The organism is Billgrantia tianxiuensis (assembly GCF_009834345.1).
Classification (GTDB): Bacteria; Pseudomonadota; Gammaproteobacteria; order Pseudomonadales; family Halomonadaceae; genus Halomonas; species Halomonas tianxiuensis.
In genome coordinates this window covers 1,128,977-1,240,440 of record NZ_CP035042.1, presented here as the reverse complement: position 1 = coordinate 1,240,440, position 111,464 = coordinate 1,128,977, and the positions used below count along the sequence as shown (strand labels likewise).

Here is a 111,464-nt window from a genome sequence, read left to right as displayed (position 1 = left end):
AAGCCGAAGGCCCCCAGGAGTACGAACGCCTCGCCGTGGCGCTCAACGGTATGCTGGATGCCATGGCGGAAAAGGATGCCGACATCGAGGCACGCCGACGCAAGGAGATCGAGCTCGAGAAGCGCCTGCGCAAGTCGAAGAAGCTCGCCGAGTTGGGCGTGCTTGCCGCCGGAGTGGCGCATGAGATCGGCGCGCCGCTCACGGTGATCAATGGCCAGGCCCAGCGTCTGGCCCGGCGCGAAACGCTCGACGAGGCAGACCGGGCCAAGCTCGGGCGAATTCGCAGCGAGGTGGAGCGTATCGTCGAAATCGTACGCCAGCTCATGGAGCTGGGGCGGCGTCACAATGTCGAGAAGGAGCCGCTGGAGCTGGCTGAATTGGTCGGCACGGCACGCGAACTGGTGGAGGAGGATTTCGAGCGTAACGTCATTCGCCTGGAACTCGATCTTTCTCCCTCCTCTTCACCGCTGCTGGCCAATGGCCAGCAATTGATCCAGGTACTGACCAACCTCCTGCGCAATGCCGCCCAGGCTGAGGGAGTAAGCCGGGTACGCATACGCTCCCAAGAAAAGGAAGGCTGGCTAACCTTGTGGGTAGAGGATGATGGCTCGGGTATCGGCGACAATGACAAGCCGAAAGTCTTCGATCCTTTTTTCACGACCAAGCCCGTCGGCCAAGGCAGCGGCCTCGGGCTTTCCATGGTGCACCGCATTATCAACGACCACGGCGGTACCGTTGGGGTGTTCGACAGCGAACTGGGGGGAGCCGGCTTCGAAATCGGGCTACCACTGAACGATATCGATGAAGGAGGGACTGCCACGTGACAGGGAGCTACAGCCATACCGATCTTCCGATTCTCATCGTCGAGGATGATGCCGCCATCCTCGAGCTTCTTGAGGAGGAGCTACAGGAAGCCGGTTACCAGACAATCGGAGTCGGCAGTGCCGAAGAGGCCGTTGTCACCTTGAGCCATAGCGAGGTGGCCCTGGTCATCAGCGACGTGCGCCTGCCCGGCATGAGCGGCATGCAGCTGCTCGAACAGTTGCGCCATGAGGGCAGCCGACTCGGGTTCATCGTCATTACCGCATTCGGAACCATCGATCAGGCCGTTGAGGCACTCAAGATCGGTGCCGACGATTTCCTGACCAAGCCGTTGGATCTCGAGAGCGTGGGCGAAGCAGTTTATCGCGTGCTGGAGAATCGACGCCTGGCCGAGCGCTTCCAACAGGACGAGCCGGCGGGTCATTTCCACGGTATCGTCGGCGGGAGCGAAGCGATGCAGGCACTGTTCCACGATGCTGCACGGCTAGCCAAGAGCGATGCGCCGATTCTCATCCTGGGCGAAAGCGGCACCGGCAAGGAGCTGCTGGCCCGTGCCATCCATGCCGAGAGCCCCCGAGCCAAGGAGCCTTTCGTTGCCATCAACTGTGCCAGCATCCCTCCGAACTGATGGAGAGTGAGTTCTTCGGCCATGTCAAAGGGGCCTTCACCGGCGCCAGCGAATCGCGCCAGGGCCTGTTCCAGGCAGCCAACGGGGCAGTCTCTTTCTCGACGAGATCGGCGAAATGTCGCCCGGCCTGCAGGCCAAACTGCTCAGGGCGCTACAGGAGAAAATGGTCAAGGCGGTTGGCGCCGAAAAGGAAGAAGCGGTGGACGTACGCATCATTGCCGCGACGCATCGTGACCTGGAGCAGGAGATCGAGAGCGGTAACTTCCGCAGCGACCTGTTCTACCGTCTGGAGACCTTTTCCCTGCGCATCCCCCCTCTGCGCGAACGCCAAGGCGACATCGAGCGGCTGATCTCGAGCATGATCGAGAAGCACGCCAACGCGCAGGGCAAACGCATCGATCGTATCGAACCCATGGCCCTGCAAACCCTGCTCGACTACCCCTACCCGGGCAACGTGCGGGAGCTCGAGAATGCTGTCATGCGCGCCGTGACGCTAGCCGAAGAGGGCCTGCTCAGCCATGCCGACTTGCCGGAGCGCATTCGCCAGCATGGTCAGGAGCAACGCGGTGCCATGCGTCAGATCGAGACTAGCCACGCCATGGTCGCCAGCAGCCAGCAGAGCTGGCCCAGCCTGGAAGAGGTCGAGAAGCGCTACATTCAGAAAGTGCTCGAAGCAACGGGGGGCAACAAGCGACGAACCGCCGACATCCTCGGCATTGCCAGGCGCACGCTTTATCGTCGCCTGGAAGAGGAGTAGTCAAGAGGAGTAGTCGATTCTCGCGATGTAAAAAAGCCCCCGTGGGAGCTCGGGGCGAAGCACGCCATGCAATTCGACTGACGGTGCAAGGGGGGAGGGTGGCGGGCCGCCAGCGAATTGCGCCGCGTCATGCTATCCAGGTGGCGCATCTTTGCGCCGAATCGTTCTCCTTCTGGCCCCGGCCAGGCGGCCGGGGCCGAAACTCGAGGATTACGAATCGCTCTTCTCGTCATCCTCCGGATAGTCCCACTCCTCTTCCTCGTTCTCGTATTCGAACTCGGGTTCATCGCCCGGCATCGCTTCGGTTCCGCTGCCGAAGCCGGGTTCATCGCCAGGGGCAGCCTCGGTGCCCGGCATGCCCGGATCCGCGCCCGGCTCGGTGGTACCGTCGATGCCAGGGGCAGCGGGATCACCGGGGTCGACGCCAGGGCCGGTCTCATGACCCGGTGCTGCATCGGTGCCGGTTCCCGGAGTGGTTTCAAACCCCGGATCGGTGGTGCCAGGCTGCTGTTGCTGCATGCCTGGATCCTGTTGCATGCCCGGATCCTGCTGCATGCCCGGATCCTGCTGCATGCCTGGATCCTGCTGCATGCCCGGCTGAGCTTCAGTACCCGGCATTCCCGGGTCCGCGCCCGGCTCGGTAGTACCGTCGATGCCAGGAGCAGCGGGATCACCGGGATCCACGCCAGGGCCGGTTTCATGGCCGGGAGCGGCATCAGTGCCAGGGTAATCGCCCGGCTGCTCGGTACCCGGCTGAGTCTGGTATTCGTCCTGCTGTGTCTGCTGGGCAAGGGCCAGCGGGCTGGCGGTCAGCCCCATGGTCACGCCAAGAACGCCTAGCTTCTTCAGAAATTCCTTGGACATCATACTTCCACCTCCTGCGACATCGCCTTGCGACGAAATCGAAATGTAATGGGCTTCCTGTCCTGTGCCGTCATTCCTCTGACAGCGCATAAGCGAGAGAGACCTGATTAGGTACCACCCTGCTGTTCCTCGTCGTCCACCAGAGGATCGTCCTCTTGATCCTCGTCCATGGTGGTTTGCTGCCCGTCAGGCACCGGCTCCTGTTCAGCCTCGGGGAGCGGGTCCTGCTCGGGAGCCACATCAGCCCCCTCCGGGTTCTCCTCGACACCGGTAGCAGGGTCAGCGGCGCCATCGCCGGCGGCGGAGTCGGTCTGGTCGATGCCGGGATCAGCCGTAGTATCCTGCATCGGCGAACCCTGTTCCTCCATGGTGGGACGTTCCTCCTCGACCGGAGGAAGCTCGTCGTCATCATTGCCGCAGCCGGCAAGCGACAACGTTCCCAGCGCAAGGGCAACTGCCGAGGCCAAGGCCGTCAATCGCCTGGCAGACCTGCTTGCACGCTTCTCATGGCTCATGTGGATTCTCCCTGGTTGGTTCGTCCTCCCCCTTCCTGCAGCACAGGCTGTGCCAGCTCGACCAATTACCCACTTACTTCATAGAAAACAAAAACTTGCACAAAAAGACACAGATCATTTTTCTCCCTCATATCAGCCATTAGGGTGGCGCAAACTGGCACATGGCTAGGTCTGCTACAGATAACCGCCACGTTGGTTTTGAGGAGCTCGGCTTACGCATGGCGTAGCGATGAGAGGTGGAACCAGAGACACCAAAATGCAGCAGGGGCCCCATAGGGCCCCTGCGGGGGAGGAGGCACGAACACCCGACGAACTATTCCGGCGTAACGCCCCGAAGACGCTCGCTGCGACGTCGCAACAGCTCCAGCGTCGTCAGCAGCAGCATGGAAAGCAGCACCAGCAGGGTCGCCACTGCCAGGATCGTGGGGCTGATTTGTTCGCGGATACCGGACCACATCTGGATCGGCATGGTGGTCTGAGCGGGTCCGGAGATGAACAGCACCACCACGACTTCGTCGAAGGAAGTGATGAAGGCGAACAGGGCCCCGGAAACGACGCCCGGCGTTACCAGTGGCAACACCACCTTGAAGAAGGTACGGGTGGGGTTGGCCCCGAGGCTATGTGCCGCCCTGATCAACGTGGTATCGAAACTCGACAGGGTGGCCGTCACGGTAATGACGACGAACGGTATGCCAAGCGCGGTGTGCGCCAGAATCACGCCGAGGTAGGTTTGCGCCAGGTTGATCTTGGAGAAAAAGAAGAACATGGCAGCCGCTGAAATGATCAGCGGCACGATCATCGGCGAAATGAGCAGCGCCATGATAGCCCCACGCGCCGGCATGTGCCGGCTCGACAGTCCCAGCGCTGCGATGGTACCCAGGACCGTCGCCAGGATCGTCGAAGCGATACCGATGATGAAGCTGTTCTTGATCGCATGCAGCCATGCCCGCGAGGTGAAGAAGTCCTCGTACCAGCGCAGCGAGTAGCCTGCCGGGTCGAGGGTCAGCATCTCCTGGCTGAACGTGAAATAGGGCTGCGCATTGAACGAGAGCGGGATGATGATCAGCAGCGGCCCCACCAGGAACAGGAAGATCAGCGCACAGATTCCCAGGAACACGTAGTGCCAGATTCGTTCACCGCGGGTGGCGTAGGAAGGAATGGCCATTGGATTACCCCAGCTTGACCTTGTCGACGCCGATCAGGCGATTGAAGACCATGTAGAAGACGATCACCACCAACAGCAGGATCGAGGCAATGGCCGCGGCCAGTCCCCAGTTCAGTGAGGTCTGCATGTGGTAAGCGATGTAGTTGGTGATGAAGCGCCCTGACTGCCCACCCACCAGAGCCGGTGTGATGTAGTAGCCGATTGACAGGATGAATACCAGGATACCGCCCGCTGCGATGCCCGGAATGGTCAACGGGAAGTAGACCCGCCGGAAGCACAGGAAGGGACGCCCACCGAGTGAGCGTGCCGCACGCATGTAGCTCGGAGGAATGGTCTTCATCACCGAGTAGAGCGGCAGGATCATGAACGGCAGCAAGATATGGGTCATCGCCACGATGGTGCCGGTCTTGTTGTGAATCATCTGCCAGCGGGCCTCGTCGGCGATCACGCCGATGGCGACCATCAGGTCGTTGAGCACCCCCTGAGACTGGAGAATCGCGATCCAGGTCGTGGTCCGCACCAGCAGCGAGGTCCAGAACGGCAGCAACACCAGGATCATCAGCAGGTTCGAATGGCGCAGCGGCAAGCTCGACAGCAGGAAGGCGATCGGGTAACCGAGCAACAGAGTAAGGCCGGTAATTACCGCGCTCATCCAGAAGGTACGCCAGAACAGCGAGACATGTACCTTGAGATGGTCCGGTACCTGGACGATCTCGCCCGTTGGCGTGAGCTGACGGTCCACTGCCGCCAGATAGTAGGCAAGCGTGTAGGGGGTCGCCTCGCGCTGGATCAGTTTCCAGGTGTCGAGTTCGCCCCAAGTATCGTTGATCTCGATCAGCGCTTCGCGATAAGGCGGCTCGACGGTTCGCAGTTGACGCGCCGTACGAGTGATCGCCGAACGCATGCCTGACTTCTCATAGTTCAGGCGGCTCGATAGCAGCCCCAGGTTACGGCCTTCTTGGCCTTCACGCAGGTCTTCCACCAAGGCGGCGAAGACCGGTTCGTCGGGTAGCGACTGTCTGTCCCAACCCTCCAGCGCATCGACGGTGCGTGACAGATGCGTCGAAACCTCGGGATTGTCGACGCTGCGCCAAAGCATTTCGCCGATAGGCATGACGAAGGCGACGATAAGGAACAGCAGCAGTGGCGATACCAGCAGGAACGCCTTCAGCTTCGAGCGTCTCACGGCGCGACGCAGGCTGACCTTGAGCGGTACGCCATCGGCGGTGGTCAAAGGGGAAGTGGGAGTTTCGGACACTCGGGCCCCTCCAGGAAACGACATGACGAAAAGAGAGTCGACAGACACCCACCCGGCCGGGAGCCGGGTGGGTGGAACGGCTTACTGAGCCAGCCAGGCGTCGAAGCGCTGGGTCAGCTCGTCGTTGTAGTCGGCCCAGAACTCGTCGTCCTTCTGGATGGCCGTGGCAAAGTTGGGCGGGAATGTCGGCATGTGCGGCATCATGTCGATCCCCGTCTCGGCGTGGACCGAGACCATGTCCGAAGAGGAGTAGCGTGCCGGACCATAGGAGATGTACTGGGCCTGGTCGGCGAGCCGCTGGGTATCGGTGGCGAAGTAAAGATAATCCTTCACCTTGTCGAGCTTCCCGACGGGTACTACCCAGCCATCCAGCTCGAACACCTGGGCGTCCCAGATGATTTCGAAGGGCTGGTTCTCGCTGACCATGGCATCGAAGATGCGGCCATTGTAGGCGGAGCCGAAGGCCACCTCCTTGTCGGCGAGCAGTTGTGGCGGCTGGGCGCCCTCCTCCCACCAGATTACATGGTCCTTGATCGTGTCGAGCTTGGCGAAGGCGCGCTGGATGCCCTCTTCCGTCTCGAGCACGTCGTAGACGTCTTCCGGCGCGACGCCGTCGGCGACCAGCGCCCACTCCAGGTTATTGATCGGCTTGCGCAGCAGGGTGCGCTTGCCGGGGAAGTTCTCCAGATCGAAGACATCGGCGATGGTGCTGGGCTGATTGTCCTCCGGGAACATCTCGGTATTGAAGGCAACGATGTTGGAGTAGACGATCGAGGCAACGAAGCATTCGCCCAAGGCACCGTCGACGAAGTCCTCGCTCGGCGGCGTACCGTCCGGCGCGTCCGCCAGCAGCGCATCGTGATCCAGCGGCTCGATCAAACCTTCGGCGCAGGCGATCATGGCATCGGCCGGCAGCATGTCGACCAGATCCCAGGTCACGTTGCCCGCCTGGGACTGTGCACGCAAGCCGGCCAGAGCGTTACCGCTGCGGTCGAGGTTGACGATCTGATCGCCGGTCTGCTCCATCCAGGGCTCGTGGTAGGCCTTTTGCTGGCTCGCGGTGTAAGCGCCACCCCAGGAGACGATATTGAGTGTCTGCTGAGCCTGCGCCATGGCACCAAGGCCCAGGGTCGAGGCCCCTGCCACGGCACATACCATCAGTTTCAGAACCGGCAGTTTCACAGCCGGTTTCCCTGCTTGTTCATTGTGTTTCATCGTCGATCTCCACGCTTGTTGTACTTCTTGTCACTGTTGTACTTATTGCCACAGGGGTGGCATCGCCACACGTTGGTACGTTCAGGCATCCAGGGCCCGACAGTCATCACTGGACCAGCCGATCTCCACCGATTGGCCCGGCCTCAGCGAAGCGTAACCCTTCGCATTGGGTGTCTTGAGAATGAATTCATCGTTGCCGCAGACGCTGACACGGGTGCGCAGGTGGTCGCCCAGGTAGATGACCTCCCTCACTTCGGCACGGAAGCGGTTATCGAAAGCCTCTTCGGCACCGTTCGATACGATATCGACCCGCTCCGGGCGCAGGGAGAGCGTCGTGCGTGCGCCAATACCGCCCGCCGCAACAGCCTTGGCCAGTACCGTTTCGCCACTGTCGAGGCGGACCTGGCACTTGTCGCCGATGGTTTCGGTGACTTCACCGAAGAGTCGATTGTTCTCGCCGATGAAGTTGGCGACGAAGGCGTTTTCCGGCGCTTCGTAGAGTGCTTCGGGCGGAGCAAGCTGCTGCACCACGCCATCATTGAAGACCGCGATGCGATCGGACATGGTCAGCGCTTCGGTCTGATCGTGGGTCACGTAGATCATGCTGATGCCAAGGTCGGCATGGATTCGCTTGATCTCGTACTGCATCTCCTCCCGCAGATTCTTGTCGAGCGCACCCAGCGGTTCATCCATCAGCACCAGCTCGGGTTCGAAGACCAGCGCCCGGGCCAGGGCCACGCGCTGCTGTTGGCCACCCGACAGCTGTGCCGGACGCCGGTCACCGAAATGCTCCAGACGCACCATGGCCAGCGCGCGCTCGACCTTGCGCTTGATCTCGCTCTTGGACAGGTGGCGAACCTCAAGGGGAAGGCGAGGTTCTCGGCGACCGACATGTGGGGGAAGAGAGCGTAGTTCTGGAAGACCATGCCAATGCCCCGCTTGTGCGGCGGCAGATCGTTGATCGGCTCGCCCTTGAGCAGTATCTGGCCATGGGTCGGCGTCTCGAAGCCCGCCATCATCATCAGGCAGGTAGTCTTGCCCGAACCGGAAGGGCCCAGCAGCGTGACGAACTCGCCGCGGTGGATGTCGAGATTGAAGCCCTTCACGACCAATTCGATTCCGTCGTAGCTCTTCTGCACGTTGATGAAGCGGGCGAAGTGCGAATCGGCGTCGTGTCTGGCTTCCCTTGCGCTATCGTTGCGTTCTTGTTGCAGACTTTCGTTCATGCAGGGTTCCCGCTCATGGCCATCGTCGGCGAAGTGAAAGGCTTCGCTCCTCAAGCTGGCCAGTGTTCTTGTTGGAATTCATTGACACTATTCCTTTACCGTCAATCATCGCAATCCCCATAGGGTCCAAATAGCGTTGAACCGCAATTGAGACAGCAAAAGGAAGTTCGTTTAACGCACTGTCACCTAAAGAAAACTTTAGGTTACAACAAGGCTAACGCCAAGTTTTCGAAGGTTGATTCGGCAACGCCGATACATTCGTGTACAATCCTTGTTCACAATAATACCACTTCCGGCAAGGGCAAATTTCTCTTCAGAACTGGCATGCCGCGCCAGAGACGCCACACTTGACGTTACGTAACGTCGTCGATGCGCCAACTCGTTCGCCTCGTTGGACGTCCACCCACGTGAAACCGGAGAACATGACATGTACAAAAAAATCATGGTCCCCATCGATCTTGCCCATCTGAAGATACTTGAACCCTCCTTGCAGACCGTGGCCGACCTGGCCCGGCACTATCATGCCGAGGTCTGCTACGTGGGGGTGACCTCCACTGCCCCAGGCAGCGTGGCCAGGAGTCCTGAGGAGTACCAGCGCAAGCTGGAAACCTTTGCCCAGCAGCGTGCGGCGACCCATGGTCAGCCCGTCTCCACCCACACCATCAGCAGCGCCGACCCAATCGCCGATCTCGACGACCTCTTGATCGCAGCGATTCAGGACGTCAATGCTGACCTGGTCGTCATGCCGACTCACCCCCCGAAGCATCTGGACGTCATCATGCCGTCCCACGGTGGCAAGATCGCCACCCATACCGATGTCTCGGTTTTCCTGGTCAGGCCGCCTCGCGACTGACCGCCCATCGCCATTCACACTTCATACGCCCATGGGAGAGCATAACGTGGCACATGATTCTCGCGACGAGCGCACCAAGGAGGCAGAGCCCTCCTCGGAAGGCGTGCCGGCCCCGGAGGGACCGGCCAATCTTATCGATACCGATTACGTCATCGGCCAGGACAATCTGGCCACCGACAAATTGGGTTTCAGCATCGACCTGCACGGCAAGGTATTTACCATCTCGGCACTGGTCACAGTGTTCTTCGTGGTCATCACCCTTGCCCTGCAGGCCGAGGTCGAGCCGCTGTTCAATGCCATGCGCGACTGGCTTACCGGCAACTTGTCCTGGTTCTTCCTGCTGGCCGGGAACATCTTCGTGCTGCTGTGCCTGGGCTTGATCGTATCTCCGCTGGGCAAGGTCCGTATCGGCGGCATGCATGCCAAGCCAGACTTTAGCTATAGCGGCTGGTTCGCCATGCTGTTTGCTGCCGGCATGGGCATCGGCCTGATGTTCTACGGCGTCTCCGAGCCGATGTCGCACTTCGGTGCGGCACTCGGCGGCACTACCGTCGAGGATGGCGTCCGTACCGACTGGGCACCGCTCGGTGCCGCCGCCGACGATCCTGCGGGCGCGGCTAGCCTGGGCATGGCCGCCACCATTTATCATTGGGGACTGCACCCCTGGGCGATCTATGCCGTGGTAGCCCTGGCGCTGGCCATCTTCTCGTTCAACAAGGGTCTACCGCTCACCATGCGCTCGATCTTCTATCCACTGCTGGGCGAGCGGGTATGGGGCTGGCCCGGTCACATCGTGGATATCCTGGCCGTGTTCGCGACCCTGTTCGGGCTTGCCACTTCGCTGGGCCTCGGCGCCTCGCAGGCCTCGGCCGGACTGAGCTACCTGTTTGGCGTGCCCGAGACAGACGCCACCATGGTGCTGCTGATTCTCGGCATCACCGCCGTTGCCATCGTGTCGATCCTGGCCGGGGTCGACAAGGGCGTGCGCCGGCTCTCGGAGATCAACATGGGCCTGGCCGTACTACTGCTGCTGTTCGTCATCCTGGTGGGACCGACCCTATTGATCCTAACCGGCTTCTTCCAGAATCTTGGCGCCTATGTGGTCAACCTGCCTGCGCTGTCGAATCCCTTCGGCCGCGAGGATGCCAACTTCACCCAGGGCTGGACCGCCTTCTATTGGGCCTGGTGGATCTCCTGGTCGCCCTTCGTCGGCATGTTCATCGCCCGAGTCAGCCGCGGCCGCAGCGTACGTGAATTCCTGGTTGCCGTGCTGCTGGTGCCTTCGCTGGTCTCGGTACTGTGGATGACCGCCTTCGGGGAACCGCCATCAATCAATTGGTCGGTGCCGGCTTCGAAGGGGTGCAGGACGCCGCCCTCGAGCTGCAGCTTTTCGTCATGCTCGGTGAGCTGCCGCTAACGGCCATCACCTCGTTCGTCGGGATCGTGCTGGTGGTGGTATTCTTCATCACCTCGTCGGATTCCGGCTCGCTGGTCATCGATACGATCACTGCCGGCGGCAAAGTCGATGCGCCAAAGCCCCAACGGGTATTCTGGGCTGTCATCGAGGGAGTCATTGCCATTGCCCTGTTGCTTGGCGGCGGCCTGGTCGCCCTGCAGGCAATGGCCGTCTCGACCGGACTACCCTTTACCTTGGTGCTACTGGCCGGCTGTTATGCCATCATCAAGGGCCTGATGAGCGAGCCACGCAGCTGACTCGAGCCAACCGCAGGCGGCACATCGAGCCGCCTGCGGCCTGTCGGTCCAGCCTGATCACGCGGGGTGCACGACGTTCCCCGGCCCATACGGCGCTCATGCTCATGCACGAAAAAGTTCCTATCCGTCAAGTGTTTCATGAAGCTGTCAACCACTAGCAACACGCTATCGCTTCGGGCATATTCCTCAATAGATCATTACAACTATGCCTAAGGAGCCGTTCTACGCCCATGATGGCACCCGAAGACGCCTTTCGTCTGCTCGCCGATGGCTTGGGCAAGGCCGGCACTCCCCAGGCGTTCGACCACTTGGTCGAGCGCATATCCACGATACTCGATGGGGAGCACGTGCTCATCGGAAAGCTGCTTTCCGATAATGCTTCCATCCGAACCGTCGCCTTCTGGTCCAGGGGCGCGCTGCAGCCCGCTACGGTCTATGCACTCGCAGGCACGCCGTGCGAGCACGTGTTGAATGATGAAATCTGCGAATTTCCCGATGGCGTCTGTCAACGTTTTCCAGACGATGCGATGCTCCAGGAGCTGGGCGTCGAGAGCTACGTGGGCATACCGCTGCGCGCGCCCCAGGGAGATCTCGTCGGCCTGCTCGCGGTGCTATCCAGCCGCCCTCTCGAGCTGAGTGCCTATGCCCCGGAAGTGCTGCGCATCGCCGCGGCCCAAGCGGGTGCCGAAATGGCACGTCGGACGGAGGAGGAGAAGCGGCGCAGCAGCGACTACCGTATCCAGCAGCTCATCTACTGGATAGCGTCACGGGGCTACCCAATCGGCGCTATTTCATGGAGCGGCTGGAGGAAGCTTGCGAACAGGCCCGCCTGCGCGGCAACTGCCTGGGGTTGCTGTATCTCGATCTGCAGCGCTTTCGCCAGATCAACGACACCCAGGGACACGAACTTGGCGACCTGCTCCTGGCCGAAATTGCCGGACGCTTCAGCGCCCAGGTCGAGCCCGGTGAGTTCATCGCCCGGCTGGGTGGCGATGAGTTCATGGTATTGCTCACCGACACCCGCCCCGCCGCAATGGCTCATGCCATCGAGCGATACCGCAGCAGCCTCATGGCACCGATCCGACTATCGGAGCGCAGCTTCTCGATTTCCGCCAGTGTCGGGGCGGCACTGTTTCCCCGCGATGCCGACACGGCGCAGTCGCTGTTCCAGCATGCCAGTATCGCGCTCAACCATGCCAAGCAGGACAGCAGCCGCACTCGCTTTTTCACCGCCACCATGGCGGACGAACTCCATCAGTACGAAATCCTGCAGCTGCGTTTCAGCGAAGCCTTGGCCAAGGACAAGCTGTCGCTCGCCTTCCAGCCCCAGTTCAGCCTCAAGACCGGCAAACTGATCGGCGCCGAAGCACTGTGTCGCTGGCACGATGAGATTCTGGGACATGTCAGCCCCGCCACTTTCATCCCGTTGGCGGAGGAGCAGGGCCTCATTTGCGCTCTGGGCGAGTGGGTGCTGGAAGCTGCCTGCCAACAGCTCATGACCTGGGAGCGGCAGGGCAAGCCCTTCCCTGGGCGACTGTCGGTCAATGTCTCGGCACAGCAGATGGACGACCCCCGCCTGGCCGAACATATCCAGCGCATTGCCACGCGGGTGCCCCCCGGCAAACTGGGTCTTGAACTCACCGAGAGCGGCCTGATGCGCAACCCCGAGCAAACGGTGCGTGTGACCCGGGCGCTGTGTCGCGCGGGCTTCAGCCTGGCGATCGACGATTTCGGCACGGGTTACTCTTCGCTCTCCTACCTCAAGCGCTTTGCCGCCGACACCCTCAAGATCGATATGTCCTTCGTCAAGGACATGCTCAAGAGCAGCCACGATCATGCCATCGTCTCGACCATCATCGCCATGGCCCAGACCCTGGGCATGCTGACGGTGGCCGAAGGCGTCGAGGCCGCCGAGCAGGCCGAGGCGCTGAGCGCGCTGGGCTGCACCGGCGTGCAGGGCTTCCACTTCGGTCGTCCCGTGGATGGGGATACCTTCGCCAAACAGTGGCTATGAGACCAGGCCCAGGTTGTACGATGAGTCGGACAGTGCATCGCGGTCCATGAGCCTAAGTCCATAGCGCACTGACGGGCAGCTCGGGCCATAGTGGCTGGCCACCTGCGCCTGGAACAATTCCGCGGTGGCCAGCGCATCGACCAGGGCGTGATGCCCCTGATAAAGAGGCAGTCCATAGCGCCGCCGGCTATCGCCCAGGCGTATCGAGACCGGCGGCCGCCGCATCCAACGCCTCAGACGCGACCACAGCGAGAGTCGGTACAGCCGCGCTTCCAGCGACATGGTGTCGATCACCGGGAACCGTACCCCCTCCCCCAACCGTGCCTTTATCGCTTCATCGAGAAAAGGCCGCTCGATATGGCGGAAATGCACCACGGCCAGCCGTCCTGACAATGCCTCGAGCAGCTCGGGCAGGATGTCCCGAGATCGGGCGCCTCGGCCACTTCCGAATGGGTGATGCGATGGAAGGCGATCGAGGCCTCGGACAACGGCCGACTGGGACGTACCAGCCAATAGCGTCGCTGTGCCAGCATGATCCGGTCGAGATTGAAAGGAACCAGCCCGATGCTGACGATGGCGTGGCGCTGAACGTCGAGCCCTGTGGTTTCCAGATCCAAGGCCACCAGCGGCACCTCACCGATGGGAGTGTCGGGCGCCGGCCAGTCCGCGGCAAAGAAACGTCGCAGCAGAGGATCCTGAACTTCCGCGGCTCTGCGCTGGAAATAGGCGGGCCACTCGTGGCCGTGTGAACGCGCCGCAAAACGGTAGGACAGCATGATTCAGCGAGCCCGTCCGCTATGCGCTGGTATCGGATAGCGATACTTGAGGAACTTCTGGGCGTGGCTGAGGACCTGAAACGCATCCTTGAGGTGGTGACGCTCACTGTCAGCCACGTTCTCGGGCTCGATGTTATTGTCCGGCTCGTGTTCCTGCTGGAGATCGATGACCTGATGGCGAATTCGCACCATGGAGAGCAGTTCCATGGCATAGCGCAGCTTGTCTCCAACTCCCGGCGCCAACAGCTGTGTGGCTGCAATGTCGTCGAGCCGCTCGAAGCTGTTCTGGGCGCGCGAACCGCAGGCCAGCGCATGCACGCGGATCAAATCGACCAGCGGCGCCGTTCCACGGCGCTTGAGATTGATCGAGTTGTTGTGCTTGCCATCCTTCTCCATCACGAAGGTGCGAAAGAATCCCAACGGAGGCGTACGATTCAGCGCGTTGCGGGCCATGGCGGCCAGAAACCGGGGGCTATCCGGCGCCATTCGCGCGATCACGTCCTGTAGCTGCTCGACGTAGGCCTCCTCGCCATAGGCGCTGTCGAGATCGAAGAATATCGAACAATGCAGGAGACGCTCGGGAGTCGGCGACTCGATCCACTCCGTGAAATAGCGCTTCCATACCGATAGTGGCTGTCGCCACTGGGGATTGGTCGCCATTACGCCTCCCTTGCAGTATGGAAAACCGCAAGCATCCAGGCCGTCACTGACGAATCTTGCCAGCTCGGCGAAATAGTCGTCGTGCCTGGCCGGATGGAAATTGTCTGCCAGCACCAGGGCATTGTCCTGGTCGGTGACGACGGTCTGTTCGTTGCGCGCCATGGAACCGTTGACCATGAAGCAGTACGCCACCGGTGGGGGGCCAAGCGCCGCTTCGGCGAGTTCCAGCAGGCGCCGTACGAAGCTGCGACCGATGGTGGACAGGGCGCTGCCGACCATCTGGGAATTGGCCCCCTCCTCGACCATGCGGATGAAGGCGGCGCGCACGTCGGGTGCCAGGCGGGCCAGGCCCTCTACACTGGACTGATGGAAAATGTTGCTGACCAGGTAAAGGCTGCTGTGGGTCTCGTAGCGGATAATGTCGGAAAGATGGAGAACGCCGACCGGGCGGCGGCGATAGAGGACCGGCAGATGGTGAATGTTGTTACGCAGCATGCATAGCATGGCTTCGTGTACCGATTCGTCCGACTGGATGGTAATCAGCCTTCCACCCGCCAGCTCGCCCACCGGCGTATCGGATCCAAGCCCCTCGGCCACGATACGCGTGCGAAAGTCACTGTCGGTCAGGATGCCACGTAGCCGCCAGGGCCGCTCTTCGCTGTCGGTAAAGGTGTGCCGCGGATCGCCGTCCGGCTCGTCGAGAATCAGCGCCGCCGAGGCCTGCGCCTCGGTGATCTGGCGTGCCACCTCCTGTACCGGCGTACTGGCTTCGACCATGACCGGGTAACGCGTCAGCAGCTTGCGCACCCGAGTGATCATCATGTCATTGGCTTTCTTGTGTTCCTCTACCGCCGCTTCCAGCCGCGGGCGCTCCAGTTCCACGAAATCGGCGAAGTGCTCATCGACCTCGCACAGGCGCATGAAGACCGCCTCGGGAATGTAATAGATCAGCGTATCTTCCAGGGCACGGGCCGGGAAGCGAACCCGGTTGTTTCTCAACAGGCTGAAATGACCGAAGATGTCGCCTTCGCCCAGGCGATCGTAGAGATCGCCCGTACGACGCCGGACCTCCACCGCGCCACTGCGGATATAGCACAGCTCATGGAGTTCCTGATCGAGCTGCAGAATGTCGGCACCGGCCTTGAAATAGCGTACCTCGACCTGCCCGGCCACTTCGTCGAGCAGCTCGTCGTCGAGAGCATCGAAAGGCGGGAAACGCCCCATGTGCTGCCGGATTTCGAGTAATTCCGCTTCCATGTCGATAGGACTCCTCGTATCGATGCCAGACGCATGCCGTGCTTCCAAAGCATAAAGGCCCGCTGAGTCCAGACACAAGAAAGGCCACCCGAAGGTGGCCTTTCTCGTCGATCTACCGATGGCGAGTGTCGATTAAGACTGCTCTGCCATCTGCTGAACGCGCTGCATCAGCTCCGGATCCTGCTGGATGGCATGGCCGATGGCATTGAAGGTATCCACGTCGAGGCCGTTCTGCTCAACCACCTCGACCATGCGATCATTGGCCTCCATGCGCACTTCCTGCTGGGTCTGCTCATCCTCGGCCGCATGCAGTCGTTCGGTATACTCCTGCGAAATCACAGCGATTTCCTGAGAGGCATCGGCGAACTGCTGAAGCTGGTCGTCGGAGAAGTCCTGAGCGGGTGCCTGCGCTTGCGGCTGACCGGCCGGGTCCTGGGCGGGATCTTGCTGAGCGTGCGCCTGTACGGTCATTAGCCCGGCAGCGAGCAGGGCAGCCGAAAACAGTGCAGTCATCCGTTGCATGAATACCTCCAAGGGTGTTGCTGTGAATGTAAGAGGTCTGACGAGAGGGAACGAGCAGAGTTCAGTTTTTTATGTTACGAAATGTAAAAATTTTCGCGAATGCCATTTTCAAGACATCTCAACGGTAAAAAGTTAACCTGCTAGCTTTCTCTGCGCCCGGCAACACAGTATCGTCGATGCTTGTTTCTGCCAGTGCATAAGGACTCCCTTCTTCATGACGACTTCCGCCAACTCTCGTCTCGATGCCGCGCTGCTGGCCAGCATGCCGGTCCTGTTCGTGGCCCTGTGGAGTACCGGATTCATTGGCGCCAAGTTCGGCCTGCCCCATGCCGAGCCCTTCACTTTCCTGTTCATTCGCTTCGTGCTGACCCTCGCCTTGCTGATACCGTTGGTGAAAGTGATGGGGGGAGCCTGGCCGGGCAACTGGCGACTGAGGGGGCACATCGCCGTGTCGGGGCTGCTGGTACATGCGGCCTATCTGGGCGGCGTCTTCTACGGTATCTATCTGGGCATGCCGGCGGGTCTCACCGCACTGCTGGTCGGCCTGCAGCCGCTGCTGACGGCAACGCTGGCAGGCCCACTACTGGGCGAGCGCATCACTGCCATTCAATGGCTGGGGCTCGCCCTGGGACTGGTCGGTATCGCCATGGTATTGGGCAGCAAGCTCGACCCGGGTACTGCCTCGTTCCAGGGCTTCGGTCTCGGGGCGCTGGCTTGCGTACTCGTCGCTCTGGCGGGCATTACCCTGGGTACGCTCTACCAGAAGCGCTTCTGTACCGGCATGCCGCTACTCTCAGGGACGGTGGTGCAGTATCTCTCCGCCGGCGTGCTGCTCGGCCTCGGTGCGCTGCTGCTGGAGGAGCGCCACATCGAATGGACCGCCACCTTTGTACTGACCCTGGGCTGGCTGGTGCTGGTGCTGTCGATTGCCGCCATTCTGCTGCTGATGGCCCTGATTCGGCGCGGCGAAGCCTCACGCGTGGCCAGCCTGTTCTACCTGGTCCCGCCCGTTACGGCACTGCAGGCCTGGTGGCTGTTCGACGAACGCTTGCCCATGACGGCGCTGGTCGGCATGGCCGTCACCATCGTTGGGGTGGTGCTCGCGGCACGCGGACAGGCGCGGCGATAGCAAGGCGATGTTTCACTCGGCCGCCAACCCCTCGAGGTAGCGGGGGCCGCCGAGATTGCGCATCTGCTGACGAATCCACTGGCTGCGACGCTCCACGTGAGGCCCCGGCCGGCTGGCGTCCCAAGCCCGAGGATTGGGCAGGATAGCCGCCAGGCGGCTGGCATGCACATCGTTGAGGCGATCGGCCGAGACACCGAAATAATGCTGCCCCGCCGCCTCCAGGCCGAACACGCCCTGGTCCCATTCGACGATATTGAGATAGACCTCAAGAATACGCTGTTTCGGCCATAGCGCCTCGATCAGCACGGTGAACCAGGCCTCAAATCCTTTGCGCACCCAACTGCGCCCCGTCCACAGGAATAGATTCTTGGCGGTTTGCTGGCTGATGGTGCTGGCACCGCGCAGGCGGGTGCCATTGCGACTTGCTTCCCATGCCCGACGCATCTCGTCCACATCGAAGCCGCGATGTACGGCGAAACGCTGATCCTCGGCGGCGATGACGGCCAGCTTGGCATGATCGGAAAGCTCCTCCCAAGGGCGCCACTGATGCTGGATAGGCAATGATTCACCGGCCAGCCACGCCTCGACCTTGCGCTCCAGCATGACCATGGAACCGTGCACGGGCACATGCCGCAGCAGCATCACCAGCGCAATGGACAGTACGACGAAGGCGGCCCCGGTGAGGGCCGCCCAGCGCATCAGGCGTTGTAACCAATGGCGGATCATGACCCACCCTGGCGGGGGGTTCGCTCACGGCTTGTGAAGATGCTCGGCATGGTAGCGCAGGTGATCCTCGATGAAGGTGGCGATGAAGAAATAGCTGTGATCATACCCCGGCTGACGGCGCAACGTCAGGGGGTGATCGTGTTCTTCGCACACGGCTTCGAGGCGTTCCGGCTTGAGCTGCTCCTCCAGGAACTGATCGGCCTCGCCTTGATCGATGAAGAGCGGCTGGCTCGAGGCGCCCTTGGCCACCAGCTCGCAGGCATCGTATTGGGTCCAGGCACCAGGATCGTCACCCAGGTAGCCGCGGAAGGCCTTGCGGCCCCAAGGGCACTGAGTGGGATTGACGATCGGCGAGAACGCCGACACCGAACGGTAGTGCCCAGGCCGACGCAGTGCCAGAATCAGCGCTCCATGCCCACCCATCGAGTGGCCGCTGATCGCCTCACGGCCATTGAGCGGAAAATGCTGGCGCACCACCGAGGGCAGTTCCTCAGCCACATAGTCGTACATCCGATAATGCTTCTTCCACGGCTCTTGCGTGGCATTGACGTAGAAGCCCGCCCCCGAACCGAAGTCATAGCTTTCGTGCTCACCCGGCAGATCCGTGCCCCGCGGGCTGGTATCGGGGCAGACGATAGCGATGCCCAGCTCCGCCGCCACGCGATGTGCCCCTGCCTTCTGCATGAAGTTCTCGTCGGTGCAAGTCAGACCCGACAGCCACCAGAGCAGCGGCACACGCTCGGTCTCGGCCTGGGGTGGCAGGTAGATGGCGAACTCCATTTCGCAATCCAGCGCCCGCGAGCGGTGTCGGTAACGCTTGTGCCAGCCGCCAAAGCTCTTGTTGCTCGATATCGGCTCGAGGTTCTCGGTCATGGTCATGGTGCGGTCTCCTTGCGGTCGCTACCCAAGGATAGCGACCGGAACGGCAATTTGTAGGCAGCTCCCTGTGCGTAGCCGCCGTCACGCCTCATATCGCGAGGTGCCAGGCGCCTATCAAAAGTGCAGCACCGTACGAATGCTCTTGCCCGCGTGCAGCAGCTCGAATGCCTCGTTGATCTGCTCGAATGGCATGTCGTGGGTGATGAACTCGTCGATCTTGATCTCGCCGTCCATGTAGCGCTGCACGTAGCCCGGCAGCTCGCTGCGCCCCTTCACCCCGCCGAACGCCGAGCCGCGCCACACCCGGCCCGTGACCAGTTGGAACGGCCGCGTCGAGATCTCCTCGCCGGCCCCGGCCACGCCGATGATCACCGACTCGCCCCAGCCCTTGTGGCAGCACTCCAGCGCCGAGCGCATCACGTTGACGTTGCCGATGCACTCGAAGGAGTAGTCGACCCCGCCGTCGGTCATGTCGACGATCACCTGCTGGATCGGATCCGAGTGCTCCTTGGGATTGACGAAGTCGGTAGCGCCGAACTGGCGCGCCAGCTCGAACTTGTCCGGATTGACGTCGATGGCGATGATGCGGCTGGCCTTGGCCATCTGTGCGCCCTGGATCACCGCCAGGCCGATGGCACCGAGGCCGAACACGGCGACGGTGGAGCCCGGCTCCACCTTGGCGGTGTTGAGCACCGCGCCGATGCCGGTGGTCACGCCGCAGCCGAGCAGGCAGATCTTGTCCAGCGGCGCTTCCTTCGAGACCACCGCCAGGGAGACCTCGGGCAGCACGGTGTATTCGCTGAAGGTCGAGCAGCCCATGTAGTGGTGCAGCATCTTGCCGTCGAGCGAGAAGCGCGAGGTGCCGTCGGGCATCAGCCCCTGGCCTTGGGTGGCGCGCACCGCCTGACACAGGTTGGTCTTGCCCGAGCGGCAGAACTTGCACTGGCCGCACTCGGCGGTATAGAGCGGGATGACATGGTCGCCGGGCTTGACACTGGTGACGCCCTCACCCACGGCTTCGACGATGCCGGCCCCCTCGTGGCCCAGTACCGAGGGGAACAAGCCCTCGGGGTCGGCCCCGGAAAGCGTGAAGGCGTCGGTGTGGCACACGCTGGTGGCCTTGATGCGCACCAGCACCTCCCCGGCCTTGGGATCTTGCACATCGATCTCGGTGAGTTCGAGAGGCTTACCCGCTTCGAGAGCGACGGCGGCACGCGACTTCATGCAAATCTCCTGATGTCCTGATGTATTATCGCAACCTCTATCAGTTTAGGTTCGCGCAACGTTATGATGATAGGGAAACGACGACACAACATTATTTCAGCTGTGCAACGATGAGGCGCCAATGGCTCACTGGGACGGCATCGAAGCCTTCGTGGAAGTGGTCCGGCTCGGCACCTTCGCCGCGGCCGCACGCCAGCTTCAAGTATCCAATTCCCACATCAGTCGTCAGGTAGCTCAACTCGAACAGGAGCTGGGGCTGCCCTTGCTCTATCGAACCACGCGCCAGATTCATCTCACTGATGCTGGCGAACGTTATTATGCGCGCTGCCGCGAACTTCTGGATGGCTTTCGCGAGGCCGAAACCGCCCTGCAGAGTTTGCAGGAGCGGCCCCACGGGGTGCTACGGCTCAGTTGCGCCACCACTTTCGGCGAGCGCTTCCTAGCGCCACTGGTCAACGACTTCCTGCGCCTGCATCCCCAGCTCGAGATGCGCCTGCACCTGACCAACCGCCAGGTGGATGTGATCGACGAAGGCTACGATGTGGTCATTCGCATGGGCACCCTGCAGGACTCATCACTGATAGCGCGCCGCCTGTGCGAACGGCGCGAATTCGTCGTCGCCTCCCCCGACTACTTCCAGGGTGTGTCGCAGCCCCATTCGATCGCGGAACTGGTTCACCATCGTTGCCTGATCGGCTCGCGCGATGTCTGGCGCTTCGACATTGATGGCCTGCACCGCGAGGTTCGCGTGCAGGGGCCATGGCAGGCCAACTCGGGTCCCGCCCTGCTCGATGCCGCACTCAAGGGGCTGGGGCTGGCACAGCTGCCCGACTACTACGTCATGCCCTATCTCGCTAACGGCAATTTGACCGCGGTACTCACACGCTTCCAGTGCCGCGATGCGGGGGTGTGGGCGGTCATGCCACGACACCGCCAGCATGCCGCCAAGGTACGCCAGTTCGTCGATTACCTGGTGGAACATCTCCCCGCCCGGCTGGAGCAGGCCTGTAGCTCTACCGTGGAATGAAAAAAGGCGCCCCGAAGGGCGCCAGGAAGAGGCCTTGCCGACGTCCTCACTTGAAGTTCTTGCGGTACATCTTCATCGCCTCACCCACGATGCCGCTGCGGAAGCTGAGCACACAGATCACGAAGATGGCACCGAGAATAGGGCCGACCCAGTTGCCCAGCGGCGACTGCGCCAGCAAGTGCTGCAGGCTCACCACCAGCCCCGCGCCCACCACCGGGCCGAAGAGCGTCCCCACTCCACCCAGCAGCGTCATCAGGATCACTTCGCCGGACATGTGCCAATGCGCATCGGTGAGCGAGGCGAGCTGGAACACCACGGTCTTGGTGGAACCGGCCAGGCCGGCCAGACCGGCCGAAAGGATGAATGCCACCAGCTTGTAGGCATCGACGTTATAGCCGAGCGATACGGCCCGCGGCTCGTTCTCCCGGATCGCCTTGAGCACTTGGCCGAACGGTGAATGCACGGTGCGCTGGATCAGGGCAAAACCGAACAGGAACACGGCGAAGACGAAGTAGTACATGGCCAGGTTGCTGCGCAGGTCGACGATGCCAAGCAGGTGTCCGCGCGGGACCCCGTGCAGGCCATCCTCGCCGCCGGTGAAGGGCGCCTGGATGTAGAAGAAGAACATCAGCTGCGCCAGGGCCAGCGTGACCATGGCGAAGTAGATGCCCTGGCGGCGAATCGACAGTGCGCCGAAGACGGCACCCAGCACCACGGCCGCGGCCGTACCGATCAGAATCCCCAGCTCGGGGGTCAGCGCCGGATAGCTTGCCAGCAGATAACCGGTCACGTAGCCCCCGGTCGCCAGGAACGCCGCATGACCGAAGGAAAGCAGGCCGGCGTACCCCAGCAGCAGATTGAAGGCACAGGCGAACAGGGCGAAGCACAGCACCTTCATCAGGAACACCGGATAGGCGACAAAGGGCGCTATCAGGCCGATGGCGATCAGTACCAGATAGAAGACGTTGCGACGCAGGCTGGCGCGACGCTCGCGCTTCATCGACGGGGTCAGGGTCTGAGTCGTGGCCATGTCGTCATGCCTCCTTGCCGAAGAGTCCGGCGGGTCTGAGCAGCAGCACCAGGATCATCACCAGGAAGATCACGGTATTGGCCGCCTCTGGGTAATACACCTTGGTCAGGCCTTCGATCAGCCCCATCGCCAACCCGGTGACGATGGCACCCAATATCGAGCCCATGCCGCCAATGACCACCACGGCGAAGACCACGATCAGCAGGTTGGAGCCCATGGTCGGCGAAACCGGATAGAGCGGTGCGGCCAGCACCCCGGCAAAGGCGGCCAACGCCACACCGAAGCCGTAGGTCAGCGTGACCAGCAACGGCACGTTGACGCCGAAGGCCTGCATCAGCGCCGGATTCTCGGTGCCGGCCCGCAGGTAGGCGCCGAGCCGTGTGCGCTCGATCATGTACCAGGTGGCGAAGCACACGACGACGGCGGCCAGCAATACCCAAGCGCGGTACTTGGGCAGGAACATGAAGCCGGTCTGATAACCGCCCTGCAGCAGTTCAGGGGTCGGGTAGCGCGCCCCGGACACGCCGAAGAAATTTACCAGCGAACCCTCGAAGATAAGAGCCAGGCCGAAGGTCAACAGCAGGCCATAGAGATGGTCGAGATGGCCGATGCGGCGCAACAGGACTCGCTCGATCACCATGCCGAACAGGCCCACCGCCAGCGGCGCCAGAAACAATGCCGCCCAGTAGTTGATGCCCAGGTAGCGCATGCCCAGCAGCGTGGCGAACGCCCCCAGCATGTACATGGCTCCGTGGGCGAAGTTGACGATCTTCAGCAGGCCGAAGATCACTGCCAGCCCGAGGCTCAGCAGGGCGTAGAAGGCGCCGTTGATCAGACCCAACAGAAGCTGGCCCATGAACACCGCCAACGGCACGCCGAATATCATCGTCATGTCAGGTTCTCCTCGCCGTCAGAGGGGCGGCGGCCACGGCCGCCGCCAATCGTGCGTGCTTCAGTTCTGCACCAGCTTGCACTGGCTCTCCGAAAGCGGGCGGTAGGCCTCTTCGGCGGGAATGGAAGTCAGGATCTCATAGAGGTCCCACTCGTGGGTGGAAGCGTCCGGCGACTTCACTCGCGCCAGGTACATGTCGTGCACCATGCGGCCGTCTTCGCGAATACGACCGTTGCGGGCGAAGAAATCGTGGATTGGCTGGCGCATCATGTGCTCACGCACCGTCTGAGTGTCGTCGCTGCCGGTGGCCTGAACGGCCTCCAGATAATGCATGGTACTGGAGTAGATGCCGGCCTGGACCATGGTCGGCATGCGGCCCACCCGCTCGTAATAGCGCTCGGCCCACTCACGGGACTCGTCGTCCATGTTCCAGTACCAGCCAGTGGTCAGCAGCAGGCCCTGGGTCGCCTCGAGCCCCATGGCATGAACGTCGTTGAGGAACACCAACAGGCCGGCGAGCTGCTGACCGGCTTCCACCACGCCGAACTGGCTGGCGGTATTGATGGCGTTGACGGTATCGGCCCCGGCATTGGCCAGGCCGATGATTTCGGCTCCGGAGCCCTGGGCCTGGAGAATGTAGGAAGAGAAGTCATCGGTGGGGAACGGATGACGCACGCCACCGACGATCTGGCCGCCATTCTCCTCCACTACCTTGGAGACGTCGGCCTCGAGCGCATGGCCGAAGGCATAGTCGGCAGTGAGCATGAACCAAGTGTCACCGCCCTGCTCGACGACCGCCCTGGCGGTGCCGTTGGCCAGCGGATAGGTGTCATAGACCCAGTGGATGTGATTCGGAGTACAGTGCTCGTTGGTGATGCTGGAAGCCGCAGAGCCGGACACGATCCCCAGCTTGTCGTTGGCCTCGAGCACATTGGTCACGGCGATGGTCACCGAAGAAGCCACCATGCCGGCGACCAGGTCGACGCTGCGCTGATCCACCCACTCGCGAACGGTATTGGCGCCCACGTCGGCGCTGTTACGGTCGTCGGCGCTGAACACCTCGATCGGCGCCCCGTTGACGCTGCCGCCGAAGTCCTCGACCGCCATGCGCAGCGCCTCCAGGCCGCCCGGCCCAGCCAGGTCGCGATAAGTGCCGGACATGTCGGCCAGATAGCCGATGCGCACGGCACCATCGCTGATCTCCGCCTGGGCGGCAGTCGCCATGGCGGCGGTGGCGGCAATGGCAATGCTGCTGGCGAGAGTCTTCTTGATGAAGGTCATTTCCGTCTCCATAGCCCAGTCGGGCAGTTTGTTGTTGTCACGCACCCTGCAAGGACGCGCTTGGTTGTGGTTACGAGAACAATGTCGTGCTGTTGTGCTTCTTATGTTCCGCTAGGTGCGGATGGGTAATGGCTCGCCTGTTCGTAGCAGGGCGTGCCGTGTTCCTCAGGCCAAGCGGCTAGACGCCCAGCAGGGAATTCAGGTGGTCGCGCTTGGATGGCAGCTCGGCGGCACTGATTTCCTCGACGATTCGCCCATGCTCCATGACGTAGTGACGGTCGGCCAGCGGCGCGGCGAAACGGAAGTTCTGTTCCACCAGCACGATGGTCATGCCACGGTCGCGCAGCTTGACGAGAACCTCGCCAAGCTTCTGCACGATGACCGGCGCCAAGCCTTCGGTGATCTCGTCGAGCAGCAGCATCCGCGCTCCGGTGCGCAGAATGCGAGCCATGGCCAGCATCTGCTGCTCGCCGCCGGAAAGGCGCGTGCCCTGGCTACGGCGGCGTTCGTAGAGATTGGGGAACATCTCGTAGATTTCGTCGATCGACATCCCACCCGAGCGCACCGTGGGCGGCAGCAGAAGATTCTCCTCCACGTCGAGGCTGGCAAAGATCCCGCGCTCCTCGGGCAGTAGCCGATCCCCAGCCGTGGGATACGGTGGGGCTTGATACCGATGGTCTCGGTACCGTTGATCATGATCGAGCCGGTACGTCGCCCCACCATGCTCATGATTGCCTTAAGCGTGGTGCTGCGTCCGGCGCCGTTGCGCCCCAGCAGGGTGACCAGCTCGCCGCGGCGCACCTCCAGATCGACCCCATGCAGGATGTGCGATTCGCCATAGAAGGCATGCAGGTCGCGAATACGCAGCATTTCAGCGCCGTCGTGGTCCCGATATTCGGGACGCGTCGGCTGTTCGACCACCTGGTTCATGCGCGGGCCTCCTCTGTCGCAGCTTCGCTGCCCATGTAGGCTTCCCGTACCCGCGGGTCGGCGGAAACCGTCTCATAGTCACCCTCCGCCAGCACCGCACCGCGAGCCAGCACGGTAATTCGGTCGCACAGCCGGCTCACCACGCTGAGATTGTGCTCCACCATCAGCACCGTACGCCCCTTGGCCACGCGCCGGATCAGCTCGACGATACGATCGACGTCCTCCGCGCCCATGCCCTGGGTCGGCTCGTCGAGCAGCATCAAGGTTGGGTTCATGGCCAGGGTGGTCGCCACTTCCAGGGCACGCTTGCGCCCATAGGGCATCTCCACGGTCAGCACATCGGCATAATCGCGCAGGCCTACCTCGTCTAGCAGCTCGACGGCCCGCTCATTGAGATGTTCGAGGGTTCGCTCGGATTTCCAGAAATGAAACGATGTGCCGATTGGGCGCTGCAGCGCCACTCGCACGTTTTCCAGCGCGGTCATGTGGGCGAACACCGCCGAGATCTGGAAGGAACGCACCATGCCCATGCGAGCGATCTCGTTGGCCTTCATGCCGGTGATCGGCTTGCCCCGGTAGAGAATCTCGCCCCGGGTCGGTGGCAGGAACTTGGTAAGGAGATTGAAGACGGTCGTCTTGCCGGCGCCATTGGGGCCGATCAAGGCGTGAATATGCCCCTCCCGGACCTGCAGGTTGACGTCGTCCACAGCGGTAAAGCCGCGGAACTGCTTGGTCAACCCGCGAGTTTCCAGTATGAACTCCTGGGTCATGAGACGTCCTCTCTGGATCGCCGTGGCGATCCATGCTGATTGTTGTCGTTGTCGTGAAGGCGATGGCTGGCTTGGCCTCGCCCGGACTTCTAACCTTTACGTTAACGTAAGCTAGAGGAGACAATCCCGCGGAGCAATAGCCGAAGGGTCGAACTCGACCAATGGCGTAGAGACACCGCCACTTCAGTAGCTTGCGAACGAAAAACGCGATGCCGCCAAGGCATCGCGTCGAGAGGGAGGACCCGGCTTGGTGGCTAGCGCCACCCTGCCGTTTTCAGCATTCGATGGCGTTGACCGCAAGGCCGCCGCGTGAGGTTTCCTTGTACTTGTCTTGCATGTCGCGCCCAGTGTCGCGCATGGTGCGGATCGCCTTGTCGAGGGAGATGAAATGCTCTCCATCACCACGCAGCGACATCTGTGCTGCGTTGATCGCCTTGACCGAAGCGATGGCGTTGCGCTCGATGCAGGGCACCTGGACCAGGCCGCCCACCGGATCGCAGGTCAGCCCGAGGTTGTGCTCCAAGCCGATCTCGGCGGCGTTTTCCACCTGGGCAACGCTGCCGCCCATGACCTCGGCCAGCCCGGCGGCCGCCATGGCGCAAGCCGAACCGACCTCACCCTGACAGCCCACTTCCGCCCCTGAGATAGAAGCGTTCTTCTTGCACAGGATGCCCACTGCGGCGGCGGCCAGCAGGAAATCCACCACGTCGCGCTCGCAGGCGCCGGGTTGGAACTTCATGTAGTAGTGCAGCACGGCCGGAATGATACCGGCAGCCCCGTTGGTCGGCGCCGTCACCATGCGCCCACCGGCTGCATTCTCCTCGTTGACCGCAAGGGCAAAGACGTTGACCCAGTCCATGGCGCCGAACGTGGAGGCGATCAGGCTCTGGTCGTCGCGCGTCGCCAGCAAGCGGCGATGCAGTGACGCGGCACGCCGCTTGACGTTGAGCCCACCGGGAAGTATGCCTTCCTGCTCCAGGCCACGCTGTACACAAGCTTGCATGGCCTGCCAGATCTGCCACAGCCCATCGCGCACCTCCTGCTCGCTGCGCCAGGCCTTCTCGTTCTCCAGCATCAGCTCGCTGATACGCATGTCGTGCATGCGGCACAGCGCCATCAACTCGGCTGCCGAATTGAAGTCGTAGGGCAGCACGGTATTGTCCTGGTCCAACTCGCCCCGCTCGGCCTGCGCCTCATCGATGACGAAGCCGCCACCGATCGAATAGTAGGTGTTGCTCCACAGCGTTTCGGCATGGCCGTGAGCCACCAGGGTCATGGCGTTGGGATGATAGGGCAAGCATTCGTCGTGCCACTGCATGTCACGTGACCAGAGGAAGGGAATCGCCAGGCGGCCGTCGAGCATCAGGGTGCTGGCTTCGAGCAGCTCTTCGATGCAAGGCGCCACGATGGCGGGATCGATCCGGTCGGGACGTTCGCCCATCAGCCCCATGATCACGGCACGGTCGGTGGCATGCCCCTTGCCGGTGGCGCTCAAGGAGCCGAACAGCTTGACCTCGATGCGAGCCACTCTTTCGAGCAGACCGTCCTCGCGCAACGCCTGGACGAAGTCGTAGGCGGCGCGCATCGGCCCCACGGTATGAGAGCTGGATGGACCGATACCGATCTTGAACAGATCGAAGACACTGATTGCCATGAATCACCTCGTCGCTCGCCGCTCAATCACTTCATGCCATGCTTGGTTTATGGAATGCCTGGCTTATGGATCAGCTTGGCTAAAACATGTTTGCCTTAGGGCATTGATGATCTTATGTTGGTGGCGAATGGAACGATGAGCAAACGAGAATAACTGCTTTGAGCTATAGCAAAACTAAACCATGAACCGATTGCTGCATGCCCAGACCCATGCCTGGCTGAAAGTCTTTGCCGTCAGCGCCCGCCACCTCTCCTTCACCCGCGCGGCGGAGGAGCTGCACGTCACCACCGGCGCGGTGAGCCAGCAGATCAAACAGCTCGAGGAACGGCTCGGCTTCAGGCTCTTCCGCCGCCTACCCCGCCGCCTGGAGCTCACTGATGAGGGCAAGCGGCTGGCCGCCGTGGTCGACGAGGCCTATCAGGCGGTCGGTCTGGAGGTGAAGCGCCTACGCAGCGGCGTGATGAGCGGCGTGATTCGCCTGCGCAGTGTGCCGGCGTTCCTCAGCATGTGGCTGATGCCGCGCCTGCCGCGCCTACAGGCCCGCTTCCCCGATATCGAGCTCCACGTGGTGGCCGAGGACAGCAGCCTGTCATTGCGGGAGGGGGAATTCGATCTGGCCATCGACCTGAACGATGGCCACTACCCGGGATTTGCCATCACCCCTCTGATGGAGGAGGTGATCTTTCCCGTCTGCGCTCCGGCGCTGATGCGACGCCGGCCAGCGCTGTCACGCCCGAGGAGCTGGCCTGGTATCCGCTGCTGCATGACGTCACCGCCTGGCGCGGCGGGCATCCCTACGCCGAGTGGGAGCACTACCTGCATGCCATCGAAGCCCCTCCGCTCAACGTGCGACGCGGCTATACCTTCAACCGCCACCGGCTGGCGCTGGAGGCAGCCATCGCCGGCCTGGGCGTCTCCATCGCTCGCCAAGCGCTGCTCACCAATGAACTCAAGACAGGTACCTTGATCGCTCCTTTCGCCGCGCGCATCCCCACCGGCAAACGCTACGGCATCGTCCACACCAGCGGCGCGCTGGACGATCGCCGGGTGGCCGCAGTGCACGACTGGATCGTGGAGGAAGCCGAGCGCGGAGCCAATACCCAGACCTAGCAGAGCCAATACTCGGGACCCGTGGCACTAGCCGCCATGGCCAGGTGTCATTAAAATGAACATACACCTCTGTATGTCATGATGAGCGCTTCCATCCATGTCGCCCCCTCCCCAGCATCCCTGGCCAATCGGCTTCGGCATTGCCTGTCTGCGCGCCGGCCTCTATATCCTGTTGATCGCCGGTCTCGCTCAGCTTGCCTACTTCGAGGCCCATTACCTTCACCAGGGTCGCTTCACCGAATATGGCATCGTCGAGCTGGCCCAGAGCGCCACCTTGGCGACGAGTGCCGGCCTGCTGCTCTACGTACGCCAAGTCCAGCGGGCACTGCCGATGGTCACCTTGCTCATGTTCGCCTTCGTGGTCAGCTCCTTGATCCGTGAGCAGGACTACTGGCTCGACACGAATGTGGCTCGTCATACCTGGAAGGTCCTGGTCGCCTTGGTCGCGCTACCCAGCGTGGCCCTGGTCGTTCGCTGGCGGCATCAGTTCGCCGAAGAGTTCCGCCATTATGCCAACACCTTCTCCTTTGGCCTGTTCGCCAGCGGTGTGCTGGTCACCTATGTGTTCTCGCGATTGTTCGGCCGCCAGAGCCTGTGGCAGGCCATCATGCAGGAGAGCTACCTGCGTAGCTTCAAGAATGCCGCCGAGGAGATGGTCGAGCTGCTCGGCTATGCCTTGATCCTGATAGCCATCGTCGAGCTGGCAATCCTGGCCAGGCGCTGGCGCGCAGCCCAACGCTGAACCCAGCCAGCACGACCTTTCCTCTGCAACTATCGTCTCTTCACAGCCTGCCGGCCGACCCTCTGCTTGACCGGTCTGCTTGCCGGCCTACCCCTGCCCCGAAAGTCGATTTGCAGACGAAGGCATGGTTCGGTTTGCCGGTGGGTCCGGGCTCGGCCACTCACTACGTGCTCTGACGCAAGGCCCATACGCCGCACCGCCCGCGGTGCAGCCGAAAAAAAACCGCGGCTACAGGGCCGCGGCTTTTCTTCGGGGGTTGCTGCTCGCTCAGTCGTCGAGGAACGAGCGCAGCGGCTCGGAGCGGCTCGGATGGCGCAGCTTGCGCAGGGCCTTGGCTTCGATCTGACGGATCCGCTCGCGGGTGACGTCGAACTGCTTGCCGACCTCCTCGAGGGTGTGATCGGTATTCATGTCGATGCCGAAGCGCATGCGCAGCACCTTAGCCTCACGCGCGGTAAGCCCGCCCAACACGTTGCGCGTTGCCTCGATCAGGCCTTCCCCGGTAGCCAGGTCGACCGGCAGCTGCATGGTGCTGTCCTCGATGAAATCGCCCAGATGGGAGTCGTCATCGTCGCCGATGGGCGTCTCCATGGAGATCGGCTCCTTGGCGATCTTGAGCACCTTGCGCACCTTGTCCTCGGGCATCTCGAGACGCTCACCAAGCTCCTCCGGCGTCGGCTCGCGGCCCATCTCCTGCAGCATTTGACGCGACACGCGGTTGAGCTTGTTGATCGTCTCGATCATGTGTACCGGGATACGGATGGTCCGCGCCTGGTCGGCGATCGAGCGGGTGATCGCCTGACGAATCCACCAGGTGGCATAGGTCGAGAACTTGTAGCCGCGACGGTACTCGAACTTGTCCACCGCCTTCATCAGGCCGATGTTGCCCTCCTGGATCAGATCCAGGAATTGCAGCCCGCGGTTGGTGTACTTCTTGGCGATCGAAATGACCAGACGCAGGTTGGCCTCGACCATCTCCTTCTTGGCACGGCGCGCCTTGGCCTCGCCAATGGAGAGCCGGCGATTGATCTCCTTGAGCTCCGCCACCGGCAGCTGGACCATCTCCTCCTCGAAGGCGATACGGCGCTGGGCGCGCTGGATATCGGCACGCAGCGGCTCCAGGCGCTCGGCGAACTTGGCATTCTCGGAGATGAACTCTTCGACCCATTCCTGACGCGACTCGTTGCCCGGAAACGCCTTGATGAAGCTCTTGCGCGGCACCTTGGCTTTCTTGACGAAGAGCTGCATCACCGCCTTTTCCTGAGCGCGGATCTGCTCGACGCTGATACGCACCTGACCGACCAGGCGCTCGAAGTGCTTGGGTACCAGCTTGATCGGCGAGAACAGTTCGGCCAGACGCTCCATCTCGGTCCGGGCTTCGGCACTGTCGCGCCCATGCTTGGCCAGGATGTCGCGCACCAGCTCGTTCTGGGCACGGATCTGTTCGAAGCGCGCCCTGGCCTCTTCGGGGTCGGGACCGCCGGAGCTATCGTCCTCGGTCTCGGTATCGTCGTCGTCTTCGTCGTCTTCGTCGGAACTGTCGTCGTCGGCGACATTGTCGGCGCCGATCTCGGGCTCGGGCTCTTCGGCCTCGGCCACTCCGGGAATGCCTTCGTCAGGATCGATGAAACCCGAGAAGAGATCGGAAAGACGTCCAGGGGCCTCTTCGTCCTGGGTAGCGTCATACGCTTCGAGAATCGAGTCCACCGCGCCGGGCAGCCAGGCCAGGGCCGACATCACCTCGCGCGTCCCCTCCTCGATGCGCTTGGCGATCTCGATTTCCCCCTCGCGGGTCAGCAGCTCCACGGTACCCATTTCGCGCATGTACATGCGCACCGGGTCGGTGGTGCGCCCTACGTCGCTCTCCACCGCAGCCAGAGCAGCCACGGCTTCTTCAGCGGCGGATTCATCGGCGGAGTGATCGGACATCATCAGGGTATCTTCATCGGGAGCTTCCTCGACGACGCTGATGCCCATGTCATTGATCATGCCGATGATGTCTTCCACCTGATCGGGGTCGGCAATATCCTCCGGGAGGTGGTCGTTGACCTCGGCATAGGTCAGGTAACCCTGTTCCTTGCCACGCGCGATCAACTCCTTCAGACGTGACTGCTGCTGCGCATTTCCAGCCATAGAAACCCTATCTCGACGAAGAAGAATGAAGCACCTGAAGCGCTGGGGTGGAGAAAACTCATGAAGCCCAATAGTATAGCGGGAAACATTGCAAGCCCGCCAGTACAGCCCCATTTGCTCTATCGCTCAGGTGTGCTAGTTTGTCTGGTTGTGCTGCCGCAGGGCCCAGTCCATGCGCCCTATATGGTGATGGCAGAAAAGAATTCAACCCCACCGCCATCTGTGCCATTGCCTCTTAACTTCCCACTCTCAATTTCCCAGCTCGGCCAATAGCGTCATGAGCTGCTGTCGCTCCTCGGGCGAAAGTCGCTCCCCCGAACCCTGCTTCGCCAGCAGGGCATCAATCCGTTCCTGGCGGGATGGCCGCATCTGGTGCCGACGAAAGTACTCGACCAGACCATCGAGTTCCTCGGCCCTGGCAGCTCGGGGGATCAACAGCTCGCGCCGAGCCAGCGCCGCCAGCCGCTCACCCTGGGCGCTGCCCTGGAAGTGGGCCAGCACCACCTGGGGGCTGCGGTAGCGACCGGCCCTCAGCAACCGAATCAGCTCGCGGCACAGCACGCCATCCCCGTCCCTCTCGGGACACCAGTCGTTCTCGACGGGCAGCCGCTCGACCAACGCCGGCTCATGCACCAGGAGCTGCAGCACACGCGCCACCAGACTCAGCGAGCCGCCCCCCGCTGGAGGCGCATCGCTCGTCGCGCCCTGTTCAACGGGTCCTGCCACGGGCGCAATCTCCGGTCCGGCTGGCGCCACAGCCGCCTCCTGCTCCTGCGCCATGAGCGCCTCGAAGCGAGACTGATCGACCCGGTACGGCGCGCGAGTTCCGCCAGCAGCACCGTCTGCAACATGCCCTGGGGCAGCCGCTGTGCCGCCTTGAGCACCTGGCTGGCAAAGCGCTCGCGCTCCTCCACCCGCGACAGGTCGCGCCCGCGTGATGCCTGATCGAACAGGAACTCGGACAGTGGGCTGGCACAGGTAACGCGGTCCTCGAAGGCTTCAGGCCCTTCGCGACGCACCAGCGTATCCGGGTCCTCCCCTTCGGGAAGGAACAGGAAACGCGCCTCGCGACCATCGATCATCTGCGGCAATACCGTCTCCAGCGCGCGGCTGGCCGCCTGGCGCCCGGCCTTGTCGCCGTCGAAGCAGAACACCACTTCGTTGACCATGCGAAACAGTCGTGCCAGGTGCTCCTCGCTGGTCGAGGTGCCCAGGGTGGCCACGGCGTTGCGGATGCCGAACTGTGCCAGCGCCACCACATCCATGTAGCCCTCGACGATGACCACCCGCTCCAGCCGCGGATTGGCCTGCCTGGCCTCGAACAACCCGTAGAGTTCACGCCCCTTGTGAAAGACCGGCGTCTCGGGCGAGTTCAGATACTTGGGCTTGGCATCTCCCAGCACACGGCCGCCAAAGGCAATGGTCCGTCCGCGCACGTCGCGAATCGGAAACATCACCCGGTCGCGGAAACGATCGTAGGTCCGCCCGCTCTCCTCGCGCTGCACCAGCAGGCCGTATTCGACCTGCACCGCTTCGGCAATGCCCCTGGCACTCAGGTGACGCTTGAGCGCCTCCCAGTCATCCGGGGCATAACCGATCCCGAAGTCCCGCTGCACCTCTTCCGAGAGGCCGCGTCGGACCAGGTAATCCCGTGCCGGCTGACCCTCCGGCATCTTCAGCCGCTCGCGGAAGAAGCTGGCTGACAGCTCCAGCAGGTTGACCCCTTCCTGGCGCTTGCGCTCGCGGGCCTGGGCACGCGGATCGTCGGCGCCTTCGCGCGGCACTTCGAGCCCCAGCCGCGAAGCCAACTGCTCCACGGCCTCGGGAAAGCGCAGCTTGTCGTACTCCATCAGGAAGCGCAGGGCATTACCGTGAGCGCCACAGCCAAAGCAGTGATAAAACTGCTTGTCGGCGCTGACGGTAAAGGACGGCGTCTTTTCCTGATGAAAGGGGCACAGTCCCGAATAGTTGCGCCCGGCCTTCTTCAACTGCACGCGTTCGCCCACCACTTCGACCACGTCGACACGTGCCAGCAGGTCGTCGATGAAGCGCTGAGGGATCTGGCCGGCCATGCGGGTCTTGCCACCTCCCGGCGGGGCAGATGAAGGAATGGAATGGTCGCGAAAGACAAGCGGCCACCTGACGGCAGCCGCTTGGTCATCCTTCCAAGAACCTCGACACCCAGGGCATCGATGCTCCCTTAGTACGGATCAATAGAGCCGTTCGAAGCGCTTGCGCTCACGCTGAAGCTTCTTCGCGTGACGCTTCACCGCAGCCGCCGCCTTGCGCTTGCGCTCTGCAGTCGGCTTCTCGTAGTGCTCGCGACGACGCACTTCGGAAAGGATGCCGGCTTTTTCACAGGAACGCTTGAAACGGCGCAGCGCGACGTCAAACGGCTCGTTATCACGTACTTTGACAGAAGGCATTAAGCACTCACCTACCTTAGAAATCTTGAGTTCGGTTCGTACGTACACCTCGAACTTGACCCGCTACCACGGAGTGGCGAGGGGGCTCGGGTGCACGACCCAATTGTACAGCGCACGATAGTTTAGACGGCGATGCCAAGCATTGCAAATCGCCCGTACCGGGATGGGGCTGGCAGCGTCACGATTTGTTAGAATGCGGCTCTCACTCATCACGAGTCTGCACCATGCGAGTCCTTGGCATCGAGACCTCCTGCGACGAAACCGGCGTCGCGATCTACGACACCGACCGCGGCCTGCTGGCCGATGCGCTCTACAGCCAGGTTGCCATGCATGCCGAGTTTGGCGGCGTGGTGCCGGAACTCGCCTCCCGCGATCATACGCGGCGCCTGCTGCCGCTGATCCAGCAGGTGCTCGACGAAGCCGGCATGGCGCGCAGCGAGCTGGACGCCATCGCCTATACCGCCGGACCGGGGCTGGTCGGCGCGCTGATGGTGGGCGCCAGCACCGCCCACGGAATGGCACGCGCCCTGGCCATCCCGGTGCTCGGCGTGCATCACATGGAAGGCCATCTCATGGCTCCCATGCTCGAGGATTCCCCGCCCGACTTCCCCTTCGTCGCCCTGCTGGTCTCCGGCGGCCACACTCAGTTGGTCGAGGTTCGGGGCCAGGGCCGTTACCGCCTGCTGGGCGAATCGGTGGACGACGCCGCCGGCGAGGCCTTCGACAAGACTGCCAAGATGCTCGGCCTGGCCTATCCCGGCGGCCCTCAGGTCGCCCGGCTGGCCGAAACGGGCGACCCGAAGCGCTTTCGCTTCCCCCGCCCCATGACCGACCGCCCAGGACTCGACTTCAGCTTCTCCGGGCTCAAGACGCATACCCTTACCACCCTCAAGCAGCTCGAGAGGGACGGTCAGCTCGACGAACAGGCACGAGCCGACGTGGCACGTGCCTTCGAGGAGGCAGTGGTGGACACCCTGGTGATCAAGTGCCGACGGGCACTCGACGACACCGGCCTGAAACGCCTGGTCATGGCCGGCGGCGTGAGCGCCAATGCGCGACTGCGCGAACGCCTCGCCCACGAGGCTGAAAAACGCAGCGCTCAGGTCTACTACCCACGCGGAAGGTTCTGCACCGATAACGGCGCGATGATCGCTCTGGCCGGCGCCCGGCGCCTGCTGGCCGGCGAGCGCGATGCGATCGGCCAGATGAAAGCCGTGCCGCGCTGGCCGATGGAAACCCTGGAGCCCCCCGCCTGATCGATCGCTGCCATAAATCGATCGCTGCTATAAAGCATGCTCGTCGCCGCTGCCCAGGCGCCGGATGTTGAGCAGGTGCCGTACCAGCACCAGTGCAGTGAAGGCCACAATCACCAGGACGTAGTCCGGCGCCAGCCACAGGCTGGCCAGTGGGGCCACACCGGCACTGGCCAGCGACGCCACGGCGGCCGTGCGCACCCGCCAGGCCAATAGCGCCCACAGCGCGGCACAGCACAGGGCCACCCCCGGCGTCAGCACCAGCAGCACCCCGAAGGCGCTGGCGACCGCCTTGCCACCGCGAAAGCGATGCCAGGGTGGGAAGCTATGCCCCAGCAGCACAGCCAGCCCCACCATCCCTTGGGCCCATGGTGGCATGCCCAGCATCATGGCGAGCCACAGCGCCGGCATGCCCTTGGCCGCATCGAGCAGCAGGGTTGCCGCGGCCAGCCGGCGGCCGTGCACCCGCAGCACGTTGGAGAAACCGGGATTGCCGGAACCTTGCTGGCGCGGATCGCCGACACCCGCCAACCGGCAGACCCACAGCGCACCCAGCCAGGAGCCGCTGAGATACCCCAGCAGCATCAAGCCCAACAGCGCCAAGAGTCCTTCGCCCAATTGCACCCCCAACATGCCTCTCCGGAGTTATCAACGAATTCTGCCAGTCCAGCTTTCCCAGGGATAGCGCCGCAGGCCTGTGCTTTTGCCCCAACGCTCACGTACAATCGGGCCTCCTTTTTTCCGTGGGGGCCGCCGGCATGGACCGCATACTCATCGAATCGCTCGAGCTCGAGACGGTGATTGGCGTTTACGACTGGGAGCGCACCATTCAGCAGCGGCTGACGCTCGACCTGGAACTGGGAACCGATATCCGCCCGGCGGCAGCCGACGACGACCTGGCAAAGACCCTCGATTATGCCGCCATCAGCCAGCGCATCGCACGTTTCGCCGACGAGCACGACTTCGCCCTGGTGGAAACCTTTGCCGAGCGGCTCGCCCAACTCCTGATGGAGGAGTTTGCCGTTCCCTGGCTACGCCTGACGCTACGCAAGCCCGCCGCGGTACCCGCCGCCGCCGCAGTGGGCGTGCGTATCGAACGCGGTACCCGGCCGGAGGGAACCTAATGCCCCTGGTCAGCGTCAGCATCGGCAGCAACATCGAGCGTGAGCATCACGTACGGGCGTGCCTGGAAGCCCTGGCCGCCACGTTCGATGGGCTGAGAGTCTCCCGCATCTACGAGAGCGAGCCGGTGGGCTTCGAGGACGGCCGCAACTTCTATAACCTGGTAGCGGTATTCGACAGCGACTGGACGGTGGGCGAGCTACAAGCGTGGTGCAAGCGCATCGAACGTGAGCATGGCCGACGCAAGGACACGCCCAAGTTCAGCCCCAGGACGTTGGACATCGATCTGTTGACGGTGGGCGACCTCATCGGCGAACACGACGGAGTCAGGCTGCCGCGCGACGAGATTCTCCATCACGCCTTCGTCCTGCTGCCACTCTCGGAGCTGCTGCCGGACACACCGCATCCCGTCGACGGGCGCACCTACGGCGAACTGTGGTCGGCGTTCGAATGCAAACGCCAGCGCCTGTGGCCGATCGCCTTCGAGTGGAACGGCAACCGGCCACGCTGAGTCCAGCCGTTCACTAGCGCGCCAACGCTTCCTCGAGGAGGCATCGCCGGCGCCGGGCCAGTTCCTCGCCGAGCCTGCCACCGCGAAAGCCTTCCGCCACGAGTTCTCTGGCCTCGAGCCGCGAGACCGCCCGCCAAGCCCGCTCGATCCGCCGGGCCAGGGTCGGGTCATCCACCGTCATCAGCGCGAGGAGGGGCTCGACCCGCTCGCTGCGCCGCCAGGCATCGATGCCATCCAGCCAGGTCTTTACCGCGCTCGCATCGAGCGTGGCCTGCTGGCGTAGCCGCCGGGTAAGCGCAGCCTGACGCCCCGCATCGCGGTATGCGCGCGGCAAACGCAGGCGCTCGGCCAGCGCTTCAAACCGGGCATCGGTGAGATGTTCCACCAGCCGCGCCCAGCGCCAGCGGAGCAACGATTCCTCGGATAGGTCATCGGGTAGGTTCGTCAGCCGCTCTAGTGCCCGCTCGAGCTCCGCGGTCTCATCGGCGAGTTCCGGCATCAGCACCGACAGCGCACCGCACTCATGCAGAGTACGAAAGTAGACCGCCGGCTCGGCTTCGCCGAGCGCTTTCTCGGTCTCGGTCCAGATCCGCTCGGCCACCAAGTGCGCCAGCTCGCCGCTCTCGGCAAGCTGACGCATCAAGTCGAGGGTTTCATCGGCAATGGCGAAACCGAGCCGGGCATAGCGTGCCAGGAAGCGAGCGGTGCGCAGCACCCGCAGCGGATCCTCGATGAAGGCCGACGAGACGTGCCGCAACACCTTGGCGTGCAAGTCGGCCAGCCCTCCGTACGGATCCACCAGTTCGCCCTCCGGCGTCTCGGCCATGGCGTTGATCGTCAGGTCGCGACGGGCCAGATCCTCTTCCAGCGTCACCTCGGGACTGGCATGCACTTCGAAGCCGGTATAGCCGTGGCCGGACTTGCGTTCGGTGCGCGCCAGGGCGTACTCCTCATGGGTGAGCGGGTGCAGAAAGACAGGAAAATCGCGGCCCACGGGCCGAAAGCCACGCCGTTGCATCTCGGCTGGCGTCGCTCCCACTACCACCCAATCGGTATCGGCCGTGGGCCAGCCCAGCCGGGCATCACGCACCGCCCCGCCCACGCGGTAGACCTCGAGCCCCTCGATCGAACGGTCCCGCGCGGCCTTCATGGGCCGCCACGCTCCACCCGACCGGGCAGACGGTGCTCCCATTCGGTGAAGCCTCCATCGAGGCTGTAGACCTCGTTGAAGCCTTGACCCGCCAGCCAGGCCGCAGCCTGCTGGCTGGAATGGCCGTGATAGCAGACCACCACCAAGGGACGCTCGCGCGGGGTCGCCTCGAGCAGCGCGGCGACGCTGTCGTTGTCGAGGTGGCCGCTGCCGGGTATATGACCGGCAGCGAAGCTGGCCGGGTCACGAATGTCGACCACCGTAAGCGGGTGATCGGCGTCAAGCCAGGTCGTCAGGGTGTCGATCGACAGATGACGAAATGCAGGGTTCTCCATCGAGGTCTCCCGTACCGTATCGTTCAGCGGCGCTGTCGGCTGGGTACGCCGATGCGCTCGCCGGTGGTGAGGTTCAGTGCGGTGAGGCTGCCGCCCCATACGCAGCCGGTATCCAACGCCTCGGCGCGTACCCGGGCGCCTTCGACACACCCTTCCAACGCCGCCCAATGGCCGAATACCAGGCGCAGCTCGTCGCCGCGGGGATAACGGAACCAGGGCGCGAAGCCGGCAGGAGCGCTGTCGAGTCCCTCCTTGGCGCTGAAGTCCAGGCAGCCATCGGCATCGATGAAGCGCATGCGTGTCAGCACGTTGACGATGGCACGCAGGCGATCGATACCATCGAGCGAGGCCTGCCAGCATGAGGGCTCGTTGCCGTACATTTGCTCGAGAAACGCCCCACTGCTTTCGCTGGTGAGCCGCATCTCGACCTCACGCGCCAAGCCGAGCGCTTCTTCCGCCGACCATTGCGGCAGCAGCCCCGCATGGGCCATCACTGTCTCTCCCTGGCCTGCAAAAGTCTGGCGCACCAGCAACGGGCGCGATTGCAACCAGTCGAGCAGCGCCTCGCGATCGGGGGCCTCGAGGATGTCGGCCAGCGTATCCTTGCGATTGAGCCGTGCCCCGCCCCGTGCCACCGCCAACAGGTGCAGGTCATGATTGCCAAGCACGGTCAGCGCGGCATCGCCCAACCCCTGCACCTCGCGCAGGCAGGCGAGCGACTCGGGGCCGCGGTTGACCAGATCGCCAGCCAGCCATAGACGGTCGCGGCCGGGATCGAAGTCGATCCGTTCCAGCAGCTCGACGAATTCCGCATGGCAGCCCTGCAGGTCTCCGATGGCGTAGGCGGTCATGGCACCTTCCCTTGTGGCTTTTGCGAATAGCTTTGGCGAATAGCTTTGGCGAATGGACATGGCAGAGTTCGGTGATGAGCCCCCCCGGCTGCCATCAGTGTACCTGGTTGGGGCCGGCCAGGCGGAAGGGAGCAATGGCCACTTCGAAGGGCCGCTGGGTGGCGGCATCGATGCAGGTATAGGCACCTTCCATCACGCCCACCGGGCCATCGAGGATGGCGCGGCTGGTGTAGCGGAAGGTCTGCCCCGGGCCGATCAGGGGCTGCTGGCCCACCACGCCCTTGCCACGCACCTCCTGTACCTTGCCGCTGCCTTGGGTGATACGCCAGTGGCGAGCCAGCAGCTGTATGCTGCGACTCGAGTGGTTATGGATCGTCACGGTGTAGCTGAACACGTAGCGTGACTCTTCGCGGGAGGATTCGTCATCGCAAAAGGCAGGCTCCACGTCGACGAGCACCTCCTCTTCGAGCGGCATGTTCGAAGCCTCGGTCATGGCGTCGCCTCCATTACGGCGAGATGATTGGCAATACGCACGAACTCCTCCACGCCAAGAGTCTGAGGACGCCGTGCGGGATCGATGCCGAGCGCCATCAGCGCATCGCCATCGATCAACCCCTTGAGGTTGTTGCGCAGGGTCTTGCGCCGCTGCGAGAAGGCCTGACGCACGACCTGGAACAGCAGCGCCTCGTCCTTGGCCGGCCACGGCAGCTCGCGGTAGGGCGTCAGCCGCACGATGGCCGAATCGACCTTGGGACGGGGCACGAACGCCTCGGGGGCACCGTGAACAGGTCATCGACACGGCAGCGGTACTGCGCCATCACCGACAGCCGCCCCCAATCGGGGCCACCCGGCTCTGCGGCCAAACGATCGACCACTTCCTTCTGCAGCATGAAGTGCATGTCGACAATGGCCTCGCCTGCCTCGAGCAGATGGCCGATCAGCGGCGTCGAGATGTTGTAGGGCAGGTTGCCCACCACCCGAAGCGGCTCGCCTTCGCCACGCAGCGCGCGGAAATCGAACTTCAGCGCATCGCCCTCGTGCACGACGAAGCCGGGGTAGTTGAAGAACTGCACGCGCAGTCCCGGGATCAGGTCCCGGTCGAGCTCGATCACTTCGAGATGACCCTCGGCCGCCTCGATCAGCGGTTCGGTCAGAGCCCCCTGGCCGGGGCCGATCTCCACCAGCCGGTCGCCGGGGCGCGGTGCGATCGCGCGTACGATCCGCGAGATGATGCCGGGGTCACGCAGGAAATTCTGGCCGAAGCGCTTGCGAGCGCGATGGACCGGCGGGCGCGATGCCATTGCAAAGAATCCTTGTCTGTTCGTTCGTCAGGAAGCGACCGAGGCGCGGCCTGCCATCTCGGCGGCCAGTGCCACGGCGACTCGCAGGCTGCCGGGGTCGGCCAGGCCACGGCCGGCCAGGTCCAGTGCCGTACCGTGATCCACTGAGGTGCGTACGAACGGCAGCCCCAGAGTGATGTTGGCCGCCCGGCCGAAGCCGGCGTACTTGAGCACTGGCAACCCTTGGTCATGATACATCGCCAGTACGGCATCGACCTCGCGGAGATGGCGCGGGGTGAACAGGGTATCGGCTGGCAACGGCCCGTCAAGCAGAAAGCCTTCGCCACGCAGCCGCTCGAGACAGGGCTCGATCACCTCGATCTCCTCGCGCCCCAGGTGGCCGCCCTCCCCTGCGTGTGGATTGAGGCCGCACACGGCGATGCGCGGTGTCGCCACGCCGAACCAGCGCCTTAGATCCGCCTGCATGATGCGCAGGATACGTTCCAGGCTCAGCGGAGTAATGGCATCGGCCACTTCCCGCAGCGGCAGATGCGTAGTGGCCAGGGCCACGCGCAGCGCAGTGCTGCCCTGCCAGCCGGGCTGCCCGGCATGCAAGGCACTGTCGGTGGCCAGCATCATCACCACCTCGTCGACGCCGCAGGCATCGCGCAGGTATTCGGTATGGCCGCGGAAGCCGGCATGGCCGGCATCGAGGATCACACCCTTATGCAGCGGCGCGGTGATCATGGCGTCGGCCTGCCGCGTGCGACATGCCTCGATCGCCACATCGAGCGTCTCGAGTACGTAGGCGGCGTTGGCCACGGCGAGTTCACCCGGCCGGCTCGGTGCGCGCAGCGCCACCGGCCATACCGGCAGTACACCGGAGCGCGCCCCCGGCACCGGCTCACCAGGCTCGAGCACGACCAACGAGACATCGAGTCCAAGCCGTTCGGCTCGCTCTTCGAGCAGATACGGGTCGCCCACCGCCACGACCCGCCCGGGAGGCACTCGGCCAGTACCAGTTGCAGGGTCAGCTCCGGACCGATACCGGCAGGTTCGCCAGTGGTCACGACCAATACGGGAGCGGCATCAGCCACAACGTTCAACGCCCGTTGGCGAGCCGGTTGTCGACGAAGGCCTCGGCTCGAATCTCCTGCAGCCAGGCGTCGAGCGCCTCGTTAGCCTTGCGCTGGAAAACCATCTGGCGCGCCTGATCCAGGCTCACGTTACCACCCTGCTGCTCGATGAAACGCTCCACTTCGCGATTGCTGACATTGACGCGACCGCCAACCTGGCGCTGTTGCAGCTCACGCAGCAGCATCTCGCGGCGAATCTCCTCGCGCACGGCGGCCATGCTCAGGCCATCGGCCTCCAGCGCATCGGCAAACTGGTCGAGGGTCATGCGATTCCTCTCGGCAATTTCGCGAATCTGCCGATTGAGCGAGGTATCGTCGATGCTGAGGCCGGCATCCGCCGCCATCTGCAACTGGATCTCTTCGAGGATGATCTGCTCCAGCATGTGCTCGCGCAGCATCCCTTCGGGAGGCAATCCTTGCCCTTGGGCGGCAAGCTGGCTGCGCGCCTGTTCCATGCGTTCCTCGAGCTGGCTCTGCATGATGGCCTGCTGGTTCACCACGGCCACGATACGGTCCAGGGACTGCCGCTGCACCGGCTGGAAGTCCTGGGCCACGGCCGTCAGCGGTACGGCACCAAGGCACAGGGCCAAGCCCAGGGTGGCAATTGGCAAAATCCGCATGTTTCTCTTTCCTCTCATCTGTCTCACTCGTAGAGCCCCTCGAGCCACTGCTCAGAAGGCAGTAGCCCGGTAGCCTGGTATGGCCCGCTCGAAGTAATCGCCGGCATCGCCGCCGACGCCACCCAGCCCCTTGAAGACGAAGCGCAGGAACAAGCCGCGCTCGTTGAAATCGTCCGCAATGGTATTGGCGGTGTCATTGTCGTTGACCCACTCGCGCCACACCACCTGCAGACCATAACAGCAGTCGTTCCACTGCACACCGGCCAGCTGTTCCAGGCTGCGACGGTTGGTGTGGTCGTACAGGAAGCGTCCGATGAGGTCTATCCTTGGGTTCATCTTGTAGGCGAAGGAGAGTTCGTACTCCTCGCGATCATACCCCAGGCGGTCCTCGTCTTCCCCCGAAGGGTCGAACCCTTCGAGTTGCCAGCGATAGGCAAGGTTCAATACGTGCCCACGCGGATCGCGATAGGCCACGCCTACACTGCTCCGCTCGGTGCGGCTGCGATGGTCGTCGTAGAGCCATTCGTAGCGTGTGCTCCAGCGTTCGTCGATATGCCAGTCGAGCCGCGTGACCAGCGGCGAACGATCGCGGGTGGCCTGGTAGAGCCGTTCGCCACCGTCGGCCCGGGGCGGAGGCAGCGTATCGGGATCGCCGGCCATGTCGATGTTGCGGTCGTCGAAATAGAGCGCCTGCCCCACGCCCAGCGTGAAGCGCTCACGGCCGCTGGCATCCTCGAGGAAACGGCTGCTGACACCCAGCGAGAGGCGGTTGAGATCGCCAATGCGGTCGGAGCCCGAGAAACGATAGGGCGACCACAGCTGGTTCCAGGAGAAAGCGCGCTCGTCGCTGTCGAAGTCGGGGAACTCGCTCTGGTCCCGCGTCGGCACGTAGGCGTAGTTGAACCGTGGCTCGAGCGTCTGGCGATATTCACGCCCGCCGAGCTCCAGCTCGCGCTCGAATACCAGGCCGCCATCGATGGAACTCACCGGTACCGCACGCTGCAGGGAGGTGTCGCGCTCGGTGACGCGCTCACCGTAATCGAGATCGTAGGCGGTGTATAGCCACTCCACGCGGGGCTCCAGATGCCCCAGGTTTCGTCGAAACGCCAGCCGGTGGCGGGAGAAAGGTGCAGTCGGGTACCGACGGCCGCTTCGCGCAGGGGCACTCGATTGCGATCGACGTCGCGCCAGAAATAGGTCGCATTGGAACGCCACTGCTGATACCACCCGCCCGGCTGCGACCAGCGCGCCGTAGCCGTCAGGCTGGGCAGGCGGTAGAAGGGCTTCTTGCGATCTTGCAGGGGGTCGTCCAGTCGCTGGAAACCCTGGGCGCGTGCATCGAGGTTCCACAGGTCGCCGCGATAGTTGATCCGGGCCAGGCGCTGCATGTTGTTGGGATCGTCGCCGAAGGGGCTGCCGAAATCGTCGAAATAGCGACCGTCGCTGGCGGCACCGTAGCGCAGGTTATAGCTTGTCCGCGTATCGAAACGCCCAGTATGGCGGTAATCGACGTACCAGCGGTCCTCGCCCTCGTAGCGCCGCGAGGGATCGTTGGGATTCTCGTTGGAGCCCCCGCCGTCGCTGGATATGTAGGCCCCTTCGATCTGGCCGGCATCGCTGGGATAAAGGTAGCGGTACTCGCCGCCAAGCAACAGGCCGCGATCCTGGATCCAGCGCGGCACGATGGTGGCATCGTGATTGGGCGCGATGTTCCAGTAGAACGGCTGGGCATAGTCCAGGGCGCCACCCGAGAATCCCAACTCCGGCCACAGGAAGCCGGTGTGACGACGATCGTCGATGGGGAAGCGTACCCAGGGCCAGTAGAACACCGGGACATTGCCCATCTCGAGACGGGCGTGGCGCGCGGTGCCGAAACCGCTCTCGCGATCCAGTACCAGGTCGCCGGTGACCAGCTGCCACAGGTTGCTGCCCGGGTCGCAGGTGGTGAAGCTCGCCGAGGTGAGCCGGAAGCGCCCATCCTCCAGCCGTTCGAGCTGCATCGCATCGCCGCGCAGATGCTGGTCATGGACCACGAAGTGAGCCGAGTCGATGCTGGCGGCATCGCTGTTCAGTGAGACCTCGCCGGCCTCGCCGCGTACCAGCAGGTTGAGGTCGCGCAGAGCCAGTGGCCCCTCGGCGTGGGCTCGATCACGCGCGGCGGGCACATTCACCCGCGGCGACTCGAGCTGGGTGTCGCCACGCCGCAGGATCACTTCGCCACCGAGAATGGTCTCGCCCTCATCGCCGTAATAGGCGCTATCGGACTCGGAACGAACCTGACCGGGCTCATCGGTGGCGGGCAACCGATAGGCCGGCATGATGTAGGTGCCGCGGCACAGTGCCTCGGCGGGCCGGTCGTCGCTCCAGGGATGCCAATCGAGCTGCCAGGCCGGCAATGGATCGAGCGCCATCGCCTGCGGCGTGCCAAGCGCCAGACCTGACGTGATCAGCCCGGCCAATGCCGTTCCTGCGTGTCGCTTGCCCATGGTCCCTCGATGTCCTTGGCGAAGAGAATCGGTATTATACAGACCGCACCCAGCCTGTCGTATGCGACTGACCGCTCAGCATGCGGCGGTGCCCCACAGGCGTCAACCGGCACCGTCCGGCACAACAAGGAGCCAGCATGACCTCGGTCGATACCGCGACGCGATTCGAAGCCCTGCGCCAGTGGGTGGCGAACCGGCACCACCTGCCGGCCGCAACGCTCGACCTGCGCCTGGCCGCAGGCGATGCCAGCTTTCGCCGCTACTTTCGCCTGCGCCTGCCCGACGGCAGCTCACGCATGTTGATGGATGCTCCTCCCACCCAGGAAGACAGCCGTCCATTCGTCGAGATCGCTCGTCGCTGGCGAGCCGGCGGGCTGCCGTTACCGGCCCTGCATGCGGTGGACCTGGAGGCGGGATTTCTCGAGCTCGACGACCTGGGCGATACCCCGCTTCAGGAGCGCTTCGCCGGTGACGCGCACGCCGACACCTTGGCCTGGCACGAGCGCGCCATGGATCTGATCCACGAATTGCAGAACCGCGCCGCTCCCGACACCCTGCCGGCCTACGATGCCACCCTGCTTGGCCGCGAACTCGACTTGTTTCCCGACTGGTGCCTGTCGCAGTGGCTGGGCGAAACCGCCCTGCCGCCCGGCTGGACCGGGTTGCGCGAGGCCCTGATCGAATCCGCCCTGGCCCAGCCGGTGGTTGCGGTGCACCGGGATTACGACGCCATGAACCTGATGGTGTACGACGAGCGCCTGTTCCTGATCGACTTCCAGGATGCCGTGGCCGGCCCCATCAGCTACGACCTGATCTCGCTGCTGCGCGGACGCTACTGCCGTTTTTCCGCCGAGCGCTTCGCCGGTTGGGTCGAGGCCTTTCGCCAGCGGGCAATCGCCGACGGCCGCCTCGCCAGCGCGACCGACAGCGCGACGTTTCATCGTCAGGTCCAGGCCATGGCCGCACAGCGCTCACTCAAGGTACTCGGCATCTTCTGCCGCCTGACCCTGCGCGACGGCCGCAGGGGCTATCTCGAACGCCTGCCGCATTTCCTCGCCCATCTCGAAGCAAGCCTCGTGGCACTGCCGGAGCATGCCGCCTTCAGCGACTGGCTCACCGACACCTTTCGCCCCGCCTTGGAGCAACGCCTGGCAGACCGCGCCGATCCGGAGACGACATGAAGGCCATGATCCTAGCCGCCGGCCTCGGCAAGCGCATGCGGCCGCTGACCGACCACTGTCCCAAGCCGCTGCTGCCGGTGGCGGGCAAGCCGCTGATCGTGCACCACCTGGAGCGGCTGGCAGCGTCCGGTATTCGCGAGGTGGTGATCAACGTCAGCTACCGCGCCGAACAGATCATCGAGGCACTGGGTGACGGCAATGCCCACGGCGTCGACATCGCCTGGAGCCGTGAGGCGAGCCCGCTGGAGACCGGCGGAGGCATCCGCCAGGCGCTGTCGCTACTGGGCGAAGCTCCTTTCCTGCTGGTCAACGGCGATGTCTGGTGCGAACTCGATCCTCGCACCCTGCCGCCGCTGGGTGGCGACCTGGCCCACCTGGTGCTGGTCGATAACCCCACTCACCACCCCGAGGGGGATTTTCATCTCGCCGCCACGGGCCGGGTACAGGCGACGGGCATGCCCCGCCTGACCTTCGCCGGACTCAGCCTGATCGACCCGGCCCTGGTCGCCGACCAGCCGTCCGGGGAGTTTCCCCTGGCCCCGCTGTTGCGCGAAGCGATGACCGCCGGACGTGTCGGCGGGACGCATTACCGCGGAGGCTGGGTCGACGTCGGCACACCCGAGCGGCTGGCAGAGCTGGACCGGGAACTGGCTCGGCAACGGGGCTGAGCTGTGGCCACGGTAATGGTATGCTGGCCCCTCTCGAACGTCTCGATAAGGAAGCCTTGCTCATGAAAGCCAGCGTCAAATGGACCGATGGCCGCCAGTTCGTCGCCTGGGGTTGTAGAGAGCGGGAAGTGGCCGTCGTGGATCAGCGCATCTAACCAATAGGAAGGAGTTCAGCTCGTGAAAGCCAGCATCAAGTGGACTGATGGTCGCCAGTTCGTCGCCGAATCGGGCAGTGGCCACAGCGTGGTGATCGACGGCCCGCCCGACCACGGCGGCCGCAATACCGGCCCGCGACCCATGGAGATGCTGTTGATGGGCATGGGCGCCTGCACCTCTTTCGACGTGTTGGAGATCCTCGAGAAAGCTCGCGCTGGCGTGACCGATTGCGTGGCCAGCATCGAGGCCGAGCGTGCCGACACGGTGCCCGCCGTCTTCACCAAGATCCACGTGCACTTCACTGTCAGCGGGCACAATCTCAAGGAGAATCAGGTCAAGCGCGCAGTGGAACTCTCCGCGGAGAAGTACTGCAGCGCCTCGATCATGCTGGCCAAGGGCGGCGTCGAAGTCACCCACTCCTACAGCATCGTCGACGACTGACCTGCCCTAGACGGGCGGCGCATCGACATGCCGCCACAGGTAGAGCGCCAGATAAGAGCGATGAGGGGCGAAGCGCGTTGCGGTACGCAGCGTCTTGCGCCGAGGGCTGGTGAGACGCTCAAGAGTCTTGCGTGCCGCCACGTCGCCTTCCGGCCAGACATCCGGCTCGCCGAAGTAGAAGATGGAGATCATGTCGGCGGTCCACTGACCCACGCCCCATAGCGCGGTCAGCCGCTGCGAGCGCTGGGCATGATCCAACCGTCGCAGTTCGGCGGCTTCGAGCCGCCCGGCCCGGGCCTCTTCGGCAATCAGGCACAGCGCCCGCAACTTGGCTCCCGACAGGCCGCAGCCACGCAGCACCTCCTGGTTCGGCTCGACGAAAAACTCCATCAGCGGCGTCTCGCCGGCCGCATCGACGACCCGCGTCCAGATTGAGCGTGCCGCCTTCACCGACAGCTGCTGCCCCGCGATCGACCGACACAGGCGCTCGGCCAGCGGTTGGCTGTCGTCGGCCTGGAGCGTTACCGGCCCTCCTCGCTCGAAGGCATCGGCAAGACTGGGGCTCAGCTCGCGAGCGACCTCGACGAAACGCAGATGGATCTCCTCGGACATGTCCCGCCACTCAGATCCGATAGACGCTCTTGGTCATGACCTTCGACATCAGCGACATGCCGAACTTGACCGGTGCCGGGAAGCGCGCGCCGCCTGCCTCCAAGGCCAATTGGGCATGATGCGCCTCGTCGATGGCCATCTGACGCAGCACGGCGCGGGAGCGATGGTCGCCCGCGGGCAGCTTGACCATGTGCTCATCCAAATGCCTGCCAACCTGCTCCTCGGTGGCGGCAACGAAGCCCAGGCTGATCCGGTCGCCAATCGCTCCCGCCACCGCGCCCAGACCGAAGGAAGCCGCGTAAAACAGCGGATTGAGCAAGCTGGTGTGACTGTCGAGCTCCTGCAACCGCTCGTCGCACCAAGCCAGATGGTCGATCTCCTCCTGGGCGGAGTGTTCCATCTGACTGCGTACCTCGGGCAGCTTGGCGGTAAAGCCTTGGCCCTGATAGAGCGCCTGGGCGCACACCTCTCCGGTGTGGTTGACGCGCATCAACCCTGCGGCGTGCCGGCGCTCTTCGGCGCTCATGTCGTCATCCTGCACCTCCGCGGTTGCCGGTGAAGGACGCGATGCGCGCGCCGCATGGGGCACCAGGGTGCGCAGCACGGTATCGAACTGATGGATCAGGTTATCGGCGTGGGAGTAATGGCGGTTCATCTCACTCGGTTCCTGTACGCTGCCTTCGCATCGCGCCCGCCAGAAAGGCACCGACAAGCGCGGCAACGCCACCCATAGGGGTGGCGCCATGAAATTAGGTGCACCTGATGCGTCGCACGCCTCGACGCGCGCGGACTGCTCCGCATAGCGCCAGCTAGCCAGCCGGCCAAGTAAAGCGGCGACCGCCCATCAGGTGCATATGAATATGATAGACCGTCTGGCCGCCTTGGTCATTGCAGTTCATCACTACGCGGTAGCCGTCGGCGGCAAAGCCGCGCTCCTCGGCCAGCCGTGCCGCGACATAGGGCAGGCGACCGACCAACGCCTGATCGCGCTCCTCGATGTCGTTGAGCGTGGCGATGTGCGACTTGGGGATGATCAGGATATGAGTGGGAGCCTGGGGATTGATGTCGTTGAACGCCAGCACCTGATCGTCCTCGTAGACGATGTCGGCGGGAATCTCGCGCTGGGCGATCTTGCAGAAGAGGCAGTCTTGCATCGCTCGAGCTCCTGTCGCGTTCTTGTCCCGCTCTTGTCTCGTTATCGGGAGCGAGAGTGTTGGCGCAACGCCTCAACGAAAGCGCCGCTGGGCCAGCAGGTGTCGCACCAGAGGGGCCAGGATCAGTTCGATGGCCAGCGACATGCGCGCACCGGGCACCACCAGGGTATGCGGGCGGCTCATGAACGAATCCTGGATCATCGCCAGCAGCCACGGGAAGTCCACCGTCGAGGGGTCGCGGAAGCGGATCACCACGAACGACTCGGCGTCGTTGGGAATGTCCTGCACCTCGAAGGGGTTGGAGGTGTCCACCGTGGGTACGCGCTGGAAGTTGATATGGGTGCGCGAGAACTGCGGCTGGATATAACGCACGTAGTCGTTCATGCGTCCCAGGATGGTGTCGATCACCGCCTCCTGGGAATAGCCGCGCAGCTTGATGTCACGGTCGATCTTCTGGATCCACTCGAGATTCATGGTCGGCGCCACGCCCACCAGCAGGTCCACGTGACGGGCGATGTCATGCTCCGCGGTGACCAGGCCGCCATGCAGTCCCTCGTAGAACAGCAGGTCGGTGCCGCAGGGCAACGGCTGCCATTCGGTGAAGGTACCGACCTGGCGACCAGCCTCGATCATCTGCTTGTCCTCGGCGTGGATATAGTGCCGATAGGTACCGGTGCCATGCTCGCCGTACTCCAGGAACAGCGCCTCGAGCCGGTCGAGCAGGTTGGCCTCGACGGCAAAATGGGAGAGCTGGTTCTTGCGCTCGGGCTCCTCGCGGAAGATGCGCGCCAGCTCCTCACGGGTATAGCGATGGAAGGCGTCACCATCGACGAAGGCGGCATGCACGTCCTCGCGAGCGAACATGCGCTCGAAGGTGCGCTTGACCGTGGTGGTACCGGCTCCGGAAGAGCCGGTCACGGCGATGATCGGGTACTCGCGCGACATCAGGCGCTCTCCACTCCAACGAAGGCTTGGCGCACGGCGTCGGGTACGGCCACGCTACGTCCCTGTGACGGATCGACCAGGACGACGTTGAGACGAGCCGTCGCCACCGGCCGGCCGCCTTCGGCATGTCGTACCCGGTGATAGACCACGATCGCCTTGCCCGTGGGCTCGGGTATCGCCGTCTCCACCACCAGCGCATCCGGCCAGCGCGCTTCGGACTGATACTGAACGGCGAGGTCGACCACCACGCTGGGAAATCCCCCCATGTCCCACTCGGTCAACCCAAGCGAACCGAATGCCTGGATGCGCGCTTCGTGGAGCAGCGACACCAAGGTGTCGTGCCCCAAGTGCCGGCCATAGTTCATGTCGGTGATGCGCACTGACAACGGCTGCCGATGCACGATGGCGGACTCGGGAAATTCCAGCTTGATGCGCTCCATGCTCGCTCCCTGTCTCTTGTTATCGGTGGTGCGTTATCGATGGTGCATGTCTTGCGACTCAGCCAGCCTGGCGCTCGCGGGCGATGGCACGATAGGCGATGTCGCGGCGGAACTGCACCTCGTTCCAGCGAATCTCCGCCACGCCCCGGTAAGCCAGATCGCGGGCCTGGGAAACTCCCTGGCCCAGCGCAGTGACGCACAATACCCGGCCGCCGCTGGTCACGATGTGCCCATGCTCATTCTCGGCGGTACCGGCATGGAACACCTTGCAGCCTGTCGCTGCGGCAGCCTCGAGGCCTTCGATCTCGTCACCCTTGCGGTAACTGCCGGGATAGCCGCCCGCCGCCAGTACCACGCCCACGGCGGCTCGCGGATCCCACTCGCAGGTATGTCCGGCGAGCTCACCGCGCGCTCCCGCCAGGCACAGCTCGGCCAGGTCGGACTGCAGGCGCAGCATGATCGGCTGGGTCTCGGGATCGCCGAAACGGCAGTTGTATTCGATCACCTTGGGGTTACCCTCGGCGTCGATCATCAGGCCGGCGTAGAGAAACCCGGTATAGGGATGCCCTTCGGCCGCCATGCCGCGCACCGTGGGAACGATGACCCGCTCCATGATGCGCTCGTGCACGCTCTCGGTCACCACCGGCGCCGGCGAGTAGGCACCCATGCCCCCCGTGTTGGGACCGGCGTCGCCGTCCAGTGCACGCTTGTGGTCCTGGCTGGTGGCCATCGGCAGTATCGTGGCGCCGTCGACCATGACGATGAAACTGGCCTCCTCGCCCTCGAGGAACTCCTCGATCACCACCCGCGCCCCGGCATCGCCAAAGGCATTGGCCTCGAGCATGTCGCGCACCGCCGCCTCGGCCTCGGCCAGGGTCATGGCAACGATCACGCCCTTGCCCGCCGCCAGGCCGTCGGCCTTGATCACGATCGGCGCGCCCTGCTCGGCGAGATAGGCCAGCGCCGGCTCGACCTCGGTAAAGGTCCGATACGCAGCGGTGGGGATGGCGTGGCGGGCAAGAAAGTCCTTGGTGAAGGACTTCGAGCCCTCGAGCTGGGCGGCTCCCTGCGTAGGGCCGAAGATGGTCAGCCCTGCTTCGCGGAAGCGGTCCACCACCCCCTCGACCAGCGGCGCCTCGGGGCCGACGATGGTCAGTGCAACGTCTTCGGCACGGGCGAACTCGACCAGCCGCTCCAGTTCACTCGCCTCGATGGCGACGTTGGTCAGGCCCGGCTCATGAGCCGTGCCGGCATTGCCGGGGGCCACGAAAACCCGCTCGACACGGGACGACTGGCCAACTTTCCAGGCCAAGGCGTGTTCGCGGCCACCGCCGCCGATGATCAAAACCTTCATCCGCTTGCTTTTCCTGTCTCTTGCTGCGCAGGCCCGGCAAGATGACCGGGCCTGGTGTTCGGCTGGGAAGACGTCGCGGCATTATGGCAGAAAGCGGCGCAGCACGCCGCCTTCAGGATGACTTGTCGTCGTTCTTGTCGGGCTTGCCCTGCGGCTTGCCGGGTTGCGCCTGGCCGATGGCCTTCTGCCAGAACTTCATGTTCTCCTCGGCCATTTCGCGCATCAGTTCCATCGGCGAGTGGCGCATGGCCTGCTGCCACTGATCCTGCATGCGCTTCTGCTGCTCGAGCATCAGTTGCGTGCCCTGCTCGAGGTAGCGTGCCAGCGGCAGCGGCTGGGCCATGTCGTAGACACGGATGAACTGGGCCAACAGATCGTTGGAAAAGACCTCGGCCTCGCCGTCGGCCTGCTCCTGCTCGATGATGATCGACAGCAGGATGGTGCGGGTCAGGTCCTCGCCGCTCTTGGCGTCTTCGACCCGGAACGGCTCTTCGTCGAGAACCAGGCGCCGCAGATCTTCGAGCGTCACATAGCGACTCTGTTGGGTATCATAGAGCCTACGGTTGGCATACTTGCGAATCACGCGCACGACGGCACTCCTTGTTTGGAAGGCAAACTGCCCTTGGCTGCTATTGTGCACCGCGCCACCGCCCTTGCAAATCAAAGCGACCAACGAGACCCGATGAACCTGATCCTGCTTGCCCCCGAGGAGATCCACCACGACCGCCTGGCCTGTCTGCGCGATCCGCGGCGCCTGCGCCATCTGAAGGAGGTCCATCGCGCCCGGGTCGGCGATGTCCTGACCCTGGGCGTGGCGGGCGGCGGCATCGGTCGCGGTGAGCTCACGCTGCTCTCCGACGACGAGGCCCGCTTCACCTTCGATGGGCTCGACACCCCTCCGCCACCGCCGTTGCCGGTGCACCTGGTACTCGCCCTGCCTCGCCCGCGGATGCTGGCCAGGAGCCTCGAGCATGTAACGGCCATGGGGGTGAAACAGGTCACGCTGCTGCATACCCGGCGGGTGGAGAAGAGCTATTGGCAGTCGCCCGAGCTGGATCCCGTCAAGATTCACGAGCACCTGGTGCTGGGACTCGAACAGGCACGGGATACGGTGATGCCCGAGGTGAACCTGGCCAAGGGTTTTCGCCCTTTCATCGATGAGCGGCTGCCGGAGCTGCTCACCCAACGACGCGGGCTACTGGCCCACCCCGGCATGCCCCAGGCGTGCCCGACGGGCCTCACCGAGCCCGTCACGCTGCTCATCGGCCCGGAGGGAGGCTTCATTCCCTACGAAGTGGAAAGGATGCTCGAGGCCGGATGCGAGGGCATTCACCTCGGCCCGCGCATCCTGCGTGTGGAAACGGCGGTCGTCGCCCTGCTGGCCCGATTGTTCTGATCTTTCTCGCTGCCACTGGCTTCGAGCCATTCATCGCGGTAGCGGGCAGTCGGGGTCACGCCTCGTCGTCTTCTCTGTCGTCGCCCTCGATGTCGTCGTCCTCGATGTCGCCCTCCTCCTCGTCGTCGTAGCGCATGACGTCGGTATCCTCGTCACAGCTGGGCTTGTTGAGGAAGGTGCGAGTCACGTCGAGCAGCCCCAGGTGACCGATGGTGCGCCGCCCCAGCAGCAGCGGATAGTGCATTTCGCCGCGGTCGCGCAGGCTGAACTGCTCCTCATAAACGGTATCGCCCATGCAGATCTTCATCAGCACCACCGGGCGCTCGTCGCGACCGCCGGCGCCGCGCACACGGATGTCGCGGTACAACGGCAGTTCCATTCGCTCCTCGAACGCCTCGCCGCTGGCCTCGTCGACGAGTTCGAGGCGGAAGCGCACCCACTCCTCGCCCTCATTGTCGAAGATTTCGATATCGCGCGCGTCCAGCGACGAGGTCAACGCACCGCTATCCAGCTTGGCCTTCACCTCGACGCCCCAGGGCTCGAGAGTACTCTTCTCGACCCAGCCGAACACCGTCTTGTCCTCGTCGGCAAGTGCGGGCGCTCCGGCTGCCAGCAGCAGCCCTCCCACCACGGCCCACCGTTGCAGGCAGGACCAGCGGGCCTGGCGATAACGACTCGAACCCTTTGGGGGCATGGACGAACCTCCTTTCATCGTCGACGCTCAATGGGACTCCGGGCCGGCGCACCGGTTCCGGGCGCCTGACACGCAGGTTACGTTTACTACACTATCCGTGTCACCAAGGATAAGGAGGGCAATACGATGACACAGCCACGCATCACAAGGACGACTCTGGTCGCATCAGCCGGCCTGTTCATTGCCGGTCTCGCCGTCGGCGTACAGGCCCAGTTCGACCCCCAGGGCCTCTATTCCGCCCGCGCCATCTTCGACGCCGACGTGCATTTCGAAGCGGCCCCGGACAGCCAGCCCAGCCAGGTCGTCGACCTGTTGATGGGTGACGACAAGAAGGTGCATGCCATCGTGGTGCGCTCCGACGACAGCGTGGGGCGGAACGGCGATCACCTGGTGGTCACTAATACCCACTACCGCCTGGTCAACCACGAAGAGGATGGCGAAACCAGCCATGACATCATCGTCGATGCGGACCGGGAAGCCCTCGATGCCATGCCGCGCTACGACCAGGAGTGGTGGGACATGGCCCGCCAGCGCACTCGTGAAGCCTGGCACAGCGCCGGTGAGGGTGCAGAGAGCGCCTGGCATCGAACCCAGGAGGGGCTGGATCGCATCGGCGAAGGCGCCGAATCTGCCTGGGAGCGCGCCCAGCAAGGCGCCGAACGCGCCGGCCAGCGCATCAGCGAAACCCTGGACGACTGGACCAACGACGAGTAGCGATCTCCGGCCAGGCCCAGCCAAGGCCTGGCCTCACCATCAACGTTGCAGGCGCTGCAACAGGCTCAGGGTAGCGAAGCCATCCGGCGTCACCCCGATGCTGCGCTGAAACTCGCGCAGTCCACGTCGCGTGTTCGGCCCCATCACGCCATCCGGCGTTCCGACATCGAAACCGCGCGCGTTGAGCGCTTGCTGCATCTCGCGTACCTGACTGCGCGACAGCGGCTGTGCGTCACGCGGCCATGCGGCCCGGATCCCCTCACGCCCGGCAATCCCGTCTGCCAGCGTTGCCACTGCCAGGGCATAGCTGGTGGCATTGTTGTAGCGCAGGATGGCACGGTAATTGGGCCCCACCAGAAACGCCGGCCCCTGGGCACCCGCCGGAGCGATCACCGACGCCTGCTCGAAGCCAGGCAGGCTGCCGCCATCGATGCGGCTCACGCCCTGCTGGGCCCACTCGCGGCTCGAACGCTGCGTGGAGAGTTCGGTCTGGGCATAATCGAACCCCTCCGGCAGGCGCACTTCCACACCCCAGGGTTGGCCGGACTGCCAGCCGGCCCGTGCCAGATAGTTCGCGGTGGAGGCCATCACATCCGGGATACTGCCCCAGATGTCGCGGCGCCCGTCGCCGTCGCCATCCACGGCGTAGGATTCGAAGCTCGACGGAATGAACTGGGTGTGCCCCATGGCACCGGCCCAGGAGCCGATCATGCGATCCGGGGCAATGTCGCCGGCATCGAGGATGCGCAGCGCAGTCAGCAACTCGCCGCGAGCGAAGTCGCGCCGACGCCCGTCGAAGGCCAGGGTCGCCAGCGCCTCGACCGTGGAGAAATCGCCGAAGTTGCCGCCGTAGTTGCTCTCGATGCCCCAGATGGCCACGATGATTTCCGCCGGCACGCCGTAGCGCTGCTCCATGCGCCGGGCCGTGTCGCGGTGCTCGTCGAGTTTGGCGCGCCCCTGGCTGACGCGGGCCTGCGATACGGCGCTGTCCAGATACTGCCAGATGGGGCGCACGAACTCCGGCTGAGAGCGGTCGAGCTCTATGACGCGTGGCCGGTAACGCGCGCCATCCAGGGCGCGTGCCAGCGTCGCCTCGCTGATGCCCTCTGCGCGAGCCTGGCGGCGGAAATCGCGCAGCCAGGCCTGGAAGTCCTGGGGAGGACGTTCCGCCTCGCTGGGGGCCAGCTCGGGTATCGCAGGTTCGCTCGAGGCGGCGGCTTCCTCCTGACGGTCGTCGGCCACGACATCCTGGATGGGGCCGGATTGGCAGCCGGCCAACAGCAGCAGGAGAAGAACAGCAGGGAAAAGAGGACGAGTCATGGCACGTATTCCTTTACATCGAAGGCCACCGATAATGGCTCAGAAGCAGCCTCCAGGCCAGCCCTCCGAGCCGGGTAAAACGTCGTTTTGTGTAACCGACCGGCCAGGCCGGCGCGGACATCACTGGGGATCGTTGTCGCGAGGCTTGTGCACGGCATTGATGTCCGTTTCCAGGCCGCTCTTGAGCTCGTGGGTCAACGGATCGTAGTTGGGCCGCAGCTCATCCTTCACCGTACCGCTCCACAGCTTGGAGCCGACGAAATAGCCTGCCCGGCCGATCACGTGGGCCGCCACCGGTGCGGTCATCAGCACGAAGACGATGATGGCGAAGGCACGCGCCACCACGGCCACCTCACCGAAGTGCATCGCGACCGAGAGCATGATCAGGATGACCCCCAGGGCCGCGGCCTTGGTGGTCGCATGCATGCGGGTGAGCAGGTCGGGTAGACGCAGGATCCCCAGCGCCGCCAGCAACATGAAGACGGCCCCGGTCAGGATCAGAAATCCCTTGATGGTCTCAATCATCGCGCGGCCCTCCACGCTCCAGGAATCGGGCGAAGCCGATGGCCGCCAAAAAGCCCATCAATGCGATCACGATGGCGGCGTCGAGAAAGCTGGATACGTCGGTGCGAATGGCGTATACCCCCACCAACCCCACCACGATGCTGGCGAACAGCTCCAACGCCACCACCCGGTCGGGAAGGCTGGGGCCCCGCACGACACGAACGAAAGCCAGGATCAGGGCGAGGCTCATCAGCACCTGGCTGATCAGAATCACAGTGGCCATATCATTCCCCACTCGGCCTTGCCAAACTCAGCGGAACAGTTCCAGAGCGCGACATTCCATTTCCTTCAGGTTGCGGCGCAGCTCCTCTTCGTCGTCGAGGAACATGGCGTGGATATAAAGCACCTTGCGATCGTCGGAGACGTCCAGGCTGAGGGTGCCGGGGGTCAGCGAGATCAGATTGGCGACCATGGTGATCTCGAGTTCCGTGCGTGCTGCCAGCGGCATGGCGATGACACCCGGCCGCATGTGCCAGGGTGGCGTCAGGATGTCGAAGCCGACCCGCAGGTTAGCCTGCACCAGCTCCTTGATGAAGAAACCGAGAAAGGCCAATATCCGCGGCACTCGGGCCGGGTAGCCGGTCAGGGCATCGACCTGAGGTTCGATCAGCACCAGCGTGATGTAGCCGAAGACCAGCCCGACCACCAGATTGAGACCGGAAAAATCCCCCGACAGGATGACCCAGGCCAGCGCCAGCAGCAGGTTCCAGATCGCACCGGTCATGGCTGCACCTCCTCATCCACGGCATTGATCAGCGCCTCCTCGACCCCAGCCGCCTGCCCCAGCACCGCCTCGATGTAGCCCTGCGGATTCATGAGTTGGTCACCGATCCGGTTCATCAGCGTCATCAGCGGCTCGGCGAATATCCCGATCAGCAGCGCAAACAGCGCCAGTACCGCCACCGGTAGGTACATCAGCCACAGGCTGGCCGGCACCATGCGGCTATCGTCGCCCACCACCACCTCTTCCGCCGGCACCAGATTGTCCTCCGGCAGGGTCTTCCAGAACACCTCGTTCCAGATCTTGACCATGGAGTACAGGGTCATCAGGCCCACCAGCAGGGCCACGGCGGTGACCACGTAGGCTTCCGCTTCGATACCGGCACGCACGATGACGAACTTGGCAAAGAAGCCCGACAGGGGCGGCACCCCGGCCAGCGAAAAGGCCGAGAGAAAGAATGCCACCGCCAGCCAGGGCCGCTCGCGGTACAGTCCGCCCATTTTCTTCAGTTCGTAGGTACCTTGCAGCCGCCGGGTGATGCCGCTGATCAGGAACAGGTTGGTCTTGACCACGATGTTGTGCATCACGGCGAATACCCCCCGGCGATTGCCAGCGGCGTATACAGTGCCAGGCCGAGGATCATGTAGCCTATCTGGCTGACGATATGGAACGACAGGATACGGCGGAACTCGAACTGCGCCGCCGCCCCGAGCACCCCGGTGACCATGGTCAGGGCCGCGCCCCACAACAGCAGGTCCTGGGTGTAGCCGAGCGTCTGGTCGAACAGCAGGGTGAAGACACGGAACAGCGCATAGACGCCGACCTTGGTCAGCAGGCCGGCAAACAGCGCCGATACCGCCACCGGCGGCGTGTGATAGGAGGCCGGCAGCCAGAAGAACAGCGGAAACGCCGCTGCCTTGATGCCGAAGGCCACCATGAACATCACCGCCAGCACCTCGACCATGCCCTGATGCTCGGCCATGGCCAGACGCTGGGCGGCATCCGCCATGTTGAGGGTTCCTACCATGCCGTAGAGCAGGCCTACGGCGGAAAGGAAGATCACCGAGGCCAGCAGGTTGAGGGTGACGTACTTGATCGCCCCTTCCATCTGCGCCTTCTCGCCACCGAGGATCAACAGCGCGAAGGAGGCCACGAGCATCACCTCGAACCACACGTAGAGGTTGAAGATGTCGCCGGTGAGAAAGGCGCCAGCCACCCCGGCCAGCAGCAGGTGCATGAGCGGATAGAAGCCGAAACGCTCATGCCCCGGCCCGGTGGAGGCCAGCGAGTAGATGGCCAGTCCCAGGCCGATGATGGCGGTGAGTACCACCATGACCGCACTGAGTACGTCGGCCACCAGGGTGATGCCGTAGGGCGCCGGCCAGCCGCCCATCTGGATGACCACATACCCCTCTTGGATCACCGCGACCAGCAGCCACACGGCCAAGCCGAGCAGAGCGAGATTGCCGGCCACGGCGGTGAAACGCTGCATGGGACGCGAACGCCAGAACAACAGCGACACGGCCCCCGACAGCAACGGCAGTAGAACGGGAAGAGCGACCTCGGGCCTCACGTATCGGTTTCCTTCATCTTGTCCAGGTCATCGGCCTTGACGATCTCGTAGGCCCGCCGGATCAGCACCACGGCGAACGCCAGCACGCCGAAGGCGATCACGATGGCGGTCAGCACCACGGCCTGGGGCAAGGGATCGGCCACCGGGCCCAACGGCGCGGCCATCCCTTCGGGGATCAGCGGCGGAGCCCCGCGGGTCATGCCAGCCGAGGTAAAGATCAGCAGATTGGCAGCGTTGGAAAGCAGCATCAGGCCAATCACCAGCTTGACGATCGAGCGACGCAGCATGAGGAAGATGGCCGAGGCATAGAGCAGACCGATGGCCACTGCCATTACCGGTTCCATAGTGTTCCTCCCGATCGGTTCGACGATACGGCACCCGTGGCACCCAAGCGTTCAGGGCTCATCCTTGTCCACCTCCATCAACGTCATGACCATGGCCAGCACCGAGCCCAGCACCGCGAGATAGACGCCGATATCGAAGATCAGCGGCGTCGAGGCGTAGAAATCGACACCCGGAATCGTCCACCACTGGGCGGTCAGGAACGGCTGGTCCACGAACCAGGCGGGGAATACCGAAATCATGCCCAGCAGCAGCCCGATGCCGATCAGATCGCGAGGATCGACCATGCGCAGCACCTCGCGGGTGGCACTGACGCCAAAGGCAAACAGGTAGAGGGTGAAAGCCCCCGCCGCCACCAGGCCCGCAATGAAGCCGCCGCCAGGCTCGTCGTGGCCACGCAGCAGCAGGAACACGGAGAACAGCAGCTGCAACGGCATCAGGATGCGTGCCGCCGTGTGCAGTATCAGAGTGCCCGACTTAACCATGTCTTGAATCCTTCTCCTGCGCTGTCGACCTGCCGGCCTTGTCCGGCGCCCTTAGCTTGAGCATGGCGATGACTCCGATCGCCGCCAGCGCCAGCACGAAGATCTCGCCCAGGGTATCCAGCGCCCGGTAGTCGACCAGAATCACGTTGACGATGTTACGGCCATGCGCCAGCGGGGCGCTGTTCTCGATCATGTAGTCCGAGATGGGCACGAACTGGTCGATGCCCCAGGCAGTAAGGATCAGCAGCGTCACCAGCGCCCCCACGCTGCCTGCCACCAAGGCATCGCGCACCCGCTCGAGCGGCGTCGACAGGCTGGCAAAGCGCGGCAGCCGGAACAGCACCAGCACCAGCAGGATGACCGTCAGCGTTTCCACCAGCAGCTGCGTGATGCCGAGATCGGGAGCGCTGAACAAGATGAAGGTCAAGGCGATGGAGAAGCCCATGATCCCCACCGACACCACGGCACTGAGCCGCGAGCGAGCAATGGCTGCGAACAGCGCGCCCAATACCATCAGCGTGGTCACTACCACCTCGTGGAAACGCACGTCGAGTTCGAAGGCGATCTCAGGCGAGTGCCGTATCAACAATGAGTTGCCGAGCAGCGCGATCAATACCAGCACCATCACCAGGATGTAGTTGCGCATGTAGCCGTTCTGCAGGATGCGCGTCTGCCAGTCGGATACCACCGTGATGCCATGCATGACGGCCTCGTAGCCGGCCTCGGGACCTCGGGCCATGACCGGATCGAGCCGTGCCAGGTAGGCGCGCAGGCGGTCCCAGCGCTTGAACAGCAGATAGCCCAGCCCCAGGGTCACGATCGACATGACCAAGGGAATGTTGATGCCATGCCACAGCGACAGGTAGACGGTCACCGGCTCGCCCATGACCGCCGAGGCCGCCGCGGTGAGCACCCCCATCCCGGCCAGTACCGGCAACACACCAAGCAGCAACGAGAGCGCGGCCAGGCAGGCCGGCCCCAGCAGCATCGACAGCGGGGCCTCGTGAGCCACGCGTGGCGTCGGGCGCCGCTCGCCGAAGAACGGACGCAGGGCGACGATGGCCGCCACGGCGATGGTGAGGAATGCCGAGACGAAGGAGAGCAGCAGGACCAGCCAGCCGTAGGCTTCGGCCTCCAGGGCCGCCTCGAACAGCAGTTCCTTGGCAATGAAGCCGAACAGTGGCGGCACCCCGGCCAGCGACAGTGCCGACACCATGGCGACGATTGCGGTCACCGGCATCAGCGGGCGCAGCCCCCCCATGGCGGTGACGTCCTTGGTGCCGGTCTCGTGATCGAGGATACCGGCCACCATGAACAGCGCCCCCTTGTAGAGGGAGTGTGCGAGCAGGAAGGTGACGAAGGTGATCAGCGCTCCCTCGGTGCCGATACCGAGCAGCATGGTCAGGGTGCCAAGCGCCATGATCGTGGAATAGGCCAGCAGCTTCTTGATGTTGGTCTGGCGGATCGCCAGGAAGGCACCGGTGAACATCGTCACCGCCCCCACCACGGAGAGGATGGCGATCCAGGCCTCACTGCCGCCAAGACTTGGCTGCAGGCGCGCCATCAGGTAGATGCCGGCCTTGACCATGGTGGCCGAGTGTAGATAGGCCGATACCGGCGTGGGCGCCGCCATGGCGTTGGGCAACCAGAAATGGAACGGGAACTGGGCCGACTTGGTGAACGCCGCCAGCAGCAGGCACAGCAGCATCGGCAGGTAGAGATCATGCTCGCGCAGGTCGACACCCGAGGCGGTAATTTCCGCCAGCGACCAGCTGCCACTGACGCTGCCGAGCATCGCCAACCCTGCCATCAATGCCAGCCCGCCACCGAAGGTGACGAACAAGCCCTGGCGGGCCGATTTGCGAGCCTCGACGTCAGCATGGCTGAAGCCGATCAGCAGGTAGGAGGTGATGCTGGTCAGCTCCCAGAACACGAACAGGGTCAGCAGGCCGTCGGCCAGCACCAGCCCCAGCATCGACACCATGAAGGCCAGAATGACGATGTGGAAACGCGCCAGATCGCGATGGCCCTTCAGATAGCCGCCGGCGTAGATCAGCACGAAGGTGCCGATTACCGTGATCAGCAGCGCGAACAACAGCGCCAGGCCGTCGATGAGGAAGGTGAGACTCATGCCCAGCGAGGGCACCCAGTCCAACTGGAGGTAGAGCACTTCCCCTTCCATCACCGTGGGCACCTGGCCCAGGAACCAAAGCGCCAGCAGGGCTGGAAATGCAGCCAGCACGAAGCTGGTCCGTGGGCCGAACCATTGATGCAACAACGGGGCAAAGGCGGCCAGCACGAACCCTGAAAGCACGGCAAATTGCATCATGCAGTTCCCTTCTGTCAGTCCATCCACCGGGCACGGACACCCCTGCCACGGCTGCGTCGAAAAGCTGGCAGGCCAGCCTTGTCAAGCCCCTTTCGCGTGAGCTTTGCGCCGATAGTGCATCAGATCAAGAAACGGTGATTCGGCCGAAAAAATACGCCCAAAGGATGAGCGTCGGCAGCCGTTCCAGACTGTCTATTGCAGCGCAAAAGCATTAGACTTTGCGCCGCGGCTGGCTACGGTGAGCGTTGATTTCACGACGAAACGGCTTGCTAGTATAGCGATTTCACTCCGTTTTTTCATTCCCTCCCGGCAGCCCGACCCGTCGATTCTCGAATATTACAATCAGCTTGTGTGGTACTCGGCGCGCCACCACGCGACGGCGCATTGGTGCGAGCTCCGAGCCGCTGCCAGAACGGACGAACCACCATGTCATTGCTGTGGATCCCCCTTCTCACCACCGTCGGCGTCGTCGTGCCGGCAATGACCTCTCGCTATGGCCGCAAGCTTTGTGTCGCAGCCACGCTGATCGCACCCCTTCTCGCCCTGGCCCTGGTACTACTGCATGCACCCGCCGTCATTGCTGGCGAAGTGGTCAGTCTGCAGTTGACCTGGATGCCGCTTCTCGGCCTCGACCTGGCCCTGCGCATCGACGGGCTGACGCTGCTATTCGCGCTGCTGATCCTGGGCATCGGCAGCCTGATCCTGTTCTATACCGGCTACTACCTCTCGGCAGAAGAGGACGACGGCCGCTTCCTCGCCTACATGATGCTGTTCATGACCGCCATGCTCGGTATCGCCATGGCGGACAACCTTATCCTGCTGTGGCTGTTCTGGGAACTCACCAGCATCGCGTCGTTCCTGCTGATCGGCTTCTGGGGCTACCGCAGCGATGCCCGGCGCGGCGCACGCATGGCGCTGATCGTCACCGGCGCCGGCGGGCTCGCCCTGCTGGCGGGGATTCTGCTGATCGGCCAGGAGGTGGGCAGTTTGGCCATGGCCGACGTACTGGCGGCAGGCGACCTCATCCGTGCTTCCCAACACTATCCGCTGATCGTGCTGTTGGTGCTGCTGGGCGCCTTCACCAAGTCGGCCCAGTTCCCGTTCCATTTCTGGCTGCCCCATGCCATGGCCGCACCCACGCCGGTCTCCGCCTTCCTCCACTCGGCCACCATGGTCAAGGCCGGCGTGCTATTGTTGGCACGCCTCAATCCGGCGCTGGGCGACACCGCCCTGTGGGCGGTCAGCCTGTCGCTGGTAGGGTTGGCAACGATGCTCTATGCAGCCTGGTTCGCCCTGCTCGAGCGTGACCTCAAGGGCATCCTCGCTTTTTCCACCGTCAGCCACCTCGGTCTGATCACGCTGCTGCTCGGCCTCGGCAGCCCGCTGGCCATCGTCGCCGCTGTCTTTCACATCTTCAACCACGCCACCTTCAAGGCGGCACTGTTCATGATGGTGGGTATCATCGACCACGAAACCGGTACCCGTGACATCGACCGCCTCGGCGCGCTGTGGTCGATGATGCCGCTGACCGGCACCATGACCCTTCTGGCCGGCTCCGCCATGGCCGGCTTCCCGCCGTTCAACGGCTTCCTGTCCAAGGAGATGCTGTTCGAGCAGAGCCTGCTCAACAACCTGCTCGGCGCGCTGAGCATCGTCATCCCGCTGCTGGTGGTGGTCGCCGCCATGCTCTCGGTGGCCTATTCGCTGCGCCTGATCTGGAGCCTGTTCTTCGCCGAACCCAAGCTGACCCGCGAGCAGAAGGCCCAGCCACCGCTGCAGGCGCACGACCCCTCGCGCGGCATGCTCGCTCCCGGCCTGCTCCTGGCCGCCATCAGCCTGGCAGTGGGCCTGTTCCCGATGACTCTGGCGGCACCACTGCTCAACGCCGCGAGCCTTGCGGTGCAGGGCGAGACGACGCCGGTCTTCCAACTGGCACTGTGGCACGGCTTCAACATGCCGTTGCTGATGAGCGTGGCCGCAGTGGCCGGCGGCGTACTGGTGCTCCGCCAGCAACGCCGCTTCGCCAATCTCGCGGCGCTGTTCCCCGAACGCGACGCCGGGTTGATCTTCGAGGCGGCTATCCAACGCCTGATCAGGGCCACCCTGTGGCTCACCCTGCGCCTGGAGAACGGCTCGCTGCAGCGCTATCAGGCGCTGCTCATCCTGAGTGCGCTGGCCATGGCCGCCATCGGCCTGACTCAACTGGAGAACCTGACCGGCGAGCGCGGCATGCAGCCGCTGGACGGCATGCTGTTCCTCGGCGCCGGGCTGATGATCTTCGGCGCCATCGGCAGCGCCCTGAGCCACCGCTGGCGCCTGGTGTCGCTGCTGATGCTCTCGGTGGTGGGACTGTCGGTATCGCTGACCTTCGTGCGTTTCTCCGCCCCGGATCTCGCCCTGACCCAGCTGTCGGTGGAAGTCGCCTCGATGATCCTGATGATCCTGGCCCTGTTCTTCCTGCCCCAGCGTCCGCCGCTGATGGTCTCGGGCCGGCGTATCCTGCGCGACCTGATCCTGGCTGCCTCGCTGGGCCTGGTGGTGGCGATGCTCAACTATGCCATGCTGACCCGCGAAACCCTGGCCATCGCTGATTATTTCCTGCGCGAGAGCGTGCCCGGTGGCGGCGGCACCAACGTGGTCAACGTGATCCTGGTCGACTTCCGCGGTTTCGATACCTTCGGCGAGATTACCGTGCTGACCCTGGCCGGGCTCGCCACCTTCAAGCTGCTCAACCGCCTGCGCCTGTTCATGCCGTCCGGCAACATCGAGGGCATCCGCTGGTCACGCCACCGCTACCCGCTAATCCTGGCGGTAGTGGCGCAGATCCTGCTGCCGCTGGCGCTGCTGGTATCGGTCTACATCTTCCTGCGCGGCCACAATCAGCCTGGCGGCGGCTTCATCGCCGGCCTGATCACCGCCACCGCCCTGCTGCTGCAATACATGGCCAGGGGCTACGACTGGACCCGCGAGCGCTTGCCGCTCTCCTATCCGGTAGTGGCCGTCTCGGGGCTGGCCGTTGCCCTGGCCACCGGGCTCGGCAGCTGGCTGTTCGGCTACCCCTTCCTGACCTCGGCCTTCGGTCACTTCCACCTGCCTTTGATCGGCGAGTTCGAGCTGGCCACGGCGATGCTGTTCGACGTCGGCGTCTACCTGGCCGTGGTCGGTGCCACGCTGATGATCCTGGTCAACCTGGGCCGCGTCACTACGGTGAATCGCCCGACACTGGAGGAACACTGAATGGAAGCCCTGTTCTCGCTCGTCGTCGGAGTGCTCACCGCCAGTGGCATCTATCTGCTGCTGCGCGGCCGCACCTTCCCGGTCATCGTTGGACTGGCGCTGCTCGGCTATGCCGTGAACCTGTTCCTGTTCTCCTCCGGCGGACTGCATACCGATGCCGCTGCGGTCATCGGCGAATCGTTCGCCCCGGCCGACCCCCTGCCCCAGGCCCTGGTACTCACGGCCATCGTGATCGGCTTCGCCATGACGGCCTTCGTCGTGATCCTGGCGATCCGCGCCCGCGGCGACCTCGGCTCTGACCACGTGGACGGGCAGCAGGGCGAGGACGGAGACATGCCGCAATGAGCCAGCATCTGATCTCCCTCCCCATTCTGCTGCCCATGCTGGGCGCCCTGGTGCTGCTGCTTTCGGGCAAGGCCAGCGAGCGTACCCAGCGCCAGCTCAGCGTCGCCTTCACCGCCCTGCTGCTGATCGTCTGTCTGCTGCTGCTGCGTCAGGCCGCAAGCGGCGAACTGACCTTCTATTCGCTGGGTAACTGGCAGGCCCCCTACGGAATCGTGCTGATGCTCGACCGGCTCTCGGCGCTGATGCTGAGCCTCAACGCCGTACTGGCCATGGGCTGCCTGCTCTTCGCCTGCGCCGGCGAGGACATGCGCGGCAGCAATTTCCACGTATCTTCCAGTTGCAATTGATGGGTCTGAATGGCGCCTTCCTTACCGGCGACATCTTCAACCTGTTCGTGTTCTTCGAGATCCTGCTGCTGGCCTCCTATGCCCTGTTGATGCATGGGGGCAACAAGGCCCGAGTCGGTGCCGGCCTGCACTACGTGATTCTCAACGTGGCCGGCTCGGCGCTGTTCCTGATTGCACTGGGCGTGCTCTACGGCGCTACCGGCACGCTCAACAAGGCCGACATGGCCCAGCGCGTGGCCGAGATGTCGGGCGACCAGGCCGCCCTGGTCACGGCGGAGGACTGCTGCTGATCGTGGTCTTCAGCCTCAAGGCGGCCCTGCTGCCGCTCTATTTCTGGCTGCCACGCACCTACTCGGCAGCGCCCGCTCCGGTCGCGGCACTGTTCGCCATCATGACCAAGGTCGGTCTCTATGCCATCCTGCGGGTCCAGTCGCTGATCTTCATCGACACGCCCGCCGCCTCCGCCATTGCCGGCTGGCTGTGGTGGTCGGGCCTGGCCACCATCGTGCTCGCAGCCATCGGCGTGGTGGCGGCCCGTGACCTGCGTCCGCTGATCGCCTACCTGGTACTGGTTTCGGTCGGTACACTTCTGGCCGCGGCGGCACTGGGCACTCCGCCGCCGTGACCGCACTGCTCTACTACCTGCCCCATACCACCCTGATCTGCGGGCACTGTTCCTGATTGCCGAGCTGATCGGCCAGCAGCGCGGCAAGGCCGGTACCCGCCTGGTACGCGCGCGACGCCTGCATCAGCGGCAACTGCTCGGCATCCTGTTCCTGGTCGCCGCGGTGGGTGTGATCGGGCTGCCGCCACTGGCGGGCTCCCTGGCCAAGCTGCTGCTACTGCAAGCCGCCGAGGGCAGCGCCAGGCTGTGGCTGTGGCCGCTGCTGCTGCTGGCGGGTTTGTGCGCGCTCATTGCCATGTCCCGTGCCGGCTCGGTGTTCTTCTGGGCCAGCTACAAGGGCGAGGTCGCCGCCGGCAAGGTCAGCCGGGCACAGCTCGCCGGCGTGGCCTGGCTGTTGGCCACTGCTCCGATACTGGTCGTCCTGGGAGGCCCCATCAGCCACTACGCTCAGGCCACGGCCGAGCAGTTGGCCAGCCCTCAGGCAATCATCCATCAGTTGCTCGGCGAGCAGCCGAAACGCGAGCTCGTCCAACTACATCCGCTGCCCCTTGGACCGCACCCGGGAGACACGCCATGAGAGCCTTGGGACGCTATCTGCCCACCCCCACGCTGTCGCTGGTGTTGCTGGCGGTGTGGCTGTTGATGGTACGCAGCCTAGCGCCTGGCCAGGTGCTACTGGGGGGCCTGCTGGCGGTGGGCATACCGCTGCTGACGCAGGGCTTCTGGGAACCGCTGCCTCGAGTCAAGCATCCGCTCAAGCTGGTCTGGTTCGTACTGGTGGTGATGTGGGACATCGTCAAGGCCAACGTGCACGTCAGTCTGCTGATCCTGCTGCCGCGGCGCGAGCCGCACCCGGGTTCGTCGAATATCCGCTCGAGGTGAAGGATCGCCTGGCCATCACCCTGCTGGCCAACACCATCACCATGACACCCGGCACCGTGTCGACCAACATTCGCCTCGACGGCTCCTCGCTGCTGATCCACGTGCTGGACATGGACGACGAGCAGGCCCTGATCCGCGAGATTCGCGAGCGCTACGAGCGGCCGCTGAAGGAGATCTTCGAATGCTAGACACTGCGCTGTTGATCAGCCTGACCCTGATCGTGCTGGCCATGGCCATGAACGTCTACCGGCTCGCCATCGGCCCCGACGTGCCCGACCGGTTGCTGGCCCTCGATACGCTCTACGTGAATTCGATCGCCTTGATCGTGCTGCTGGGACTGTGGCTCAACACCAAGACCTACTTCGAGGCGGCGATACTGATCGCCATGCTCGGCTTCGTCGGCACCATGGCCATCTGCCGCTATTTGCTGCGCGGCGACATCATCGAATAGGAGAGTGCAAGATGACCTTCTTCGTGATCGCCGAGGGCGTGATCTCCTTCCTGCTGGTGGCAGGCGGCGTGTTCGCCTTTACCGGCTCGCTCGGCATGTTGCAGTTCAAGGACTTCTTCATGCGCCTGCATGGCCCCACCAAGGGCACCACGCTGGGGATCGGCTGCGTGCTGATCGCCTCGATGGTCTACTTCACCCTGACCCAGCGCGAACTGCACGTTCAGGAGCTGTTGATCACGCTGTTCCTGTTCATCACCGCTCCGGTCACCGGCCACATGCTGGCCAAGACGGGGCTGCACATGCACTTGCGCTTCACCACCGGCACCCGCGGCTCGGTGCCGGAATTCCGCGACGAGGACGTGGGCCAGAGCCGTGTGGCAAGGCCCGCCCGTGCCAGGCACCCCTGGAAGTATCGCAAGCAGAAGCGGCACCGCCTGTTCCGCTGAGACGACCGCGCTGGGTCGGTTTCGCCTGGCACTTCCCGCAGGGCGGCGCATACGCTGCCCTGCCGCTGAGGCTCAACTCAGCCAGCCGCCCAGCTCATTCTCGGCGATCGCCAGCAACGCCTGGATGTGATCGTCGCGGTCGTTGAGACAGGGAATGTAGGTAAACCGCTCTCCACCCGCGGCAAGGAAGCTGTCGCGGATCTCCTCGTTGATCTCCTCGAGGGTCTCCACGCAGTCGGCAGCGAACGCCGGCGAGATTACCGCGATGTGCTTCTTGCCCTGACGCGCCAGCTCCGCCACGTGATCCACGGTCTGCGGCCCGACCCATTCCTCGGGGCCGAACTGCGACTGGAACGCGGTCTGGATGGCATCCTCCTCCCAGCCCAACCGCTCGCGCAGCAGCCGGGTGGTCTTCTGGCACTGGCAGTGGTAGGGGTCACCCTCGAGCAGGAAGCGCTTGGGCACGCCGTGATAGGAGGCCACCAGCACCTCCGGCGGCGTATCGGCGGCAGCGTACTTGTCACGCACCGAGTTGGCCAGCGCCTCGAGATAGGCCGGATGCTCGAAATAGGCCGGCACGGTGCGCAGCGCCGGCTGCCACTTGAGCTTCATCAGGCTACGGAAGGCGTGGTCGTTGGCCGTGGCCGTGGTCGGCGAGGCGTACTGGGGGTAGAGCGGGAAAAACAGGATCCGGTCACAGCCGGCAGCCTGCATCCGGCGCAGCACGCTGTCGGTGGAAGGGTTGCCGTAGCGCATGCAGAAATCCACCAGAACCCGCTCGCCATGACGTTGCCGGAGCGCCTCGGCCAGCTTGCGGGTCTGATCCCGCGTGATGGTCAATAACGGACTTTCGTCCTTCTCCTTGTTCCAGATGCTGCGATAGGCTTCGCCCGACTTGAACGGGCGGCGGGTGAGAATGATCAGCTGCAGCAGCGGCTGCCACTTCCAGCTTGGGTAATCCACGACCCGCTTGTCGGAAAGGAACTCATTGAGATAGCGCCGCATCGACCAGTAGTCGGTGCCGTCCGGCGTCCCCAGATTGGCCAGCACGACGCCGATCTTGGGCCGGGGAACCGCGGGATGCCGTGCCGGTGCATGGGCGGGACGTTGACGCTCCGGCGAGCCCGATTCCACTTGCGATGCGGCCATGCGCTGCGCTCCTCGTGACGAAAGATTAGGAGCGGCCATTGTATCAGGCGCAAGCCTGGCCAGGGCATCAAGTTATACTATGAAGTCAATTTGTATAACTTGGATCAAGGTTATCATCCGGCGCAGCATGACCAAGCGCGGCCAGTTTCGGGCAGCCTAGAAGACCAGCGGCATGCGTGAGGTCAGCGGGTCGTGATAATGCGCCTCGCGGCCGACGACCTCGTCCTGCGGTACGTGCTGCACCAGGAAGGCACGATGGATGCCGGCGCGCTGCAGCTCGAGATAGACGTCCTCAAGCGACCGGAACACCGTGGGCTTGCCGCGACGGGTCAACAGGTGGCGCCCCCCTTCCACGTCTTCCAGCTCCACCTGGTAGCAGTGGCTGCCGGAGTGAGTGATGACCCGCACCTCGAAGTTGTCGTGATGGGTGACGAAGTGTTTCAGCTGTTCGAATTCCATGGTTCCCTCCATGTCCTGGAATTGTTCCATTGCGTATGCAAGATATGCGTCGGGCACAGCATGACTGTGCCCGATGTGATTTGCATGACGCCGATATATCGCTTTTGTGACAGCGATGGCGCGCAGTGGTTCCGTGACTGCGCGCCTGGCGGCTACTGGTAGGCGGAGGGATCGATCGCCTTGGCCAGGGAGTTGCGGTCGACCCACTTGCCCGCCTTGGTCTCCTTGTAGCGGAACACCACGCAGTCGCCTACCGCTACGGCGAGCTCGGCATCCTCGGTCTGGTAGCTGTATGCCTCACCGTCGACGACCAGGTGAAAGCGGTAGAGATCCGGCATGCCCAGCCACTCCTTGAACGGCCCTTCGCGCTCCAGCGACTGGAGCTCGCCGCGCGCTTCCAGCTTGGGGGTGCGCTGGCGCTTGCCGCGCCGAAATCCGCCTGCCATGGTCACTCCTCGCTTTTCGTCTGTCGGGGGCTCGGCATTATACGGGGCCGCACGCGAGGCTCAAGCGCCGCCGGGCCTCACTCGCCGAATGCCTCGCCATAGCTATCCGGCGCCAGGTCCTCGAAGCGAGTGTACTTGCCGATGAAGGCCATGTGCACCGTACCGATGGGGCCGTTACGCTGCTTGCCGATGATCAGCTCGGCCAGGCCCTGGTTGTCCGGGTTATCCGGATTGTAGACCTCGTCACGATAGACGAAGGCGATCAAGTCGGCATCCTGCTCGATGGCGCCGGACTCGCGCAGGTCCGACATGACCGGGCGCTTGTTGGGGCGCTGCTCCAGCGAGCGGTTGAGCTGGGAGAGCGCCACCACCGGGCAGCCGAACTCCTTGGCCATGCCCTTCAGCGAGCGCGAGATCTCCGAGATCTCCCCGGTACGGTTCTCCGAAAAGCCGGGATCTGCATCAGCTGCAGGTAGTCGATCATCACCAGGGCCAGGTTGCCGTGCTCGCGTACCACCCGGCGGATGCGCGAACGCATCTCGTTGGGCGACAGCGCCGCGGTATCGTCGATGAACAGCTGCTTGTCCTTGAGCAGGTTGACCGCCGAGGTCAGCCGCGGCCAGTCCTCGTCCTCGAGCTGGCCGGTCCGCACCCGGGTCTGGTCGATACGCCCCAGCGACGACAGCATACGCAGCATCAGCGATTCGGCAGGCATCTCCATGGAGAACACCATCACCGGCCGATCGCTGGCAATGACAGCGTGCTCGACCAGGTTCATGGCGAAGGTGGTCTTACCCATGGAGGGTCGCCCGGCGATGATCACCAGATCGGAGGGCTGCAGACCCGAGGTCATGTCGTCGAGGTCGCGGAACCCCGTCGACAGGCCGGTCATCTCGCCCTTCATGTTGAACAGCTCGTCGATGCGATCCACCGCCTTGGCCAGCAGTTCGCTCATGCCGATCGGCCCGCCCGACTTGGGACGCTCCTCGCTGATCTGGAACACCAGCCGCTCGGCCTCGTCGAGCAGCTCGTCGGCGGGGCGGCCTTGGGGCTGAAGGCGCCGTCGGCGATCTGGTTGGCGGCGCGGATCAGCTTGCGCAGCGTGGCCCGCTCACGAACGATGTCGGCATAGGCGCGGATGTTGCTCGCCGAGGGCGTGTTGCGGGCCAGCTCGGCCAGATAGGCGAGGCCGCCCACGGTATCGAGCTGATCGCGCCCTTCCAGCGCCTCGGAAAGCGTGACCACGTCGAGCGGCTTGCCCGCTTCGGCAAGGCCGCTCATGGCGTTGAAGATCAGGCGATGCTCGTAGCGGTAGAAGTCGTCGGCCACCAGTCGGTCGGCGACGTTGTCCCAGGCCTGGTTGTCGAGCATCAGGCCGCCCAGCACCGACTGCTCGGCTTCGAGCGAGTGCGGCGGCACCTTGAGTGCGGCGGTTTCCTTATCGAGCTCGAGCGTGTCGTTCATGGTGCGGCAACCTTGAGGGGAACGGGCCGTGCCATTCTACCCGATGCCCCGAGCCCGCCCTACCTCTCGAATCGACAAAAACCGCGACCGATATCGGTCGCGGCAAGGGATCGAAACAATCCGCGAGCAGTGGCCCGGCGCTGCCGGGCCCGGCTTGGCGCCGCTTAGAACCACACCTCGGTCTGCACGCCGAAGCTCCACTGGCCGCCGGTGAAGCCGTCGCTGCCGAAGGCATCGCCGCCGCTGTAGCCGTTGAGCTCTTGGTCCCAATCGCTCCAGGAGGCGAACAGGCGAATTTCGGGGCGCTGCCAGAAACCGCCCACCTGGGGCTTGAAGGTCGGTGCGATGGTGAACTTAGTGTAGTCGCCCTCCACCGCGCTGTTGCCGTTACGGCCACGGGGGTCGAGGTCCATCCACTGGTAGCTGGCCTCGTACTGCATCTCGAAGTTCTGGGTGAGTTCGTTGGCCAGGCGCACGTTGAAGGTCGCCCAGTCGTACTGGTCACCCTCGACGTAGCGATCCTTGCTGGTCTCGGCGAGAATCGCCGGTGCCACTCGCCACCTCGGCGCCACGTAGGTGGTGCCGTAGAGGGCCAGGCGGGTCGCGGTGGCATCGTCGGTAAGTTCCCCGTCGCTGCCGAGCCCCTTGACCTGGGCGCCCAGGCCCTGGCCGTGCAGCACCGCAGCCTTGAAGTTGCCCTCGCCCAGGCCAAAGAAGCTGTCGCCGTGGTAGGCCACCATGGTGTGGAAGCCGCTGGTGGCGGCGGTCTGCCCCTCGCCGATGTCGCGGGTGTCGTTATCCGCCGCCGACAGACCGTTGACCATCCACTGCCAATTACCGAAGTAGTTGTTTGAGGTCAGGATCAGGCTGTCGGTGCTGCCGTCGTCTCCCGGATGCTCGGGCCGCACATCGAAGTCGCTGAAGCTGCGCCCGTAGAGCGAGAAGTTGGAGCGCCAGTTGTCGGCCAGCTGCATGTCGTAGATACCGGCGCCGGTACCGGCGAGGAAGATGATGTCACTGTCGAGCCAGTGGATGTCGAAGTTGTCGCGGTCGAAGCGCTTGCCGGCCCAGATAGAGGCGTTTTCGAAGGCACCGGTGAAGCTCGGTAGGTCGCTGAACTCGGCGTAGACCTGGCGCACGTTGAGGTTGGAGTCGTCGTCCCAGTCGTTGCTGGTCTCGGTGCCGCTGGCCAGCATGGTGCGATAGAGCGCCTTGGCACCGTTGTCGAACTGCATGCGGTAGTTGAGGATGGCCTCGGCGTAGGTATCCGGCTCGTTGCCCAGCCGCCCCACGGCCCCGCCCAACCCGCCGGCCGGCGTCACGTAGGGGCCGCCGTCGATGCTCTTGCGATCCTCACCCAGCAGCAGCCCCGAGCGAGCATAGACGTTGAACGAGAAGCCCTCTTCGCCGCTGGCCTGGCGCTCCACCTTGGCCAGGCGCTCCTCCACCTCGTCGGCGGAGAGCCGCCCTTCGGCCTGGGCCTCGGCGAGTTCGGCGCGCTGCTCGGCGGCGCTGGCACGCTGCTCGGCAGCGGCGATGCGGTTCTCGAGTTCGAGCAGGCGCTGCTCGAGGGCGGCGGTATCGGCGGCGGCGTGCCCAACCATGCCGAAGCTGGCCACGGCCACGGCAGCAACGAGCGGGGTTCGTAGCAAGGCGGTCTTCATCGCAGTTGTTCCTTTTATGCTTGTTTGTTCGTTTGTTTTCACAAGAAGAACGGGGCGAGACATGGCTCTGTATCGTTACAGACAAGCATCACAATGCCGTCTTGTTGGCCCTGCCGCCCTGGCCTGAAGCGCAGCGCTTCCAGACAGGCAAAACTTAATCGTTTAAGAGCGGCGACGCAAAACAAAACCGTAATATTACTACCAATGTCTAAGTCAGGTTCCAGGAGAGGAAAAGCCAGGGTCGAAAAAGAAAAGGGCGCAGGGAAAGCTCCCCGCGCCCCTTGGCGTCATTGTCGGCTCGGATGAAGCCTGACGCTTGCCTTACTCGGCGACCACGACCACGCGAACGGTGGCGTCGACTTCGGCATGCAGGTGCAGGTCGATGTCGTACTCGCCGGTCTGGCGAATCGGACCTTCCGGCATGCGAACTTCGCTCTTGGCGACTTCGATGCCAGCCTGGCCCAGCGCCTCGGCCAGGTCACGCGGACCGATGGAACCGAACAGCTTGCCTTCGTCGCCGGCCTTGGCGACCAGCGACAGCTCGATCTCGGCCAGTTGGGCGGCGCGGGACTCGGCGATCGCCTTGCGCTCGGCGGCCTGGGCCTCGAGCTCGGCGCGCTGCGCCTGGAAGGCCTCCAGGTTGTCCTTGGTGGCCGGCACGGCCAGACCGTAAGGTACCAGGTAGTTACGGCCATAGCCGGGCTTTACGGTCACCTTGTCACCCAGACCGCCCAGCTTGCCAATGTTGTCGAGCAGAATGACTTCCATCTCGTTAACCTCTTGTCAGTCGCTGCGAGAGGCCAGACGGCCGCGGAAATCCACGAACACGTCGATGAAGGCCGCCAGCAGCACGATCAGAATCATGGGCCAAGTGGTGATCAGCAACACGTAGAACGCGATCAGCCACAGCCCGTTCATACCCTTTACTCCGATGAAGCCGTGCACCAGCGCAATGCCTGCTACCAGCAGCGGCACCCAGACCAGCATGGAGAGCGACGGCAAACCCAGCACCATGCCCACCACGCCGAGCAGGACCAGCACCCCCAGTTCGCGCGGCGCCAGGCGCAGCGCATGGAACTCCTCGCGGAATCCGCCGGGGTTGTAGAGCCCTGCCTGCCAGGCTCGCGCCAGCGCCAGGCAACCGATCGCCGCGATCAGCACGACCAGACCGGTGATGCCACCGATCAGCAGTCTTGCCAGCTCCTCGGTGTCGAAGCCCTGTCGCGCCAGCTCGGTGAGCATGCGGTCGATCTCGGCCGAACCCTGGCGCAGCTGCTCCAGCAGCGGCCCGGTGCCGCCCGGCGGCACGAAGATGCCGAGCTGTACCATGGCTGCCGCGACCAGCGTGCCGACGATCAGCGCCTCGCTCCAGCGCATGCGCGAACGCAGCACCACGGCCATCAGCGTCACCAGCAGCACGCTGGCCAGCGGAATGGCATCGCCCTGGGTCCACCACCAGCCGGCGGGAACGGCAGCCGCCACCAGCACCGGCAGCGCCGGCGACAGGCCGCGACGCAGCGTGACCAGGGCCACGATGGCGCCACTGAACCAGAACAGCCAGGGCACGATCGCCGCCAGCGCCGCCCCGCCTGCGGCGTAGGGCATGCCGCGCATTAGCCATCGGGCAATCGGCAACATCGAATTCAGCGGCTTACTGGTGGCTGTCGGTGTAGGGCAGCAGAGCCAGGTAGCGCGCGCGCTTGATGGCGGTGGCCAGCTGGCGCTGATAACGGGCCTTGGTACCGGTAATGCGGCTGGGTACGATCTTGCCGGTTTCGGTGATGTAGGCCTTGAGCGTGTCCAGATCCTTGTAGTCGATCTGCTTCACGCCTTCAGCAGTGAAACGGCAGAACTTGCGACGGCGGAAAAAGCGTGCCATGAAAAGACTCCTTGGTACGTGCGATCAGTGGGCTTCGGCAGTTTCTTCGGCGCGCGGCTTCTCGTCGCGACGCGCACGCTTGTCGTCTGCCGGCTTCATCATCGGCGAAGCTTCGGTGATGGCTTCCTTGCAGCGCACCACCAGGCTGCGAATGATGGCGTCGTTGAAACGGAAGATGTTCTCGATCTCCTCGAGAGTCTCGCCGCTGCACTCGACGTTCATCAGCACGTAGTGAGCCTTGTGGATCTTGTTGATCGGGTAGGCCAGGTGACGGCGGCCCCAGTCCTCCAGACGATGCACGGTGCCACCGCTCTCGGTGACGATGCTGGAGTAACGCTCGACCATGGACGGCACTTGCTCGCTCTGGTCCGGATGGACCATGAACACGATCTCGTAATGACGCATGGGATCTCCTTTCGGGTTGGCAGCTTCCGCGTGACACCTTTTCCATGCGGGACCGGCGCTCAAGGGAAGCAAGGAGGTGATAGTCGAAAATAGCAACGCCCGCTCACGTAGGAACGGGCGCCTGCATTTTAGTGATCCACGCCGACACTTGCAAGACGGTACTGCCGTTCGGTATCAGCCACCCGCGACGAGGCGGCGCTGGCGCACCGCCTCGAACAGGCAGACGCCGGTGGCTACCGAGACGTTGAGGCTGGAGACGCTGCCGGCCATGGGCAGCTTGACCAGGCCGTCGCAGGCCTCGCGGGTCAGACGTCGCATCCCCTTGCCCTCGGCCCCCATCACCAGCGCCGTGGCGCCGCTGAATTCGGCATCGTAGAGCAGCGTCTCGGCCTCGCCTGCGGTGCCGGTGATCCACACGCCGAACTCCTTGAGCCGGGCCAGTGCCCGGGCCAGGTTGGTCACTTGATAGACCGGCACGCTCTCGGCGGCACCGCAGGCCACCTTGCGTACCGTGGCGTTGAGCGGCGCGGCCTTGTCCTTGGGCACGATCACGCCGTGCACACCGGCGGCATCGGCGCTGCGCAGACAGGCGCCGAAGTTGTGCACGTCGGTAACGCCATCGAGTACCAACAGCAGAGGCGGGGCCTCGTGAGGCCAGGCCTCGAGCTTGAACCATAGCGCCGCTTCGCTCTCGAAGGCGAGCGGCGCGGCGAAGGCGACGATGCCCTGGTGGGAAACCTCCTGAGCCAGGCGGTCCAGCTCCTCACGCGGGCGCGCTTCGATCCGCGCCCCGCCACGGCGGGCCTGGTCGATCAACTCGGCGAGACGCTGTTGCGCCTCGCCCTCCTGGACCCACAGCACCCGGGGCACTTCGCCGCGCGCCAGCAGGGCACGCACCGCGTGCACGCCAAACACCGCGTCGAGTCCGCCTGGCGTACCCGGCGGGCTGGATGGGCGGCGCGGCGCTCTCTTGCGGCCGCTGTCGCGCCGCGGCTCCTTGCGTCCCTGCGCCATCAGCTACGCGCCTTCGGCTTGCGCGGGCCACGACGTCGCTTGCCGCCCCTGCCCTTGCCGCCCTTGTCATCGGCCTTACCCTTGCCGGCGTCAGGCTTGGCTGTGAAAACCGCCTCGTTCTCGCCACGACGTTTGCGCGGTTGACGCTTGGGCCGCGGCTTCTCGTCCTCGAGCACGAAGTCGATCTTGCGATCGTTCAAATCCACACGTGCCACCTGGACGGTGACGCCATCGCCCAGGCGATAGCTCATGCCGGTACGCTCGCCCTTGAGACGATGCTTTTCGGGCTCGTAATGGTAGTAGTCCGAAGGCAGCGAGGTGACGTGCACCAGCCCCTCGACATAGACCTCGTCGAGCCGCACGAAGATACCGAACTGAGTCACCGAGGCGATGGTACCCTCGAAGACCTCGCCGAGCTTGTCGGACATGAACTCGCACTTGAGCCAGTCTTCCACGTCGCGGGTGGCGTCGTCGGCGCGCCGCTCGGTCATCGAGCAATGTTCACCGAGTTCGAGCATCTGCTCGAAGGTGTAGGGGGCCCACTTGCTCGGCGGCTCCACCTTGGCGCCTTCGGCGCGCAGCACGGTATTGGTCTGGCGCGGCCCACGGATCACCGAGCGAATCGCCCGGTGCACCAGCAGGTCGGGATAGCGTCGGATCGGCGAGGTGAAATGAGCGTAGGCCGGGTAAGCCAGGCCGAAGTGCCCTTCGTTGTGTGGCGAATAGACCGCCTGGCTCATCGAGCGCAGCATCACGGTCTGGATCACGTCGGCGTCCGGACGCCCGCGAATCGCTTCGGCCAGTACCTGGTAGTCCTGCGGCGTGGGCTCGTCGCCACCGCCCACCGAAAGCCCCAGCTCGTTGAGGAACAGACGCAGCTTGTCGAGTCGCTCCGGCGAAGGACGCTCGTGGATGCGATAGAGTGCCGGCAGGTCGTGCTTGTCGAGGAAGCGGGCGGTGGCTACGTTGGCCGCCAGCATGCACTCCTCGATGAGCTTGTGGGCATCGTTGCGGCTTCGAGGCACGATCTTCTCGATCTTGCGCTCCTCGTTGAAGACGATCGCCGTTTCGGTGGTCTCGAAGTCGATCGCGCCACGCTCCTCACGGGCCTGGCGCAGCACCTTGTAGAGCTGGTGCAGATCCTTGAGCGGCTTGACCAGGTCGCGATACTCGCGACGCAGCGCATCGCCCTCGGGATCATCCTCGTCGAGAATCGCCGCCACCTTGGTGTAGGTGAGCCGGGCATGGGACTGGAACACGGCCTCGTAGAAGCGGTAGCGGCTGATCGCACCACTCTTGGAGATGTTCAGCTCGCACACCATGGCCAGGCGGTCGACGTGCGGATTGAGCGAGCACAGCCCGTTGGAGAGCAGCTCCGGCAGCATCGGCACCACCTGCCCGGGGAAATAGACCGAGTTGCCGCGGCGGATCGCTTCCTCGTCGAGCGGGCTGCCCGGGCGCACATAGTGCGACACGTCGGCAATGGCGACGATCAGCTTCCAGCTGCCGGACTTGGTCTTCCAGGCGCATACGGCGTCGTCGAAATCCTTGGCGTCCTCGCCGTCGATGGTCACCAGCGGCAGGTGGCGCAGGTCGATGCGATGCTGCTTGTCCTGTTCGGCCACCTCGGCGGACATCTCGGCGATCTGGTCATGCACCTCGGGGGAAATTCGGCCGGGATCTCGTAGCTGCGGATGGCGATGTCGATTTCCATGCCCGGATCCATGCGCTCGCCCAGCACTTCGACCACCTCACCCACCGGCTGTACGCGGGTATCGGGCTGCTGCACGATTCTGGCCGACACCACCTGGCCGTCGCGCGCTCCACCGCAGGCGCTGTGAGGAATGATCACCTCCTGGGTAATGCGCGGATTCTCGGGGATCAGCACGCCGAACTCGGAGGTATTCTCGCGGTAGACACCGACGATGGTCTGGGTATTGCGCGCCAGCACCTCGGCGATGGTCGCCTCGTCGCGGCCGCGGCGGTCGCGGCCGCTGATGCGCACCAGCACATAGTCGCCGTGGAAGACCCGACGCATTTGCCGCGGCGGCAGCACCAGGTCGGGCTTCTTGCCGTCATCGCGCAGCACGAAGCCGAAGCCATCGCGATGGCCCAGCACCTTGCCCTTGATCAGGTCGAGTTTGTCGATCAGGGCATAGGCCCCGGCGCGGTTGCGCAGCACCTGGCCGTCACGCTCCATCGCGGCCAGCCGGCGACGCACGGCCTCCTGCAGCTCCTCGTCATCGAGGCCCAGCATGCGGCTCATCTTTTCATGGGTGATCGGCTTACCGTACTCTTCCAGGCGTGCCAGCAGGTACTCGCGGCTGGGCGCCGGCTTGTCGTACTTGTGGGCCTCGCGGCTGGCATGGGGGTCGTTGCTGAGCGTCCAATGAGTCATGCGTGGGGCATCCTTGGCAACGGGAGCAGCGTTCCGGGAAGGGCGCGGGCAAGAGGCCGCGTGCGTAGGGTGTTGCTAATGAAGTCGTTTGTCATGCCCGCAGTATAGCGCCGGTGCCGGCTTGGCCCAACCATGGCGGAGCGACGCAGGAGACGAGCGCGGCGAAATCATGCTGCGAAGCGTGCCAGCAACAGCCCCAGGAATGGGGGAAATTTCGCCGGGCGCTCTTGCATTGAGCCACAATTTGGGTAAGATACGCGTCGCCTGCCCAGATGGCGGAATTGGTAGACGCGCTAGCTTCAGGTGCTAGTGTCCTTACGGACGTGGAGGTTCAAGTCCTCTTCTGGGCACCAACGCTTCCTGCGGAAGCGCTGGTTGGGTCAGGCCCCTCGCTCTTTGTCAACTCGACTCGCTCGTGTTCGCCCAGGTGGCGGAATTGGTAGACGCGCTAGCTTCAGGTGCTAGTATCCTTACGGATGTGGAGGTTCAAGTCCTCTCCTGGGCACCATCCCAGACACGCGAACACGATGGCGATGACGACAACGGCATGATGCGCCCAGGTGGCGGAATTGGTAGACGCGCTAGCTTCAGGTGCTAGTATCCTTACGGATGTGGAGGTTCAAGTCCTCTCCTGGGCACCACCGCTCTCACGAGCACACCGCATCATGCAGGCTGAACATTTCCAGAGCGAACCAACGAATTAAAAGAACCGCGACCAGATCGCGGTTTTTTTGTGCCTGCGATTCGCTCGCGCAGCGACTTTTTAATAACGAGAAGGAAGGTGCGCCACCTCTTCGAGCGCCCACCCCTCCGCAACCACCTCCCCTTCCAGCACCTCGGCCACCTCCTCGGGCAGGCGCGGGAAGAAGTTCAGTCCGGTACGCGCTTCCACTTCGTCGATGCTCACCAGGTAGTCGTCCAGCGGCTCGTCGCCGCGCACCTCCTGGGGCATGATGAAGGCCAGCGCCATGGGCTCCTCGGCCGGCACCACGATGATCTTGTAGAAGGCTTCGGGAATCTCGACCAAGCCGACCCGGTTGGTCACGTTGTCGAAGAACCGCTCCGGGAAAACCGGCCCGGTGATCACCTGCACCACGCCGAAACGCGGCACGAAGTGGTCGATCACCACCTCTTCGAGGCGCTGCCAAAGCCGCCGGTTGAGATCCGGCCGCTGGGGCGAGATATTGCTCATCAGGAACGACTGCTCCTGGGCTTGGCGCCCATGCACTACGGCGATGGCGTAGTTGGGCGCCAGATGGCCGCGGTCGTAACCGCTGCCGAAATAGCTGTCGGCGGCAATTGGCCACAGGGTGCGCCAATCCTGCCGAAAATCGGGCCTGGAGCCGGACCTGGGATCCTCCACCTCGTGAAGCAGGTAACTCACCCACAGCGGATTGACCCGCACGTCCGACCAGCCCACCAGGAAGCCGTCGTTACGTAGTACGCGGTGCAGGGTCAGCGGCGTCAGGTTTTCCCAGGTGGGCACCCCCATCCAACTGAGCTGGTCGCGGTACTCCTGTTCCTGAGTGTACCACAGGCCGCTGCCAACCGCGACGAAAACGAGAGTGATGGCGAACTGGCGGGTGCGTGAGCGCCAGCGTGACAGCGGTGAGCTACGCCGCCTGCTGCGTGAGCGTGCAAGAGCCATGAGTCGATCCAGAGGGTGCCACTGCCGGTGTCCTGAGACGCCGGCATCGAGTTACATCGCGAAGGAAGCTCGCCGGGCTACCAGCCCAGCGAGAACATGGTTTCGAGGTCGTGCCGGGAGTGCACCTGCATGGCGTTCAGGGTTTCGGTGTCACGAATACCCTCAACGGCATTGAGACGTTCGGTCACCAGTTCGGCAAGGCTCTCGAAATCCGGAGTGCGGGCGATGGCCACCAGATCATAGCGGCCGCAGGTGGAGTAGACCTCGCTGATCCCCTCGACATCGGCAAGCCGCTCGGCCACCGCCTTGACCTGGCCCTTCTCGGTATTGATCAGGATCACGGCATTCTGCATCGGGCTCTCCCCTTGTCTTGCTCCAGTCGGGTTCCACCGCGGCAGGCATTCGCCGCGACCTGGCGCGAGTATAGCAGGCAGGCCGCGGTGGCTGAATCGTCTCGCTCCCTCACAGACAGGGAGGCAGGAATATTATCGGGTAGCCCACGAACAGGGTGCCACCCGCCGAGAACAGGAAGATCCCCGCCGAGGCGTAGGCGAAAAAGCGCTCACGCCGCGGCTCCGCCTTCCGCCCTGCCGCCACGCTGGCCCAGGTCAACCCCAGCAGCAGCAACACCGTGAAGAGCGTGGCCAGCCCCACCCCGATATTGATACCGGTCAGCATGTCGCGTTCGGGGTCGGGCGGCGCCACCGAACAGGCCACCGAGAGTCCGGCATAGATCGCCACGAACCAGATGCCCCAGATGGTGACACCGCTGACCAGGTGAACCGGGTGGGTCAGTCTCAACAGTCGTCTCATACCCCACCTCCCAGGATCGTCGGCATGACCCAGATGGCTACGAACAAGACCCAGTAAACGACCAGGTGGTAGTACCAGAAGCGCAACACTACCACCGGCTCCAGGGGCGCATGCGCGCCGACGAATCCATAGCCCACCCGCAGTCCTTGCAGCAGGCACAGCAGGCCACCCAGCAGCGCATGGATCAGCACGTAGAGCAACGCCACCAGCAGCGTGGCATCGTGGGCGGTCTCGGTGGGCGCCAGCTCCGCCTGCCAGATCACCGCTGCGAGCAGCATCGCTTGTAGCGCGCCGAGTCCGCCAGCCAGATACATGCCACCGCCGAGTCCGGCATCGTTGTCTCGCCGTAGGCGGCGCACCAGCTTGGCCAGCCACGCGCTACCCAGCGTCAGGGAGATACCCGCCCCCACCAGCAACGATGGCGAGAGAGGCGAGGTTTCCGGCATCTGCCACTCGGGGGCCACGGTCCACAGGTAGAACCAGCCGAACAGCAGCGAAAGGAACAGCGAACCGTTGGCCAGATGCGAGACCGACATGGTCCATACCCCCGGGCCGTTCATGGTGCGCGAATGCAGCGGCGGCTGGCCGGGCGACACCGTAGGGTCGGGCGCCGCCTTGGGATGAGCGCCGTTCTCCCACGACCAGCGCAGCAGCAAGACGACGGCCACCAGCGTGGCCACGGCCGCCAGCGGGTAGATTCGGACCAACAGGCAGACGCAGACCATCGCCAGGGCCAGGGCGGCGAAGAACGGCCACCAGGAGTTGGTGGGTAGATGGACGACTTCGCGCAGCTTACCGGTCAGCGCATCGCTGCCCCAGGTCTCGCGCCGGCCATGGTCGATGGTGTTGAGGCCATGGCGCCCCTCGGTGATGGTGCGCGGCAGTTCCGGGTCGTCCCACAGCGGGTGGCGGGTATCCAGCCGCGGCAGACTGACGAAGTTATAAGGCGTTGGCGGCTTGGGCATGGTCCACTCCAGGCCGTCGGCATTCCACGGGTTCTGCGGCGCCTTCTTGCCGAAGCGGAAATGCAGCGCGACGTCGAGAATCAGCAGCGCCACGCCGGCCGACATCATGAACCCGCCAACGGAAGAGATCAGGTTGTAGATATCCCAGCCCATGGCGGTGTCGTAGGTGAATACACGCCGGCGCATGCCCAGCAGTCCGGTCCAGTGCATGATCAGGAAAGTGAGGTTGAAACCGAGGAAGATCAGCCAGAAGCTCCACTTGCCAAGCCGTGCGGAAGGCATGCGCCCCGATACCAGCGGTAGCCAGTAGTAGAGCCCGGCGATCAGCGGAAACAGCATGCCGCCCACCAGCACGTAGTGCATGTGCGCCACTACGAAGTGCGTATCGTGGACCTGCCAGTTGAACGGCACCAGCGCCAGCATTACCCCGGTCAGCCCACCCAGCACGAAGATCACCAGAAAACCGATGATCCACAGCATCGGCAGCGACATGACCGGTCGCCCCAGCCACAGCGTGGAAAGCCAGACGAATATCTGGATGCCGGTGGGAATCGCCACCAGCATGCTGGCTGCCGAGAAGAAGGCCAGCGCCAGCTGCGGGATACCCAGGGTAAACATATGGTGCACCCACAACCCGAAGCTGACGAAGCCCATGATGACGATCGCCGCCACCACCCAGCCATAGCCGACGATGGGACGCCGGGCAAAGACCGGGATCAGGGTGGAGACGATGCCGGCCCCCGGCAGGAAGATGATATAGACCTCGGGATGGCCGAATAGCCAGAACAGGTGCGCCCACAGAACCGGGTCGCCACCGCCGGCCACGTCGAAGAACGGCATGCCGGTGGCACGCTCCAGCTCGAGCAGGATGCTGCCGAGGATCAGCGGCGGGAAGCCGACCACGATCATCAGCGCCATGGCCAGGATGTACCAGGCGAATAGCGGCATCTTGTGCAGCGGCATGCCTTCGGTACGCGTGCGCAAGATCGACACCACCAGCTCGACCCCGGCGGAGAGTGCCGAAATCTCCACGAAGGTGATGCCCAGCAGCCAAAAGTCCGAGCCGCGCCCGGGCGCATAGTCGCCGCTGCTGAGCGGCGTGTACATGAACCAGCCGCTGGCCGGCGCCATCTCGAACAGCAGGCTCGAGACCAGGATGATGCCGCCGAACAGATAGCAGAAGTAGCCGAAGGCGGAAAGCCGCGGACACACCAGGTCGCGCGCGCCGATCATCTTGGGGATCATGTAGATCGCCAGCCCCTCGAGAATGGGAATGGCGAACAGGAACATCATCACCGTGCCGTGCATGGTGAAGACCTGGTTATAGGTCTCGTGCGACATGAAGTCGTTGTCGGGGAAGGCGAGCTGGGTGCGAATCAGCATCGCCAGCAGCCCGCCGATCAAGAAGAAGATCGCCCCGGTCACCATGAAGCGCAGCCCAACGCTGGTGTGATTGACCACGGTCAGGGCACCCAGGCCGCGCGGGTTGGCCCAGACTTCGGCCATGCCGTTGTGCAGACGACGGACTTCGGGAGTCAGGGTAGCGTCCTTGGTATCGCTCATGGTTCCAACGTCTCCAGCCAGGCACCGATATCCTGCAGTGTTTCGGTATCGATATGATGATGGGGCGGCATCCGATTGCCGGGCTTGAGCGTCTGATGGTGCTGCAGCCAATAGGCGATGGCGCCCTCTTCCATGGGCAACACACCGGCGCCCAGCGTGGGGCGGGAGCCGATGTCGCTGAGGTCGGGTCCGCGAATGTCGTGTTCCAGGTCATCGACGACGAGTTCGTCGGGAAAGCCCGCGACGGTATGACAGGCGGCACAGTGCTCACCGAAGGCTTCCCGCGCCTGGTCGAACCCTTCCTGCGGCACGGGAGGAGAGCGTCGCTCGGCCAGCCAGGCATCGTAAGCGTCGCGCTCCAGCACCTCGACGTGGAGCAGCATGTGGGTATGCTGCGCACCGCAATATTCGGCGCACTGGGCGCCGAATACGCCGGGCACGTCCGCTTCCAGGCGGATGGTGGAATGACGCCCGGGTATCATGTCCCGCTTGCCGCCCAGGCGCGGTATCCAAAAGGCGTGGATGACATCTTCGCTGGTGATGCGGAAGTCGACGGGTTCGCCGGCCGGCATCACTAGCCGGTTGGCCGTGACCACATCGCGCTCGCCCTCCTCGCCGGGATAGCGAATCTCCCACCACCACTGGTGGCCAATCACTTCGATGCGCTCGGCTTCGCCCTCAGGGAGCGGTAGGGGCAGCATGCTGCGGCCGGTGGGCGCGGCGAATACCAGCAGTGCGACGATGCTGACCACCGGCAACGCTATGCCACCGCCGAGTACCCAGCGCAGCATGATGTGCCGCTCCTCGCGAGGCGTCCGCTGCGGCTGTTCGCGACGACGAAAGGTATAGAGCCATAGCGCATAGACACTGAGCGAGACGACGACGGTGACGATGAGCATGGCCCACCACACCCAGAACTGGGCTCGGGCCGCCGGGCCGGAATGATCCAGTATCGACATCTCGCCGGCACAGCCCGCCAGCAGACCGCACAATGGCAAGACGCTCCAGACGAGTCGGCGCGAGCGGTTGACCCGATGCCGACCAGGGCGTTGAATGCCAATGAGAGAAATGAACCGATCGCAAAGGACGCGAACATGGCTGACCAACCGAGACGCTCGATCAAGAGCCGCGCCGCCATTGCCGGCCACCCTCTCCACCCCACCCTGGTGCACTTCCCCATTGCCTGCCTGATGCTGGTGGTGGGCAGCGATGCCCTCTTCCTCTATACCGGAGACACGTTCTGGGCGCGCTGTAGCCTGTGGCTGGCCGGCATAGGCGCACTGGGCGGTTGGGTAGCCAGCATCGCCGGGCTCGTCGACCTGATCACGGTCAGGCGTATACGCGAACTGATCCTCGGCTGGAGCCACGCCATCCTGGCGGTGATGATGCTGTCGCTGGCTTCGCTCAACTGGTTGTGGCGATACTTGCATCCCACCGACCTGCTGCCCTGGGCCGTGGGATTGACGCTGATGACGGCGGGATTGATCGTGCTCGCCGGGATCATCGGCGGCATGCTCGTCTACGACGAGGCGGTCGGTGTCGAAATCGACGACAAGTGACGCAAACCGTGCCTGGCATGTCGCGCTGTGCATCGTGACCTCCTTGTGATGCCTCAATCGAATGGCTTGCTCAGCACCAGCACCAGCACGGCGAGCATCAGCGATGCCGCCAAGACGACGATCACGCCGCTTGCCGGAGTCAGGAAGCGGCGCCGGCCACGCTCCAGGCGCACGATCAGGGCGCCGCACAGGACATGGCACAGCACCATGCCGCTCACTGCCGCCAGCTTCAGAACCAGCCAGCCGCCGGTCAGTTGACCGACGATGAACAGCAGGGTGCCGCTCATGATCGCCAGTAGCGCGAAAGGCGTGGCGACATGGGTGAAGAAAAAACGCAGCAGGGTGGGTGCGGGAACCTCGAAGTCCGTTCCTTCACGCGTTCTGGCGCTCGCCAGCAATAGCGCCGGCAAGTAGAGTAGCGCTGCACACCAGCACAACAGCGTGGCGATGTGCAGAATCTTGATCCACGGCATAACAGCATCCTTGCAGCAGCAGTGTGCCCCTACCCTAACCAAAGTAAAATGACGGCGCCAGGTTTGCCGGGCCGTCACGGCCCGCCACACACGTAGCGTCTCCCTTCTTTTCTTTACACAACCTGTCTCGCCGAAACGGCATGACACCCGCTCGTAACGCTGCGCAACACACGACAATTGCGTGGCCGAAGGAAAAAGTGTTCCCTCTGCTTAACACATTGAGAACTCCGTTCCCGTCGTAGCGGTCAGATAGCCAAGCTGGCGTGCCATTTACCCGGCCAGCGCCAGCTGGGTCTGAAACGGGTATTCTCATTGGACCGTGTCTAAGCAGGAGACCTTTCCATGGCCAAAAAACCTTTCATGGCCAAAGAACCTTCCAAGTCCAAGCAGAGCCGACGCACCTTCCTTCGCAACGGATTGCTGGGGATCGCCGCCCTGCCCCTGGGAATTGGCATCCTGTCGCGTCAGGCCTTTGCTCAGAACCTGCCGAGGCTAGACCCCAGCGATGAGCAGGCCCAGGCCCTGAACTATGTCGAAGTGGCCGAACAAGCCAGCGACCACCCCGCCTATGAGGAGGGCGAAACCTGCAGTAACTGCATGTTCTTCGAACGGCGCAGCGAAGGCTGCCAACTCTTTCCCCAGAATAGCGTCGAACCCGGCGGCTGGTGCCAATCCTGGGTCACCGCAAACTGAAGCGGGCCTTCTGGCCCGCTTCACCGCTTTCGCCCGTCACTCCTTGGCTTCCTCATCGGGGAGCGGCCACTGGTAGCGTCTTACCACCGCGCCCTCCTCGGAGAGCGACTCCAACCGCACCGGGAATCCCCATAGCTGGTGCAGATGCCGGATCACCGGATAGACGCTGCGGCCCATGGGGCGCCGGCTATCCTGCACATGATGCAGGGTGAGCGAGCGATTGCCCCGGATATTGGCCTCGTAGACCTGGATGTTGGGCTCGCGCAACGACAGCGCGTACTGCTGTGCCAGGGACTCGCGGATCCGGCGATAGCCACGCTCGTCGTGAATGGCCGTGACCTCCAGCATCTCCTCCTGGTCGTCGTCGACGATGCTGAACAGCTTGAGATCGCGAATCACCTTGGGCGAGAGAAACTGCTGGATGAAGGATTCATCCTTGAAGTTGCGCATGGCGAAATGCACCGCTTCGAGCCAATCGCTACCCGCCGTATCGGGAAACCATTCGCGATCCTCGTCGGTGGGGTTCTCGCACATGCGCTTGATGTCGCTGAACATGGCGAAGCCCAGCGCGTAGGGGTTGATGCCATTGTAGAAGGGACTGTCGAAGCCGGGCTGACTGACCACGGCAGTATGCGACTGCAGGAACTCCAGCATCAGTCCCTCGTCGACCAGCCCCTCGTCGTAGAGCCGGTTCATCAGGGTGTAGTGCCAGAACGAGGCCCAGCCCTCGTTCATCACCTGGGTCTGGCGCTGGGGGTAGAAGTACTGCGCCAGCTTGCGCACGATGCGCACGATCTCGCGCTGCCAGGGCGCCAGCAGCGGTGCATTCTTCTCGAGGAAATAGAGCAGGTTCTCCTGCGGCTCGGGAGGATAGCGGCCCCCGGCACGCAGGCCCAGCGGATCGTCCTCGCTGTCGGCGCTACCGGCCAGGGTATCCGATTGCGGGCGTCCTGGAATGGTGCGCCACAGCGTGTTGACCTGGGCCTGGAGGTACTCCTCGCGCTCCGCCTGGCGGCGCATTTCCTCATCGGCGGAGATCGGCGAAGGCCGCTTGTAGCGGTCTACGCCGTAGTTCTGCAGGGCATGGCAGGCGTCGAGCAGTTGCTCGACGGCGGTGACGCCGTGACGCTCCTCGCACTCGGCGACGTACCGGCGGGCAAAGACCAAGTAGTCGACGATCGAGCTGGCATCCGTCCAGGTGCGGAACAGATAGTTGCCCTTGAAGAAGGAGTTATGGCCGTAGCAGGCGTGGGCCATGACCAGCACCTGCATCATCAGCGTGTTCTCCTCCATCAGGTAAGCAATGCAAGGATCGGAGTTGATCACCAGCTCGTAGGCGAGCCCCATCTGACCGCGCCGATAGGCCTGTTCCACGGCCAGGAACTGCTTGCCGAACGACCAGTGATGGTAGCCCACCGGCATCCCCACACTGGCATAGGCATCCATCATCTGCTCGGTGGTGATGATCTCGATCTGGTTGGGATAGGTGTCGAGTCGATACTCGTCGGCCAGCCTGGCCAGCTCATGCTCGTACGCTTCGAGGATCTCGAAGTTCCAGTCGGAACCGGTGGCGATCGGCTTGCGTCGGGTCATGATGCCTCCCTCGTCACGTCAATTGGCGGCACGGCGCTTGAACAACTCACGGAATACCGGATAGATATCGCCCGCCTCGACGATCTGGCGCATGGCAAAGCGGTCGGGGTACTCCGCGGCCACTGTCTCGTACTCCTCCCATAGCGCCTGATGCGCATGGGGCGTGATTTCCACGTAGGTGTAGTACTGCAGCCGGGGCATCAGCGACTTCATCAAACGCTCGCGACAGTTCACCGAATCGTCATCCCAGTTGTCGCCATCCGAGGCCTGGGCCACGTAGAGGTTCCACTGGGTCGGCGGATAGCGCCGGGTGATGATCTCGTCGACCAGCGTCAGGGCGCTGGAGACGATGGTGCCGCCGGTCTCACGCGAGTAGAAGAACTCCTCTTCGTCGACCTCCTTGGCCGCGGTGTGGTGACGCACGAAGACCAGCTCGACCTTCTCGTAGTTGCGCTCGAGAAAGAGGTAAAGCAGCAGGAAGAAACGCTTGGCGATGTCCTTGTGGGCCTGGGTCATGGAGCCCGAGACGTCCATCACGCAAAACATCACCGCCTTGCTCGAGGGCTGCGGCTGGTTGATCAGGTTGTTGTAGCGCAGGTCGTAGGTGTCGATGAAGGGCACCGCCTCGAGACGTTTCTCGAGACGCTCGATCTCGGCCTTCAGCTCAGCGATCCGTGACGGATTGCGCAGCACGGGATCCTTGCACTCCTCCTCCTCCAGCGCCTCCATCGCCTCGCGCAGCGCCCGACGGATTGGCGCACGCATGGCGATGCGCCGGGCATAGGCCTCGCGCATGGAGCGCACGATATTGATCCGCGCCGGCACGCCATCACGGGTCACCCCTGCGCGTACCGGCCTGACTTCGTCCAGGTCCTTGAGGGCCTTGCGTTCCAGATGCGGCAACTCCAGCCCGTCGAAAACGAAGTCGAGGAACTCCTCGCGGGTCAGGGTGAAGGCGAACTCGTCCATGCCCTCGCCCTGGTTGGAGGCATTGCCCTCACCGGAGCCGCCTCCACCGCCGCCCCCGCCGGGACGGCGCAGGCGATCCCCCTCGATGAACTCCTTGTTGCCGGGGCTGACGATGGTGCGCTTGCCCCCCGGGCCATGCTGGAATACCGGCTCCGAGATGTCGCGAGTCGGTATCGAAACCTTCTCGCCGCGCTCCATGTCTGTGATAGAACGTCGATTGACCGCTTCCTCGACCGAGCGCTTGATGTGCGCCCGATAGCGGTCGAGGAAGCGCTGACGGTTCACGGCGCTCTTGTTCTTGGCGTTGGCGCGTCGATCGATGAAATAGGTCATGCCGACCTCCTGGCTCGCGCCGCTTTATTGCGATTTACGCACCCGCAGATACCACTCCGAGAGCAGCCGTACCTGCTTCTCGGTATAGCCACGCTCCTTCATGCGTGCCACGAAGTCCTCGTGTTTCTTCTGGTCCGCCGCCGAGGCCTTGGCATTGAACGAGATCACCGGTAGCAGCTCCTCGGTGTTGGCGAACATCTTGTGCTCGATCACGCCGCGCAGTTTCTCGTAGGACTGCCAGCTGGGGTTCATGCCGTTGTTCTGGGCACGCGCCCGCAGCACGAAGTTGACCACCTCGTGACGGAAATCCTTGGGATTGGAGATACCGGCCGGTTTCTCGATCTTCTCCAGCTCCTCATTGAGGGCCTGGCGATTGAACAGTTCGCCGGTTTCGGGGTCGCGGTACTCCTGATCCTGGATCCAGAAGTCAGCGTAGGTGACGTAGCGATCGAAGATGTTCTGACCGTACTCGGAGTACGATTCGAGATAAGCGGTCTGGATCTCCTTGCCGATGAAGTCGACGTAGCGAGGTGCCAGGAACTCCTTGATGTAACGCAGATAGCGCTCGAAGGTCTCCTTGGGCAGATGCTCCTGCTCGAGGCGCTGCTCCAACACGTAGAGCAGATGCACCGGGTTGGCAGCAATCTCGTGGTTGTCGAAGTTGAACACCTTCGACAGGATCTTGAAGGCGAAGCGGGTGGAGAGCCCGTCCATGCCTTCGTCGACCCCGGCGGCGTCGCGGTACTCCTGGATCGACTTGGCCTTGGGATCGGTGTCCTTTAGGTTCTCGCCGTCATAGACCCGCATCTTGGAGTAGATGCTGGAGTTCTCCGGCTCCTTGAGGCGCGAGAGCACCGAGAACTGCGCCAGCATACGCAGGGTATCCGGAGCGCAGGAGGCTTCGGCCAGCGAAGAGTGCTCCAGCAGCTTCTTGTAGATGTTGATCTCCTCGGTCACGCGCAGGCAGTAAGGCACCTTGACGATGTAGACGCGGTCGAGGAACGCCTCGTTGTTGCGGTTGTTGCGGAACGCCTGCCATTCGCTCTCGTTGGAGTGGGCCAGCACGATGCCTTCGAAGGGAATCGCGCCCATGCCTTCGGTGGGGTTGTAGTTGCCCTCCTGGGTCGCCGTCAGCAACGGATGCAGCACCTTGATCGGCGCCTTGAACATCTCGATGAACTCCATCAACCCCTGGTTGGACTTGCACAGGCCACCGGAGAAGCTGTAAGCGTCCGGATCGTCCTGGGAGTAGAGTTCGAGCTGGCGGATGTCGACCTTGCCCACCAGCGAGGAGATGTCCTGGTTGTTCTCGTCGCCCGGCTCGGTCTTGGAGATGGCGATCTGGTTGAGCCGCGAGGGGTACAGGCGCACCACCTTGAACTGGGAGATGTCGCCACCATACTCCTTGAGCCGCTTGGCCGCCCATGGCGACATCACGCTCTTCACGTAGCGGCGTGGAATGCCGTACTCCTTCTCGAGCAGCTCACCGTCTTCCTCGGGCGAGAACAGCCCCAGCGGCGATTCGTACACCGGCGAGCCCTTGATGGCGTAGAACGGGATCCGCTCCATCAGCAGCTTGAGCCGCTCGGCCAACGATGACTTGCCGCCCCCCACCGGGCCGAGCAGGTAGAGGATCTGCTTGCGTTCCTCGAGCCCCTGAGCGGCATGGCGGAAGTAAGCCACGATCTGCTCGATCGCATCCTCCATGCCGTAGAACTCGGAAAAGGCGGGATAGCGTCGGATCACCTTGTTGGAAAAGATTCGGGAGAGCCGCGGATCCTTGGCGGTGTCGATCACCTCGGGTTCGCCGATGGCCTTCAGCATCCGCTCGGCGGCGCTGGCGTAGGCCATGGGGTCCTCACGACACAGCTCCAGGTACTCCTGCAGGCTCATTTCCTCCTGCTGAACACGGGAGAAGCGGTTCTGCACATGATCGAAGATGCTCATCGAAGCCTCCTGTTTGCCTACCCCGTTGGCCACCCGATCGGAATGGCCGCCCTGGGTTACTCATCAGCCTAGACACTTCAGAGCGGAGTGGGTGGCAAAGAATCAACGCAAGGGAAGGATAATCATGAGAACGCGGGGCAAGCCAAGGGTTCGATGGCTGTATAAGAAGAATTAAACGCTATTAGGACGCAAACGGAACGTGGCGTCAGGCATAGCCGGCGATGAAAAATCGCCAAGCGCCACGCCATGGGGGCTCGGAGCCAGGCGCAAACGCTGCGATGGCGCTGGGCGACATGGCCGGCGGCTGCCGGGCCATGCCACCCCCCGACTGGGCGTGTTTGACGAAGAGAGATTTCTTCAGCGTAGACGGGCGGAGGCGCCCTGACATCAACGCTCGCGCTACAACCCCGCCGCCACGCGGGTGCCCTGGTCGATGGCGCGCTTGGCATCGAGCTCGGCCGCCTCGTCGGCGCCGCCGATCAGATGCACCGCCACGCCAGCCTCCCGGAGCGGCTCGAGCAGCTCGCGCACTGGATCCTGGCCGGCACAGACCACCACGCTGTCGACCTCCAGCAGGCGTGGCTCCTCATGATGGCGAATATGCAGGCCAGCGTCATCGATACCGACGTACTCGCAGCCCGCCAGTGCCTCGACGCCGCGATGACGAAGCGATGCCCGGTGAACCCAGCCGGTCGACTTGCCCAGGCCCTTGCCGGGCTTGGAGGCCTTGCGCTGCAGCAGGAATACCTGGCGCGGCGTCTCGGGACGCTCTGGCGGGCGGATGCCGCCGCGCTCGGTGACGGCGAGATCCACGCCCCACTCGGCGCACCAGGCGTCGCGGTCGAGCGAGGGATGCCCCACATGAGTGAGCAGCTCGGCCACGTCGAAGCCGATACCGCCGGCGCCGATGATGGCCACGCGCCGCCCCACCCGCTCGGGATGCAGAATGGCCATGGGGTAGCTCAACACCTTGGGGTGATCGATGCCCGGCAGATCGAGACGTCGCGGGCGCACCCCGGTCGCCAGGATCACGGCATCGAAGTCGCGCAGCGCCTGCACGTCGGGCTCGGTGCCCAGCCTCACCGTGACGCCATGCTTGTCGAGCATCACCTTGAAATAGCGCAGCGTCTCGTCGAACTCTTCCTTGCCGGGGATCTTGCGCGCCAGGTTGAATTGTCCGCCCAGCTCGCCGGTGCGTTCGAACAGCACCACGCGATGGCCGCGACGCGCTGCGGTAAGTGCCGCCGCCAGCCCCGCCGGACCGCCACCGACCACGGCGATGTCGCGCGATGTCTCGGCCGGCTCGATGACGAGTTCGGTCTCGTGACAGGCCTGGGGATTGACCAGGCAAGAGGTGAGCTTGCCCTGGAAGGTGTGGTCCAGGCACGCCTGGTTACAGGCGATGCAGGTATTGATCTCGCCGTCGCGCCCTTCGGCCGCCTTGCTCACCCAGGCCGGATCGGCGAGGAAGGGGCGCGCCATGGAGACCATGTCGGCATGGCCCTCGGCGAGTACCCGCTCCGCCACCTCGGGCATGTTGATGCGGTTGGTGGTGATCAGCGGGATGGAAAGCTCGGCCTTCATGCGCCGGGTCACTTCGGTGAAGGCCGCTCGCGGCACGCTGGTGACAATGGTGGGCACACGCGCCTCGTGCCAACCGATGCCGGTATTGATCAGGCTGGCGCCGGCCGCCTCGATGGCCCGCCCCAGGGTCACGACCTCCTCCCAGGTGCTGCCCTCCTCGACCAGGTCGATCATCGACAGGCGGAAGATGATCAGGAAGTCGTCGCCCACCGCCTCGCGGATCCGCGAGACGATCTCGACGGCGAAGCGCATACGATTGTCGAGCGAGCCACCCCAGCGGTCGTCTCGGTGGTTGGTGCGCAGGCACAGGAACTGGTTGATCAGGTAGCCCTCGGAGCCCATCACCTCGACGCCGTCGTAACCGGCCTCGCGCGCTAGCGAAGCGCAGCGGACGTAATCGTCGATCTGGCGCTCCACTTCCGCATCGCTGAGTTCATGTGGCGCGAACGGGTTGATCGGCGCCTGGATCGGCGACGGTGCCACCAGCTCGGGTGAATAGGCATAGCGTCCCGCATGCAGGATCTGCATGCAGATGCGACCGCCCTCGGCATGCACCGCCTCGACCACGCCACGATGATCGGCCACCTGCTCGGCCCGCTCCAATGTGGCGGCGCCCTGGAAGACGGCCCCCTCTCTATTGGGAGCGATGCCGCCGGTCACGATCAGGGCGACGCCTTCACGGGCGCGCTCGGCATAGAAGGCCGCCAGGCGCGCAAAGCCATTCGGCGCTTCCTCGAGGTTGGTATGCATGGAGCCCATCAGCACCCGGTTGGGCAACGTCAGGTGGCCCACCTCGAGCGGACGAAAGAGATGAGGATAGCGCACGCCGAACTCCTCCTTGGGTCGAGTCACGGTAATTTCAAACAACTGTATGATAGCCGGGCGACAGGCGCAAAGGAAAAGCGACGCTTTCGCCCAAAGACGAAGTGCGCTGGACTCTCGCGACAGGAGGCGCCGCAGTTCTTGTCCATCTGGCGAAAGCGGGACGGAGGGAGTATAGACGATACGAAAAGGCCCCGAGCCATCAGCTCGGGGCCTTGAAATCGAATGGCGGACCGGACGGGACTCGAACCCGCGACCTCCGGCGTGACAGGCCGGCATTCTAACCGACTGAACTACCGGTCCGCGTGGTGGGTGATACCGGACTCGAACCAGTGACCCCCAGCATGTGAGGCTGGTGCTCTAACCAACTGAGCTAATCACCCACGGACATCGCACTTGCAGTGGTAGCGCATGCGAAGAATTTGCCAGAGCATCGTGGCGGACCGGACGGGACTCGAACCCGCGACCTCCGGCGTGACAGGCCGGCATTCTAACCGACTGAACTACCGGTCCACGACAGATGACACTAGCAGTGGAAACGATGGCGGACCGGACGGGACTCGAACCCGCGACCTCCGGCGTGACAGGCCGGCATTCTAACCGACTGAACTACCGGTCCGCTGCATGTTTCCTACGTGTTCAGGATCTCGCCATCGCCCATATTTGAGCGCGATGGTGGGTGGTACAGGGTTCGAACCTGTGACCCCCAGCTTGTAAGGCTGGTGCTCTCCCAGCTGAGCTAACCACCCCTGGTCACGTGGCGCTGAATTCTACAGAGATCCGCTGCCTTGTCAATGGTCTTGCGCATTTTACGGCCAGGAAAGAGCGCCGTATCAGGAGCCTCGACCGGGTCGAAAGCGCTGTAGCCTACGTCATTCGTGACGTCTCTCAATCCACCCTGGCCTGCTCCCGTATGAAGGTCGCGATCGCTGCCGCCCCCTCCTCGATCAGGTCGGCCTGGGTACGCCCCGATCTTCGCCGCGGCTTCCAGTCGTGATCGCCATCTTCCAGCCAATGGATGCACGCTCGTTCGCCCAACGAATAGTTCTCGACCTCCTCACGGGTGCCAAACGGATCGCGACTGCCTTGCACCACCAAGGTGGGGCAATCGATCCCTGGCCAATGGGCAAGACGCAGCTTCTCCGGCTTGGCCGGAGGGTGAAAAGGGTAGCCGCACAGTATCAGCCCCGCGGCTCCATCGCGCGCCGCCAACAAGCTGGCCACACGTCCGCCCATCGACTTTCCACCCAGCCACGGAGTACCTCCTTGCGGCTGTGTCAGAATGTCGCACCAATGGGACAATTCTTCTACGAGACGGTCGATCCTGGGTGGTGGAATCCGCTTCTCCTCCTGCTGCATGCGCTGCATGTAGGAGAACTCGATGGCCAGGGTCTGGACGCCCTGGCGGGCGAGCGCGTCCCGCAAGTCGCTCATATAGGGAGACTGCTGCCCAGCCCCCGCGCCATGGGCAATCAGCAGGCGTCCGACGCCTCCTTCGCCTCTGATTTCGAGCGGACCGAGCCCCTCGACGAACCAGTTGCCAGGCTGCCGGTCGAGCCTTCGTTCGCGAAGTTGGCGAGGCTCCACGGCGACCGGCACTAATCGTGAAAAGTTCGACACACGTCAAATTCCTATACGAGTTTCACCGGTATCCTTGTTTCAGTCTGTCAGGCGGCTGCGCTAGAATCCGCCCTGCTTTCTGACCTGCATCACCCAACCGGGAGCGCCGTCGTGGCCTTCGCCACCGCGAGTTCTCGATACGCGTTCGATGGGAACCTGACATGAGCACAGCACTAGAGCACCCGACCTACAACTACAAGGTAGTTCGGCAGTTCGCGATCATGACAGTGGTGTGGGGCATCGTGGGCATGCTCCTCGGTGTCATCCTTGCCGCACAACTGGTATGGCCGCAACTCAACCTCGATCTGCCTTGGACCAGCTTCGGTCGCCTGCGCCCGTTGCACACCAATGCCGTCATCTTCGCCTTCGGCGGCTCCGCGCTGATGGCGACCTCGTATTACGTGGTACAGCGTACCTGCCAGACGCGGCTGTTCTGCGACAAGCTGGCGGCCTTCACCTTCTGGGGCTGGCAAGCGGTGATCCTGTCGGCGGTCGTGACGCTCCCGCTGGGCTATACCACCACCAAGGAGTATGCCGAGCTCGAGTGGCCGATCAACATCCTGATCGCCGTGGTGTGGGTCAGCTATGCCATTGTCTTCTTGATGACCGTCAAGCAGCGCAAGACCTCGCACATCTATGTGGCCAACTGGTTCTTTGCCGCCTTCATCCTTACCGTGGCGGTGCTGCATATCGTCAACAACGCGGCGATCCCGGTCAGCCTGATGTATTCCACCTCGATCTACGCCGGCACCATCGATGCCATGGTGCAGTGGTGGTACGGGCACAACGCCGTGGGCTTCTTCCTGACCGCCGGCTTCCTCGGCATGATGTACTACTTCGTGCCCAAGCAGGCCGAGCGTCCGATCTACTCCTACCGCCTGTCGATCGTGCACTTCTGGGCTCTGATCATGATCTACATGTGGGCCGGCCCGCACCACCTGCACTACACCGCTCTGCCCAACTGGGCCCAGTCGCTGGGCATGGTGATGTCGATCATCCTGCTGGCTCCCTCCTGGGGCGGCATGATCAACGGCATGATGACCCTCTCCGGCGCCTGGCATAAGCTGCGCACCGATCCGACCCTGCGCTTCCTGGTCGTGGCCCTGTCGTTCTACGGCATGTCGACGTTCGAAGGTCCGATGATGGCGGTGAAGACGGTCAACGCGCTGTCCCACTATACCGACTGGACCATCGGCCACGTCCACGCAGGCGCCTTGGGCTGGGTGGCGATGATCACCATCGGCTCCATGTATCACCTGATTCCGCGCCTGTTTGGCCGCACCGAGATGTATTCGGTTGGCCTGATCGCCGTGCACTTCTGGCTGGCCACCATCGGCACCGTGCTCTACATCGCCGCCATGTGGGTCAACGGTATCCTGCAGGGCCTGATGTGGCGCGCCATCAACCCCGACGGCACCCTGATGTACACCTTCATCGAATCGGTCGAAGCGAGCGGTCCCGGATACATCGTGCGCCTGATCGGCGGCCTGTTCTGGATCGTTGGCATGCTGATCATGGCCTACAACGTCTTCATGACCATCAAGCGCAGCGAAGCCGTCAGCCAGCAGCCGATGCCGCAGACCGCCTGAGCAACCGGGGAAACCGACACCAATGAAACACGAGATCGTCGAAAAGAACGTTGGCCTGCTCGCCGTGCTGATCCTGGTGGTGATCAGCTTCGGCGGCCTGGCCGAGATCGTGCCGCTGTTCTTCCAGAAGCAGACCACGGAGCCGGTGGACGGCCTGCGCCCACTCTCCGCCCTGGAGCTGGAAGGACGCGACATCTATCGCCGTGAGGGCTGCGTGGGCTGTCACTCGCAGATGATTCGCCCGTTCCGCGCCGAGACCGAGCGCTACGGTCACTACAGCGTGGCTGGTGAATCCATCTACGAGCACAACTTCCTGTGGGGCTCCAAGCGTACCGGTCCGGACCTGGCCCGTGTCGGCGGCCGCTACAGCGATGACTGGCACCGTGCCCACATGTACAACCCGCGCGATGTGGTGCCGGAGTCGATCATGCCGGCCTATCCGTGGCTGTTCGAGCGCACCCTGGATGGCCGCGATACGCCGCGCAAGATGGAGGTGCTGCGCACCCTCGGTGTGCCCTACACCGACGAGGACATTGCCAACGCCACTCGCGAAGTGCGCGGCCAGCAGGAAATCACGGCGCTAGTGGCCTATCTGCAGCAACTGGGCACCGTGCTCGAGGGCACGCGTTGATCATGGATACCGGGACCTTTCGCGGCATCATTACCTTCTTGCTGATCGTGGCCTTCCTGGGGATCACCTGGTGGGCCTACTCCCGGCGTCGCAAGCCGGACTTCGACGAAGCGGCCAACCTGCCCTTCGCCGAAGACGATGAGCAACCCAATCGTGACAGCAGCGCCTCGCAGCAGCGCTCGTCCAGCGAGCAAGAAAGCGAAGCCGATTCCCGCCAAGACAGGGGAGACAAAAACACATGAGCAATTTCTGGGATGACTCCCTTTCCGGGTTCTGGAGTACCTGGATCATTGTGATAACGCTGGGTTCCATCGCCTTCGCCTTCTGGATCCTCTACGCCAACCGCAAGACCGACAAGGTGCCGGATGCCGACGGCAACGTGGAAACCACCGGGCATGCCGCCGACGAGATCGAGGAGTACGACAACCCGCTGCCGCGCTGGTGGTTCCAGCTCTATGTCGGCACCGTGGTGTTCTCGCTCGGCTACCTGTTGCTCTATCCGGGACTTGGCAACTTCACCGGCCTGCTCGGCTGGACCCAGGAAGGTCAGTGGGAGCAGGAGGTCGCCCGCGCCGAGGAACGCTTCACCCCGATCTTCGCCCAGTACCAGGAGATCCCCATCCCCGAACTGGCCCAGGACGCCGAAGCCATGCAGGTCGGTGAGCGGATCTTCCTCAACAACTGCGCGGTGTGCCACGGAGCCAACGCTCGCGGCGGCTATGGTTTCCCCGACCTGACCGACGACGATTGGCTCTACGGCGGTGAGCCGGAGCAGATCGTGACCACCCTGGTGCGCGGACGTAACGGCCTGATGCCCTCATGGCAGCAGCTCGGCCAGAACAACATCGAGAACGTGACCCAGCACGTGCTCTCGCTGTCGGGGCTCGAGCACGATGCCGAGCGCGCCGAGCAGGGTGCGGCGGTCTTCGCCTCGGTCTGTGCCGCCTGTCATGGCCAGGAAGGAACCGGCAACCAGGCCCTCGGCGCGCCCAACCTGACCAACGACACCTGGCTCTACCAGGCGCCCGGCCAGAGTGTCGCCGACTCGGTGCGCCAGACCCTGCGCAACGGCCGCAATGGCCATATGCCGGCGCAGGAGGCCTACATCGGCGCCGAGCGCGTCCACCTTGTCGCGGCCTACATCTACAGCCTGCGCCTGCAGGACTAGCCCCGTCCGCACGGAGTGCGACGCACCGTCGCACTCCGTCGCCCGGCAGCGGGCACTCGGTACAATGACGCCATATCCTTGCCTCCCTTTCGCGGGTCGTCATTTCCCGCCGCGAGTCCGACATGAGCGATAAGATCCCCACTCGAGACGTGACACCGCAGGCGGTGGGACACCACACGCCACCTGCCACGGTTCAGCAGGAGATGTACGCCAAGCGCCGCCACATCTATGTGCGCGAGATCAAGGGGCTGTTCCAGCGTCTACGAAGGGGTGCCAACTGGCTACTGATGCTGGCCTTCTTCGGCCTACCCTGGCTCAACTGGGGCGACCGGCCGCTGATCTGGTTCGACCTGCCGGGGCGCGAATTCCATATCTTCGCCGCGACCTTCTATCCCCAGGAGTTCATGCTGCTCTCCTGGCTGCTGATCATCTGTGCCTTCGGCCTGTTCTTCATTACCGTATTCGCCGGCCGCGTATGGTGCGGCTACACCTGCCCACAGAGTGTGTGGACTTTCCTCTACATCTGGGTGGAACACCGCCTGGAAGGCTCACGCAATCGTCGCATCAGGCTCGACCGCGAGCCGATGAGCCTCGACAAGGCCTGGCGCAAGACCGCCAAGCATGCCGTCTGGCTCGCCATCGCCCTGGCCACAGGCGTGACTTTCGTCGGCTATTTCACGCCGATCCGCGAACTGATCGTCGATCTGCCCACCCTAGAGGCTCACGGCTGGTCCTACTTCTGGGTCGGTTTCTTCCTCGTCTTCACCTACCTCAATGCCGGTTGGCTGCGTGAGCAGGTATGCATCTACATGTGTCCCTATGCCCGCTTCCAGTCAGTGATGTTCGATGCCGATACGCTGATCGTCTCCTACGACGCGGCCCGCGGCGAGCCGCGCGGCGCACGCAAGAAAGCGCTCGAACATGCACAGGTGCGTGCCGCAGGACTGGGCGATTGCATCGACTGCGAGCTGTGCGTGCAGGTCTGCCCCACCGGCATCGACATCCGCAAGGGGTTGCAGTACGAATGCATCACCTGCGCGGCCTGTATCGATGCCTGCGACAGCGTGATGGACCGCATGAACTACCCGCGTGGTCTGATTCGCTACACTACCGAGAACGCCCTGGAAGGGAAGCGGTCTCATGTGCTGCGTCCACGCCTGCTCGGCTACTTCGCGGCGCTGACGGTGATGGTCGGTCTGTTCGTCTGGACACTGGGGGAGCGCATGCCGCTCGGTTTCGAAGTGGAACGCGAGCGCGGCCAGCTCTACCAGATGACCCGCGAAGGTCGTATCAGCAATGTCTATACCCTGACCGTGCGCAACCTCGACGACCGCGACCACGACTACCGGCTCGAGGTGAGCGGCCTGCCCGATCTCACGCTGGATACCGACTCGCTGAGCGTACCGGCCTCCAGTTCGCGCCGTTTCGCCGTGCAGATCACTGCGGCCCCCGAGGTGCTGGACCTGCCCAGTCATCCGATCCAGCTGCATCTGCAATCGCACCAGGACACGGACATCCGGCTCGAGCGCGAAACCCGTTTCATCGGTGATACCCGGAGATGACAATGACCGCCCCCACCCCCTGGTACAAGCAATTCTGGCCCTGGTTCCTGCTCGGCCTGCTGTTCATGTCGATCGGTGTCAGCTCGACCTTCGCCGTGCTGGCCATTCGCTCCGCCGACGGCATGGTGCAGGAGGATTACTATGAGCACGGCCGCGCCATCAACATGGTCCTGGCCAAGCAGCAGCGCGCTCACGAGCTGAACCTGGCCGCCGACCTGCGCATCGACCCGCTGACCAGCGACATCATCGTCCAGCTCGACGGTGATGATCGCCCCGAGCGGCTCTACCTGAGGCTGATCTTCCCGACCCAGGACGACCGCGACCAGGACCTGGTACTGGAACACGTGCGCGACGGTCGCTATCTCGGTCAGGCCCCCGACAACCTGCGCTATCGCTGGTACCTGCAACTCCACCCCAGCGAAGAGCAGCCCGAATGGCGGTTGGTGGGCGAGGCCAGCCTACCCAGCGAAGAAAGCTTCCGCCTGACCCCTGGCGTTTCGCAACGCAGCTAACGAGTGCCGTCACGACCCTTGACACACCAAGACATGTCCCTGACCGTCGGCGAGGCCGATCCGGCCACGACCTGCTATCACTGCGGCAACCCGGTGCCTGCCGGGGCGCCCTGGTCGATCTCGCTGGATGAGTGCACGCACCCGCTGTGCTGCCCCGGCTGCGAGGCGGTAGCTCATGCCATCGTCGACGGCGGCCTGGCCAGTTATTACCGTTTTCGCACCGAGCTGCCCGAGCGCCCCGACGAACGCCAGGCGGTCAAGGCCGAGACCTGGGCCGTATTCGACGATCCGGGCCTGCAGCGCCAGTTCGTTCACGACGACACCGATGACGCAACGGTGCACGCCACCCTGGCCGTGGATGGCATCACCTGCGCCGCTTGCGCCTGGCTGATCGAGCATCGCCTCAACGACCTCGAAGGCGTGACCTCGAGTGCCGTCAACCTGAGCCATCATCGCGTGCGAGTGGCATGGGATCCGGCAAGACTCAAGCTGTCGCGCATCCTCGCCGAAATGGCCGGTATCGGTTACAGCGCCCAGCCCTACGAGCCGGACGCGGCCCAGCAGCGGCTGCAGTTCGAGGAGCGCATGAACATCCGTCGGCTGATCGTCGCCGCCGTGGGCATGGCCCAAGTGATGATGTTCTCGATTCCCATCTACGTGGCTGGCCCCGGCGAAATCAGCGAGGACTTCTACGCCCTGTTCCACTGGCTGTCGTTCGCCCTTGCCACACCGGTGGTGTTCTTTTCGGCGATGCCTTTCTTCCGCAATGCCGTGCGCGACCTGCGTGCGCGGGTGCTGGGCATGGACGTACCGGTTTCCATTGCCATCGGCGGGGCCTATCTGGCCAGCGGTTATGCCGTGCTCTCGGGCACCGGCGAGGTCTACTTCGACTCGGTGGCCATGTTCACCTTCTTCCTGCTCTTCGGCCGCTACGTGGAAGCTCGCGCGCGGCGGCGCAGCGGACATACCGGCAATGCCCTGGCCGGCGCCCTGCCCCTCTCTGCCGTGCGCCTCGAGGCGAACGGCGAGGAGCGCATCCTGCCGGCCAGCGAGCTTGCCGCCGGCGACCGGGTGCTGATCCGTCCCGGCCACGGCGTGCCCGCCGACGGAGTGATCGAAGAGGGAGAGTCGAGCCTCGATGAGTCGATGCTCACCGGTGAGTACCTGCCGGTGACCCGGCGCATCGGCGACAGCGTCACCGGCGGCAGTCAGAACATCGAGAGTCCGCTGGTGGTACGCGTCACCCACGCCGGCAAGGAGGCTCGGGTGGCCAGCATCGTCGATCTTACCGACCGGGCTTTCGCTAGTCGACCGCGCCTGGCCCAGATGGCCGCACGCATGTCGCATCTGTTCGTACTGCGCCTGCTGGTGGTGACCGCCTGCGTGACTACCGCCTGGTGGTTCATCGACCCCAGCCGCATGCTGTGGGTGATGCTCTCGGTACTGGTGGTGACCTGCCCCTGCGCCCTGGCGCTGGCCACCCCCACTGCGCTCACCGCGGGCCACGGCCAGTTGCGCCGGCGCGGGATACTGATCACCCGAGCCGATGCCATCGAGTCACTCTCCCAGGTCGACCGGGTGATCTTCGACAAGACCGGCACCCTGACCTGCGGCGAGATGCAACTGATCGACACCCGCCCCCTCGGTGAACTTTCGGCTGAGCGTGCCAGATTGATCGGCGCGGCACTGGAGGCTCACTCCGAGCACCCCATCGCCCGCGCCTTCCGCCCCTGGCGCGAGGCGACGGTGGACGCGAGCGACAGGAACAGCCGTACCGGCCAGGGCGTGGAGGGCACGATCGACGGCCAGCGCTGGCGCCTCGGGCGCGCCGATTTCGCCGCTGCCGACCACGACCTCACCACACCGGATGACGGGCAATGGCTGCTGCTCAGCGAGAATGGCGAACCGCGCGCCTGGTTCGCCCTGCGCGACAGGCTGCGCGACGATGCTGCACAGACCATTGCCGAGCTGATGGCGCGGGGCATTCGTGTCGAACTGCTCTCCGGCGATACCAGCGATGCCGTACGCAGCATGGCCGAACAGTTGGGACTCGACACCTGGCACGCCGGTGTCAGCCCCGAGGGCAAGCTCGAACGTATCCGCCAGTGCCAGGCGGCCGGTGAGAAAGTGGCCATGATCGGCGACGGCATCAACGACGTGCCGGTGCTCGCCGGCGCCGACGTGTCGATCGCCATGAACGGCGCCACCGATCTGGCCCGTACCAGCGCCGACGCCGTATTGCTGAGCCCGCGTCTGATGCGTATCGTCGAGGCGATCGAGGTCGCCCGTGCCACCCGGCGCATCATGCGCCAGAACATGATCTGGTCGGTATGCTACAACTTCTCGGCGCTGCCGCTGGCCGCCATCGGCATCGTGCCGCCCTGGGTCGCGGCGCTGGGCATGTCAGGCAGCTCGCTGGTGGTGGTGGGCAATGCGCTGCGGCTCAACCGTTTCCGGCTGCGCCCCAGCCAGCCACCAGGCCGCGACGCCCAAATGGTGAATGCATGACCATTCTTTACCTGCTTATCCCGCTCTCGCTGATCCTGCTCGGCCTGGCCGTATGGGCCTTCTTCTGGGCAGTGAAGAACGATCAGTTCGAGGACCTCGAAGGACCGGCCCACCGCATCCTCTTCGACGAGGACGAGAACGACCTGACGCCGGAAGAGCGCGAGCGGCGGCGCCGGGCCCGCCGACGCGAATCGGCCGCCAAGGATAACGACGACCCGGCGGAGCGCTGATGGACCCCACCGGACTCGGCCTGCCGCCGCTGCTAGCCGCCTTCGTCTTCGGCCTGCTCGGCGGCGCTCACTGCATCGGCATGTGCGGCGGCATCATGAGCGCACTGACCTTCGCCGTGCCACCCAGCATGCGCAGCCCGGCACGCCTGTCGGGACTACTGCTCGGCTACAACCTGGGACGTATCGCCAGCTACACGCTGGCCGGCGCGGTGGTGGCCTCACTCGGCACCGTAGTCGCGCTGTCACCGGCGGCGCGAGTCGGCCTGCAGGTGTTCGCCGCGGTCATGCTAATCCTGATGGCGTTGTATATCGCCAGCTGGTGGAAGGGGCTGCTCAAGGTGGAAGCCCTGGGCAGGCACTTGTGGCGCCATCTGGAACCCATCGGCAAGCGCCTGATGCCGGTGGTCAGGATTCCCCAGGCCATCGGCCTCGGTGCGGTGTGGGGCTGGCTGCCCTGCGGTCTCGTCTACTCGATGCTGGCCTGGAGTCTGGCCACGGCCGATCCATGGCGCGGCGCGGCGCTGATGGCGGCCTTCGGGCTCGGCACCCTGCCCGCCCTGCTGGTCACCGGCCTCGCCGCGCGCCAGTTGGGCAACCTGATCCGTCACCCGGCGACCCGCACCGTGGCCGCCCTAGCGATCATCGCTTTTGCCCTGTGGCAGCTCATCACGCTGCTGCCACAACATCAACACTTCGTTTGACGCAGCTCAATCCGCCTTGGGCAGCGTACCGCTAGCATGAGTCAAATGTTAGCCTTTCGGAGTGCCATCATGTCCGTCCCCGCACGCTGCGTGCATCAAGCGATGGCCGATCCTTTCACCTGGGACGCAGCGCTCCTGCGGCGCTACGACACCCATGGCCCGCGCTACAGCTCATATCCCACCATCTATTCTTTCAGTGACGATTTCGACGAACAGGCCTACCAGGCGGCCCTGGCCCGCAGTAACGCGGATGGCAGGCCGCTGTCGCTCTACGTGCACATCCCCTTCTGTCGCAAGGCGTGCCATTACTGCGCCTGCAACAAGATCGCCACCAAGAACGCCAAGGTGGTGGAGCCCTATATCTCGCGCCTGGACCGTGAAATGGTGCTGATCAGGCCACACCTGGATACACGCCGCGAAGTGGCCCAACTGCACTGGGGAGGGGGTACGCCGAGCTTTCTCAGCCTCGACCAGATGAGCGACCTGATCGACCGGCTCGACGCCCGCTTTGGCCTTTCCAACTCCCGCCACCGCGACTATGCCATCGAGATCGATCCGCGCGAGGCCGATGTCTTCACCCTGCGTCACCTGCAGGCGCTGGGTTTCAATCGCCTCAGCCTCGGCGTCCAGGATCTCGACCCACGCGTGCAGCGAGCCATCAACCGGATCCAGCCACGCATTCTCACCGAGGCGCTGCTCGACGAAGCCGACCGGCTTGGCTTTCGCTCGCTCAATCTGGACCTGATCTACGGACTCCCGTTGCAGACCCGAGACAGCTTCGCCGCCACCCTGGAACAGGTAATCGCCATGGCACCGGCGCGAATCTCGGTGTTCAATTATGCCCACATGCCAGAGCGCTTCACGGCTCAGCGTCACATTCGAGCCGAGGACCTTCCCGGCCCCGAGGAGAAGCTGGCAATTCTGCGCACCACCATCGCCATGCTCACCGGAGCGGGCTACGTCCATATCGGCATGGATCACTTTGCCCGCAGCAACGACAGCCTGGCCATCGCCCAGCGTGAAGGCACGCTGCAGCGCAACTTCCAGGGCTATTCCAGCCATGCCCAGTGCGACCTGGTGGGACTGGGAGTGTCGGCCATCTCCTGTGTCGATGACGTCTATGCCCAGAACCACATCAATCTCGCCGACTACGAAGCTGCCCTGGATGCCAGCCATCTGCCCACCGCACGAGGCATTCGGCTGACCTTCGACGATCGCATCCGGCGGCATGCCATCGAGCAACTGATGTGCGACATGAAGCTCGACCTGGATGAACTGAGCGAAACGTTCGGCATAGATGCTCCCCGTTACCTGGAAGACGCACTGGAGCGACTGGAGACGCCCCAGCGGGACGGGCTGGTGCTGATCGAGGGCCATCGCGTAGTGGCTACACCACTCGGCCGGCTGCTGATCCGTCACTTGGCCATGGCCTTCGATGCACGTCTACCGCTCAAGCCCGATGACCGCTTCTCACGCATCGTCTGAGGTGAAAGTTCCCGGAATGCTAATTTTATTGCGGCCAAAGGTCGCAAGGGGCATTTCACCTACTTCAATAATGGCCCATAATGCCTTCATGAATGAGATCCAGGAGGTGGAGCATGCCGGTCAACGCGGCCAATGCGCTCGGCAAGCGTCGTTCATTGCTGCATGAAACCCGCTGCCAGAATTGCAGCCTGAGTTCACTGTGCCTGCCGCTGGCCCTGGAACTCGAAGACATGGAGCAGTTCGATGCGATCATCCGGCGACGCTCGCCACTGAAGAAAGGCGAATCGCTATTCCGCCAAGGCAGCGCCTTCAACAGCGTCTTCGCGGTACGCTCCGGCAGTCTCAAGCAGGTCACCACCGAAGGCTCGGGCGACGATCAGGTCACCAATTTCTACCTGCCCAGTGAGCTGGTCGGCCTCGACGGCATCGATGAACAGGTCTATCCCGGCAGCGTGATCGCGCTGGAAACCACCACCGTGTGCGAGATTCCCTTCGACCGGCTCGATTCACTCTCCGAACAACTGCCGGAGCTGCGCGGTCAGCTCTATCGCAGCATGAGCAAGGAGCTGCGCGACGATCGCAAGATGATGCGCCTGCTGTCGCGCAAGACCGCCGACCAGCGCCTGGCCAGCTTCTTCTCCAGCCTCTCCGACCGTTTCCGTCGCCGCGGCTATTCGCCCTACAGCTTCCGCCTCTCCATGTCGCGGGCCGATATCGGCAATTATCTGGGCCTGGCCGTGGAAACGGTCAGCCGTATCCTGGGCCGCTTCCAGCAACAGGGGCTGGTCGAGGTATCCGGTCGCGAGGTCAACATCCTCAATCTCGAGGCCCTGGTGGCACAGGCTCAGGACGATCACTGAGCCCTGGCGACATCAACCAAGCAGAAAGAAACCGCCCGGCCAAATGCCGGGCGGTTTCCGTTCGGATGGACTGTTCGGGTGGACTATCGGCTCAGCTGTCGTGCGAAACATCCAATGCATCGATGCGCCGCTCGCGCAGCCGGGCCTGCTTGGCCTCGAGCCCTTCGAAGTCGAAAAGCTCGCGGTCGGCCAGTTGCGAGGGTGCCACGTTGGTCACCGCCTTGAACATCGATTCGATGCGCCCGGGATGCTTGCGCTCCCACTCGGCCAGCATCTCCTTGACCACCTGACGCTGCAGGTTGGGCTGGGAGCCGCACAGGTTGCAGGGAATGATGGGAAAATCCATCAGCCGTGCGAACTCGGCGATGTCGGCCTCGCGACAGTAGGCTAGCGGTCGGATGACGATGTTCTTGCCGTCGTCGGAGAGCAGCTTGGGCGGCATGGCCTTCAGGCTGCCGCCATAAAACATGTTGAGGAACAGCGTCTCGAGGATGTCCTCACGATGGTGACCCAGTGCCACCTTGGTGGCACCGATCTCTTCGGCAAAACCGTACAGCGAGCCGCGACGCAGGCGTGAACAGAGCGCACAGGTGGTCTTGCCTTCCGGTGTCTTCTCCTTGACCACGGAATAGGTATCACGCTCGAGAATGTAGTACTCGACGCCGATCGACTCGAGATACTCTGGCAATACATGCTCGGGAAAACCCGGCTGCTTCTGGTCCAGGTTGACCGCCACCAGCGAGAAATTCACCGGCGCATTGCGCTGCAGATTGCGCAGGATCTCGAGCAGGGTATAGCTGTCCTTGCCGCCCGACAGGCAGACCATGATCCGGTCGCCCTCGTGGATCATGCCATAGTCGATGATGGCGTTGCCCACCTGGCGGCGCAGGCGTTTCTGCAACTTGTTGAATTCGCGCCGGCCCTTGGCGTCGAGCGCCTCCAGCGGCGAGGTGCCCGCTTGCGCCCCGGCGTGTGCCTCGGTGGCAGGGGCGGCGGCGAGCGGGTCGAAGGTCAGGGCGTCTTGCATGATCACGGGCTGCCAGAGCATGGTGGATGACGGGGGCCATCCTACCATCGCCTCGGTTCAGTGGCGACGCCGCGGCGATCTACCGCAGCGTACGGCAGGATGCTGGAGGAGTTACGCCTCGCACCGGTCCGGCACTCCGGCGCGCTCCAGGCGCAGATACATGAGCGCCGTGGTCACGGCATCGCCCAGCGCGGTATTGCGCCCCATGACCGGAACGCCGAGCGACTCGGCCACCGCCTCGAAGCGCTGCGGGCGAGGCTCGGGTTCCATCACGCTGCGGCGCAGTTGGCGATGGTAGAGCTGGGCCACGTCGATCCCGCTATTGGGCAGATCGAAGCCGAAGCGCGGCCGTAGCTGGCGGTTGAGAATGGCCAGGTCGAAGTCGAGCCGCCAGCCCAGCAACGGACGATTGCCGATAAAGTCGAGCAGCGTCACCAATGCCTCGTCGAGACTCACCCCATCGTCCAGATCGACACCGCGCAGGCCGTGCACGCGAATGGAGTCGCCCGTCAGCGAAGCGGGACGCTTGAGACGCAAATCGAGCGACTCACTGGTCAGCACCCTGTCACCGCGCACCTTGACCGCTCCGATCGATACGGGCTCGGCAGTACGCGTATCGACACCGGTGGTTTCACAGTCGATGGCAACGAGCTCATCCCCGGTGTAGGGGTGAAAGAGCCAGCCATACTCACCGTCAGCGTGGCGGCGGCGATCCTTGGCCCGGCGTAGCGCACGAAACATGCCGTGGTTTCCTCCTTCATTAATTCCGCATTGACCTTCGCAGGCACGGCCTCATGAGTATTCGAGGTGGTAGCGCTGCGACAGGCTCTGCTTGAAATCCTTGACGATATGCAATGCCTCGCGCAGCAGGTCGCGCTCCAGCGACGACAGCTGCTGGACCACGACGCGATCCGGGCTCTTGCTGGCGTTATCTCCGTCCAGGCGTTCCAGTTGCTGTTTCAGTCTCAACTCGGTGAATAGCGACAGCGCCTCGGCAAGATCCTCGGCGATGCGTTCCTCCAGCCGACCATCCGCCGCCAGGGCCTCGAGCCGCTCCAGCGTGGAAGTGGGCTTGATGCGGCGCTCCAGCGCCATGGTGCGCACCCCATGGACGATGGGAAAAATGCCGCCTTTCTTTATGTCGATGCCGTGCTGAGGCTTCTTCAGCGACCCGAACAGGGTCAGCGGCGTGGAGAAGCGCAGCGCCGTGCGAGCGAAATAGGAGAGCAGGATTTCGTCGCGGGAGCATTGTTCGAATAGCGCTTCGCGAACCCGCTCGAGCAGCGCGGGATTGCCCGCCACCGCATGGGAGTCGAGCATGATGGCAAGCTTCATCAGGCTGTCGCCATCCCGTTTCTGCGCCCAGCGCGCAATGCGCTCGCGCCACTGGCTGACGGAGCCCACCCACTCGGAGTTGCTGACCATGATGTTACCGGGACAAGGAGGATAGCCGAGTTCGATCAACGTCTCGGTCAGGCGCTGCATCTGTTCGCCCACATCGGGCCATTCCAGCCCATCGGCAAGAATCAAACCGTTGTCCTGATCGGTCTTGAGGATCTGCTCACCACGACCTTCGCTGCCCATCACCATCAGGCAACTGTCGCGGTGATAGCGCTCGTCGATCAGAAACCCCCATGCCTTGGACATGATGCGCCCGTTGAGCGCCGCCAGCAGGCCCATGGCGAAGCGCAGCTTGACCCCCTGAGCCATGAGCGCCTTGACCAGTTCAGGCGTGCGATGACTGGCGCGAAACAGAGCATCGAGGCTTTCCGCCTGCTCCACCTGCAGGCTGACGACATAGCTGCGGCTGGAGAAATAGCTGAGCACGTCGGTGAGTTCCACCACACCGATGGGACTCGCCTGCTCCATGACCACGACACGCTCCACCTTGTGGCGGGTCATCATCACCAGTACTTCGAACAGGTACTGATCGGGGCGTACCGTGACCAGTTCGAAATGCGCGATCTCCTGTAATGGGCTCTGCTTCTCGCAGTCCTGCAACACCAGCGCTTCGAGCAGGTCGGTCTTGGTGACCATGCCCGCTCCACTCTCCCCCTCTACCAGCAGACTATCGGCGTGGCTCTCGTGCAGCCTCGCCACCGCCTCGGCAATGGTTGCCTCCGGCCCCATGCACAGCGGCGGTCGCATGCATTCGCTGACTCGCGCCAGCATGAAGCCGGCCATGGTCACGCCGCCCTCGGCGCGCTGCTCGGTCAGCAAACGTGTCTTGTGGGCCAGGGTCTGGCGAAAGAACTCGGCAAAGGGGGGATAGTCGTCACATAGCTGCAGGAACAGTGCCTTGGGCAACAGGTAGCAGAGGCTCTCCTGTTCCGCCCGGAAGCGGTAACGGCTCTTGCCGTTGAGAATGCTGATGGCACCGAACAGATCGCCAGCCGTATAGTGGCCGATCCGCTCACGAGCCCCCGGCTGCGTGGTGTCCAGCTCGGCCACCTCGCCCTTGTGAATGAGAAAGACGTACTCACCCGGCTGGCCGGTTTCGAGAATGATCTCGTTACGATCGAAGTAGGCCAGGTCGATGCCATTGCGGATACGCTCGCGCCCTTCGTCATCCAGAAAGGAGAACGGCGGTTGGGAGAGATCGACATCGACCATGCTATTGCCCTCGTTGCGCGGCCCTCATCGCCGTCATCCCTGGACGAGTCCGAAAAGAAACGTTCCTTAACTTCCTATGCCACCCACATCGAGCACGACTTCTCGTGGCAGGATAACAGTCTCGACTTTTAAGACATAACCTAGACCAACGTCCAAGGAGGGGAATGTAGATGACAGCAATACTTCACTAGACAATGGTCTTACGGAGAAGAGACATAGACAAAGGTCCAATGCTAGACAATCGTCCTATCGCCATGGCGGCAATACTGCAACATTACTCATGCACACACATCAAGCAATTGTTTTTAATAGAAAAAATTGCCACTGATAGCATCGAAGTTTTCTCATGATACCAAAGTCTGGGATTTTATTTTTCTCATTTATTGACCACTATTGCTCATGAGTCATGCAGGGCAATCGTACCTTGATAATGCGACTCGACGATCGGTTACTCGATATGGTGGGAAGTGCGGCTCGTCCGCAGGGAGCAATGGGGAACACAGGCGCTTGCCAGCGCCATTGTCCACACCACCCGACTCGACTCGCTTTGTGCGAACCTCCTGATGAAACCTGGCAACTCTCTGTGCGACTTCCCAACCTCAACAACAAGTGGAGAGCATCACTATGGCAGATGATAAAATCAATGCTGCTGCATACTGGAAGGCGAACGTACGCCTGATCACTGGATGCATGATCGTCTGGGCATTCGTCTCCTACGGCTGCGCCATCCTGTTTCGCCCCCTCCTTTCCGGCA

The 111,464-nt window shown here is 63.7% G+C and carries 101 protein-coding genes, 8 tRNA genes and 14 pseudogenes (2 of these 123 running past the window's edge); 45 read left to right on the top strand and 78 right to left on the bottom strand.

Annotated elements, in window-relative coordinates:
• Both EKK97_RS05900 and EKK97_RS26070 read left to right on the top strand, forming a co-directional pair.
• Positions 1–824, top strand: partial view of a sensor histidine kinase gene (locus EKK97_RS05900; protein ID WP_159550203.1) — the 3' portion only. 634 nt of this gene lie to the left of the window's left edge; only the last 824 of its 1,458 coding nucleotides appear in the window; its start codon lies beyond the left edge, outside the window; the stop codon is at positions 822–824.
• Positions 821–2,207: pseudogene (locus tag EKK97_RS26070) on the top strand (sigma-54-dependent transcriptional regulator). Before EKK97_RS05900 ends, EKK97_RS26070 begins: the two are co-directional and overlap by 4 nt.
• A gap of 210 nt (positions 2,208–2,417) precedes the next feature.
• Here the strand turns inward: EKK97_RS26070 and EKK97_RS24320 are convergent.
• The 7 genes and pseudogenes from EKK97_RS24320 to EKK97_RS25675 form a co-directional block, all read right to left on the bottom strand.
• On the bottom strand, positions 2,418–3,071 hold the full coding sequence (locus EKK97_RS24320; RefSeq protein ID WP_159550200.1) for a hypothetical protein: 654 nt from the start codon (positions 3,069–3,071) through the stop codon (positions 2,418–2,420).
• A gap of 107 nt (positions 3,072–3,178) precedes the next feature.
• Positions 3,179–3,586 (bottom strand): hypothetical protein, encoded by a 408-nt coding sequence (locus EKK97_RS05885; RefSeq protein WP_159550197.1) that lies wholly within the window; start codon positions 3,584–3,586, stop codon positions 3,179–3,181.
• Between the two features lie 313 nt (positions 3,587–3,899).
• Positions 3,900–4,751: an ABC transporter permease gene (locus EKK97_RS05880; RefSeq protein WP_159550194.1), complete on the bottom strand. Its 852-nt coding sequence runs from the start codon at positions 4,749–4,751 to the stop codon at positions 3,900–3,902.
• A 4-nt stretch (positions 4,752–4,755) separates the two neighbouring features.
• Complete coding sequence (locus EKK97_RS05875) at positions 4,756–6,009, bottom strand: ABC transporter permease (RefSeq protein ID WP_159550191.1); 1,254 nt, start codon at positions 6,007–6,009, stop codon at positions 4,756–4,758.
• Between the two features lie 81 nt (positions 6,010–6,090).
• Positions 6,091–7,191 carry an extracellular solute-binding protein gene (locus tag EKK97_RS05870; RefSeq protein WP_234286519.1) on the bottom strand — a complete coding sequence of 367 codons (1,101 nt, stop codon included), beginning with the start codon at positions 7,189–7,191 and terminating at the stop codon, positions 6,091–6,093.
• A 114-nt stretch (positions 7,192–7,305) separates the two neighbouring features.
• Complete coding sequence (locus EKK97_RS25680; RefSeq protein WP_340162965.1) at positions 7,306–7,788, bottom strand: TOBE domain-containing protein; 483 nt, start codon at positions 7,786–7,788, stop codon at positions 7,306–7,308.
• A 174-nt stretch (positions 7,789–7,962) separates the two neighbouring features.
• Positions 7,963–8,450, bottom strand: a pseudogene (locus EKK97_RS25675) (ABC transporter ATP-binding protein); the annotation flags it as partial.
• 427 nt (positions 8,451–8,877) lie between these two features.
• Between EKK97_RS25675 and EKK97_RS05860 the strand changes: the two are divergent.
• The 4 genes and pseudogenes from EKK97_RS05860 to EKK97_RS24315 all read left to right on the top strand — a co-directional run bounded on the left by EKK97_RS05860 (position 8,878) and on the right by EKK97_RS24315 (position 13,030).
• Positions 8,878–9,303 (top strand): universal stress protein, encoded by a 426-nt coding sequence (locus EKK97_RS05860; RefSeq protein WP_159550188.1) that lies wholly within the window; start codon positions 8,878–8,880, stop codon positions 9,301–9,303.
• 31 nt (positions 9,304–9,334) lie between these two features.
• Positions 9,335–11,016 (top strand): annotated as a pseudogene (locus EKK97_RS05855) (BCCT family transporter).
• 230 nt (positions 11,017–11,246) lie between these two features.
• Positions 11,247–11,693, top strand: a pseudogene (locus EKK97_RS26065) (GAF domain-containing protein); the annotation flags it as partial.
• On the top strand, positions 11,630–13,030 hold the full coding sequence (locus EKK97_RS24315) for a putative bifunctional diguanylate cyclase/phosphodiesterase (RefSeq protein ID WP_422673559.1): 1,401 nt from the start codon (positions 11,630–11,632) through the stop codon (positions 13,028–13,030). The pseudogene EKK97_RS26065 and the gene EKK97_RS24315, both read left to right, overlap by 64 nt.
• On the opposite strand, the gene EKK97_RS26060 is transcribed toward EKK97_RS24315, so the two are convergent.
• The 4 genes from EKK97_RS26060 to EKK97_RS05830 all read right to left on the bottom strand — a co-directional run bounded on the left by EKK97_RS26060 (position 13,025) and on the right by EKK97_RS05830 (position 16,245).
• Positions 13,025–13,405: a 3'-5' exonuclease family protein gene (locus EKK97_RS26060; RefSeq protein WP_422673323.1), complete on the bottom strand. Its 381-nt coding sequence runs from the start codon at positions 13,403–13,405 to the stop codon at positions 13,025–13,027. The two genes, EKK97_RS24315 and EKK97_RS26060, sit on opposite strands and share 6 nt — an antisense overlap.
• Positions 13,357–13,806: an exonuclease domain-containing protein gene (locus tag EKK97_RS26055; RefSeq protein WP_422673321.1), complete on the bottom strand. Its 450-nt coding sequence runs from the start codon at positions 13,804–13,806 to the stop codon at positions 13,357–13,359. The genes EKK97_RS26060 and EKK97_RS26055 overlap by 49 nt, the downstream gene beginning before the upstream one ends.
• Before the next feature lie 3 nt (positions 13,807–13,809).
• Positions 13,810–15,723, bottom strand: coding sequence for a DUF294 nucleotidyltransferase-like domain-containing protein (locus EKK97_RS05835; RefSeq protein WP_159550179.1), 1,914 nt, complete (start codon positions 15,721–15,723; stop codon positions 13,810–13,812).
• A gap of 132 nt (positions 15,724–15,855) precedes the next feature.
• A complete protein-coding gene (locus EKK97_RS05830) occupies positions 15,856–16,245 on the bottom strand; it encodes a DUF4168 domain-containing protein (RefSeq protein ID WP_159550176.1) in 390 nt (129 codons plus the stop codon).
• A 214-nt stretch (positions 16,246–16,459) separates the two neighbouring features.
• Between EKK97_RS05830 and EKK97_RS05825 the strand changes: the two genes are divergently transcribed.
• Entirely contained in the window at positions 16,460–17,374 is a 915-nt protein-coding gene (locus tag EKK97_RS05825) for a DMT family transporter (protein ID WP_159550173.1), read from the top strand.
• 12 nt (positions 17,375–17,386) lie between these two features.
• Here EKK97_RS05825 and mtgA read toward each other — a convergent pair whose 3' ends face one another.
• The 3 genes from mtgA to EKK97_RS05810 form a co-directional block, all read right to left on the bottom strand.
• Positions 17,387–18,100 (bottom strand): monofunctional biosynthetic peptidoglycan transglycosylase, encoded by a 714-nt coding sequence (gene mtgA / locus EKK97_RS05820; RefSeq protein ID WP_159550170.1) that lies wholly within the window; start codon positions 18,098–18,100, stop codon positions 17,387–17,389.
• 24 nt (positions 18,101–18,124) lie between these two features.
• The gene (fghA, locus tag EKK97_RS05815) at positions 18,125–18,979 is read right to left on the bottom strand and encodes an S-formylglutathione hydrolase (protein WP_159550167.1); all 855 of its coding nucleotides are present in this window, start codon (positions 18,977–18,979) and stop codon (positions 18,125–18,127) included.
• A 114-nt stretch (positions 18,980–19,093) separates the two neighbouring features.
• Positions 19,094–20,203 carry an S-(hydroxymethyl)glutathione dehydrogenase/class III alcohol dehydrogenase gene (locus EKK97_RS05810; RefSeq protein WP_159550164.1) on the bottom strand — a complete coding sequence of 370 codons (1,110 nt, stop codon included), beginning with the start codon at positions 20,201–20,203 and terminating at the stop codon, positions 19,094–19,096.
• Between the two features lie 121 nt (positions 20,204–20,324).
• On the opposite strand from EKK97_RS05810, the gene EKK97_RS05805 reads away from it, so the two are divergent.
• The gene (locus EKK97_RS05805) at positions 20,325–21,230 is read left to right on the top strand and encodes a LysR family transcriptional regulator (RefSeq protein WP_159550161.1); all 906 of its coding nucleotides are present in this window, start codon (positions 20,325–20,327) and stop codon (positions 21,228–21,230) included.
• A 46-nt stretch (positions 21,231–21,276) separates the two neighbouring features.
• Here EKK97_RS05805 and EKK97_RS05800 read toward each other — a convergent pair whose 3' ends face one another.
• The 6 genes and pseudogenes from EKK97_RS05800 to EKK97_RS05775 all read right to left on the bottom strand — a co-directional run bounded on the left by EKK97_RS05800 (position 21,277) and on the right by EKK97_RS05775 (position 27,787).
• Complete coding sequence (locus EKK97_RS05800) at positions 21,277–22,260, bottom strand: branched-chain amino acid ABC transporter permease (protein WP_159550158.1); 984 nt, start codon at positions 22,258–22,260, stop codon at positions 21,277–21,279.
• 4 nt (positions 22,261–22,264) lie between these two features.
• A complete protein-coding gene (locus tag EKK97_RS05795; protein WP_159550156.1) occupies positions 22,265–23,152 on the bottom strand; it encodes a branched-chain amino acid ABC transporter permease in 888 nt (295 codons plus the stop codon).
• Between the two features lie 60 nt (positions 23,153–23,212).
• On the bottom strand, positions 23,213–24,433 hold the full coding sequence (locus EKK97_RS05790) for an ABC transporter substrate-binding protein (RefSeq protein ID WP_159550153.1): 1,221 nt from the start codon (positions 24,431–24,433) through the stop codon (positions 23,213–23,215).
• A gap of 178 nt (positions 24,434–24,611) precedes the next feature.
• Positions 24,612–25,363, bottom strand: a pseudogene (locus EKK97_RS05785) (ABC transporter ATP-binding protein).
• Entirely contained in the window at positions 25,360–26,133 is a 774-nt protein-coding gene (locus EKK97_RS05780) for an ABC transporter ATP-binding protein (protein WP_159550150.1), read from the bottom strand. The pseudogene EKK97_RS05785 and the gene EKK97_RS05780 overlap by 4 nt, the downstream one beginning before the upstream one ends.
• Positions 26,134–26,407: 274 nt before the next feature.
• Complete coding sequence (locus EKK97_RS05775; protein WP_159550147.1) at positions 26,408–27,787, bottom strand: L-serine ammonia-lyase; 1,380 nt, start codon at positions 27,785–27,787, stop codon at positions 26,408–26,410.
• A 181-nt stretch (positions 27,788–27,968) separates the two neighbouring features.
• Here EKK97_RS05775 and EKK97_RS24310 point away from each other — a divergent pair.
• The 3 genes and pseudogenes from EKK97_RS24310 to EKK97_RS05765 all read left to right on the top strand — a co-directional run.
• A pseudogene (locus tag EKK97_RS24310) lies at positions 27,969–28,448 on the top strand (LysR family transcriptional regulator); the annotation flags it as partial.
• Complete coding sequence (locus EKK97_RS24305; protein WP_236551440.1) at positions 28,379–28,897, top strand: LysR substrate-binding domain-containing protein; 519 nt, start codon at positions 28,379–28,381, stop codon at positions 28,895–28,897. The pseudogene EKK97_RS24310 and the gene EKK97_RS24305, both read left to right, overlap by 70 nt.
• 97 nt (positions 28,898–28,994) lie before the next feature.
• Positions 28,995–29,639: a hypothetical protein gene (locus EKK97_RS05765; protein ID WP_159550144.1), complete on the top strand. Its 645-nt coding sequence runs from the start codon at positions 28,995–28,997 to the stop codon at positions 29,637–29,639.
• Between the two features lie 267 nt (positions 29,640–29,906).
• Here EKK97_RS05765 and rpoD read toward each other — a convergent pair whose 3' ends face one another.
• The 3 genes and pseudogenes from rpoD to rpsU all read right to left on the bottom strand — a co-directional run bounded on the left by rpoD (position 29,907) and on the right by rpsU (position 34,198).
• Entirely contained in the window at positions 29,907–31,772 is a 1,866-nt protein-coding gene (gene rpoD, locus EKK97_RS05760; protein ID WP_159550141.1) for an RNA polymerase sigma factor RpoD, read from the bottom strand.
• A gap of 249 nt (positions 31,773–32,021) precedes the next feature.
• A pseudogene (gene dnaG, locus EKK97_RS05755) lies at positions 32,022–33,844 on the bottom strand (DNA primase).
• A gap of 138 nt (positions 33,845–33,982) precedes the next feature.
• Entirely contained in the window at positions 33,983–34,198 is a 216-nt protein-coding gene (gene rpsU / locus EKK97_RS05750) for a 30S ribosomal protein S21 (protein ID WP_010629611.1), read from the bottom strand.
• 224 nt (positions 34,199–34,422) lie between these two features.
• On the opposite strand from rpsU, the gene tsaD reads away from it, so the two are divergent.
• Positions 34,423–35,454 carry a tRNA (adenosine(37)-N6)-threonylcarbamoyltransferase complex transferase subunit TsaD gene (gene tsaD / locus EKK97_RS05745; RefSeq protein WP_159550138.1) on the top strand — a complete coding sequence of 344 codons (1,032 nt, stop codon included), beginning with the start codon at positions 34,423–34,425 and terminating at the stop codon, positions 35,452–35,454.
• 27 nt (positions 35,455–35,481) lie between these two features.
• On the opposite strand, the gene plsY is transcribed toward tsaD, so the two are convergent.
• Positions 35,482–36,084 carry a glycerol-3-phosphate 1-O-acyltransferase PlsY gene (gene plsY / locus EKK97_RS05740; RefSeq protein WP_234286642.1) on the bottom strand — a complete coding sequence of 201 codons (603 nt, stop codon included), beginning with the start codon at positions 36,082–36,084 and terminating at the stop codon, positions 35,482–35,484.
• A gap of 125 nt (positions 36,085–36,209) precedes the next feature.
• Here plsY and folB point away from each other — a divergent pair, with 125 nt between their 5' ends.
• Together folB and folK are read left to right on the top strand one after the other, a co-directional pair.
• The gene (gene folB / locus EKK97_RS05735) at positions 36,210–36,575 is read left to right on the top strand and encodes a dihydroneopterin aldolase (RefSeq protein ID WP_159550136.1); all 366 of its coding nucleotides are present in this window, start codon (positions 36,210–36,212) and stop codon (positions 36,573–36,575) included.
• Entirely contained in the window at positions 36,575–37,084 is a 510-nt protein-coding gene (folK, locus tag EKK97_RS05730; RefSeq protein ID WP_159550134.1) for a 2-amino-4-hydroxy-6-hydroxymethyldihydropteridine diphosphokinase, read from the top strand. Before folB ends, folK begins: the two co-directional genes overlap by 1 nt.
• 13 nt (positions 37,085–37,097) lie before the next feature.
• On the opposite strand, the gene EKK97_RS05725 is transcribed toward folK, so the two are convergent.
• The 8 genes and pseudogenes from EKK97_RS05725 to EKK97_RS05690 form a co-directional block, all read right to left on the bottom strand.
• Positions 37,098–38,234 carry a tRNA nucleotidyltransferase/poly(A) polymerase-related protein gene (locus tag EKK97_RS05725; protein ID WP_159550132.1) on the bottom strand — a complete coding sequence of 379 codons (1,137 nt, stop codon included), beginning with the start codon at positions 38,232–38,234 and terminating at the stop codon, positions 37,098–37,100.
• Positions 38,231–38,569, bottom strand: a complete 339-nt coding sequence (gene glpE / locus EKK97_RS05720) for a thiosulfate sulfurtransferase GlpE (protein ID WP_159550130.1) — start codon at positions 38,567–38,569, stop codon at positions 38,231–38,233. The genes EKK97_RS05725 and glpE overlap by 4 nt, the downstream gene beginning before the upstream one ends.
• A 23-nt stretch (positions 38,570–38,592) precedes the next feature.
• Complete coding sequence (locus tag EKK97_RS05715; RefSeq protein ID WP_159550128.1) at positions 38,593–39,420, bottom strand: symmetrical bis(5'-nucleosyl)-tetraphosphatase; 828 nt, start codon at positions 39,418–39,420, stop codon at positions 38,593–38,595.
• Between the two features lie 94 nt (positions 39,421–39,514).
• Positions 39,515–39,913 (bottom strand): Co2+/Mg2+ efflux protein ApaG, encoded by a 399-nt coding sequence (apaG, locus tag EKK97_RS05710; RefSeq protein ID WP_159550126.1) that lies wholly within the window; start codon positions 39,911–39,913, stop codon positions 39,515–39,517.
• Positions 39,910–40,721: pseudogene (gene rsmA, locus EKK97_RS05705) on the bottom strand (16S rRNA (adenine(1518)-N(6)/adenine(1519)-N(6))-dimethyltransferase RsmA). The gene apaG and the pseudogene rsmA overlap by 4 nt, the downstream one beginning before the upstream one ends.
• A 27-nt stretch (positions 40,722–40,748) precedes the next feature.
• Positions 40,749–41,797, bottom strand: a pseudogene (pdxA, locus tag EKK97_RS05700) (4-hydroxythreonine-4-phosphate dehydrogenase PdxA).
• Positions 41,798–41,802: 5 nt separating this feature from the next.
• On the bottom strand, positions 41,803–42,456 hold the full coding sequence (locus EKK97_RS05695; RefSeq protein ID WP_159550124.1) for a SurA N-terminal domain-containing protein: 654 nt from the start codon (positions 42,454–42,456) through the stop codon (positions 41,803–41,805).
• A 51-nt stretch (positions 42,457–42,507) separates the two neighbouring features.
• Positions 42,508–44,300 (bottom strand): annotated as a pseudogene (locus EKK97_RS05690) (LPS-assembly protein LptD).
• Positions 44,301–45,079: 779 nt separating this feature from the next.
• On the opposite strand from EKK97_RS05690, the gene EKK97_RS05685 reads away from it, so the two are divergent.
• The 3 genes from EKK97_RS05685 to EKK97_RS05675 all read left to right on the top strand — a co-directional run bounded on the left by EKK97_RS05685 (position 45,080) and on the right by EKK97_RS05675 (position 47,388).
• A complete protein-coding gene (locus tag EKK97_RS05685) occupies positions 45,080–46,123 on the top strand; it encodes an aminoglycoside phosphotransferase family protein (protein WP_159550122.1) in 1,044 nt (347 codons plus the stop codon).
• Positions 46,120–46,791 carry an N-acetylmuramate alpha-1-phosphate uridylyltransferase MurU gene (gene murU, locus EKK97_RS05680; protein WP_159550119.1) on the top strand — a complete coding sequence of 224 codons (672 nt, stop codon included), beginning with the start codon at positions 46,120–46,122 and terminating at the stop codon, positions 46,789–46,791. The genes EKK97_RS05685 and murU overlap by 4 nt, the downstream gene beginning before the upstream one ends.
• Before the next feature lie 177 nt (positions 46,792–46,968).
• Entirely contained in the window at positions 46,969–47,388 is a 420-nt protein-coding gene (locus EKK97_RS05675) for an OsmC family protein (protein WP_159550116.1), read from the top strand.
• Between the two features lie 6 nt (positions 47,389–47,394).
• Here the strand turns inward: EKK97_RS05675 and EKK97_RS05670 are convergent, their stop codons facing one another.
• From EKK97_RS05670 to phaR, 7 genes are all read right to left on the bottom strand, one after another.
• Positions 47,395–48,000 carry a DNA-3-methyladenine glycosylase family protein gene (locus EKK97_RS05670; protein WP_159550113.1) on the bottom strand — a complete coding sequence of 202 codons (606 nt, stop codon included), beginning with the start codon at positions 47,998–48,000 and terminating at the stop codon, positions 47,395–47,397.
• 10 nt (positions 48,001–48,010) lie between these two features.
• Positions 48,011–48,655, bottom strand: coding sequence for a 2-polyprenyl-3-methyl-6-methoxy-1,4-benzoquinone monooxygenase (gene coq7 / locus EKK97_RS05665; protein WP_159550110.1), 645 nt, complete (start codon positions 48,653–48,655; stop codon positions 48,011–48,013).
• A 154-nt stretch (positions 48,656–48,809) separates the two neighbouring features.
• Complete coding sequence (locus tag EKK97_RS05660; protein WP_159550107.1) at positions 48,810–49,154, bottom strand: histidine triad nucleotide-binding protein; 345 nt, start codon at positions 49,152–49,154, stop codon at positions 48,810–48,812.
• 72 nt (positions 49,155–49,226) lie between these two features.
• Positions 49,227–50,099 carry a phosphoribulokinase gene (locus EKK97_RS05655; RefSeq protein WP_159550104.1) on the bottom strand — a complete coding sequence of 291 codons (873 nt, stop codon included), beginning with the start codon at positions 50,097–50,099 and terminating at the stop codon, positions 49,227–49,229.
• Complete coding sequence (locus EKK97_RS05650) at positions 50,099–50,539, bottom strand: acyl-CoA thioesterase (protein ID WP_159550101.1); 441 nt, start codon at positions 50,537–50,539, stop codon at positions 50,099–50,101. The genes EKK97_RS05655 and EKK97_RS05650 overlap by 1 nt, the downstream gene beginning before the upstream one ends.
• A 58-nt stretch (positions 50,540–50,597) precedes the next feature.
• Positions 50,598–51,893, bottom strand: a complete 1,296-nt coding sequence (gene purD / locus EKK97_RS05645) for a phosphoribosylamine--glycine ligase (RefSeq protein WP_159550097.1) — start codon at positions 51,891–51,893, stop codon at positions 50,598–50,600.
• Between the two features lie 112 nt (positions 51,894–52,005).
• Positions 52,006–52,482 carry a polyhydroxyalkanoate synthesis repressor PhaR gene (phaR, locus tag EKK97_RS05640; RefSeq protein ID WP_159550094.1) on the bottom strand — a complete coding sequence of 159 codons (477 nt, stop codon included), beginning with the start codon at positions 52,480–52,482 and terminating at the stop codon, positions 52,006–52,008.
• 93 nt (positions 52,483–52,575) lie between these two features.
• Between phaR and EKK97_RS05635 the strand changes: the two genes are divergently transcribed.
• On the top strand, positions 52,576–53,289 hold the full coding sequence (locus tag EKK97_RS05635) for a 16S rRNA (uracil(1498)-N(3))-methyltransferase (protein WP_159550091.1): 714 nt from the start codon (positions 52,576–52,578) through the stop codon (positions 53,287–53,289).
• 55 nt (positions 53,290–53,344) lie between these two features.
• Here the strand turns inward: EKK97_RS05635 and rloA3 are convergent, their stop codons facing one another.
• Positions 53,345–53,983, bottom strand: coding sequence for a retropepsin-like aspartic peptidase RloA3 (gene rloA3, locus EKK97_RS05630; RefSeq protein ID WP_159550088.1), 639 nt, complete (start codon positions 53,981–53,983; stop codon positions 53,345–53,347).
• A 126-nt stretch (positions 53,984–54,109) separates the two neighbouring features.
• Here rloA3 and EKK97_RS05625 point away from each other — a divergent pair, with 126 nt between their 5' ends.
• Positions 54,110–54,697 (top strand): hypothetical protein, encoded by a 588-nt coding sequence (locus EKK97_RS05625; protein WP_159550085.1) that lies wholly within the window; start codon positions 54,110–54,112, stop codon positions 54,695–54,697.
• A gap of 39 nt (positions 54,698–54,736) precedes the next feature.
• Here the strand turns inward: EKK97_RS05625 and EKK97_RS05620 are convergent, their stop codons facing one another.
• From EKK97_RS05620 to EKK97_RS05585, 8 genes and pseudogenes are all read right to left on the bottom strand, one after another.
• Positions 54,737–56,017: a lytic murein transglycosylase gene (locus EKK97_RS05620; protein ID WP_159550082.1), complete on the bottom strand. Its 1,281-nt coding sequence runs from the start codon at positions 56,015–56,017 to the stop codon at positions 54,737–54,739.
• 120 nt (positions 56,018–56,137) lie between these two features.
• Positions 56,138–56,542 carry a monovalent cation/H(+) antiporter subunit G gene (mnhG, locus tag EKK97_RS05615; protein WP_159550079.1) on the bottom strand — a complete coding sequence of 135 codons (405 nt, stop codon included), beginning with the start codon at positions 56,540–56,542 and terminating at the stop codon, positions 56,138–56,140.
• A complete protein-coding gene (locus EKK97_RS05610; protein WP_159550076.1) occupies positions 56,535–56,804 on the bottom strand; it encodes an MrpF/PhaF family protein in 270 nt (89 codons plus the stop codon). The genes mnhG and EKK97_RS05610 overlap by 8 nt, the downstream gene beginning before the upstream one ends.
• Before the next feature lie 27 nt (positions 56,805–56,831).
• Positions 56,832–57,305, bottom strand: coding sequence for a Na+/H+ antiporter subunit E (locus EKK97_RS05605; RefSeq protein ID WP_159550073.1), 474 nt, complete (start codon positions 57,303–57,305; stop codon positions 56,832–56,834).
• A pseudogene (locus tag EKK97_RS05600) lies at positions 57,302–58,875 on the bottom strand (Na+/H+ antiporter subunit D). Before EKK97_RS05600 ends, EKK97_RS05605 begins: the two are co-directional and overlap by 4 nt.
• Positions 58,872–59,219, bottom strand: coding sequence for a Na+/H+ antiporter subunit C (locus EKK97_RS05595; protein ID WP_159550070.1), 348 nt, complete (start codon positions 59,217–59,219; stop codon positions 58,872–58,874). Before EKK97_RS05595 ends, EKK97_RS05600 begins: the two are co-directional and overlap by 4 nt.
• 51 nt (positions 59,220–59,270) lie before the next feature.
• The gene (locus tag EKK97_RS05590; protein ID WP_159550067.1) at positions 59,271–59,702 is read right to left on the bottom strand and encodes a Na+/H+ antiporter subunit B; all 432 of its coding nucleotides are present in this window, start codon (positions 59,700–59,702) and stop codon (positions 59,271–59,273) included.
• A complete protein-coding gene (locus EKK97_RS05585) occupies positions 59,695–62,028 on the bottom strand; it encodes a putative monovalent cation/H+ antiporter subunit A (protein WP_159555700.1) in 2,334 nt (777 codons plus the stop codon). The genes EKK97_RS05590 and EKK97_RS05585 overlap by 8 nt, the downstream gene beginning before the upstream one ends.
• 429 nt (positions 62,029–62,457) lie before the next feature.
• Between EKK97_RS05585 and EKK97_RS05580 the strand changes: the two genes are divergently transcribed.
• From EKK97_RS05580 to EKK97_RS05555, 9 genes and pseudogenes are all read left to right on the top strand, one after another.
• Positions 62,458–65,268 (top strand): monovalent cation/H+ antiporter subunit A, encoded by a 2,811-nt coding sequence (locus tag EKK97_RS05580; protein ID WP_159550064.1) that lies wholly within the window; start codon positions 62,458–62,460, stop codon positions 65,266–65,268.
• The gene (locus EKK97_RS05575; RefSeq protein ID WP_159550061.1) at positions 65,269–65,613 is read left to right on the top strand and encodes a Na+/H+ antiporter subunit C; all 345 of its coding nucleotides are present in this window, start codon (positions 65,269–65,271) and stop codon (positions 65,611–65,613) included.
• Positions 65,610–65,960, top strand: a complete 351-nt coding sequence (locus tag EKK97_RS25670; RefSeq protein ID WP_340162934.1) for a proton-conducting transporter membrane subunit — start codon at positions 65,610–65,612, stop codon at positions 65,958–65,960. The genes EKK97_RS05575 and EKK97_RS25670 overlap by 4 nt, the downstream gene beginning before the upstream one ends.
• Complete coding sequence (locus tag EKK97_RS25665; protein ID WP_340162933.1) at positions 65,960–66,250, top strand: proton-conducting transporter transmembrane domain-containing protein; 291 nt, start codon at positions 65,960–65,962, stop codon at positions 66,248–66,250. Before EKK97_RS25670 ends, EKK97_RS25665 begins: the two co-directional genes overlap by 1 nt.
• Positions 66,251–66,252: 2 nt before the next feature.
• On the top strand, positions 66,253–66,585 hold the full coding sequence (locus EKK97_RS25660) for a proton-conducting transporter transmembrane domain-containing protein (protein ID WP_340162932.1): 333 nt from the start codon (positions 66,253–66,255) through the stop codon (positions 66,583–66,585).
• A gap of 163 nt (positions 66,586–66,748) precedes the next feature.
• Positions 66,749–67,162: a hypothetical protein gene (locus EKK97_RS25655; RefSeq protein WP_340162931.1), complete on the top strand. Its 414-nt coding sequence runs from the start codon at positions 66,749–66,751 to the stop codon at positions 67,160–67,162.
• Positions 67,159–67,655 (top strand): annotated as a pseudogene (locus EKK97_RS05565) (Na+/H+ antiporter subunit E). The gene EKK97_RS25655 and the pseudogene EKK97_RS05565 overlap by 4 nt, the downstream one beginning before the upstream one ends.
• On the top strand, positions 67,649–67,918 hold the full coding sequence (locus EKK97_RS05560) for a K+/H+ antiporter subunit F (RefSeq protein WP_159550058.1): 270 nt from the start codon (positions 67,649–67,651) through the stop codon (positions 67,916–67,918). Before EKK97_RS05565 ends, EKK97_RS05560 begins: the two are co-directional and overlap by 7 nt.
• 11 nt (positions 67,919–67,929) lie before the next feature.
• Positions 67,930–68,364, top strand: a complete 435-nt coding sequence (locus EKK97_RS05555) for a Na+/H+ antiporter subunit G (protein ID WP_159550055.1) — start codon at positions 67,930–67,932, stop codon at positions 68,362–68,364.
• A 72-nt stretch (positions 68,365–68,436) separates the two neighbouring features.
• Here EKK97_RS05555 and hemH read toward each other — a convergent pair whose 3' ends face one another.
• The 11 genes and pseudogenes from hemH to rnr all read right to left on the bottom strand — a co-directional run bounded on the left by hemH (position 68,437) and on the right by rnr (position 79,242).
• The gene (gene hemH / locus EKK97_RS05550) at positions 68,437–69,513 is read right to left on the bottom strand and encodes a ferrochelatase (RefSeq protein ID WP_159550052.1); all 1,077 of its coding nucleotides are present in this window, start codon (positions 69,511–69,513) and stop codon (positions 68,437–68,439) included.
• Positions 69,514–69,669: 156 nt separating this feature from the next.
• Positions 69,670–69,972: a DUF6482 family protein gene (locus tag EKK97_RS05545; protein WP_159550049.1), complete on the bottom strand. Its 303-nt coding sequence runs from the start codon at positions 69,970–69,972 to the stop codon at positions 69,670–69,672.
• 152 nt (positions 69,973–70,124) lie between these two features.
• Positions 70,125–70,418, bottom strand: a complete 294-nt coding sequence (locus EKK97_RS05540) for a hypothetical protein (protein WP_159550046.1) — start codon at positions 70,416–70,418, stop codon at positions 70,125–70,127.
• A gap of 77 nt (positions 70,419–70,495) precedes the next feature.
• Positions 70,496–71,882, bottom strand: a pseudogene (gene dnaB, locus EKK97_RS05535) (replicative DNA helicase).
• A gap of 164 nt (positions 71,883–72,046) precedes the next feature.
• Positions 72,047–73,546 (bottom strand): carbohydrate porin, encoded by a 1,500-nt coding sequence (locus tag EKK97_RS05530; RefSeq protein ID WP_159550044.1) that lies wholly within the window; start codon positions 73,544–73,546, stop codon positions 72,047–72,049.
• A gap of 321 nt (positions 73,547–73,867) precedes the next feature.
• Positions 73,868–74,314, bottom strand: coding sequence for a 50S ribosomal protein L9 (gene rplI / locus EKK97_RS05525; RefSeq protein WP_159550042.1), 447 nt, complete (start codon positions 74,312–74,314; stop codon positions 73,868–73,870).
• Positions 74,315–74,329: 15 nt separating this feature from the next.
• Entirely contained in the window at positions 74,330–75,184 is an 855-nt protein-coding gene (locus EKK97_RS05520) for a YybS family protein (protein ID WP_159550040.1), read from the bottom strand.
• A 13-nt stretch (positions 75,185–75,197) separates the two neighbouring features.
• Entirely contained in the window at positions 75,198–75,425 is a 228-nt protein-coding gene (gene rpsR / locus EKK97_RS05515) for a 30S ribosomal protein S18 (protein ID WP_010629658.1), read from the bottom strand.
• A gap of 24 nt (positions 75,426–75,449) precedes the next feature.
• The gene (rpsF, locus tag EKK97_RS05510; protein WP_159550038.1) at positions 75,450–75,830 is read right to left on the bottom strand and encodes a 30S ribosomal protein S6; all 381 of its coding nucleotides are present in this window, start codon (positions 75,828–75,830) and stop codon (positions 75,450–75,452) included.
• Positions 75,831–76,004: 174 nt separating this feature from the next.
• The gene (rlmB, locus tag EKK97_RS05505) at positions 76,005–76,844 is read right to left on the bottom strand and encodes a 23S rRNA (guanosine(2251)-2'-O)-methyltransferase RlmB (protein ID WP_267964057.1); all 840 of its coding nucleotides are present in this window, start codon (positions 76,842–76,844) and stop codon (positions 76,005–76,007) included.
• A pseudogene (gene rnr, locus EKK97_RS05500) lies at positions 76,844–79,242 on the bottom strand (ribonuclease R). The gene rlmB and the pseudogene rnr overlap by 1 nt, the downstream one beginning before the upstream one ends.
• Positions 79,243–79,508: 266 nt before the next feature.
• On the opposite strand from rnr, the gene EKK97_RS05495 reads away from it, so the two are divergent.
• The 3 genes from EKK97_RS05495 to EKK97_RS05485 all read left to right on the top strand — a co-directional run bounded on the left by EKK97_RS05495 (position 79,509) and on the right by EKK97_RS05485 (position 79,883).
• Positions 79,509–79,595: transfer RNA gene (locus EKK97_RS05495), tRNA-Leu, on the top strand.
• Positions 79,596–79,663: 68 nt separating this feature from the next.
• Positions 79,664–79,750, top strand: a tRNA-Leu gene (locus EKK97_RS05490).
• A 46-nt stretch (positions 79,751–79,796) separates the two neighbouring features.
• Positions 79,797–79,883, top strand: a tRNA-Leu gene (locus EKK97_RS05485).
• 122 nt (positions 79,884–80,005) lie between these two features.
• Here EKK97_RS05485 and EKK97_RS05480 read toward each other — a convergent pair.
• The 5 genes from EKK97_RS05480 to coxB form a co-directional block, all read right to left on the bottom strand.
• The gene (locus EKK97_RS05480) at positions 80,006–80,890 is read right to left on the bottom strand and encodes a DNA/RNA non-specific endonuclease (RefSeq protein ID WP_159550036.1); all 885 of its coding nucleotides are present in this window, start codon (positions 80,888–80,890) and stop codon (positions 80,006–80,008) included.
• 77 nt (positions 80,891–80,967) lie between these two features.
• A complete protein-coding gene (locus EKK97_RS05475; protein ID WP_159550034.1) occupies positions 80,968–81,243 on the bottom strand; it encodes an Lrp/AsnC family transcriptional regulator in 276 nt (91 codons plus the stop codon).
• Positions 81,244–81,352: 109 nt separating this feature from the next.
• Positions 81,353–81,703, bottom strand: a complete 351-nt coding sequence (locus tag EKK97_RS05470) for a hypothetical protein (protein WP_159550032.1) — start codon at positions 81,701–81,703, stop codon at positions 81,353–81,355.
• Complete coding sequence (ctaD, locus tag EKK97_RS05465; protein ID WP_159550030.1) at positions 81,700–84,231, bottom strand: cytochrome c oxidase subunit I; 2,532 nt, start codon at positions 84,229–84,231, stop codon at positions 81,700–81,702. Before ctaD ends, EKK97_RS05470 begins: the two co-directional genes overlap by 4 nt.
• On the bottom strand, positions 84,228–85,229 hold the full coding sequence (coxB, locus tag EKK97_RS05460) for a cytochrome c oxidase subunit II (protein WP_234286633.1): 1,002 nt from the start codon (positions 85,227–85,229) through the stop codon (positions 84,228–84,230). The genes ctaD and coxB overlap by 4 nt, the downstream gene beginning before the upstream one ends.
• A 96-nt stretch (positions 85,230–85,325) precedes the next feature.
• Between coxB and EKK97_RS05455 the strand changes: the two genes are divergently transcribed.
• Entirely contained in the window at positions 85,326–85,790 is a 465-nt protein-coding gene (locus EKK97_RS05455; protein WP_159550028.1) for a DUF2231 domain-containing protein, read from the top strand.
• A 53-nt stretch (positions 85,791–85,843) separates the two neighbouring features.
• On the opposite strand, the gene EKK97_RS05450 is transcribed toward EKK97_RS05455, so the two are convergent.
• On the bottom strand, positions 85,844–86,263 hold the full coding sequence (locus tag EKK97_RS05450) for a CopD family protein (protein ID WP_159550026.1): 420 nt from the start codon (positions 86,261–86,263) through the stop codon (positions 85,844–85,846).
• Between the two features lie 342 nt (positions 86,264–86,605).
• On the opposite strand from EKK97_RS05450, the gene EKK97_RS05445 reads away from it, so the two are divergent.
• Complete coding sequence (locus EKK97_RS05445) at positions 86,606–86,956, top strand: high-potential iron-sulfur protein (protein WP_234286632.1); 351 nt, start codon at positions 86,606–86,608, stop codon at positions 86,954–86,956.
• A gap of 36 nt (positions 86,957–86,992) precedes the next feature.
• Here EKK97_RS05445 and EKK97_RS05440 read toward each other — a convergent pair whose 3' ends face one another.
• The 10 genes from EKK97_RS05440 to EKK97_RS05395 form a co-directional block, all read right to left on the bottom strand.
• Positions 86,993–88,549: a SpoVR family protein gene (locus EKK97_RS05440; protein WP_159550024.1), complete on the bottom strand. Its 1,557-nt coding sequence runs from the start codon at positions 88,547–88,549 to the stop codon at positions 86,993–86,995.
• Positions 88,550–88,567: 18 nt separating this feature from the next.
• Positions 88,568–89,851: a YeaH/YhbH family protein gene (locus EKK97_RS05435; RefSeq protein WP_159550021.1), complete on the bottom strand. Its 1,284-nt coding sequence runs from the start codon at positions 89,849–89,851 to the stop codon at positions 88,568–88,570.
• A gap of 24 nt (positions 89,852–89,875) precedes the next feature.
• The gene (locus tag EKK97_RS05430) at positions 89,876–91,798 is read right to left on the bottom strand and encodes a PrkA family serine protein kinase (RefSeq protein WP_159550016.1); all 1,923 of its coding nucleotides are present in this window, start codon (positions 91,796–91,798) and stop codon (positions 89,876–89,878) included.
• 399 nt (positions 91,799–92,197) lie between these two features.
• Positions 92,198–94,234 carry an FAD-dependent oxidoreductase gene (locus EKK97_RS05425; RefSeq protein WP_159550012.1) on the bottom strand — a complete coding sequence of 679 codons (2,037 nt, stop codon included), beginning with the start codon at positions 94,232–94,234 and terminating at the stop codon, positions 92,198–92,200.
• 196 nt (positions 94,235–94,430) lie between these two features.
• Positions 94,431–94,507: transfer RNA gene (locus EKK97_RS05420), tRNA-Asp, on the bottom strand.
• A gap of 3 nt (positions 94,508–94,510) precedes the next feature.
• Positions 94,511–94,587 (bottom strand) — tRNA-Val (locus tag EKK97_RS05415).
• Between the two features lie 53 nt (positions 94,588–94,640).
• Positions 94,641–94,717 (bottom strand) — tRNA-Asp (locus EKK97_RS05410).
• Between the two features lie 29 nt (positions 94,718–94,746).
• A tRNA-Asp gene (locus tag EKK97_RS05405) sits at positions 94,747–94,823 on the bottom strand.
• Positions 94,824–94,877: 54 nt separating this feature from the next.
• Positions 94,878–94,953 (bottom strand) — tRNA-Val (locus tag EKK97_RS05400).
• Between the two features lie 139 nt (positions 94,954–95,092).
• Positions 95,093–95,791 (bottom strand): alpha/beta family hydrolase, encoded by a 699-nt coding sequence (locus tag EKK97_RS05395; protein WP_234286660.1) that lies wholly within the window; start codon positions 95,789–95,791, stop codon positions 95,093–95,095.
• Positions 95,792–95,985: 194 nt separating this feature from the next.
• Here EKK97_RS05395 and ccoN point away from each other — a divergent pair, with 194 nt between their 5' ends.
• The 11 genes from ccoN (at position 95,986) to fnr (ending at position 107,070) form a co-directional block, all read left to right on the top strand.
• On the top strand, positions 95,986–97,413 hold the full coding sequence (gene ccoN, locus EKK97_RS05390) for a cytochrome-c oxidase, cbb3-type subunit I (protein ID WP_159550006.1): 1,428 nt from the start codon (positions 95,986–95,988) through the stop codon (positions 97,411–97,413).
• 22 nt (positions 97,414–97,435) lie between these two features.
• A complete protein-coding gene (gene ccoO, locus EKK97_RS05385) occupies positions 97,436–98,044 on the top strand; it encodes a cytochrome-c oxidase, cbb3-type subunit II (protein ID WP_159550003.1) in 609 nt (202 codons plus the stop codon).
• Between the two features lie 2 nt (positions 98,045–98,046).
• Entirely contained in the window at positions 98,047–98,286 is a 240-nt protein-coding gene (locus tag EKK97_RS05380; RefSeq protein ID WP_159550000.1) for a cbb3-type cytochrome oxidase subunit 3, read from the top strand.
• Positions 98,283–99,212, top strand: coding sequence for a cytochrome-c oxidase, cbb3-type subunit III (ccoP, locus tag EKK97_RS05375; protein ID WP_159549997.1), 930 nt, complete (start codon positions 98,283–98,285; stop codon positions 99,210–99,212). Before EKK97_RS05380 ends, ccoP begins: the two co-directional genes overlap by 4 nt.
• Before the next feature lie 122 nt (positions 99,213–99,334).
• Positions 99,335–100,774, top strand: coding sequence for a cytochrome c oxidase accessory protein CcoG (gene ccoG, locus EKK97_RS05370; RefSeq protein WP_159549994.1), 1,440 nt, complete (start codon positions 99,335–99,337; stop codon positions 100,772–100,774).
• Positions 100,771–101,286 (top strand): FixH family protein, encoded by a 516-nt coding sequence (locus EKK97_RS05365; protein WP_159549991.1) that lies wholly within the window; start codon positions 100,771–100,773, stop codon positions 101,284–101,286. Before ccoG ends, EKK97_RS05365 begins: the two co-directional genes overlap by 4 nt.
• Before the next feature lie 33 nt (positions 101,287–101,319).
• Positions 101,320–103,794 (top strand): heavy metal translocating P-type ATPase, encoded by a 2,475-nt coding sequence (locus EKK97_RS05360; protein WP_159549988.1) that lies wholly within the window; start codon positions 101,320–101,322, stop codon positions 103,792–103,794.
• Positions 103,791–104,024, top strand: coding sequence for a cbb3-type cytochrome oxidase assembly protein CcoS (gene ccoS, locus EKK97_RS05355; protein ID WP_159549985.1), 234 nt, complete (start codon positions 103,791–103,793; stop codon positions 104,022–104,024). Before EKK97_RS05360 ends, ccoS begins: the two co-directional genes overlap by 4 nt.
• On the top strand, positions 104,024–104,725 hold the full coding sequence (locus EKK97_RS05350; RefSeq protein WP_159549982.1) for a sulfite exporter TauE/SafE family protein: 702 nt from the start codon (positions 104,024–104,026) through the stop codon (positions 104,723–104,725). The genes ccoS and EKK97_RS05350 overlap by 1 nt, the downstream gene beginning before the upstream one ends.
• Before the next feature lie 69 nt (positions 104,726–104,794).
• Entirely contained in the window at positions 104,795–106,210 is a 1,416-nt protein-coding gene (gene hemN, locus EKK97_RS05345; protein ID WP_234286631.1) for an oxygen-independent coproporphyrinogen III oxidase, read from the top strand.
• 113 nt (positions 106,211–106,323) lie between these two features.
• A complete protein-coding gene (gene fnr, locus EKK97_RS05340) occupies positions 106,324–107,070 on the top strand; it encodes a fumarate/nitrate reduction transcriptional regulator Fnr (RefSeq protein ID WP_159549979.1) in 747 nt (248 codons plus the stop codon).
• A gap of 91 nt (positions 107,071–107,161) precedes the next feature.
• Here fnr and ttcA read toward each other — a convergent pair whose 3' ends face one another.
• The 3 genes from ttcA to EKK97_RS05325 all read right to left on the bottom strand — a co-directional run bounded on the left by ttcA (position 107,162) and on the right by EKK97_RS05325 (position 110,710).
• Entirely contained in the window at positions 107,162–108,097 is a 936-nt protein-coding gene (gene ttcA / locus EKK97_RS05335; protein WP_234286630.1) for a tRNA 2-thiocytidine(32) synthetase TtcA, read from the bottom strand.
• 111 nt (positions 108,098–108,208) lie between these two features.
• The gene (locus EKK97_RS05330) at positions 108,209–108,838 is read right to left on the bottom strand and encodes a 3'-5' exonuclease (RefSeq protein WP_159549973.1); all 630 of its coding nucleotides are present in this window, start codon (positions 108,836–108,838) and stop codon (positions 108,209–108,211) included.
• Positions 108,839–108,889: 51 nt separating this feature from the next.
• On the bottom strand, positions 108,890–110,710 hold the full coding sequence (locus EKK97_RS05325) for a putative nucleotidyltransferase substrate binding domain-containing protein (RefSeq protein ID WP_159549970.1): 1,821 nt from the start codon (positions 110,708–110,710) through the stop codon (positions 108,890–108,892).
• 624 nt (positions 110,711–111,334) lie between these two features.
• Between EKK97_RS05325 and EKK97_RS05320 the strand changes: the two genes are divergently transcribed.
• Positions 111,335–111,464 carry the 5' portion of a DUF4212 domain-containing protein gene (locus EKK97_RS05320; protein ID WP_159549967.1) on the top strand. It continues 131 nt past the right edge of the window, so 130 of the gene's 261 nt are visible here — the first part of the coding sequence; its start codon is at positions 111,335–111,337; its stop codon lies beyond the right edge, outside the window.

Excerpts from the sequence above, each read along its gene's own strand:
- ttcA (WP_234286630.1), bottom strand. The coding sequence starts at position 108,097 with ATGCAAGACGCCCTGACCTTCGACCCGCTCGCCGCCGCCCCTGCCACC.
- EKK97_RS05885 (WP_159550197.1), bottom strand. The coding sequence starts at position 3,586 with ATGAGCCATGAGAAGCGTGCAAGCAGGTCTGCCAGGCGATTGACGGCC.
- EKK97_RS05810 (WP_159550164.1), bottom strand. The coding sequence starts at position 20,203 with ATGAAGTCGCGTGCCGCCGTCGCTCTCGAAGCGGGTAAGCCTCTCGAA.
- mnhG (WP_159550079.1), bottom strand. The coding sequence starts at position 56,542 with ATGATTGAGACCATCAAGGGATTTCTGATCCTGACCGGGGCCGTCTTC.
- EKK97_RS05365 (WP_159549991.1), top strand. The coding sequence starts at position 100,771 with ATGACAATGACCGCCCCCACCCCCTGGTACAAGCAATTCTGGCCCTGG.
- EKK97_RS05530 (WP_159550044.1), bottom strand. The coding sequence starts at position 73,546 with ATGAAGACCGCCTTGCTACGAACCCCGCTCGTTGCTGCCGTGGCCGTG.
- apaG (WP_159550126.1), bottom strand. The coding sequence starts at position 39,913 with ATGACCGAGGCTTCGAACATGCCGCTCGAAGAGGAGGTGCTCGTCGAC.
- fghA (WP_159550167.1), bottom strand. The coding sequence starts at position 18,979 with ATGACCATGACCGAGAACCTCGAGCCGATATCGAGCAACAAGAGCTTT.
- rloA3 (WP_159550088.1), bottom strand. The coding sequence starts at position 53,983 with ATGCCCCCAAAGGGTTCGAGTCGTTATCGCCAGGCCCGCTGGTCCTGC.
- EKK97_RS05765 (WP_159550144.1), top strand. The coding sequence starts at position 28,995 with ATGTCGCCCCCTCCCCAGCATCCCTGGCCAATCGGCTTCGGCATTGCC.
- EKK97_RS25665 (WP_340162933.1), top strand. The coding sequence starts at position 65,960 with ATGGGTCTGAATGGCGCCTTCCTTACCGGCGACATCTTCAACCTGTTC.
- EKK97_RS05830 (WP_159550176.1), bottom strand. The coding sequence starts at position 16,245 with ATGCAACGGATGACTGCACTGTTTTCGGCTGCCCTGCTCGCTGCCGGG.
- EKK97_RS05650 (WP_159550101.1), bottom strand. The coding sequence starts at position 50,539 with ATGGAGCGCATCAAGCTGGAATTTCCCGAGTCCGCCATCGTGCATCGG.
- EKK97_RS05330 (WP_159549973.1), bottom strand. The coding sequence starts at position 108,838 with ATGTTTCGTGCGCTACGCCGGGCCAAGGATCGCCGCCGCCACGCTGAC.
- hemH (WP_159550052.1), bottom strand. The coding sequence starts at position 69,513 with ATGGCCGCATCGCAAGTGGAATCGGGCTCGCCGGAGCGTCAACGTCCC.
- folK (WP_159550134.1), top strand. The coding sequence starts at position 36,575 with ATGCCCCTGGTCAGCGTCAGCATCGGCAGCAACATCGAGCGTGAGCAT.
- rpsU (WP_010629611.1), bottom strand. The coding sequence starts at position 34,198 with ATGCCTTCTGTCAAAGTACGTGATAACGAGCCGTTTGACGTCGCGCTG.
- plsY (WP_234286642.1), bottom strand. The coding sequence starts at position 36,084 with ATGTTGGGGGTGCAATTGGGCGAAGGACTCTTGGCGCTGTTGGGCTTG.
- EKK97_RS05695 (WP_159550124.1), bottom strand. The coding sequence starts at position 42,456 with ATGCGGATTTTGCCAATTGCCACCCTGGGCTTGGCCCTGTGCCTTGGT.
- ccoO (WP_159550003.1), top strand. The coding sequence starts at position 97,436 with ATGAAACACGAGATCGTCGAAAAGAACGTTGGCCTGCTCGCCGTGCTG.
- glpE (WP_159550130.1), bottom strand. The coding sequence starts at position 38,569 with ATGGAGAACCCTGCATTTCGTCATCTGTCGATCGACACCCTGACGACC.
- rpsR (WP_010629658.1), bottom strand. The coding sequence starts at position 75,425 with ATGGCACGCTTTTTCCGCCGTCGCAAGTTCTGCCGTTTCACTGCTGAA.
- EKK97_RS05540 (WP_159550046.1), bottom strand. The coding sequence starts at position 70,418 with ATGGCAGGCGGATTTCGGCGCGGCAAGCGCCAGCGCACCCCCAAGCTG.
- fnr (WP_159549979.1), top strand. The coding sequence starts at position 106,324 with ATGCCGGTCAACGCGGCCAATGCGCTCGGCAAGCGTCGTTCATTGCTG.
- EKK97_RS05860 (WP_159550188.1), top strand. The coding sequence starts at position 8,878 with ATGTACAAAAAAATCATGGTCCCCATCGATCTTGCCCATCTGAAGATA.
- EKK97_RS05595 (WP_159550070.1), bottom strand. The coding sequence starts at position 59,219 with ATGGAACCGGTAATGGCAGTGGCCATCGGTCTGCTCTATGCCTCGGCC.
- EKK97_RS05470 (WP_159550032.1), bottom strand. The coding sequence starts at position 81,703 with ATGAGACGACTGTTGAGACTGACCCACCCGGTTCACCTGGTCAGCGGT.
- mtgA (WP_159550170.1), bottom strand. The coding sequence starts at position 18,100 with ATGATCCGCCATTGGTTACAACGCCTGATGCGCTGGGCGGCCCTCACC.
- EKK97_RS05790 (WP_159550153.1), bottom strand. The coding sequence starts at position 24,433 with ATGACCTTCATCAAGAAGACTCTCGCCAGCAGCATTGCCATTGCCGCC.
- murU (WP_159550119.1), top strand. The coding sequence starts at position 46,120 with ATGAAGGCCATGATCCTAGCCGCCGGCCTCGGCAAGCGCATGCGGCCG.
- EKK97_RS05835 (WP_159550179.1), bottom strand. The coding sequence starts at position 15,723 with ATGGAAGCGGAATTACTCGAAATCCGGCAGCACATGGGGCGTTTCCCG.
- EKK97_RS05795 (WP_159550156.1), bottom strand. The coding sequence starts at position 23,152 with ATGACGATGATATTCGGCGTGCCGTTGGCGGTGTTCATGGGCCAGCTT.
- EKK97_RS05660 (WP_159550107.1), bottom strand. The coding sequence starts at position 49,154 with ATGCAAGACTGCCTCTTCTGCAAGATCGCCCAGCGCGAGATTCCCGCC.
- EKK97_RS05825 (WP_159550173.1), top strand. The coding sequence starts at position 16,460 with ATGACGACTTCCGCCAACTCTCGTCTCGATGCCGCGCTGCTGGCCAGC.
- EKK97_RS05780 (WP_159550150.1), bottom strand. The coding sequence starts at position 26,133 with ATGACCCAGGAGTTCATACTGGAAACTCGCGGGTTGACCAAGCAGTTC.
- EKK97_RS05655 (WP_159550104.1), bottom strand. The coding sequence starts at position 50,099 with ATGTCGCGCGAGTACCCGATCATCGCCGTGACCGGCTCTTCCGGAGCC.
- rpsF (WP_159550038.1), bottom strand. The coding sequence starts at position 75,830 with ATGCGTCATTACGAGATCGTGTTCATGGTCCATCCGGACCAGAGCGAG.
- tsaD (WP_159550138.1), top strand. The coding sequence starts at position 34,423 with ATGCGAGTCCTTGGCATCGAGACCTCCTGCGACGAAACCGGCGTCGCG.
- EKK97_RS25670 (WP_340162934.1), top strand. The coding sequence starts at position 65,610 with ATGAGCCAGCATCTGATCTCCCTCCCCATTCTGCTGCCCATGCTGGGC.
- hemN (WP_234286631.1), top strand. The coding sequence starts at position 104,795 with ATGTCCGTCCCCGCACGCTGCGTGCATCAAGCGATGGCCGATCCTTTC.
- EKK97_RS05880 (WP_159550194.1), bottom strand. The coding sequence starts at position 4,751 with ATGGCCATTCCTTCCTACGCCACCCGCGGTGAACGAATCTGGCACTAC.
- EKK97_RS05805 (WP_159550161.1), top strand. The coding sequence starts at position 20,325 with ATGGCTCACTGGGACGGCATCGAAGCCTTCGTGGAAGTGGTCCGGCTC.
- EKK97_RS05610 (WP_159550076.1), bottom strand. The coding sequence starts at position 56,804 with ATGGCCACTGTGATTCTGATCAGCCAGGTGCTGATGAGCCTCGCCCTG.
- EKK97_RS05635 (WP_159550091.1), top strand. The coding sequence starts at position 52,576 with ATGAACCTGATCCTGCTTGCCCCCGAGGAGATCCACCACGACCGCCTG.
- EKK97_RS26055 (WP_422673321.1), bottom strand. The coding sequence starts at position 13,806 with ATGCTGTCCTACCGTTTTGCGGCGCGTTCACACGGCCACGAGTGGCCC.
- EKK97_RS05625 (WP_159550085.1), top strand. The coding sequence starts at position 54,110 with ATGACACAGCCACGCATCACAAGGACGACTCTGGTCGCATCAGCCGGC.
- EKK97_RS05475 (WP_159550034.1), bottom strand. The coding sequence starts at position 81,243 with ATGCAGAATGCCGTGATCCTGATCAATACCGAGAAGGGCCAGGTCAAG.
- EKK97_RS05685 (WP_159550122.1), top strand. The coding sequence starts at position 45,080 with ATGACCTCGGTCGATACCGCGACGCGATTCGAAGCCCTGCGCCAGTGG.
- ccoN (WP_159550006.1), top strand. The coding sequence starts at position 95,986 with ATGAGCACAGCACTAGAGCACCCGACCTACAACTACAAGGTAGTTCGG.
- EKK97_RS05800 (WP_159550158.1), bottom strand. The coding sequence starts at position 22,260 with ATGGCCACGACTCAGACCCTGACCCCGTCGATGAAGCGCGAGCGTCGC.
- purD (WP_159550097.1), bottom strand. The coding sequence starts at position 51,893 with ATGAAGGTTTTGATCATCGGCGGCGGTGGCCGCGAACACGCCTTGGCC.
- EKK97_RS05360 (WP_159549988.1), top strand. The coding sequence starts at position 101,320 with ATGTCCCTGACCGTCGGCGAGGCCGATCCGGCCACGACCTGCTATCAC.
- EKK97_RS05725 (WP_159550132.1), bottom strand. The coding sequence starts at position 38,234 with ATGAAGGCCGCGCGGGACCGTTCGATCGAGGGGCTCGAGGTCTACCGC.
- EKK97_RS05440 (WP_159550024.1), bottom strand. The coding sequence starts at position 88,549 with ATGACCCGACGCAAGCCGATCGCCACCGGTTCCGACTGGAACTTCGAG.
- EKK97_RS25680 (WP_340162965.1), bottom strand. The coding sequence starts at position 7,788 with ATGTCCGATCGCATCGCGGTCTTCAATGATGGCGTGGTGCAGCAGCTT.
- EKK97_RS05435 (WP_159550021.1), bottom strand. The coding sequence starts at position 89,851 with ATGACCTATTTCATCGATCGACGCGCCAACGCCAAGAACAAGAGCGCC.
- EKK97_RS05620 (WP_159550082.1), bottom strand. The coding sequence starts at position 56,017 with ATGACTCGTCCTCTTTTCCCTGCTGTTCTTCTCCTGCTGCTGTTGGCC.
- EKK97_RS05520 (WP_159550040.1), bottom strand. The coding sequence starts at position 75,184 with ATGTTGCCGATTGCCCGATGGCTAATGCGCGGCATGCCCTACGCCGCA.
- EKK97_RS05325 (WP_159549970.1), bottom strand. The coding sequence starts at position 110,710 with ATGGTCGATGTCGATCTCTCCCAACCGCCGTTCTCCTTTCTGGATGAC.
- EKK97_RS24320 (WP_159550200.1), bottom strand. The coding sequence starts at position 3,071 with ATGTCCAAGGAATTTCTGAAGAAGCTAGGCGTTCTTGGCGTGACCATG.
- EKK97_RS05580 (WP_159550064.1), top strand. The coding sequence starts at position 62,458 with ATGTCATTGCTGTGGATCCCCCTTCTCACCACCGTCGGCGTCGTCGTG.
- rlmB (WP_267964057.1), bottom strand. The coding sequence starts at position 76,844 with ATGGCGCAGGGACGCAAGGAGCCGCGGCGCGACAGCGGCCGCAAGAGA.
- EKK97_RS05560 (WP_159550058.1), top strand. The coding sequence starts at position 67,649 with ATGCTAGACACTGCGCTGTTGATCAGCCTGACCCTGATCGTGCTGGCC.
- ctaD (WP_159550030.1), bottom strand. The coding sequence starts at position 84,231 with ATGAGCGATACCAAGGACGCTACCCTGACTCCCGAAGTCCGTCGTCTG.
- EKK97_RS05585 (WP_159555700.1), bottom strand. The coding sequence starts at position 62,028 with ATGCAATTTGCCGTGCTTTCAGGGTTCGTGCTGGCCGCCTTTGCCCCG.
- EKK97_RS05575 (WP_159550061.1), top strand. The coding sequence starts at position 65,269 with ATGGAAGCCCTGTTCTCGCTCGTCGTCGGAGTGCTCACCGCCAGTGGC.
- folB (WP_159550136.1), top strand. The coding sequence starts at position 36,210 with ATGGACCGCATACTCATCGAATCGCTCGAGCTCGAGACGGTGATTGGC.
- EKK97_RS05450 (WP_159550026.1), bottom strand. The coding sequence starts at position 86,263 with ATGCCGTGGATCAAGATTCTGCACATCGCCACGCTGTTGTGCTGGTGT.
- EKK97_RS05545 (WP_159550049.1), bottom strand. The coding sequence starts at position 69,972 with ATGGAATTCGAACAGCTGAAACACTTCGTCACCCATCACGACAACTTC.
- EKK97_RS05590 (WP_159550067.1), bottom strand. The coding sequence starts at position 59,702 with ATGGTTAAGTCGGGCACTCTGATACTGCACACGGCGGCACGCATCCTG.
- ccoS (WP_159549985.1), top strand. The coding sequence starts at position 103,791 with ATGACCATTCTTTACCTGCTTATCCCGCTCTCGCTGATCCTGCTCGGC.
- EKK97_RS05775 (WP_159550147.1), bottom strand. The coding sequence starts at position 27,787 with ATGGCAATCAGTGTCTTCGATCTGTTCAAGATCGGTATCGGTCCATCC.
- ccoP (WP_159549997.1), top strand. The coding sequence starts at position 98,283 with ATGAGCAATTTCTGGGATGACTCCCTTTCCGGGTTCTGGAGTACCTGG.
- ccoG (WP_159549994.1), top strand. The coding sequence starts at position 99,335 with ATGAGCGATAAGATCCCCACTCGAGACGTGACACCGCAGGCGGTGGGA.
- EKK97_RS05480 (WP_159550036.1), bottom strand. The coding sequence starts at position 80,890 with ATGGCTCTTGCACGCTCACGCAGCAGGCGGCGTAGCTCACCGCTGTCA.
- EKK97_RS05670 (WP_159550113.1), bottom strand. The coding sequence starts at position 48,000 with ATGTCCGAGGAGATCCATCTGCGTTTCGTCGAGGTCGCTCGCGAGCTG.
- rpoD (WP_159550141.1), bottom strand. The coding sequence starts at position 31,772 with ATGGCTGGAAATGCGCAGCAGCAGTCACGTCTGAAGGAGTTGATCGCG.
- EKK97_RS05555 (WP_159550055.1), top strand. The coding sequence starts at position 67,930 with ATGACCTTCTTCGTGATCGCCGAGGGCGTGATCTCCTTCCTGCTGGTG.
- EKK97_RS05445 (WP_234286632.1), top strand. The coding sequence starts at position 86,606 with ATGGCCAAAAAACCTTTCATGGCCAAAGAACCTTCCAAGTCCAAGCAG.
- rplI (WP_159550042.1), bottom strand. The coding sequence starts at position 74,314 with ATGGAAGTCATTCTGCTCGACAACATTGGCAAGCTGGGCGGTCTGGGT.
- EKK97_RS05350 (WP_159549982.1), top strand. The coding sequence starts at position 104,024 with ATGGACCCCACCGGACTCGGCCTGCCGCCGCTGCTAGCCGCCTTCGTC.
- coq7 (WP_159550110.1), bottom strand. The coding sequence starts at position 48,655 with ATGAACCGCCATTACTCCCACGCCGATAACCTGATCCATCAGTTCGAT.
- EKK97_RS05430 (WP_159550016.1), bottom strand. The coding sequence starts at position 91,798 with ATGAGCATCTTCGATCATGTGCAGAACCGCTTCTCCCGTGTTCAGCAG.
- EKK97_RS05455 (WP_159550028.1), top strand. The coding sequence starts at position 85,326 with ATGGCTGACCAACCGAGACGCTCGATCAAGAGCCGCGCCGCCATTGCC.
- EKK97_RS05715 (WP_159550128.1), bottom strand. The coding sequence starts at position 39,420 with ATGACCGCCTACGCCATCGGAGACCTGCAGGGCTGCCATGCGGAATTC.
- EKK97_RS05380 (WP_159550000.1), top strand. The coding sequence starts at position 98,047 with ATGGATACCGGGACCTTTCGCGGCATCATTACCTTCTTGCTGATCGTG.
- EKK97_RS05605 (WP_159550073.1), bottom strand. The coding sequence starts at position 57,305 with ATGACCGGTGCGATCTGGAACCTGCTGCTGGCGCTGGCCTGGGTCATC.